Here is a 112773-nt window from a genome sequence, read left to right as displayed (position 1 = left end):
GACGGGCGAGGTCATTTCGGCCGAGGAACTGGGCGGTGCCGAAACGCATGGGCGCAGATCCGGCGTGGTCGATCATGTCGCCGAGAATGACGAGCACGCGCTGTCGATCGTGCGGGATATCGTCTCGACCCTGCAGCCTGATCTCGTGCCAGATCTCAACCTGCGCGACCCGGTGCCGCCGAAGTTCGATGCCGAAGAACTGTACGGCATCGTGCCCCAGGACGTGCGCGCGCCTTATGACGTGCGCGAAGTCATCGCGCGGATCGTCGACGGCTCCGAATTCCACGAATTCAAGGCGCTGTATGGCACCACTTTGGTCTGCGGGTTCGCCCATATCTGGGGCATGCCGGTGGCGATCCTCGCCAACAATGGCGTGCTGTTTTCGGAGAGTGCACTGAAGGGCGCGCATTTCATCGAACTGGCCTGCCAGCGGCGTATCCCGCTGCTGTTCCTCCAGAACATTTCCGGCTTCATGGTGGGCGGCAGATATGAGGCGGAGGGCATCGCCAGGAATGGCGCTAAGCTGGTGACGGCGGTCGCCACCGCCAGCGTGCCCAAGATCACGGTGCTGATCGGTGGCAGCTTCGGCGCCGGCAATTATGGCATGTGCGGGCGGGCCTACCAGCCGCGCTTCCTGTTCACCTGGCCGAACAGCCGCATCAGCGTGATGGGGGGCGAGCAGGCGGCCTCGGTGCTCGCGACCGTACATCGCGACGCCGCGAAATGGTCGCCGGAGGAAGCAGAGGCGTTCAAGGCGCCGATCCGGCAACGTTTCGAGGATGAGGGCAATCCTTATTACGCGACGGCGCGCTTGTGGGATGACGGCATCATCGACCCCGCGCAGACCCGCGACGTGCTGGGGCTGGCCTTCGCCGCGACGCTGAACGCGCCCGTCCCCGAGCGGGCGCAGTTCGGCGTGTTCAGGATGTAGGCCGATGATGAAGTCTCTGTTGATCGCCAATCGGGGGGAGATTGCCTGTCGCGTGATCCGGACGGCCCGAAAGCTCGGCATACGGACGATCGCCGTCTATTCGGACGTGGACGCGACCGCGCTGCACGTGCGGATGGCGGACGAGGCGGTGCATATCGGACCAGCGCCGGTGCGCGAATCCTATCTGCTGGGCGATCGCATCATCGCGGCGGCCAGGGATATGGGGGCGGAGGCGATCCATCCCGGATATGGCTTCCTCAGCGAAAACGCGGAGTTCGCACAGTCCGTGCAGGATGCGGGGCTGATCTGGGTCGGACCGAACCCGGCTTCGATCACTGCGATGGGCCTCAAGGATGCGGCCAAGAAGCTGATGCAGGATGCCGGTGTGCCGACCACGCCCGGCTATCTCGGCGAAGACCAGAGCCCGGAGCGGCTGAAGGCCGAGGCGGAAGCGATCGGCTATCCCGTGCTCATCAAGGCGGTCGCGGGCGGCGGCGGCAAGGGCATGCGCAAGGTGGATGCGGCGGCGGACTTCGCCGACGCATTGCTCTCCTGCCAGCGCGAGGCGGCGTCGTCCTTCGGCAACGATCAGGTTCTGCTGGAAAAGTGGGTCACCAACCCGCGCCATATCGAGGTGCAGGTGTTTGGCGACAGCCACGGCAATGTCGTCCACCTGTTCGAGCGTGACTGCTCGCTCCAGCGTCGCCATCAGAAGGTGATCGAGGAAGCTCCGGCGCCGGGCATGGATGAAGCGACGCGCGCGGCCGTCTGCCGGGCGGCGGTCAATGCGGCGAAGGCCGTCGATTATGTCGGCGCGGGGACCATCGAATTTATCGCGGATGGCTCCGATGGGCTTCGCGCCGACCGGATCTGGTTCATGGAGATGAACACGCGTCTTCAGGTCGAGCATCCCGTGACCGAGGAGATTACGCGGCAGGATCTGGTGGAATGGCAGTTGCGCGTCGCGTCTGGCGAGCCGCTTCCGAAACGACAGAACGAGCTTTCGATCCATGGCTGGGCGATGGAAGCGCGGCTCTATGCCGAGGATCCCTCCAAAGGCTTCCTCCCCTCGATCGGCCGGCTCGATACATTCGTGCCCGGCGAAGGCTGCCGGATCGATACCGGCGTGCAGCAGGGTGCGGAAATCTCACCCTTCTACGATCCGATGATCGCCAAGGTGATCGCGCATGGCCCCGATCGGGAGGCGGCGCGCGAGGCGCTGGCGAAGACGCTGGGCGACACCGTGATCTGGCCGATCAGGACCAACACTGGATTTCTGGTGAAGGCGCTGACGGATCCGGATTTCGCGGCGGCGCGCGTGGACACGGGATGGGTCGGCTGGAAGGGGGAGGCGCTGATGCCGAACGCCCGGCCCGATCAGGGCAGGCTGGCCGATGCCGCCGCCACCATCGCGCTTGGCGGAGGGCTCGCCGGCTTTCGTCTCAACGCTCCGCCCCGCCGGGAGGCCTGCTTTCTTCTGGATGGCGAGGCGATCTCCATCCGCTTCGAGCCGCGCACCGACAGCACGGCCGCATCCGGCGATCATATACTGGTCCGTCAGGCGGGGCAGGTATGGAGCCTCGATGCGTGGCGTGCGGTAGGCGCGGACGGCGCGGATCATTCGGATGGCACGTTGCTTTCGCCCATGCCGGGCCGCGTGATCGCGGTGATGGCCGCAGCGGGCGACAGCGTGGCGAAAGGGCAGAGACTGCTGACGCTCGAAGCGATGAAGATGGAGCACAGCCTAGTGGCGCCGTTCGACGGCCATATCATCGAAATCGGCGCCCGCGAGGGGGATCAGGTTCTCGAGGGCGTGCTGCTCGTGAGGATCGGCAAAGCGGAGGACGCCTGATGGCCGGGAAATTCTTCGATCAGTGGCAAATCGGGGAGAGGATCGCCCACGAGATCCGGCGTACCGTGACCGAGACGGACAATCTGCTCTTCTCCACCATGACGCATAATCCGCAGCCGCTTCACATCGATGCGGAGGCGGCGAAAGCCAGCGAGTTCGGGCAGATCCTCGTCAACGGCACCTTCACCTTCGCGCTGATGATCGGCCTTTCGGTGGGCGATACGACGCTGGGCACGCTCGTCGCCAATCTCGGCTATGACAGGCTCGTCATGCCGGCGCCCGTTTTCATCGGGGATACGCTGCGGGCGGAAACCGAGGTGACCGAACTCAAGGCCAGCCGATCGCGGCCCGGCGCCGGCATCGTCACCTTCGCGCATCGCCTCATCAACCAGCGTGGCGAGGTGGTGTGCCGATGCCTGCGCATGGCGCTGATCCGCGGCAGCGGGGCATGAGGCTGCGATCCCTCCTGTTCGTGCCGGCGGACCGGCCCGAACGCTTCGGCAGGGCGGCCGCGAGCGGCGCCGACGCGATCATCCTCGATCTGGAGGATTCGGTCGCGGCCGAGCGGAAAGCATCCGCGCGCGTGGCTGCCGCTGAATGCCTTTCCGCGCGGCGCGACGTGACGACCTTCGTGCGGATCAATCCGCTGGATGGCGGCCTTGCTCGCACGGATCTGGATGCGGTTCTTCCCGCTTCCCCGGATGGTCTGGTGCTGCCCAAGGCCGAAGGCGCCGCCAGCATCGAGACGCTGTTGACGCTGATCGGGGGCAGGCGGGCACCGCCGATCCTGCCGATCGCGACGGAGACGCCGGCGGCCATTTTCGAGCTGGGCTCCTACAGGATGGCCACGACGCATCTCGCTGGCCTCACTTGGGGCGCCGAGGATTTGCCAGCTGCGATCGGCGCCTCCACGTCCCGAGAGGAGGACGGACGCTATACCGCGCCGTACGAGATGGTTCGATCGCTGACCCTGTTTGGGGCGCACGCTGCCGGCGTGCCGGCAATCGAGACTGTTTTTCCTCGTATCGACGCACCGGATGCCCTCGCTGCGTACGTTGCGCGCGCGCGGCGGGACGGCTTTTCCGGCATGATGGCCATCCATCCCACCCAGGTGGAGGCCATCAACAGCGGCTTTTCGCCGACACAGGAAGAGATTGCTCGCGCCCTTGCGATCGTCGAGGCTTTCGCGGCGCAGCCGGGCGTCGGCGCGATCCAGCTGGATGGCCGGATGATCGATCGCCCCCATCTGATCCAGGCGCGCCGGATTCTGGCGATCGAAGAATAAATCGACGCGAATCCGGCGATCGCATCGCCATCGTCAATTGTCTGATGATTGACGTATGAACCAGATAGTTCATAACGGCGTCGAGAGGATTCGCATGACGTCGGAACGGGGCTTTCTTACCGGGTTGATCGGCCAGTCGATCGGGCAATCCCTGTCGCCCGCGCTGCACGAACGCGAGGCGCGGGCGCTGGGCCTGAACTATCGCTACCGCCTGTTCGATATCGACGCCGAGCCCAAGGGAGCGGCCGCGCTTCCGGATATCCTCGATCGCATGCAGACGGAGGGCTATGCCGGCTGCAACGTCACCTTCCCCCTGAAGCAGGCGGTGATGCCGCTGCTCGATCGGCTCAGTGTAGAGGCGGAGGCGATGGGCGCCGTCAACACCGTCCGCTTCACGGCGGAGGGCAAGCGGGAAGGGCATAATACGGACTGGTGGGGCTTCGGCGAGAATCTCCGCCGCACGATTCCCGATGCCGGTGTGGACACGGTTGCCCTGCTCGGCGCAGGCGGCGCGGGGGCCGCCGCAGCTTATGCGCTTTGCCGGATGGGCGCGCGCGAACTGCTGGTGATCGATCGCGATCCCGCGAAGGCCGGCGAACTGGTCGCCAGGCTCAGTGGCGGATCGACGACCTTGCTGCCCGTGCCGTTCGAAGAGGCGGAGACCCGGATCGCAAGCGCGGACGGCCTTGTTCAGGCGACCCCGATCGGCATGACCAAGCTTCCCGGAATGCCGATATCACCGGCTGCATTGAGGCCCGATCTCTGGCTGACCGAAATCATCTATGTTCCGATCGAGACCGAATTGCTCCGCGCAGCCCGCACTCTCGGCTGCCCTACAGTGGACGGCGGCGGCATGGTCGTGTTGCAGGCTGCGCGCGCGATCGAAATCTTCACGGGTCTGGCGGCGGATCCCTATCGGATGCAGTCTCATCTTCTGGCCTTGTTGCAGCAGAAGGGGGAGTGATGGCCCGTACGACGAGTTTGTTCCGGGCGGCCGGAAAACTGGCCCGGCCGGAGCCCGCCAAGAGGGCGCCCGCCGCGACGCCCAGGCGGGCGAACGATCCCGATCGCACCCGGGCCGACATTCTCGAGGTCGCGGCGAACCATTTCGCCACGCACGGCTTCAGCGGCAGCCGCGTCGACGAAATCGCGGCCGAAACCAACACCAGCAAACGCATGATCTATTATTATTTCGGCAGCAAGGAGGGCCTCTATCGCGAGGTTCTCGGCCGTCGCTACAACGAGATCCGCGTGCTGGAGAAGGCCAGCGGCTTCGAGCATGACGACCCTCAAGTCGCGCTCGCCACGCTTGTCGGCAGCACGTTCGACTATCATCAATCCCATAGTGATTTCGTGCGCCTCGTGATGGTGGAGAATATCCATCGCGGCGAGAATATCGGCGAGGTTCCCGGCATCGATTCGAGAGCGAGGAGCGTGCTGGACGTGCTTCGCAGGATATTGGATCGGGGGATTGAGGCCGGCATGTTCCGGAAGGACATCGATCCCTTCCAGCTTCACATGTCGATTTCGGCGCTGTGCTTCTACAACGTCTCCAATCGGCACACATTATCGCACATCTTTTCGACGGACATCGCTGCGCCGGAGATGGTGGCGATCCGCCGTGCGAACGTGATCGATATGGTCACGCGCTGGGTGAAAATCGGAGGATAGAAATCAGGCCCCGGGGAGGCAGGTGGAGTGGGGGCTTCGCACGCACATATTGACACTAACTCGATAGTACATAAGCTTGTCTGAGAAAAAGAATCGGGAGAGGAAAAAATGAAGGGACCCATTCGCTCCATACTCATGTCTGGCGCGGCCGCGCTGGGTATGTCCGGCAGTTCCGTGGCGTTGGCGCAGCAGCCGGCCATGGCACCTGCGCAGACGCCGGCAGAGCAGGGGCCTGCCGTAGATGCCGATGCCGCCAAGGAGATCATCGTGACAGGATCGAGCATTCGCGGCGCCCCGCCGGTCGGCTCGAACCTGATTTCCATTGGTCAGGCCCAGATCAATGCCACGCCCGCGCAATCGGTGCAGCAGGTGCTGAAGACGGTTCCGGCCGTCGTCGGCCTCGGATCGGCCGGGCAGGGCGCATTCGGTTCGGCTGACGGGTCCGGCACCAACGCGCCGACCATTCATGGCCTGGGCGGTTCGGCATCGAACTCTACCCTGATCCTGATCGACGGGCATCGCTTCCCGCTGAGTGGTATCAATCACGCGCTGGGCGATCCGAACATCATCCCCTCGATCGCGATCGAGCGGGTCGAGGTGCTGCCGGACGGCGCATCCTCGGTCTATGGCTCGGATGCGGTGGCGGGCGTCATCAATTTCATCACGCGCCGCCGCTATGACGGCATCGAGGCAAACGGCCAACTCGGCTTCGGCGATCACTATCGCACCTACAATGGCAGCCTGCTCGCCGGGAAAACCTGGGATACGGGATCGCTGCTGTTTGCCTACAGCTATTCGCGGCGCAGCGCGCTTTCGGCGGGCGATCGCGATTTCACCAACCTGGATCATCGCGCCCAGGGCGGCAGCAATTTCGCGACCTTCGCCTGCCAGCCGGCAACGATCCAGCCCACCGGCAGCAGCCTGATCTATGCCAGCCCCTATACGGGGGCGGGCGTGGCCAATGCGCAGGCCAACGCCTTCTGCGATTATAGCGACTATACGGATCTGATCCCGCGCGAGATCCGCAACAACGGCATGATCCGCATCACGCAGGAGGTGGGCGACAGGCTGACGCTTTCTGCCGACGCGGTCTATTCGAACCGCGTCAACCGCCAGAACGTGACGCGCGGCAGTGTGACCGCCACCGTCTTCAATTCGGGTTCGCAGGCCAACCCCTTCTATGTCGGCGTGCCGGGCAGCACCGCCACGTCCGAGACGATCCGTTTCAATGCGGACGAACTGCTGGGATCCGGCGCCTATATCGAGGGCCGCGCGGAGGATTTCTACGCACACGGCACGGCCGAATATAAGGTGGATGACAATTGGCGCGTGACGCTGGGCGCCACCTTCGGTTTCGACAACAGCGCGCAGCAGAATTTCGGGCAAATCTGCACGAGCTGCGCCTATCTGGCGCTAAACGGCACCACGAACGGCACGGGCAGCCTGACGGCTGCCTCGGTGCCCTCGACCGGCCTGATCGTGACGCGTCTGCCGCTGACGGCGGCGACCGCGCTGGACGTGTGGAACCCGCTCGCCACGAACCGCACCTCCGCCGCCGTGCGCGCGGCCCTGACGGACTCCACCATTACCCAGCTTGCCCGTCAGACGATTCAGAATGGCACGCTGAAGGTGGATGGATCGCTCTTCACGCTGCCGGCTGGTGAAGTGAAGGCGGCGGCCGGCGGCGAATTGCTGCGCTATACGCTGAAGCAGGACATCACCCGCCCGCTCAACATCGGCCCGGCATCCACCGGATCCTCCACCACCAACCTCTTCTACAAGCGTACGGTGGAGAGCGCCTATCTCGAGGTACTGGTGCCGCTCATCAGCCCGGAAATGGAGGTGCCGGCGATCCGATCGCTGAGCGCCAACATCTCCGGACGCTACGATCATTATAGCGATTTCGGCACGACCAAGAATCCCAAGTTCGCCGCGAACTGGGAGCCGTTCGAGGGGCTGAAGCTGCGCGGCAATTATGCAAAGTCGTTCGTGGCGCCGGCGCTCACCAGCCGGGGTAGCAATGCGGCGGGCGTGACGGGTGAATCGGGCTACGGCAATTATACGCTGGGCCAGATCAACGTGCCGATTTCCGCCTTCCCGCAAGTGGCGAATATTCCGGGCGTTTCCTGCTCCAATGGCGTCTGCGCGATTGGAACGGCGACGATCACGGGCGTGCAGGTGAATGGCGGCAACGCCAATCTCCAGCCGCAGAAGGGCCAGACCTATTCGTTCGGCGGCGATTTTACGCCGACCTTCGCGCGCGGCCTGCGGATCAGCGTCACCTATTGGCACAACCAGATCAAGGGCGGCATCACCGCGCCGATCCCGTCGCTCGCAATCAACTCGCCCGATCTCTATTCGCTGCTGACGATCCTGCCGTCGGCGGCCGAACTGGCGGCGGCGACGGCTGGCCTGCCACAGACCAGCGCGCTGCCCGCCAACCAATTCTTCATCTACAATTATCGGCAGCGCAACGTGCTGAACCTCACGGTCGCGGGCATCGATGCGGACGTGAGCTACACGCGCAACACCAATATCGGCCGCTTCACGGCGGGCGTGGCCTTCACCCGCGAGATCAAGTTCGATCAGCAGATCGGATCGGGGCCGAAATTCAGCGTGCTCAACACGACGGGCTTCAACACCACCTTCCCCTCGGTGAAGCTGCAGGGCCGGGCCAATATTGGTTGGGAGTATAAGGACATCTCGTTCGATGCCTTCCTCAACCATACCGGCAGCTACCGGAATTACAGCAGCTCCACGCTGACCCCGATCGTGCGCAGCTCGGCGGGGGTGCCGATCGGCGGCGGCGACAAGGTGAAGTCCTACAACACGCTTGATCTGCACATCGGCTACACGCTGCCGCAGAGCTTCCTGTCGAAGGCGCAGATCTTCGTCGATGCGAACAATGTCTTCGACAAGGAGCCGCCCTTCTACAACGTCGCCAACGGATATGACACGTTCCAGGCCAATCCGATCGGCCGTGTCATCACCGTCGGCCTGCGGACGAAGTTTTGATGATGCGGGCGCGGCGGTCCTTCCCCGGAGTGCTGCCGCGTCTCGCCGGCGCCTGCCTGTCGGTCACCCTCTGCGGCATGGCAGGCGCGCAGGCGATCACGCCGGTTTTCGCGGTTGCCGATCATCCGGTCGTCGAGGACCATTATCCCGCGCGGCAGGTGATGTTCGCGGGCGACGTCACCGGGCTGCCGGATCTCGTTTACGCTCAGCCGGCGGGCTTCCGTCCGCTCACGCTGGATGTCTATCTTCCTCCCCGAAGCCAGAAGCCGCCGAAAGGCGGCTTCCCTCTCATTCTCCATATCCACGGCGGGGGCTGGTCCGCCGGGCATAGCCGACATTCGGGGGCGCTCTCGGATTTTCCGGCCGTGCTCGCGAGCCTTGCCGCCAGGGGCTATGTGGTCGCCTCGCTCAACTATCGGCTGAGTGGCGAGGCGCCATTCCCGGCCGCCGAAAAGGACGTGAAGACCGCACTGCGCTGGCTGCGCGCCCGTGCCGCCGATTATCGTATGGATCCCGCCAGGGCGGGCGTCTGGGGCGGATCGGCAGGCGGGCATCTCGCGGCGCTCGCCGCCGTCAGCTGCAAGGATGCCGCGCTCGATCCGGTAGGTGCGTTGCGCCCGGGTGCGATCGATGGCGAGGGGCGGCCGCTGCCCGCCAATCCGCTGGCGCCGCTCGCGAACGTCTCCGATTGCGTGCAGGCCGCCGTCACCTGGTATGGCGTGTTTGATTTCGAAACGATCGATGTGCAGGCCGGGCGGCCTCCCGCCGGGCCGGGCGGCAATGCCCAGACGGCTTTCCTCGGCTGCACCGGCACCGATTGCGCAGCCGCGATCAGGGCCGCGAGCCCGATACGCTATGTCGATCCCTCCGATCCGCCGATGCTGCTGATCGCGGGCATGGCGGACAGGACGGTGCCCTATCAGCAGACGGTGCAGTTCGAAGGCGCGCTGAAGGCCGCGCATGTGCCGGTCGAAACGATCCTGATCCCGGCTGTGGATCACAGTTTCATCGGCAAGACGCCCGCCGCAACCCGCGATGCGACGCTCAAGGCGCTCAACGCCACCTTCGCCTTCTTCGACAAGATGCTGCGCAACAATGAAAAATAGGAAGAAGGGAGATGTCGATGCGTAAGGTCCTTGCCTGCCTGCTGGCTGCCTCGGTGATGACGGCCACCTCCGCGCCTGCCGCCATGAACCCGATCAGCGGCGATCCCGTCACGATCGATAGCGGGCGCGTTTCGGGCACGATGCTTTCGTCTGGCGTGAAGGCCTATCTCGGCATTCCCTTTGCCGAGCCGCCGGTGGGTCAGTTGCGCTGGTCCGCGCCCCGGCCGATCAGGTGGGACGGCATCTTCAATGCCGATCGCAAGGGCGCGGAGTGCATCCAGGTGCTGCGCCCGCACAACATCAACCATTATTTCGGCGAGGAGCCGTCTTCGGAGGACTGTCTCTATCTGAACGTCTGGACGCCCCCGCAGGCGAAGCCGGGCGCGAAACTGCCCGTGATCGTCTTCATCTACGGAGGCGGCTTCACGATCGGATCGTCGGGCATGGCCAATTATGACGGCGAGAATGTCGCCAGGGCCGGTGCCGTCTATGTGAACTTCAACTATCGCGTCGGCGCGATGGGCTTTCTGGCGCATCCGGAGCTGACCGCCGAACAGGGCGGCCATTCGGGCAATTATGCGCTGATGGATCAGGCGCTGGCGCTCAAGTGGATCCACGACAATATCGACAAGTTCGGCGGTGATCCTTCGAAGGTGCTCATCATGGGCCAGTCGGCGGGTGCGCGCTCGGTTTCGCTGCAACTGTTCAACCCGATGGCGAAAGGGTTGTTTCGCGCGGCCGTCATGTCCAGCGGATGCAATTTCGTGGGCGAGGGCGCGACCGGCGGCACGATGATGGCGCTGCCGGAGGCGGAGAAAGTGGGGCTCGCCTATCAGGAAAAGCTGGGCGCGAAGAACCTTGAGGATTTGCGCGCGCTGCCGGCCGACAAGATCCTCGCCGTCCAGTCCGAAACGCAGGTGGGCGCAAACGTGCAGGGCGTGCGCATCCAGGGCGCGATCGTGGATGGCTATGTGATCCCGCGCCAGAATGGCGAGATGCTGGCCACGGGCGACATCGCCCGCGTGCCGATCATCGCCAGCTACAATAGCGACGATATCGATGCCGGCATGAGCCCGCTCTCCAGGGTGCGGACGGTGGCCGAATACAAGGCGGCGGTGGAAAAGCTGTATGGCGAGAATGCGGCCCAGTTCCTCAAGATGTTCCCCATCGCCACCGATGCCGAGGTTCCGGCGAAGGCCAAACGCTATGCCACGATGGCGGGGTTCGAGAAGAGCGCGCGCCAGTGCGCGCTGGGCATGCAGAAGCTTGGTGTGAATGGCTATGTCGACGAATATTCGCGCAAGCATCCCTATGCGCCGGGCGTGAAGATCGCGGACCAGAATATCGAGACGGTCGGCGCCTATCACACAGCCGACATGCCTTACTGGCTGAATACGCTGGACAAATATAACATGCTGCGCACCACGCGCGCCTGGACGGAGGCGGATCGCACGCTTTCCGCGCAGATGCTTGGCGCGCTCATCGCGATGGCGGAGACGGGAAGCCCCAGCACGAAGGCGCTTCCCTGGCCCGCGCTGACCACGAAGACCGATGTGAAGATGAATTTCGACACGCCCGCCAAGGTGGAACCGCTCGATGCGAAGCGGCTCGACTGGCTGGCCGCGCATCCGGCCGCCGTGGCTCCCCGCTCGACCACGCCGGGCCGGCCGATCGACTGACGAAACCGCAGGGATGGACGATGAAGAAGGTGGTGATGCTCGCGTTATTCGTTTTTTCCGCAGCTTCGGCGGGGGCGCAGGGGGCGCCTTCCGCCGATGAAGCGGCCACGGCATCGCTCATCCAGCAGACTTGTGCCGCCTGCCATCCGATCGGCCAGGTCACGAACGCACACAAGAGCCGGGAAGACTGGGGCGCCACGCTCGACAAGATGATCGGCTTCGGCGCGCAGATTTCCGACAGGGATTATGATGTGATGCTGGATTATCTGGCCGGGCATCAGGGAATGGAGAAGAAATGATCGGTCGCAGGCTTACCTTCGCAGCACTGCTCGCCGCCGCCGTCGCCACGCCCGCGCTGGCCGCGGCGGACGGCGCCGACTGGCCGACCTACGGGCATGACAAAGGGGGCGCCCGCTTCACGCCGCTGGCCGAGATCACGCCCGCCAACGTCGCTCGCCTCGCGCCCGCCTGGACCTATCATATGAAGCCTGCCGAGGCGCCCGCGCCGGCCGCCGCAGGCGCAGGCGCAGGTGCAGGCGCGGGCGAGACAGCGCAGCGCGCGGCCGAGGGCGTGGGCGCGCGCCGCCCGCGCAGCCGCTTCTCGCAATCCGAGGCGACGCCGATCGTGATCGGTAACGTCATGTATGTCAGCACGCCCTATGCCCGTGTCGTCGCGTTGGACGCGACGACGGGGGCCGAAATCTGGGCGCGCGAAATACCGGGGCCAGGTCAGCCCTCGCTGCGTGGCGTGGAATATTGGCCGGGCGATGCGAAGACGGGCGCCCGCATCCTGTTCGGCACGCGCGACGGCAGGCTGGTCGCGCTCGACGCGAAGACGGGTGCCTTCGCCGAGGGCTTCGGCACGGGCGGCGTCGTGGAGCTCAAGACACCTGAAATCCTGCAGGGCGAGAAGGCGGGCTATTACGGGATGAGTTCGCCGCCCTTCGTGTGGCGCGATCTCGTCATCACCGGATCCGCCACGCCCGAATTTCCCGCGCGTGGCCCCGCCGGGGACATTCGCGCCTGGGATGTGCGCACCGGCAAGCTCGTCTGGACTTTCCACACCGTGCCGAGGCCCGGCGAGCCCGGTTATGAGACATGGGCGGCCGGCAGCGCCGAGCATCGCACCGGCGTGAACAATTGGGGCTTCATGACTGCGGATGTCGCGCGCGGCATCCTCTATCTGCCGCTCGGGGCGCCCAGCTTCGATCGCTATGGCGGCGATCGCAAGGGCGACAATCTCTACGGCACCTCGGTCGTCGCGCTGGATGCAGCGACGGGCAAGCTGAAATGGCATTTCCAGATCGTCCATCACGATATCTGGGATGGCGATGCCGAGGCGGCGCCGGCGCTGCTGGAGGTGAAGAAAGGCGGCCGCACGATCCCCGCCGTCGGCGTCATCTCCAAGAGCGGGCTTTTCTTCCTGCTCGATCGCCTCACCGGCAAGCCGATCCTGCCCGTCGAGGAGCGGCCCGTGCCGCCGAGCGACGTGCCGGGAGAGGTGACATCCCCGACGCAGCCTTTCCCGGTGGCGACCCCGCCGCTGGTGCGCACGCATTTCGATCCCAAGACCGATCTCGCCGATGTCTCGCCGGGCCTGAAGGATTGGTGCGCCAAGTGGATCGCGGACAACAACATGAAATCCGGCGACATCTACATGCCCGTCGCCTTCAATCGCACGACCATCAACCTGCCCGGCCTCCAGGGCGGCGCGAACTGGGGCGGCATGTCCTACAGCGCGGCGCTGGGCCTGATCTTCGTCAACACGAACGAACTGGGGCAGGTGACGTCGCTTATCCCTTCCGCGCCGGGCGCGCCTTTGCCCTATGAGCGCGGCAGCCCCAGCGCGCGCTTCTCCCAGCCCGATACCAAGCTGATGTGCCAGGCGCCGCCCTGGGGGCAGCTCTCCGCGATCGACGTCAATACCGGCAAGATCGCCTGGCATGTGCCGCTGGGGGTGAGCGACAATGTGCCCGTGGAAAATGCCGCGACCGGCCGCCCCAACATCGGCGGATCGATCGCGACGGCGAGCGGCCTCGTCTTCATCGGCGCATCGGACGATGCGCGCTTCCGGGCCTTCGATGCGAAGACGGGCAAGGAGATCTGGACGGTGAAGCTGGATGCCTCGGCACACGCCACGCCGATTTCCTATCGGGGCAGGGATGGCCGCCAATATGTGTCGGTGGTGGCGACCGGCGGCTCCTTCCTCGACAGCCCGATCAGCAGCGATGCGGTCATCGCCTTCGCTTTGCCGAAATAAGGAAAATCATGTCCGGTACGATCCATGTTTTGAACGGCCCCAATCTCGGCCTGCTCGGAGTGCGCGAGCCGCACATCTACGGCACGGCGACGCTGGCGGACCTGGAGCGCGAATGCCGCGCCATCGCCGAGCCCGCGGGCTTCGACATCGTCTTCCGCCAGACGGATGCCGAGCATGAGATGGTGCATTTCTTCCACGATGCGCGGGTGGGCGCGGCCGGCGTGATCTTCAATCCCGCCGCCTTCACCTATGCCGCCTATCCGGTGCTGGACGCGCTGAAGATGTGCGATTGCCCGATCGTGGAGGTCCACATCTCCAACATTCATCGGCGCGAGGCCGAGTGGCGTTCCAAATCGATCATGACGCAGGCGGTGACGGGCATCATCAGCGGGCTCGGCATCGATGGCTATGGCCTCGCTGTGCGCCATATCATCCGGCTGCGGACGACGTGATGGTAGCGGGAGTGCGCTCCACGCGGGTCCGGTTCACGATCCTCGCGCTCGTCACCGGCGCGACGATGCTCAATTATCTGGATCGCGCGGTGATGAGCGTCGCGGCCAAGCCGATGACGGAGGAACTGGGCATCTCACCGGCGATGCTGGGCCTGATCTTCTCGGCTTTTTCCTGGACCTATGCCGCCTCGCAGATACCGGGCGGCGTGCTGCTGGATCGGCTGGGCACGCGACTGACCTATGCCCTCTCTCTCACCTTCTGGTCCGCCTTCACGCTGCTGCACGGCTTCGCGAACAATATCGGCACGCTGATCGGCCTGCGCTTTGGCCTCGGCGTGGCGGAGGCGCCCTGTTATCCGTGCAACAGCCGGATCCTCGCCAGCTGGTTTCCGCAGACGGAGCGCGCGCGGGCGACCGGCGTCTATTCGATCGGCCAGTATTTCGGGCTCGCCTTCATGAGCCCGTTATTGTTCTGGATCGTCGCCAACTGGGGATGGCGCGCACTGTTCGTGATCGTCGGCGCGATCGGCATCGCCTATGGCCTGTTCTGGTATGCCGTCTATCGCGATCCTGCGCACGCCCGGCGGATCAACGATGCCGAGCGCGCGCATATTGCCGCGGGCGGAGGGCTGGAAAGCAAGGCGAGCCCGCGCTTCGCCTGGGCCGACATGGGCAGGCTCTTCGCGCGGCGCCAGATACTGGGCGCCTCGATCGGCCAGTTCTGCAGCAATTCCGCGCTCGTTTTCCTCATCACCTGGTTTCCGACCTATTTGTCGACCGAGCGGCACATGGACTTCATCAAGTCCGGCTTCTTCGTCGCCTTGCCCTATGTCACGGCGTCGGCAGGCGTGCTGCTGGGCGGGATCGTTTCCGACTGGCTGATCCGCCGCACCGGATCGCCCACGATCGGGCGGAAGGCGCCGATCGTGACGGGGCTTCTGCTCATCTCCACGATCCTGTCGCTGAATTTCATCGAGGATAATGTGATCCTGATCCTCGTCATGTCGGTGGCGACGTTCGGACAGGGCATCTGCAATCTGGGCTGGACACTGATCTCCGATGTCGCGCCGAAATCCCATATCGGGCTCACCAGCGGGATCTTCAATCTGTGCACGAACATAGCCGGGATCGCGACGCCCCTCGTGATCGGGCTGGTGGTGCAGGCGAGCGGATCGTTCCGGGGGGCGCTCGCCTATATCGGCGTTGTCGCCCTGATCGGCGCCGCCTCGTACATCTTCATCATCGGACCGGTGGAGCGCCTGACGCTCGACGGAAAGCCGGCTTAGGAGATCAGCGGATGCGAACGGGATCCATGGTGCGGGCGGCACTCGCCATCGCGGCGATGTTCTGTGGACTGGGAGTCTCCGCGCAGGCACCTTCATCGCAGGGGGTGGCGGCAAGCCAGCCACCGCCCGGCACCTATGCGCCGGGGCGCAGGCCGCCCGGCTATGAAGATCCCTATGCCGGCAAGAAGCGCGTGCTACTCATCGCCGATCTCCACACCGGCAACCAGAATGCCCATGATGCCGTGAGCCACGCAATGGCCACGCTGGAGCGTATAACGCGCGCGGCGGGCATCGTGCTCTACATCCGTACCGACACGGAATGGGTGACCAAACAGGAGGTGTGGGGCACGGGCGACTATGCCAAGGGCGGGCGCAGGCAGGCGCGCGGGCGCAACCTGAAGGATTTCGATGCCGTCATCTTCTATACGAACGGCGATCTCGATCTTTCAGACGAACAGAAGGCGGCGTTGCTGGGCTTCGTGCATGATGACGGCAAGGGCTTCGTCGGCATCCACACGGCAACCGCGACGGCGTCGAAATGGCCTGATTATGGCGCGATGATCGGCGGTTATTTCGACAATCATCCGTGGGGCATCGTCGATGCCAGGGTGATCGTGGAGCGACCCGACGCGCCGGAGATGAAGGGCTATCTGAAGAGCCCGATCGTGAAGGACGAGCATTATCAGATGATGGCGCCCTATGATCGCGCCGATGTGGACGTACTGGCGCGGATCGACACACGATCGGTCGACATGAAGAACCCCAATATCCACCGTGCCGACGGCGATTTCCCGGTTGCCTGGATCAAGACCTACGGCAAGGGCCGCGTCTTCTATTCGGGGCTCGGCCACTCGGATGCCTCATGGGACGATCCGCGCCAGCAGACGATGTTCCTCGAGGCGATCAAATGGGCGGCAGGCGCCACCGATTATCCGGTGCGGCCGCACCCCCTTCCGGAAAAATAGGCGCTCGACACGATTTCCGCCGCGACTTACCCCACCGGGCATGATCGGTTTCGGCGGTGTAGCGGGATGAATACGCAGGCGGGCGGCAAGCGGACCCACGGCCTGCCCAGCCATGAGCGGCTGCACACGGCCGTGGCGCGCGAGATCGCCGTCGCGATCGTGACGGGCGACTATCGCCCGGGCGATATTCTGGTGGGCGAGAATGGCGCGAGCGAGGCGCTGGGCGTCTCCCGCGCCGCCTATCGCGAGGCGATCCGCATCCTGGTGGCGAAGGGGCTTGTGGAAAGCCGGCCCAAGACCGGCACGCGCGTCTGCCAGCGCGCGCGCTGGAACCTGCTTGATCCCGAAGTGCTGGGCTGGGCGCTGGAGAATGACCCGACGCCGGCTTTCCTGCGCGAGCTGTTCGAACTGCGCCTCACGATCGAGCCTCGGCTGGCGGAACTCGCGGCCGAGCGGCGATCGGAGGAGGATATGGCGCAGATGCTGGCCGCGCTGATCGATATGGAGCGGCACGCTCCCGACAGCGAAGCGGCGGAAGAGGCGGACCGGCGCTTCCACGCGGCACTGGCAACGGCGGCCGGCAACGAACTGATGGGGCAGCTGACCGCCACGATCGGCGTATCGGTCGGCTATATCGCGCGCACCAAGCGGCAGGCGGCGGAGGATCGCGATTCCACCGGGGATCACCGGCTGTTGATGGAGGCGATCCGATCGGCGGATCCGTCCATGGCGCGCAGCATAGCCGCCCGCATCATTTCGCGCGGGCTGGCGGATCTCCATCTGGATCGGTGAACGTCAGTTCCACCTTCAGCCCGTTCGGATCGACGATGTTGAGCTGGGTGAGCCCGCGCGCCTCGATCCGGATGCGGCGATAGGGCACGTTTCGCGCTTCCAGCCGGATGATGCAGCTATCCAGCCCCGTGCAATCCAGCGCGAAATGATCCAGCCGGCTGGCGGCCCCTTCGGGGTGGATGGTCTCGCCTTCCATCGGCCCGTTGACGTGGATGATCGGATGGCCGCCTTCGTCATGCAGCCACGCATTTTGCGGCCGTGCCTGCGAGGATGCGGCCGGCCCGGCGCGTAGCCCCAGGCAGCTTTCGTAGAAGGCGATCGTTTCCGCGAAGGCGGGGGTCAGGATATTTACATGGCCGAGGCGGACGACGTGCATCGGTCCTCTCCTCAATCGATCGGCAAGGCGGGGCGGAAGCGGCTTTGCGCGGCCAGCCGGATCGGGGCGTTGGGGGCGCCATAGCCGTCATAGCCGGCGCGCTCGACATATTCGAAGAAGAAGGTGCGGGCGAAGGCGCGGCTGTAAAGCTGCGCATAGCGGCCACCATCGGCATCTTCGTCCAGCATGATATCGAAACGGCGTGCGTCCATGCTCTGCTCGGGCGACAGGGCGAAGCGGATTTCGGCGTCGTCCTGATAATTTTCCGGCACCGGCAGGCGGGCGAGGCCGCGAGTGTCCAGCGCCCGTGCCGCCTTTGCCATATCTTCCACGGCCAGCGCGATATGCTGGAAACCGGCGCCGAACGAATGGCTGAGGAAACGCGCCGAGAGCGCACCACGCGCATCCGTGCTGTTGAGGGTGAGGCGGAAGGTGCCGGCCGGATTCTGGATCGCCTGGCTCTGCACCAGGCCATTGGGATCGATCACGTCCTGTGGCTGCTGGACGCGCACGTCGAAGAGGGTGCGCCAATAGAGCTGCCAGGACAGGAATTCGTCATTGTGGACGACGGCGGCGAGATGATCGATGCCCGTCACACCCACGTCTGGCGCGGAATCGTCTTCGTCGATCGTGTCAAACTCCTCATCCCACACGGCCGCCGCATCGGCCGTGTCGAGGATATAGACCAGGCTTCCGGCCACGCCGCGCAGGGCCGGCATTGCGGGAATGTCCGAGCGATGCTCGTGGATGCCGAGCGCGCGGGCACGCGCGATCGTCGCCTCGTGATCCGCCACCGAAAGACCGATCGCGCAGATCGAGGTGCCGTGCGTGAGGCGATAGGCGCTGGCGAAGCCCTCCTGCTCGAAATTCAGCACGAAGCGCGCGGCATTGTTGCGCCAGAGATCCACGGCCTTGTCGCGATGCGATCCGGCGGGCGTGAAGCCGGCCGAGCGGAGCATTGCCTCCAGCGGCTCGCGATCCGCCTCGTCCACCGCGAATTCGACGAACTCGACGCGATCGATCCGCGCGGGCGGCGGCATGGTGGTGGGCGCGCCGATATGGCGGGCGGCGGCATCGCGGATCGCGGTGAGCGAGCGTAACCCGTCCTGCGCCACCATCAAGGCCGAATTGGCGCGAAAGCGATCGTTGAAGATCTCCAGGCTCAGCGGGCCATCATAGCCCAGGCGGAGCAGTTCGCCGACATAGCCCGTCAGATCGAGGCCGCCTTGCCCCGGCAGGTTGCGGAAATGACGGCTCCAGTAGAGCAGGTCCATCGACAGGATCGGCGCGTCGGCCAGCTGCACGAAGACGATTTTCTCCGGTCGGATCTCACGCAGGCTTTCCACCGGTATGCCGCGCGAGAGCGAATGGAAGCTGTCGAGCAGGATGCCGATGTTCGGATGATCCACCTTCTCCACGATCCGCCAGACATCGCGATGATCGAAGATGTGACGTGCCCAGGCGAGCGCCTCATAGCCCACGGTGATGCCGTAACGCGCCGCGAGATCGCCCAGCTCGCGCAGATCGGCGACGATCCGATCCTCGTCGGGCGAGGCGAGGGGCGAGCAATTGGTGCAGAGCAGCATGCGATCGCAGCCCAGCACCTGCATCACCCGGAATTTCTGCTCGATCCGGTGGAAGGCGCGGGTCCGCTGCGGCTCCGGCATTCCCTCCAGATCGCGGAAGGGCTGGTAGAGAATGCAGGCCAGGCCAAGCTCGTCCATCAGGGCGCGCACCTCCGGGGCGGTGAGGTCCGAGGCGAGGAAATCCTGATCGAAGATCTCGATCGCGCGAAAGCCCGCGGATGCGGCTGCGCGCAACTTGTCCTCCAGCGTGCCGCTGAGGGAAACGGTGGCGATCGCATCGATCATGGCGGAACTCCGGCTGTTCGGTCTCGCCAGTTTCGGGCCAATGAGGCGATAGCGGAAGATCACATGATTTTGCTTGATGATACCCTGATGTTATAGAGGTAGGATGCTGAACGCGCGCCATGTGGAGGCCCTTCATGCCGTGATGCGGGCGGGCAGCGTGCGCGGCGCAGCGCAGATGCTGGGGGTGGCCCAACCGGGCCTCAGCCGCATGATACGGCATATCGAGGATCGGCTGGGTTTCGCCCTGTTCGATCGATCGAGCGGCCGCCTGGTGCCCACGCAGGAAGCGCATCTGCTGGCCCGCCATATCGAGGAGGTGCACAAGGGGCTGATCGATCTCGATCAGGTCGCGCGGGGGCTGGCCTCGGGCGATCGGCGACTGTTCCGTATCGCGGCCTCGCCCTCGCTCGGCCATTCGATCGTGCCCGCCATGCTTGCCCGCCTCGTCGAGAGGCATCCGGGCGTGGTGCTCCAGTTCGACATTCTCTCGGTGGAGCAGACCGACGATTATCTGGAACTCGGACGCGGCGAATTCACGTTGACGGTGTTCGCGATGACGAGCCCGTCCATCCATTCCGTGAAGCTGGGCACGGCGCCGCTGGCACTCGCCGTCCATCGGGACGATCCGTTGGCGCGGCTGGATCGTGTGACGCCCGGCCAGTTGCTGGATGCGCCGTTCGTCACGTTTCGCGAGGATACGCCGCACGGCCGCGCCATCGCCGCCGTGATGGGGGGGCACCCCGCTAATGTGCGCGCCTATGTCCGCTTCGGGGAAACGGCGCTCGCCTTCGTTGCCCAGCGATTGGGCGTGGCGATCGTCGACATGTTCACGGCAGAGCAGGCGCGCGATCCATCCGTGAGGATCGTGCCGCTGGAGGGCGGCGGCGCGCTGCCCGTCCACCTCAATCGCAATCTGCACGCCCCCCAGTCGGCGATCGGCACGTCCTTCCAGTCGATCGCCAAAGCGATGCTGCGCCGCTAGGCGGAGAGAGCAGCAGAGGTGGCGGGCTGGTCAGGCTTTCGCCGGTAGCGGAAGTACCAGACTTCGTGGCCCAGGCGGCGGGCCTTGGCTTCGTAGCGCGTCTCCGGCCAGTCGGCCGGACGGACGAGGAAATCCTGCGGGCCTTCGACGAGCCATTCGAATTCAGGCCGGCCGCGCATCACCATCATCGCCCAGCGGCAATAGATGGGATGATCGGTGCCGAAGCGGAATTCGGCGCCCGGCTTCAGCTTGGCCGCCAATAGCGCGATCGGCCCGGCATTCATGAAGCGCCGCTTGGCGTGGCGTGCCTTCGGCCAGGGATCGGGATGCAGCAGATAGGCGCGATCGAGGCTCGCATCCGGCAGCCGCTCGATCACCTCCAGCGCATCGCCCATGTGCAGGCGCACGTTCGTCAGACCGAGGCGGTCGATATGGCCGAGCGCGCCGACGACGCCGTTGAGAAAGGGCTCGCAGCCGATCAGGCCGTGATCCGGATGCAACTGTGCCTGTCCGGCGAGATACTCGCCAGCGCCGAATCCGATTTCCAGCTGCAGCGGGCGATCATCGCCGAAGAGCCGCACGGCTTCGATCGGTCCTTCGGCCGGCGCGGAGAGGCGCGGCAGCAGATCCTCGACGAGGTTGGCCTGTCCCTCGCGCAGCTTGTGGCCCTGGCGCCGCCCGTAGAGGCGGCGGATGGTGGTGGGATCGCCGGTCGTCATGCCGGCCCCCGTAACGGGTTGCGGCCGGCCCGGAAAGCCGGCCGCAGAGATCCTTACTTGATCGGCTTGGCGCCGGGCGTGCCGCACTTCACGAACTTGCCCTTCGCATCCTTGCAGGGCACGGGCTTGGCCGGCGGGCATTTCGTGAACTTGCCCTTGGCATCCTTGCAGGGCGCGGCCTGGGCGCCGGAAACGCCGCCGAGGGCGAGCGTGGCGAGCGCGAGGGTGATCATCAGCTTCGACATGGGTTTTTCTCCTGTGCCGCCTGATCTAATCCCGTTCGCGGAGCGAATGAAGCGATCTGAGGCGAGCCGAGCGCCCGCTTAACGATTTGTGATGATCCGATTTTTCGCGCGTTTCTTCACGCGGCCGGGCAGATGCCTTGCAACGCCCTGATGCGTGCCTTCTTCGCGACGACCGGTTGCGGTGCAGCAATTGCGCGGCCGTATCGATCGGATTAGCTGCGGCCCCTCGATGGGCACGAGAGAGAAGATGGCGGCGAGCGGACCCACGGCTAACATCAATTCGGCGGTAAGCCAGGCTGCGCAGGCGCTGCGTATATATGCGATGGAGCAGGATGAGGGCGAGTTCCTCGGCTCCGAGGACGATCTGATCGAAAAGCTGGGCGTAAGCCGTCCCACACTGCGTCAGGCGTCAGCGCAGGTTTTACAGGAAAATCTCATCAGCATCCGTCGTGGGGTCGGCGGCGGATATTTCGCGCGGCGGCCGGAGAGCGCTTCCGTCAGCCGGATCGCCTCCATCTATCTCCAGTCGCATGGAGCGAAGCTGGAAGAGATCGTCCATGCGATGAAGCCCATCCGTCTGGGCGTGGCGCGGGCAGCCGCGCGCAATCGCGACGAGGGGCTCCTTCGCGAACTCAGCGCCTTCATCGACCGGGAGGGCGCGGAGACGGAGCAGGGCGATTACGCGTCCTTCCTGCGAAGCGAGCGCGAATTTGGCGGCGTGCTCGGCCGGCTTGGCGGCAACAGCGTGCTAAACCTGTTTCTCGGGGTCATCTACGATTTCGCATCGGAGGTTGGCCGCGAACCGGGCTCGGCGCCCGGCAATTCCGAGCGTATCCGCGTCTATCGCGCGCTGCGTGCGGACATGGCGCGCGCGATCATTGATGGCGATGAAGAGATTGCGGCGATCGTGACCGGCCGCTGCTCCGATATGGTGAGCGACTGGATGCGCGAGGATCTGGCGGGTCGCCGGTTCGGCTGAACCGGCCGGCGCTTTCGCCTCAGCGGCCCTTGAAGATCGGCGCGCGCTTTTCCCGGAAGGCGAGCACGCCTTCCCGGAAATCCTCGCTGAAGCCGGCTGCCCGCTGATTGTCGCGCTCCTGCAGCAGGGTTTCCGCGAAAGGCTGATCGAGCGCGACGCGAACCTGCCGACGGATCATCGCCATCGCGCTGGTCGGCATGGCGGCGAGCTTGCGGCCGATCGTCACGGCCTCCGGCATCACGGCCTCGTCATCGACGACGCGGGCGATCAGGCCAGCAGCCAGCGCGTCTTCCGCGGGCATGCGTTCCGCCAGCAGCGCCATTTCCAGGGCCTTTGCCCGGCCCACGGCACGCGCCACGAGCCATGTCGCGCCGGCATCGGGCACGAGCCCGATATTGGCGAAGGCGAGCATCAGATAGGAGGAGCGCGCCGCCACGACGATATCGGCGGCAAGCGCGATCGAAAGGCCCGCGCCGACCGCGGGGCCGTTCATCGCGCAGACCACCGGCACGGGCAGATCCGCGATCGCGTGTGCGGCCGGATTATAATAACGATCGATGATGGCGCCGAGATCGGCTTCGCCGCCCAACTCACCCATGTCGAGCGCCGCGCCCGAGCAGAAGGCGCGGCCGGCACCGGTGAGGATGACGGCTCTCGCGCCCTGCTCGATCATTTCCGCTAGGGCCTCCGGGATCCGCTCCAGCATCGCGGGCGTCAGCGCGTTGAGCTGATCCGGCCGGTTGAGGGTCAGGATGCCAAGCCCTTCCCTGCAGGTGGAGGTGATGGTCGGAGGTGTCTCGGTCATGGATCATTCCGCGAAAGTCGATGCGGGAATCTGATGCACTCTCGCGCGGGCACGGGCAAATCTTTCGGTGCCGGGGGGGGGGGGGGAGGGGCTGGGCGGATACCTTTCCGGGCGCTGCTGGCGAAGGCCATGAGATGGCTCTATCTATCGATCCTGTCAGTCAGGCAGGGCCGGGATCGGGCGTATGAGCATCACCATTCATCAGTTTCGCTGCCTTTCCGACAATTACGGCTTCCTCGTGCGCGACGATGCCACCGGCCGGGTGGCGGCGATCGATACGCCGGATGCCGCGACCTATGAGCGCGAGCTGGAGGCGCTCGGCTGGGGGCTGGATCTGATCCTCAACACGCATTGGCATCCCGATCATGCCGGCGGCAATTCCGCGCTCAAGGCCCGCTATGGCGCCCAGGTGGTCGCGCCGGCGGAGGTGGCGCGCCTGTCCCCCATCGATCGCGAGATCGCGCATGGCGATATCGTGTCGCTCGGGGATACGCGGTTCGAGGTGATCGATACGGGCGGCCACACCCAGGGCCATGTGAGTTTCCATGACGCCGCCGATGCGGTGGTATTCGTGGGCGATACGCTGTTCACGCTGGGCTGCGGCCGCATGTTCGAGGGCACGCCTTCGCAATTCTGGGCCAGCCTCGGCCGGCTGGCGGCATTGCCGGAGGAGACGCGGCTTTTCTGCGCGCATGAATATACGGCCTCGAACCTGCGGTTCGCGCGGACGGTCGATCCGGGCGAGGCGCTGGCGCGGCGCGGCGTGTTGCTGGAAGCGCGGATCGCGGCCGGCATGCCCACCGTGCCGACCACGATTGGGGAGGAGAAGGCCACCAATCCGTTTCTGCGCGCGCCGGCACTGGCGTTGGCGTCCGGAACGGACGATCCCGCCGAAGCCTTTGGCATCGTGCGGGGCGCCAAGGATATGTTCAAAGGCTGACGAGCGCGCCGCGGAAGGGCGCGGCGCATGAGGAGTGAATGATGTCGGAGACCAAGTTCGCGGAGACGCGGGAGGAGCTCTCGCAGGGGCTCAAGGCCGCGATGCGACGAATGCCGGGCGCTGTCGCGCTCATCACGACGCGCGATCCCGCCAATGGCCAGCCCGCCGGCCTGGCGGCCTCGGCCGTGATCCCGGTGTCGATGGATCCGCCTTCGATGCTGATCGCGATCAACCGGTCCGCCAGCGCCCACGCCGCGATCGAGCGGGCGGGGCGCTATTGCGTGAACCTGCTCGGCACGACGCAGACGGCGCTCGTCGGCCTTTTTTCCAACAGCGCGCTGCGCGAGAAGCGGTTCGAGTCCGCCGAATGGGCTTACAAGGACGGCATTCCCTATCTGCCGACCGCCTGTTCCAGCATCTTTTGCGAAATCCGCAACACGGTGATCCACGGTACGCATGAGCTTTTCATCGGCGACGTTTATGATGTGCGCGGCGGGAGCGGGGACGGGGCCGATCCCCTCGGCTGGATGGAAGGGACTTTCGCGCAACTCGGCCGTCTGGAGGCGATCTGACTATGCCGCTTTACGAACTCGACGGGCGCAGCCCCAGCCTCCCGGAAGACGGCTCCGCCTGGGTCGCCCCGAGCGCCGACGTGATCGGCGATGCGCGGCTGGGGGAGGGCGCCAGCATCTGGTTCCGGGCGGTGGTGCGATCGGATAATACGCCGATCCTGATCGGCGCGCGCAGCAATGTGCAGGATGGTGCGATGCTCCATTCCGATCCGGGATCGCCGCTGACGATCGGCGAGGATGTGACGGTGGGCCATCACGCGATCCTGCACGGCTGCACGGTCGGGGATCGGGTGCTGGTGGGGATGGGAGCGACGATCCTCAACGATGCGGTGATCGGGGACGATTGCCTCGTCGGCGCGGGCGCGCTGGTGACGGAAGGCAAGGTCTTTCCGCCCGGAAGCCTGATCGTGGGATCGCCAGCGATGGTGAAGCGTGTCCTTTCGCCGGAAGCGATGGCGGGGCTGAAGCGCTCGGCGGCGGGCTATGTAGCGAATGCGGCGCGCTTTCGCGCTGGGCTCAAGCCGGCAAGGTAAAGTTTTTCACCGCGAATGCTCCGGAACGCTTCGCTCTCCGGCCAAACCGGGAACAGGCTGAACCCAGTAGAAGTAGCAGGCCCGCTGCCAGCGATACCGTTGTCCCGATCCGTTCGGCAGATGTGGCGATCCTTTCGACGTGGCAGCCGTGACCGCGATATTGGAGCAGGCCGGTATGGCGCTGGCGCCACGATGAAACTATACCTTCCTCGCACCTTATTTGCACATCCGGGAAAGCGAAGCGTCTCAAGGTTGTCACGCCGTCCACAGTGCTGCTCGGGGGCGTTGTCGCTGCAATTTCCATTGCGCGTCGCGACATTGCGCCCTGTATCTCACCGACGTCCGGGGGCAGATATTCGATCACGTCTGGATGGCTGCGCAGGAGCGCGTGGATTGTGCGCGGGTCACCGGGTGCCGCAGGGGTCAGAATGAGTGCCGAAAGGATTATCGTGGGTGTGCTGAACAGCAGCAATCGGGGAATGGGACAGGATGTGCTGGCTACAATTGCTGCTGCTGCCAATTCAGCGAGCGAGAGGATGCGCCACGGAAACTGCACATGATTGAGTGCGGGCAGTATCCAAAGCGGCGGCAGGCAGCCGAGCGCTGCTACGATCACCAAAAGTGAGAACAGGCTCCATGATGGTGCCGAGCTAAGCGACATAATGCTGATCAATCCCAGCGCCAGTCCGATCAAGCCAACGAGGAGAAGACCGGGAACGGCATCGCGCCAGAGGCTTGTCGGTGTCCATGATGCGGGCTGCATATAGGCAGGAGCCCGCATCGCCCCGATCGCCGTTTCCGGTTGAAGCAGGAAGGCCGGTAGCAGGTAGATCGCGGCCAGTCCGATGCCGAGCGCAATCGCATATGCAACGCTTGCTACCTCCGTCAAGGTGAGAAGGCGCGGTGCTATGAGCAGCATCGGCATGAGGAGCAGGCCAGCCAATACGGCGGTCGGCGGATGCGTCATGCAGAGGAGGGCATAGGCTATCGCGAGACAGGCTGGCTTGGTGTTGGCGGCACGGGCGACCCCGATGGGCAGAGCAGGGAGCAAGGCTATCGCAACGAACTCAGCCAGTGCACCGCGACGCGCAAGATCCAACAGGTGATAGGGGGCCACCACAAAAAACAGAGCGCCCACTAATGGGCGCGTTGCCCATTGGCGCAGCCACAGCCACGCCAGAATGCCACCCATCGCCAGCATAGCAGCTGCAGTCGCTACGATGGCGGACCAATTGTCGAAGCCCGCAAGGGCAAAGCTACCGGTGAGCCAGAAAGCAACAGGCCCGTAGAAATAGAAAACCGGCGCCCCGAGGCCATCATGCGAAGCAGGTAGCCAGCGCGGCCAGACATGGCCTTCGCGGAGCAACGTCGTGAACTGGTCCAACCAAACCAGATTGATCCAGTGAGAATCGTTAAGCGGCATCGGCCTGAACGTAAGGGGCAGCGTTACCAGCGCCGCCGTTGCTATCAGAAGGCCGATCGCAATGGCTGGCCGGTTGGGCCAGCCGGCGGCCTTCACAGGCAGGATTCCAGGAAAGGCTGATCGAAGCCGAACTGCTTGGCCTTTTCCAGTGTGTAGGGTCGCAGGCCCGATGCGCGATATTCGCCGATGATCTTGCCGTCGCTGGTTTCGTCCAGATATTCGAACTTGAACAGTTCCTGGGTGACGATCACCGGGCCTTCCATGCCGATCACCTCGGTGATGTTGGTCACGCGGCGGGAGCCGTCGCGCAGGCGCTTCACCTGGATGATGAGATCCACCGAGTCCGCGATCTGGCGGCTGATCGCCTCCTTCGGCACCTTGATGTCCGACATCATCACCATATTCTCCATACGCGCCAGCGCCTCGCGGGGGCTGTTCGAGTGGAGCGTGCACATCGAGCCATCATGGCCGGTGTTCATGGCGGCGAGCATGTCGAAACATTCGCTGCCGCGGATTTCGCCCAGGATGATGCGATCCGGGCGCATGCGCAGCGCGTTGACGACGAGATCGCGGATCGTGATCGCGCCCTGGCCTTCCAGATTGGGCGGGCGCGTTTCCAGCGGCAGCCAGTGCGGCTGCTGAAGGCGAAGCTCGGCCGCGTCCTCGATCGTGATGACGCGTTCGCCCGGATCGATCATCTTCGAGAGCGCGTTGAGCATCGTCGTCTTGCCGGAGCCGGTGCCGCCGGAAATGACGATGTTGAAGCGGCTGGCGCCCGCGATCTTCAGCGCGGTGGCCATTTGCGCCGACATCGAACCGCCATTGGCCATGATATCCAGCGTGATCGGCTTGGCCGAGAATTTACGGATCGAGATGGCCGTGCCGCGCAGCGACAGCGGCGGCACGATTACGTTGACGCGGCTGCCGTCGGCCAGGCGGGCGTCGGCCAGAGGCGTCGTCTGGTCGACGCGGCGGCCGACCTTGGAGACGATGCGCTGCGCGATCTGGAACAGATGCTCCTCGTCGCGGAACTGGACGGTCGCCAGTTCCAGCTTGCCCTTGCGCTCGACATAGGTCTGGTCGGGGCCGTTCACCATGATGTCGGTGATCGCCGGATCGGACAGCAATTCCTCGAGCGGGCCGAGGCCGAGCAGTTCATCGACCAGCACCTTTTCGAGCGCATATTGCTCGCGCCGGTTGAGCGTGATGCGAAGCTCCGCGAGCACTTCGCCGATGATCGGGCGAAACTCCTCGGCCAGCTCTTCCTTGGAAAGCGTGGCGGCCGCCTCGGCGTCGACGCGTTCCAGCAGGCGGGGAAGCACCTGTTCCTTGATCTTGTGGACGGATGCCTCGAAGCCTTCGGCACGCGAACTGCCGGCATCGCCGCTTGCCGCGACACGTGCGGCGAGCCGCTCCATCGCATCGCGGGGAGAGCCGCTTTCCGGTTCGGACGATGCTTCCACCTGCGGGAATTGGCCGCCCCCTTCGGTGGCCGCCAGCGAGGACACCGGCTTTGCAGAGCCGAATCCGCCCGGTCGGCCGGGACCGGCACCCACGCCACCACGTCGCCCGAAAGCACTCATACGCTCGTCCCGTCTCCGACTTCAGGCTTATGTCCCTGAAACTGGAGCTTTAGGGTAAAGCCGTTGACGAGCCGTTAAGCACGGGGCGGGCCGATGGAGGCAGCCACTCGGTTCGACGCAAATCGCATCCCCGTGGCGATGCGGGGGGCTTCTGGCCCCTAAATTGATCGGAATATGTCAGAAAAAGCGGCGGCTCAGCCAACGGCCGCCGCTGGGAGCGCTCAGGCCTCGCTGGCGCGCTCGGCGAGGACCGTGAGGCCCTTCTCGTTCACTTCGGCAAATCCACCATCCAGCTGGATCCGCGCGGAAACCGTGGTGGCGCTGGAATAGACGGTCAGTTCGCCCGGGCGAATGACCGCCATCACGGGAGAGTGGCCCTCGAGCACGCCGAAATCGCCCTCCGTGCCGGGCACGACCACCATGTGGACGTCCTCGGAGCGGACGAGCTTCTCGGGCGTGACCAGTTCGAAATGCAGGGCCATCACTTGTCCTTTAACGCCAGATCGAAGGCGTCCGTGGCTTTCGCGAACTTGTCGCGGCAGCCCGTATTGCAAAAACCGACCACCGCGCCGCGATAGAGGGTCAGCGCGTCCGCGCTGATCGGATCACCCGACCAGGGGCAGATGCTGTTGACCGCATCCTCGAGGCGCAGCGGCTTCGCCAATCAGGCCGCCTCGGCCAGCTTCTTGGCCTTCTCGATCACCTCGTCGATGCCGCCGACCATGTAGAAGGCGGCTTCCGGCAGATGATCATACTCGCCATCCACGACGGCCTTGAACGACTTCACCGTATCCTCGACCTGCACGAACTTGCCGCTGATGCCGGTGAAGACCTCGGCGACGTGGAACGGCTGGCTCAGGAAGCGCTGGATCTTGCGGGCGCGCTGCACGGTGAGCTTATCCTCTTCGGAAAGCTCGTCCATGCCCAGAATGGCGATGATGTCCTGCAGTGACTTGTACTTCTGCAGCACTTCCTGGACGGCGCGGGCCGTATCGTAATGCTCCTGGCCGACCACGGCCGGCGTCAGCACGCGGCTGGTGGAGTCGAGCGGATCGACGGCCGGATAGATCCCCAGTTCGGAGATGGCGCGATTGAGCGTCGTCGTCGCGTCGAGGTGGGCGAAGGAGGTGGCCGGCGCCGGATCGGTAAGATCGTCGGCGGGCACGTAGATCGCCTGCACCGAGGTGATCGAACCCTTGTTGGTGGAGGTGATGCGCTCCTGAAGCGCGCCCATGTCCGTCGACAGCGTCGGCTGATAGCCCACGGCCGAGGGGATGCGGCCCAGCAGAGCCGACACTTCCGAGCCTGCCTGCGTGAAGCGGAAGATGTTGTCGACGAAGAACAGCACGTCCTGGCCCTCGACGTCGCGGAAATATTCCGCATTGGCGAGGCCCGAGAGGGCGACGCGGGCGCGGGCGCCCGGCGGCTCGTTCATCTGGCCGAACACAAGCGCGACCTTCGATCCCTCCGGCGTCGGATTGCCCTCGGCATCCTTGGCGATGACGCCCGCATCGAGGAATTCGTGATAGAGATCGTTGCCCTCGCGGGTGCGTTCGCCGACGCCCGCGAACACGGACACGCCGCCATGGCCCTTGGCGATGTTGTTGATCAGTTCCTGGATCAGCACGGTCTTGCCGACGCCGGCGCCGCCGAACAGGCCGATCTTGCCGCCCTTCGCATAAGGCGCGAGCAGATCGATCACCTTGATGCCCGTCACGAGGATCGAGGCTTCGGTCGACTGATCGACGAAATCGGGTGCCTTGTTGTGGATCGGGCCGGTGAGATCGCCACCGACCGGGCCGCGCTCGTCGATCGGCTCACCGATCACGTTCAGGATGCGGCCAAGCGTGGCCGGGCCAACGGGCACGCGGATCTGCGAGCCGGTGTCGCTCACTTCCTGGCCGCGGGTAAGGCCCTCGGTGGAGTCCATCGCGATCGTGCGGACGGTGTTCTCGCCCAGATGCTGCGCGACTTCGAGCACGAGGCGATTATCGCCGTTGCGCGTCTCCAGCGCGGAGAGGATCGGCGGCAGCGTGCCTTCGAAGGCGACGTCGACGACGGCGCCGATCACCTGGCTGATGCGGCCGGTATTGTTCGTGCCGAGTGCGGGGGCGGTTGCCATTGCGTTTCTTCCTGCCTGTCGTCTTGCTTAGAGCGCTTCGGCGCCCGAGATGATTTCCACCAGTTCGGTCGTGATCGCGGCCTGACGGGTGCGGTTATACTGGATCGAGAGACGCTTGATCATGTCGCCCGCATTGCGGGTGGCATTGTCCATGGCGTTCATCTGGGCGCCGTAGAAGCCGGCCTGGTTCTCCAGCAGCGCGCGATAGATCTGGATCGCGACGTTGCGGGGGAGCAGCTCCTCGAGGATCGTTTCCTCGTCCGGCTCATAGTCGACGGCGGCCGAAGCGGCGGGCGCGCTATCGTTCGCGGCCTGCGGGATCGCGGCCGGCACGAGCTGCACGACCTGCGGGGTCTGCACCAGCGCCGACTGGAACTTCGAGAAGATCAGGTGGCACACGTCATACTCGCCGGCCTCGAAGCGCGCGATCAGATCGCGGCCGATTTCCAGCGCGTTGGCGAAGGCCGGGTTCTTCACCTGGCTCATGTCATGATCGTGGACGATCATGCCGGGATAAGTGCGGCGGATCACGGCGCGGCCCTTGCGGCCGACGAGGTAGAAGCGGACCTTCTTGCCCTGCGCGATCAGCTCGTCCGCCTTGATGCGGGCGGCGCGAACGATATTCGTGTTGAAGCCGCCGGCGAGGCCACGCTCGGACGTGGCGACGACGATCAGGTGTACGTCATCCTTGCCGGTGCCGGCGAGCAGCTTCGGCGAATTGGGGCCGACCGTCACCTTGCTGGCGAGGCTCGCCATCACCTTTTCAAGCCGCTCCGCATAGGGGCGGCCGGCGATCGCGGCATCGGTCGCGCGGCGCAGCTTGGCGGCGGCGACCGTCTTCATGGCGCGCGTGATCTTCTGGGTCGACTTGACCGAGGTGATCCGGACCTTGAGGCTCTTGAGGCTAGGCAATGTCCCAGAACTCTTTCTTACCCGTCACCCCAGCGGAGGCTGGGGTCCATGTCTCTCAACTTCCACGTCACCGCCAACCGGCGAGAGACATGGGCCCCGGCTTTCGCCGGGGCGACGCGATTTACGCGAACGTCTTGCCGAAGGCGTCGAGCGCGGCCTTCAGCTTCGTCTTGCTGTCGTCCGAGAAATCCTTGCTGTCGCGGATCGCGGCGAGAACTTCCGGAGCATCCGAACGCAGATAGGCGAGCATCGCGGTCTCGTAGCGGACGACGTCCGACACGGCGACGCTGTCGATATAGCCGTTGGTGCCGGCGAAGATCGACGCGACCTGCTCCTCGAACGCGAGCGGCGAGAACTGGGCCTGCTTCAGCAGTTCCGTCAGGCGCGCGCCACGGGCCAGCAGACGCTGGGTCGAGGCGTCGAGATCCGAGCCGAACTGCGCGAAGGCGGCCATTTCGCGATACTGGGCCAGCTCCAGCTTGATCGAGCCGGCGACCTTCTTCATCGCCTTGGTCTGCGCGGCGGAACCGACGCGGCTGACCGAGAGGCCCACGTTGATGGCGGGGCGGATACCGGCGTTGAACAGATCCGTCTCGAGGAAGATCTGGCCATCCGTGATCGAGATCACGTTGGTCGGGATGTAGGCGGACACGTCGCCAGCCTGCGTCTCGATGATCGGCAGAGCGGTGAGCGAGCCGTTGCCATTCTCGTCATTCATCTTCGCCGCGCGCTCCAGCAGGCGCGAGTGGAGATAGAAGACGTCGCCCGGATAGGCTTCGCGGCCCGGCGGACGGCGCAGCAGCAGCGACATCTGGCGATAGGCCACCGCCTGCTTGGAAAGATCGTCATACACGATCACGGCGTGCATGCCGTTGTCGCGGAAATATTCGCCCATCGCGCAGCCGGTGTAGGGCGCCAGGAACTGGAGCGGCGCGGGCTCGGAGGCCGTGGCGGCGACGACGATCGAATATTCCATCGCGCCATTCTCTTCCAGCGTGCGGACGAGCTGGGCGACGGTGGAGCGCTTCTGGCCGACGGCGACATAGACGCAATAGAGCTTCTTGCTCTCGTCCGTGCCCTGATGCGCCAGCTTCTGGTTGATGAACGTATCGACCGCGATGGCCGACTTGCCGGTCTGGCGATCGCCGATGATCAGCTCGCGCTGGCCACGGCCGACGGGAACGAGCGCGTCGAGAGCCTTGAGGCCGGTCTGCACCGGCTCATGCACCGACTTGCGCGGGATGATGCCGGGGGCCTTCACTTCGACGCGGCTGCGCTGATCGGAGACGATCGGGCCCTTGCCGTCGATCGGATTGCCGAGGCCGTCCACCACGCGGCCGAGCAGGCCCTTGCCGACCGGCACGTCCACGATCGTGCCGGTGCGCTTGACGACGTCGCCTTCCTTGATCTCCGAGTCCGTGCCGAAGATCACGACGCCGACATTGTCGGCCTCCAGGTTGAGGGCCATGCCCTGCACGCCGTTGGCGAACTCGACCATCTCGCCGGCCTGAACATTGTCGAGGCCGTGGATGCGGGCGATGCCGTCGCCGACCGACAGCACGGTGCCGACTTCGGAGACCTGTGCCTCCGTGCCGAAGCTCGCGATCTGGTCCTTGATGACCTTCGAGATTTCTGCCGCGCGGATATCCATGTTCAGCCTTTCATCGCCTGGGCGAGCGTATTGAGTTTGGTGCGGATCGAGCCGTCGATCTGGCGGCTGCCGAGGCGGACGATGAGGCCGCCGAGAATGGAGGGATCAACCTTGAGATCGACCGCGACCTCGCTGCCGATCATCGACTTGAGACGCGTCTTGAGCGTCGCGATCTGGCCATCGTCCAGCGGGTGGGCCGAAACGACTTCTGCCGAAGCCTCGCCACGCTGGCGGGCGGCGAGCTTGTTGAAATCGCGGATGATCGCGGACAGCGAGCCGAGCCGGCGATTTTCGGCGAGCACGCCGAGGAAATTGGTGGTCAGCGGATCGAGGCCCATCGTGGCGGCGACCGCGCCGATCGCCTTGCCTGCGGCCTCGCGCCCGATCAGCGGGCTGGACGTCAACGCGCGAAGTTCGGCCGATTCGGCCAGAGCCTGTTTCACACCGCCCAGGCTTGCCTCGACGGCCGCCAGCTTGTTCTCGTCACGGGCGAGCTGAAACAGCGCGCTCGCATAACGGCCGCTAAGGCTTGCCTGTATGCCGCTGGACTGCTCCACGCGTATATATTCCCCCGAATTATATGGTGCCCGTCCAAGAGAGGAGGGGCGCATGCCGAACGCACCCGCAAGGGGCCGATCGCCTCTGTCGCGGGCCGCCTAGCAAAGGGGGGCTGGCGATGCAAGCGACCGTCCGGACACCATGACAGCGACCAGATGCGGTGTAGAGTCAGCTATTTTGAAAGCAATTGGCGGGATGCTGCGCCGACACGGCTTTGCTAGATCCGGGGCATGGCGAACGTGCGCGAAATCCTGGACGAAGCGGCGGCGTGGCAATCCGTGCTGGCTCGCGATCGGGCGGCGGATGGCCGCTTCGTGACCGGCGTGCTTTCCACCGGCATCTATTGCCGTCCCTCCTGCGCCGCGCGCCATCCGAAACGGGAGAATGTGCGCTTTTTCGCGGATTCTGCGGCGGCACGGGCGACGGGGCTGCGCCCCTGCCTCCGCTGTCGCCCCGATGAGATCGCGGCGGATCAGGCGGGAATTTCCCGCGCGATCGACCTGATCGAACGCGCGGAGACGATCCCCTCGCTCGACGAGATGGCGAGGGCGGCGGGCTACAGCGCCCATCATTTCCATCGCCTGTTCCGCCGCGCGACCGGCGTGACGCCGGCCGCTTATGCGCGAACGATGCGGGCACGGCGGATGGAGCGAGCTTTGGCCGAGGAGCCCGATGTGACCAGCGCGGTCTATGCGGCGGGCTATCAGGCGCCCGCGCGCTTTTATGCGGATGCGGCGGCGCGGCTCGGGATGACGCCGTCCGCGTGGCGCGATGGCGGCCGGGGCGCGGTGATTCGCTGGGCGATCGCCCGGACCGAACTGGGGCCTCTGCTTGTGGCTGCGACGGAGCGCGGCGTGTGCCGCGTCGCCTTTGACGAGACGCCGGACGATCTGGCGCGCCGCTTCCCCAAGGCGCGGATCGAGAAAGGGGGCGAGGCGCTCGTGGCGCTGGCCGATACCGTGCTCGCCATGATCGTGCGGCCAAGTCGAGGCCCGGAGGTGGCGATCGACGTGCGGGGTACGGCATTCCAGGAAGCGGTGTGGGCCGAACTCGCCCGGATCCCGCCGGGCGAGACGCTGAGCTATGCCGCGCTGGCGGCGCGCGCAGGGCGGCCGGGTGCCGCCCGGGCCGCGGGCACGGCCTGCGGCGCAAATCCCGTGGCGCTGCTCGTGCCATGCCATCGGGTGACGAAGGGCGATGGCGCTCCGGGTGGCTATGCCTATGGCAAGGAGCGCAAGGCATGGCTTCTGGCGCGGGAGCGCGCCGGGCGGCCCTGAGGCGCCATCCCCCTGAAAATCGACGAAACCATCCTTAACAATCGCCCGATCAGCGAGATGTTAAGATATCGCTTGTACCGACTTCCCGGCGGATCAAGCGAGAAACGAGTTGAAAAGCTTACCTTTCACGGCCGAACGGGAAGTGAGCCCGCAGGAGGCGGCGATCCTTGCGATCGGCATGCCTGCGGCACGGCCGGCCGCCGTATCGCTGCTGAAGCAGCGTGTTCGTGATACATCCTTGCCGTTCCTCTATGCCAGCTCCGCCGTCCGCCACTGGCGGGCGCTTTCGGATCTGTGGCGGGCGCGTGACGGCAGCCTGCTGGCCGAAATGGTGGCGGCGCGCCCGGAAATCTGGACCATGCTGCGCGTTCGTTTCGTTTCCGCACGGTGGAATGCGAGCGAACGTCTGAAGGCGATCGCCCATCATTGCGACATTGCCGAACGGCTGGGCCTTCCGTTCAATATCCATCCGCATCGCGCGGCGACCCTGCTCCGTCTCGACGGACTCGGCCCGGACGTGCGGCTGGTGCTGGATTCGCCGCGCTGGTTGCTGCGCGAGGGCCTGCTCGCGCTCAGCCTGATGGACGGCTGCGACCGCATCTTCTCGCTCTCCTTCACGCTGGCTCAGGAGCGGGGCAGGCGGGTGGCCTATATCGGCGGGATACAGGGGCGGCGCGCGCCCGATGCGCTCGCCCGGAACCGCGAACTGACCCACCTGGCGGATGGCGCCCGGCCGCAGGACCTGCTGTTCGAACTGTTCCGCGCGCTGTGCCGCGCGGCGGGCGTGGCCCAGATCCTCGCCGTATCGGGCGCGATCCGCAACGACCAGACGACCTTCGCACGCTATGACGGCTATGAGGAATCACCCGTAACCTTCGATTATGACGCTCTTTGGTCGGAGCGGGGCGGGGCGCTTCGGGCCGATGGCTTCTTCGCGCTGGCGATCGATCCCGAGCCGCGCGACGAGAGCACGATGCCGGCCAAACGGCGCGCGGCACGGCGCAAGAAGATGGCCTTCATCGCTGCCGCGCAGGACCGGCTGACCGTGGCACTGTCCCGCCCGCGCGGGATCGAGACGGATCGCGTGGAACTGGCCTGACGGCCGGTTCGCGCGGATCGCACAGGCGGGAACACGCCCCTTTAGAGGAAGCTGTAGGGATCGACATCGACGGCGACACGCACGCCGCGCGGCCATTCCAGCGGCCCCAGCCAGCCGCGTATCACATCCTGCACGTCCAGCGAGCGCCGGGCATGGACCAGCAAGCGCTGGCGATGGCGCCCGCGCAGCATCGCCAGCGGGGCGGGCGCGGGTCCATAGACTTCCATGCCATCGACATGCGGGGCCGCCTTGCCGATCGCGCGCGCCGTGCCCACCGCCTCATCTAGATTTTCGGACGAGACGATGATGCCGGCGAAACGGCCGAAGGGCGGCGCGTTGGCGATGCGCCGCGCTTCCGTCTCGGCTGCGTAGAAACTGTCGCGATCCCCTGAAACGAGCGCCTGGATGACGGGCGCGGCCGGCTCATAGGTCTGCACCAGAACGCGGCCCGGCTTCTCGCCGCGACCGGCGCGGCCGGCCACCTGCGCGATCTGCTGGAAACTGCGCTCGGCCGCGCGCAGATCACCGCCCGACAGCCCGAGATCGGCATCGACCACGCCGACGAGCGTGAGATTGGGGAAATGATACCCCTTGGTGACGAGCTGCGTGCCGATCACGATATCGATCTCGCCATCCTCCATCCGGCCGACGAACTCGGCCGCCTTGGCCGGCGACCAGAGCGTATCGGAGGTGACGATCGCGGTGCGCGCATCGGGCAGGATCGCGGCCACTTCGTCCGCGATGCGCTCCACCCCCGGGCCGCAGGGAACGAGGCTGTCTTCCTCCTTGCATTCGGGGCAGGCGCGCGGCGGCGGCATCACATGGCCGCAATGATGGCAGGCCAGCCGCGCCGTCAGCCTATGCTCGACCATCCAGGCGGTGCAGTTCGGGCACTGGAAGCGATGGCCGCAGTGGCGGCAGAGCGTGAGCGGGGCATAGCCGCGCCGGTTGAGAAACAGCAGGGATTGCTCGCCGCGCTCCTGCGTCTCCTTGAGCGCCCTGACGAGCGGAGGGCTCAGCCAGCGGCCGCGATCCGGGCGATCATGGGTGAGATCGATCGCGGCGATATCGGGCAGGATCGCGCCGCCGAAGCGATCGGGAAGCGTGAGTTCCGCATAATGGCCGAGCGCGACCTGATGGCGCGTCTCGATCGCGGGCGTGGCCGAGGCGAGGATGATCGGCACATCTTCAAAGCGCGCGCGCATCACCGCCGTATCGCGGGCGTGATAGGCGACGCCCTCCTCCTGCTTGAAGCTCGTCTCGTGCGCCTCGTCCACCACGATCAGGCCAAGATTGCGATAGGGCAGGAAGAGCGCCGATCGCGCCCCCACCACCACCTTCGCCTCGCCGCCGGCGATGGCCCGCCAGGCACGCCGCCGCTGAGACTGGCGCAGATCCGAATGCCAGGCGACGGGCGTGACGCCGAAGCGGCCGGCGAAACGCTTCAGGAAAGGTTCCGTCAGCGCGATTTCCGGAAGCAGGACGAGCGTCTGCCGGCCGGCGCGGAGCGCCGCCGCGACAGCCTCGAAATAGACTTCGGTCTTGCCCGATCCGGTGACGCCATCGAGCAGCCAGGGCGCGAAGGCATGCGCCTCGACCGATCCCGCCAGTGTGGCGGCGGCGGCGGCCTGCTCCTCGCTGAGTGCGGGCTGCGCATGATCGGGATCGGGCTCCGGAAAGGGATCGTCCACGGCCACCTCGACAGGGCCGATCGCGCCCGCTTTCACAAGGCCCCGGATCACGGCATCGGAGACATCCGCTATCGTCGCCAGTTCGCGAACGAGGCCTTGCCGATTCTCGATCCGCTCCAGCGCCTGCTCGCGCTGGGGGGTGAGGCGCGGGGGGACGAGGCCGGTCGCGCGATATTCCACGATCGTGCGCCCGCCATCCAGCGCCGAAGCCGAGGCGAGCGCCATGCGCAGCACGGCGGCGGGAGGGGCGAGATAATAATCGGCCGTCCATTCGATCAGCCGGCGGAGTGGCGCTGCCAGCGGCGGCAGATCATAGACGCCCGCCAGCGGACGCAGGCGATTGTCGCCCACCTCGGCATCGGAGGGCATTCGCTCCGGTTCCCACACCACGCCCGCCAGCTGGCGGGGGCCGAGCGGGGCCAGCACGATGCTGCCGGGCTCCACATGCTGGCCCGGATCCACCCGATAATCGAGCGGGCCGAGCGCGGCATTGAGCAGGAGGACGCGGGCGCGCTTGTTCACGTCGCGCGACGTAGGGGATGCGGGCGCGGTTTGAAACTGGGCGGATACGGGCGGACGAAATGCGGGCCGTCATCCCAAAGGCCACACGGAAGGCACACCTCTACGGGGTGGTGCGCGGCGCCCCCGAATGCACGACCGTGCACGCAAGGGAGCATGTGCGGGCGCGTGGCTGTGGAAAGCGCAGCAGGGGAGGCAGAGGCATGGTGCCCGACTCCGGCGGCGGAAATGGATCGTGCAAGTGCGACGGCAGGCGCTGCATCGCAGAGGAAGCCGATGGCGGATCTTTCTCGCACCTGTATATAGGGACGGGGGTGCCGCCCGCCGAACGCAGCGCTCAGGCCATCCGCGTGCCGCTGATCGGGAAAGTGCCGAAGAAGCCGGCGCCCACGGTGCCGGCCAGCGTATCGCCCGTGATCGTCGCTTCGCAATTGAGCGTGATCGGCATCGGCTTCGGCACGCGCATCGGCCAGGCGAGGACATTGTCGGTGACATCGCCCTCCACGTCCATCGCGCCGATATTGCCTTCCGCCCGTCCGGTGAAGGAGGCGCCGCTGGACTGCACCGTCAGGACGAAGCTCTGTTCGCCCATCGGGGCCGAGACCGTGCATTCCCAACGGCCATCGACATCACTCACTTGGCGACTCCTGCGGAGGGGGCGGAAGATTGGGGCGCGGGGGCCGCATCCTCGATGGGCAGGCCGAGCCCCTGCAATTGCGGCCGCACGACCTTCGCATCGCCGACGACCACCCATACGATCTTCGCCGGATCGATCGCGCCGCGCGCCGCCTTGTCGACCGAGGCGGGCGTCATCGCCCGATATTTGGCGGGCAGGCCGATATAATAATCATCCGGCCGACCGAGCAGATCCATCCGCATCAGCGCACCGAGCAGCGCGCCGCTGGTTTCGAACTGGCCCGGCAGGGACAGCGTGAAACTGCTGACAGAACGGGCGAGTTCGGCCGGCGTGGTGCCCTGCGGACCGAGATAGGCCGCGACATCGCTACGGGCGGCGGCGATCGAGTCACCGGTCTTGTCCGCCTGCACCGGTGCGATCAGCAGAAGCGGCATCGCCTGCCTGAGCGCGGAGAGCTGCGAGCCCGCATAATAGGCCCAATGCTTCGTCTCGCGCAGATCGGTGGTGATGCGCGATGCCGTGCTCCCGCCCAGAATATCGTTGGCGACGTCGATCGTATCGATGTCGTTCGTGCCCTTCAGCGGTGTGACCAGACCGGCGAGGATCATCGACTGCGGGCTCTGAGGCTTGTCGACCAGGATGATGCGCGGCCGCGCGGCCGGCACAGGGGCTGCATAGTCCTTCACGCCCTTCGCCACGGCGGGCGCCTTCCAGCCGCCGAAGCGGGCCTCCAGCATCGGCAGAAGCTCCGCCAGCGACGTATCGCCCACCGCGAAGATCTTCGCATTGTCGGGGCGGAGCCACCTGTCCTTGAAGGTAACCAGATCATCGCGCGTGGCGGCGGCGACGCCCGCCTCGTCGCCCGATCCGCTGAACGGCACGCCATAGGGGTGCGCCGCACCGAACAGGATCGGCGGCAGCGTGCGCATGGCGATGCCCTGTGGCTGCGTCTTCTCGGTCGCGATCCGGGCGAGCAGGCGCGCGCGCTGCCGCTCCACCTCGGCCGGAGCGAGCGCGGGATGCAGCACGATATCGGCGAAGAGATCCAGCGAGGCGCCGAGATTGGGCTTGAGCGCGGACAGCGACATCCGCGTGGCATCCATCGTGCTGTTCACGCCGATTGCGGCGCCCAGCCTTTCCTGTTCCTCCGCGATGCCGATGGAATCGCGGGTCGTGGTGCCTTCCTTCAGGAGGGAGAGGAGCAGCGCCTGCGTGCCGAGCTTTGCCTTGTCGTCCGCGGCATTGCCGGCATCGAACTGAAAGGCGACCTGCACGAGCGGCAGGCCGGGGCGCTTGGCGAACGTGACCGGAATGCCGTTCGACAGTGTCGCCCGCTCGATCTTCGGGAAGGCGAGCGCGCCGATCTGGGCCAGCGGCGGCTCGGCGATCTTCGCTACGGGGGCGGAGGCGGAGGCGGCCGTTGCCGGCGCGGGCGCGCCTCCCGCGGCCGGGGAGCGGAAATAGGCGGGATGGCGGACATTGCCGGCCAGCGCCTGATCGGCTGCGCTGCGCTCTCCGGGCAGAACCATCAGGCGGAGCGGCGGGCGCCCCATCCATTTGCGCGCGACGGCGGTGAGGCTGGCCGGGGTGGCGGCCGCGATCTCGCGCAATTCCTTCTGATAATGATCGGGATCGTTGGAATAGACCGCGCCCTCCGCGAGCGTGACAGCCTTGCCGCCGAAGCCGCCCACCTGCTCCAGCCCGCGCACCTGGCCGGCGACGATGCTGGTGGCGGCGCGCTGCACCTCATCAGCTGTGGGGCCGGTCTTCAGATAATCGGCGAGGATTTCATCGATGCGCTTTGCCACCAGGGCGGGATCGACGCCGGGGCGGACCTTGGCGTTGATCTCCAGCATGCCGACCTTTTCGAACTGCTGGACGCCTGCCGATGCGGAGACGGCGAGCTTTTCCTGCCGGACGAGGATATTCTGGAGGCGCGAACTGCCGAGCCCGCCGAGAATGTAGGAGGCGAGCTGGATCTGCGTGCTTTCCGGATCCTGGATTTCCGGCGTCACCCATTCCCGCGAGACGGAGGCGGTGGCGACATGATCGTACATCACCTTGTCCACCGGCGCGGCCAGCGTGGGGACGGGGGCGTCGGGATGCTTCACCTCGGGGCCGCGCGGGATGGCACCGAACCATTTTTCCACCTTGGCCTTCGCCTCGGCCAGATCGATGTCGCCCGCGAGCACGAGCACGGCATTGTTCGGCCCGTAATTGTCCCGGAACCAGCCCTTCACATCTTCCAGGCTGGCGCCGTTCAGATCGGCCATCGAGCCGATCGTCGAGTGGCGATAGGGATGGCCTTCGGGAAAGAGAGCGTCCAGCTCCGCATATTGGACGAGGCCGCCGGGCTCATTCTCGCCCATGCGCTTCTCGTTCTGGACGACGCCGCGCTGCGCATCGAGCCGCGCCTGATCGACCACGCCGAGCAGATGGCCCATGCGATCCGCCTCCAGGAACAATGTCCGGTCCAGCGCGCCCTTGGGCACCGTCTCGAAATAATTGGTGCGATCGAACCAGGTGGTGCCGTTCCAGTCGGTCGCGCCGAGCGCCTCCAGCCGCTCCAGGCTGGAACCGGGGGCGTTTTCCGATCCGTAGAACATCAGATGTTCGTAGAGATGCGCGAAGCCGGTCTTGCCCTTCGGCTCGTCTCGCGAGCCGATATGATACCAGACGCTGACGGCGACCAGCGGCACCTTGCGATCGGTATGAACGATGACGCGCAAGCCATTCTTCAGCGTGAATTCCTGATAGGGAATCTTCACTTCGCCGACGAGCGCGGAAATGGGAGCCGCGGGGGCCGCCGGAGGGGCCGCCGAAAGAGGCGCGAGGATCGTTGCGGCGAGTGCGGACGCGATTACGGATTTCATCGAAAGGCCTTCTGGCGGGCGAGGAAACCATGGTCGTAGGATGTGCGGCCATGCGCCGCAAGCGCTTGCCGATCGCCGCGCGCGGCCCCAATCTGCGCCAAACGAAAGGTGGCACATGCTTGGCAAGGGACTGAAAAGGGGCGCGGCGCTGGCCGCGATGGCGGCGATTGCGGGCGGCGCGCTGGCGGCGGAGCCGGTGTTCACGCCGGAGGCCTTCCGCGCGCACGTGGCCTTCCTGGCGGATGATCTGCTGGAAGGGCGCGATATCGGCAGCCGCGGGCACGAGATCGCAGCGCGCTACGTCGCATCGCGTTTCGAGGCGCTGGGGCTGAAGCCCGCCGGTGATGCGGGTGGCTGGTATCAGAACATCGCCTTCGCGCAGGCGAAGCGCGGCGAAACCAGGGGCACGCTTTCGGTGACGGGTCCTGGCGGCACGAAGACGTGGCCGCATCTCGATAATGTGATCATCGGCATCAACCCGGCCATGCCCAAGGCAGAGGTTTCGGCCCCACTCGTCTTCGTCGGCTATGGGCTGGAGGTGCCGGGCCAGGGCTATGACGATTATCGCGGGCTGGACGTGCGCGGGAAGATCGTGGTGATGCTGGCGGGCTTCCCCAAGGGCATGCCGAGCGAGATCGCGGCCTATGCCTCCGACGAGAAGGGCGCTGTTGCCGGCAAGCACGGCGCTATCGGGATTATCTCGATCGACACGCTCGCCTCGGCCAAGCGGCGGCCTTTCAGCCAGCGCCTGCATTTTGCCGACGGCGTGACCGTCACCTGGATCGGCAAGGATGGCGTGCCCTATCGCGAGGCGCCGGAAATCAGGCTTTCGGGCTTTGCCAACGGGCCCGCCGCCGAGGCGCTGTTCGCAGGCGGCCCCAAGCCGCTGGCGACGGTGCTGAAGGAAGCGGCGGTGGATGGCGTCCGCCCCAAGGGCTTCGCGCTCAAGACCAGCGCGAAACTGACGCAGGACGCGATCGTCACGAAGATCACGAGCCCCAACGTGGTGGCGATGCTGCCGGGCGCTGATCCCAAGCTGAAGGACGAATATGTCGTCCTCTCCGCGCATCTCGACCATATCGGCATTGCGCCGGCCAAGCCGGACGACAAGCCGGACACGGACCGGATCAACAATGGCGCGCTCGACAATGCCGCCGGCATCGCGACGATGCTGGAAGTGGCGCGCGCCATGTCGGAAGCGCCCGCCAGGCCCCGCCGATCGGTGATCTTCCTCGCCTCAACGGGCGAGGAGAAGGGGCTGCTGGGCGCCGATTATTATGCGCGCAATCCGACCGTGCCGCTGAAGCAGATCGTGGGCAATGTCGACATCGACATGCCGTTGCTGCTCTACAAGTTCACCGACGTGGTCGCGTTCGGATCCGATCATTCGACGCTGGGGCCGATCACGGCCAAGGCGGTGGCCCCGATGGGGCTGACGCTCTCGCCCGATCCGATGCCGGAAGAGACGATCTTCGTGCGATCGGACCATTACAAGTTCGTGCAGCAGGGCATTCCCGCCGTCTTCCTCGCGACCGGCTTTGCGAATGGCGGCGGCGAGCAATGGGGCAAGTTCCTCGGCGGCAACTACCACCATCCCGGCGACGACATGAAGCAGCCGATCGACTGGGCCTCCGGCGCGCGCTTCGCCGAGGCCAATTACCGGATCACCGAGGCGATGGCCGATGGCGATACGCCGCCGCTCTGGAACAAGGGTGATTTCTTCGGGGATCTTTACGCGCCGAAAGCCGTGAAGGCCGCGACGAAATAGGAACGGACATGGCGGGAGCGGGGCGGAAGGGCGCAACCCCGCTTTCGCTCCCGCCAAAGGCCTTCGTTGCCCCTTGCTTTGGGGGAAAGGACTTTACCGGCGCGTGCTACGAATAGGCCTGCAGCCACATTTCCGCAGCATTGGGGGAGACGAAGGACTCGCGGATTCCCACGGCGAGGGCGGTGCGCGGGTGCTGCTTGTCGGCAGAGGATTTCACGATCGCGGCGAGGCGATCGGCGGCGGAATAGATTTGGGCATTCATGGCGCAGAACTGGAGGACGGACTGTTCATTCTCCACGACCCAGTCACGCACGTCTATGAAGACGCGGAGCGCGCCGAACCGCCTGCGCGCTTCCGCCACGATTTTCGTCTGCTGATCGAAATAGAGTTGCGCGTCCGCCTCGCGCCAGATGCCGCCGCCCGTGCAGCGGACCGTCCCCGTCGCATTGTCCAGGCCGCAGACGAACGTGGCCGTCCGCAAATGAGACGGGCGCCACTGGACCATCATGTCCAGCTTCGGGGGCGGCATGAACAGGGCAGCCATCGCAGTCTTATTCCCTCCGAAACTCAGAGAGCTGTGCTCAATCGGCATGGTTTACAAATACTTGTGATCTTCCGTGCGGGGTCTCGATTTCGACCAACGTCGAACGATATGGGCACATCTGCGCGCGCGAAGCCGGATCTTGCGCGAACATCCGGCTTTCCGCCAATGTTCCCTGAACACGTCGCGCGCCCGCGGGGGAGGGCGTTGCGGGAGGATCGAGAGCGTCCCATGAAGGGAAAGGGCGGCGACGTCGGGAGGATACTCCCCACGGACTTGTTCCTTGCCGGACGGCGACCTCACACAATTTGGTCGAACCCCGCTATTGCGAGAGCGGGTGGGCTGGCAGTTTCCTGCGCGAGGGAAAAGGGGATGGAGGGCGTGGCGACGCGCAACGATAAATCGTGCCGTGGGCTTGTGTTGCATATCGGCAACACTATCTCGCGGAGGATCAAGGAGCATCCATGAACCTCGAAAAGCTGACCGATCGCGCCAAGGGCTTCCTGCAGGCGGCGCAGACCGTGGCGATCCGCATGAACCATCAGCAGATCACGCCCGAACACCTGTTGAAAGCGCTGCTCGAAGACGAGCAGGGCATGGCTTCCGGCCTCATCAAGGCGGCGGGCGGCGATCCGCAGGTGGCGACGCGCGGCACCGATGCGGCGCTGGCCAAGATCCCGGCCGTCTCCGGCGGCGGCGCGCAGCAGACGCCGGGCATGAACAACGATCTCGTCCGCGTGATCGATCAGGCCGAGCAGATCGCGACCAAGGCGGGCGACAGCTATGTAACGGTGGAGCGGATGCTGCTGGCGCTCGCTTTGTCGCTGAATACAGCGGCGGGCAAGGCGTTGCAGGCGGCGAATGCGCGCCCAGAGGCGCTGAATGCGGCGATCAACGAGTTGCGCGGCGGGCGGACGGCGGACACGGCCTCCGCCGAGGATCGCTATGACGCGCTCAAGAAATTTGCCCGCGATCTCACGGCGGCCGCCCGCGAGGGCAAGCTGGATCCGGTGATCGGCCGCGACGAGGAGATCCGCCGCACGATCCAGATCCTGGCCCGGCGCACGAAGAACAATCCTGTGCTGATCGGCGAGCCGGGCACCGGCAAGACCGCGATCGCGGAAGGCCTTGCCCTGCGCATCGCCAATGGCGACGTGCCGGATGGCCTGAAGGATCGCAAGCTGATGGCGCTCGACATGGGCGCGCTGATCGCGGGCGCCAAATATCGTGGCGAATTCGAGGAGCGCCTGAAGGGCGTGCTCGACGAGGTGAAGCAGGCCGAGGGGCATGTCGTGCTTTTCATCGACGAGATGCACACCCTTGTCGGCGCGGGCAAATCCGAAGGCGCGATGGATGCGGGCAACCTGCTGAAGCCGGCGCTGGCACGCGGCGAACTGCACTGCATCGGCGCCACCACGCTCGACGAATATCGGAAATATGTGGAGAAGGATCCGGCGCTCCAGCGGCGGTTCCAGCCTGTCTTCGTGGGCGAGCCGACCGTGGAGGATACGATCTCGATCCTGCGCGGCCTGAAGGACAAATATGAGCTGCATCACGGCGTGCGCATCACCGATGGCGCGCTGGTGGCGGCGGCGACGCTTTCCAACCGCTACATCACGGATCGATTCCTGCCAGACAAGGCGATCGACCTGATGGACGAGGCCGCCTCGCGCCTGCGGATGGAGGTGGAGAGCAAGCCCGAAGAGATCGAGGCACTCGACCGGCGCATCGTGCGGATGAAGATCGAGCGTGAGGCGCTGGCCAAGGAAAGCGACCAGGCCTCTCGCGATCGGCTGGCCGCGCTGGAATATGATCTGGCGCAGCTGGAGGAGGAAAGCGCGGGCCTCACCCAGCGCTGGCAGGCCGAGAAGGACAAGCTCAACGCCGAGACGAAGGTGAAGGAGCAGCTGGATCAGGCGCGCATGGCGCTGGATCAGGCGCAGCGCGCGGGCGATTTTACGAAAGCGGGCGAGCTTTCCTACGGGATCATCCCCGGTCTCGAAAAGCAGCTGGCCGAGGCGCAGGGCGCTTCGGCCACCGCGATGGTGCGCGAGGAAGTGACCAGCGAGGATATCGCCTCGGTCGTCGCACGCTGGACGGGTGTGCCGGTGGAGCGGATGCTGGAGGGCGAGCGCGACAAGCTGATCCGGATGGAAGAGGCGATCGGCAGGCGCGTGATCGGCCAGAGCGACGCGGTAGCGGCGGTAAGCCGCGCCGTGCGCCGGGCCCGCGCGGGCCTGCAGGATCCGAACCGGCCGCTCGGCTCCTTCCTGTTCCTGGGGCCGACGGGCGTGGGCAAGACCGAGCTGACCAAGGCGCTGGCCGGCTTCCTCTTCGACGATGACGCCGCGATGGTGCGCATCGACATGAGCGAATTCATGGAGAAGCACAGCGTGGCCCGCCTGATCGGCGCGCCTCCGGGCTATGTCGGCTATGAGGAAGGCGGCGTCCTGACCGAGGCGGTGCGGCGCAGGCCCTATCAGGTGGTGCTGTTCGACGAGGTGGAGAAGGCGCATGGCGACGTCTTCAACATCCTGCTCCAGGTGCTGGACGACGGGCGGCTGACGGACGGGCAGGGGCGGACGGTGGATTTCACCAACACGCTCATCATCCTGACCTCGAACCTCGGCAGCCAGTTCCTCGCCAATCTGCCCGACGATGTTCCGGCGGAGACGGTGGAGCCGCAGGTGATGGAGGTGGTGCGCGCGCACTTCCGGCCGGAATTCCTGAACCGGCTGGACGAGATCATCCTGTTCCACCGGCTGGGCCAGAGCCACATGGGGCCGATCGTCGACATCCAGGTGGCGCGCGTCCAGAAGCTGCTCAAGGATCGCAAGATCGCGCTGAGCCTGACGGATGGTGCGCGCGAATGGCTGGGCCGGGTGGGCTATGATCCCGTCTATGGCGCCCGGCCACTCAAGCGGGCCGTGCAGAAATATCTGCAGGACCCGCTGGCGGAGGCCCTGCTGAAGGGCGAGGTGCCCGATGGATCGATGGTTACGGTCGAGGGCGCGGACGGGCGGCTCGACCTGAAGGTCGCCTGATCGCGGGCTCCCCGTCGTTCGCGCCCGGCTTGTCGGGCATCGTCCTCGAAGGGGACGGTGCCCGATCGGCCGGCGCGAACGGCGGGATGGGCCTTTCCGGCCTCAGCGCACCCGCATGCCGCGATAGGAGCGGCCGCCGGTGAACAGGAAATAATTGCCCAGCGCGCCCGCGCGGATGCGGATCTTGTCGCCGGCCCTGGGCGGCCATTTCATCGGATCGGTGGTGCGCCAGACGGCGCCGGATTCATCCGCCAGCGTGATTTCGGCGCGGCCATTATCCACCTGCCGGGCCGATGCGATGGTGGTGTTGATCTCCGAAAACTCGTCGGCATCCTCTTCCTTGGCCCCCGAGGCGCTGCCGCCGCCGCTGAACAGGTCGATCTTCGGCAGGGTGAAGCCGAACAGCGAGCGCCTGGCCTGTCGCATGTCGGCCTTGTCGACGATCGTGACTTCCTTGGTCTTCACCGCCTGCTCGAATGAATCGAACGTCTTTTCGAAGCAGGCGAGGCGCGCGGCGGGATCGGCCGTGGTGCGGCATGTGCCGAAATCATGCAGCACGCGATCCGAAGACTTGGGCCCCGCGGCCATCGCAACGCCGGTGCAACAAAGCATCGCGCCGACCGCGATCGTCAAAGCTTTCTTCATGTGTCGCCCTCTTCATATGCCGTTCTGCGGGGGCTAGGCCGCGATCAACATGTCGGCAAGGTTGCTGGGTGTGGCAGCCATGTAACATGTGGCGGGAATATTGCAGTCGCGAACGCGGATCGTTGGCAGAGCAAATCATTTCATATTAGCCAGCCCCCATGTGACGGCCTCGCGGCTGGACACTGCCACGTCGAATTGGAGCGGCCAGACGCCTCCGGGCGGCCGCTAAAGGGGACCAATATGACCAATCGTTATCGTAACAGCCTGCTGGCATCGACCTTGCTGGTCGGCGCAGCGGCGATCGCCAATCCGGCCTTCGCACAGACCGCATCGACCGACACCACGGCCGATGCGCCTTCCGAGATCGTCGTCACCGGCACTCTCGTCCGCAACCCGAACCTGGTTTCGTCTGCGCCGGTCTCCGTGATCGGTTCCGAGGAAATCGCGCTCCGCCAGCGCAACACCGCCGAAGAACTGATCCGCGACCTTCCGGGCGCGACGCCTTCGATCGGCTCCGCCGTGAACAACGGCAATGGTGGTTCGTCCTATGTCGACCTTCGCGGCCTCGGCAACTTCCGCAACGTCGTCCTGCTGGACGGCAACCGCATCGTGCCGTCGGGCTCGACCGGCCGTACCGACCTCAACAACATCCCGCTCGCCCTGATCGAGCGCACGGACGTGCTGACGGGCGGCGCCGCGACGACCTATGGCGCGGACGCCGTTTCGGGCGTGCTGAACTTCATCACCCGCCAGGATTTCTCGGGTTTCGAGGCGAACGCTTCCGAGCAGATCACGCAGCGCGGCGACGGCAACGTCTTCCGCGTCGACATGACGGTTGGTGCGAATTTCGATGACGGCAAGGGCAATGCGGTCCTCTCGATCGGCTATCAGAAGGCCGATCCGGTCTATCAGGGCGCGCGCACCTTCTCGCAGAACCAGTACACCTCGACCTCCGGTTTCGCCGGTGGCTCGGGCACGACCACGCCGTCTCGCTTCACCACCGGTGGCTCGAGCTATTCCGTGATCGATCAGGCGACGGGCGCGGTGCGCGCCTATCGCTCGCGTGGTTCGGCGACGACACCGTCCGACGCGTTCAACTTCGCGCCGTACAACATCTTCCAGACGCCGTTTAAGCGCTTCAACATCTATGGCGCCGGCCACTATGACGTGGCGGACGGCATCCAAGTCTACACGCGCGGCATGTTCTCGAAGAACACCGTCAAGACGATCATTGCGCCATCGGGCATCTTCGGCTCCGCGGTAACGATCCCCCTCAGCAATCCTTACCTGCCGACGTCAGTTCGGAATGCTCTTTGTTCGAACTATGACTTTGACCCGAGCACGGATGGTGTTCAGGGTTTGACCGCCGCGCAGTGCTCTGCCGCCGCCACCGCGACAAGCCCGACCCTGGCGAACGGAACGGCAAATCCGGATTTCCGAACTGCTACGATTAACATCGGCCGCCGCACGACCGAGGTTGGCCCGCGCGTTTCGGAATACGTGACGCAGATGTTCGACTATCGCGCCGGCGCGAAGTTCGACATCACCGACAGCATCGGCCTCGACATCAACGGTTCGTATGGCGAATCCGAAAACCGCCAGACGCAGCAGGGCTATGTGCTCCTGTCGCGCGTCCGTTCGGCGGCCTATGCCACCAATACCACGACCTGCCTTTCCGGCGCCCCGAGCGGCGCTTCGCTGACGGCGGGCACGGGCTGCGTTCCCGTCAACCTGTTCGGCCCGACGGGCTCGATCGCTTCCAACCAGATCTCGTATCTGACGGGCAACGCCTTCTCGACCAACAAGGCTTCGCTGGCCCAGGCTCGCGCGCTTCTGTCGGGTGACTTCGGCGTGACCAGCCCGTGGGCGGCGGATCCGATCAGCTTCGCGGCGGGCACCGAATATCGCAAGTACACCGCTTCGCAGTCGGCGGACTCGCTGTCACAGACGGCGGGCGAACTGGGCGGCGCCGGCGGTGCGATCCCGAACTTCAAGGGTTCGTATGACGTCGTCGAAGGTTATGGCGAAATCATCGCCCCGATCGTCAGCGACAAGCCTTTCTTCCAGAGCCTGACTCTCGAAGGCGGCCTGCGCTATTCGAAGTACAAGGTCGAGGCGGTCGGCAATCCGAGCTACAAGACCACGACGTTCAAGGCGGGCGGCACCTGGGAGCCGGCCGAGGGCTTCAAGCTTCGCGGTAACTTCCAGCGCGCGGTTCGTGCACCGAACATCACCGAGCTGTTCTCGCCGGCCAATGTCGGCCTGACCAACCTCGGTTATGATCCGTGCGCCGGCTCCGCGCCGACCACGAACGCCAATCTGCGCGCCGTTTGTATCGCGCAAGGCGCCCCGGCCTCGTCGATCGGTAGCATCCTGACGCCGACCGCGGCACAGGCGAACGCCACGACCGCCGGCAACCTCGCGCTCCGTCCGGAAAAGGCGGACTCCTACACGATCGGTATCGTCCTGCAGCCGAGGAACCTCATTCCGGGTCTCTCGATCACGGTCGATTACTACCACATCAAGATCAAGGACGCGATTTCGCAGCCGACTCCGGACGACGCGATCAACCTCTGCTTCGGTAACCGTACCGGCAGCGGCGTGACCGCGGCGAGCGCCACGAACCCGCTCTGCACGGCGATCCGGCGTAACCCGGTTACCGGCGGTCTCGACGGCGATCCGGCGACGACGGGCGGCCTGAACTTCGTCGCTTCGAACGCCGGCCAGATCCTGACCGACGGTATCGATTTCGGGTTCAACTATCGTCGTGACCTGGGCTTCGCGAAGCTCGATCTCGGCATGCAGGGCAACTACACCCGTCGGGCGCAGTTCCAGGCGACGCCGGTTTCGATCATCCGCGATTGCGTCGGTCTCTACAGCACGAGTTGCGGTTCGCCCGGTTCGGCGGGGCCGAGCTCTGCCGCGGGTTCGCTGCAGCCGAAGTTCACGTTCAATCAGCGCACGACCCTCAGCCGTGGCGCGCTCGATGTGTCGCTCCTGTGGCGCCACATCAGCCCGATGAACGTCGAGCCCGGCAACACGACCTTCTCGGGGACAATCGCGGGCAACGCGACCTCGAACGGCGCGCTGGCTGGCAAGACCTACGACTTCGGCCACATCAAGGCCTACAACTACTTCGATCTGGCGGTCCGGATCGGCTTCACGGACAATCTGGACGTGACGCTGACCGTGACCAACCTGTTCGACAAGGCTCCGCCGATCGTCGGTTCCACGATTGGTTCCACCTCGTTCAACAGCGGCAACACCTATCCGTCGACCTACGACGCGCTGGGCCGCCGCTTCCTGATGGGCGCCAAGCTCAAGTTCTGAGCCGGTTCCTTCGGGAAACTTTCGAGGGGGTGGGCTTCGGCCCGCCCCCTTTTGTTTGGGAGCATTCCCGTCCGAAACGGGCTGGATGACGCTCGGTGGCCCGCTGAAAGCCGGAGCCCGAAAGCCGGCGCGATACCGTGGTAACGGTGCGATCCGTCTCCCGGACTTCGCCCTTTGCGGATGCAAGGCAGGCAGGCGGCGGGCAAATCGCGCCTTGCTTTCGGGAGCTTTCTCTCGAAAACGGGGAGACCCGATAATGGGCAAGCCCCCCTCAGCCGGGCCGTGCGCGCGGCGGAGGATCAGCCTGCGAAGCCGAGCCGCTCCACCCAGGGCTGCAGGATTGGGAGCGCAGGGGCGAGCTGCGCTTCGTAGCGGCGCCACTGGCCGCGCCCGTCGAACAGGCCGCGTCTCACCTGCGTGGCGCTGGCCGTGCGCACGCCGCGCGTCTGCGCCGTCTTGTCGAACGTGCGGAATTCGTCCGTCCACGGAATGCCGACGAACGCGGCCAGCGCGCGCACGGTCGGTTCGAAATCGGCGACCAGGCGATCATAGCGCAGATCGTGGAAGGCGAGCGCAAAGCGCTCACGGCAAAGCTCCACCAGCCCAGTGAGCGCATCATAATGACGCGCCGTCTCCAACAGATCGCTGAAGGCGAACGAGGCGGTGCTGGGCGTGAAATTGATGCGGAAGCAGCTGAGTGCGATATCGCGCGGATCGCGCCGCATCACCACGATGCGCGCATCGGGAAAGAGGCGCGCGATCATCGGCAGCTTGAAGCCGTTGAACGGATTCATGTCGACGAAGGTCTTGCCGGTGACGTTGCCGGCCATATCCGTGACGCGCCGCCAATAGCCGGCGCGCAGGCGATCGACGAAGGCGGGATCGAGTGCGTCGAGATCCGGCATCGTGCCGTCATTGCCGAGCACCACCTCATCCGTGTCGGCCAGGGTGGGGCGCTCCTCCAGCGCGACCACGCCCGGCGCGCTCGCGAGGACATTCTCGACGAGCGTCGTGCCGGAACGGGGATAGCCGAGCAGGAAGACGTGGGCGGCCGCCGCCTGGGGAAGATCGGTTACAGGATAGAGGAGGGGGCTGCCGGGCTGCGCCCTGACCTGCTCCGCGATCCGCGTGATGAAGGCGCGGTGCGAAGGTCGGCCGTCCACCGGGCCGAGCCGCGCGCGATAGCGATCCGCGAAATTGCGCTGCGCCGCCTCCCAGGCTGCGAAAGCCTCGACGGTGCGGTCCTGCTTGTCGAGCGCGTCGCCCAGCAGGGTGAGCGCGCGCGTGCGATCGTCGCCGTCGAGCGGATGATCCAGCAGCGCCCGCAAAGGAGCCTCGGCGGAGGGCCCGTCGCGCGCCTCGATCGCCATCGTGGCGAGCGCGAAGGTGGCGGCCGGTTCCCGCGGGTTGATCGCGAAGGCGCGGCGGGCATAGGCTTCCGCCTCCTGCTTCTCGCCATGTTTGGCCGCCCGATCCGCGAGCTTGCCGAGCGCGGGCGCCATGCGCGGATCGAGCGCGGCGGCGCGGCCATAGCTTTCGGCGGCCGCGTCCTCGTCGCGGAGCGCATCGAGGATATAGCCGCGCTCCAGCCAGCCGTTGGCATAGCCCGGCGCCGTCGCCACGACGCGATCGATCACCTCGATCGCCTCGTCCGGCCGGTCGTCCTTGCGCAGCACGGCCGCGATCCCCCCCAGGATCAGGATGTCGCCCGGCGAAATGGCGAGTGCGCGCTGCAGCAGGCGATAGGCCTCCGCAAAGTCTCCGGCCTCCTCGCGGCGCCAGGCGGCGAGGTTCAGGAACATGGGATCCACCTGGCCGGTCGCCAGCGCCGCTTCCGCCAGCGCCGCCGCCGCCGCAATATCCCCGGCGGCGAGCGCCTGTTCGATGCGCGCGCGCGACTGGGCCGTCTGCTTCGCCTTGCCGGCGCTGGGCGACTTACCGATCCGGTTTGACATGACGGGCGAGGCCCCTTCTGGCGGTGAACATGGGGGGCTTGAACGCACTCATCCTTGGCGGAATGGCATCATGGCCGCGTCCGGTATCCGCTGCAACCAAGGGAAGCACCCCAATGCGCATGGGGGAGCCGTGAAAATCCATTCTCCAGATGTGGGGATTGCGATAGAATTACCGGGAATCGAACAGGATATTCGCAATGGCTTCGCCTCTCTGGCTATTCCTCGCTCTGGCCGTGGCCGAAGCGCCTCCGGCCGCCGGCAGCCCCGATACCGCTGAAAAGGCCGCAGACGCGCGCGACAAGATGATCTGCAAGAAGTTCATCGAGACGGGCTCGCTCGTGAAGGGCAAACGCGTCTGCAAGACCAAGGCCGAATGGGAGCATGAGCGCGACAATATGCGCGCCGGCTACAACACATCGGCGTCATGCCAGACCGGCAATGGCGGCTCCTGCTTCTGAGCCGTTCATTCCCCGCCCGCGCCTGCTCCCGTCCGGTATGAGCGGGGAGGGGCGTCAGGCGCCGTTGCCCGCTCCCGAATAGACGCCGATCGCGCCGAACAGGGCGGCCAGCGCTTCGCGCTCCGCACCGGTAAGCTCCGGCCGCCAGATTTCGAAGATCAGCACGATCCGCGTCTCGTCGCTGTCGTTCCACGCCTCGTGCTGGATCGAATCGTCGAAGATCATCATCCGCCCGGCCTCGACCGTGCGGACATGGTTGCCGACCCGCAGGCGGCAGCCGTCCGGCACGATCAGCGGCAGATGGCAGATCAGCCGCGTGTTGAGCATCCCGTTATGCGGCGGAATATGCGTGTGCGGACGCAGCACCGAGAACATCGCCATCGGCGCCCGGCCATCGACGCGCGCCAGCGGCACGGCTTCCAGTGCCGCGAAGGTCACCGGGCAGCGCGCGACATTGTCCGCGATCGGCTGGCCATTGCGAAACAGGTGGAAGGCGCTCCAGCGCGCATCGCCCAGCAACGGGTGCGCTTTGGTCGGGCGATCGGGATCGGGCACGACATAGGGATCGCGCAGCGGATCGGTGGCGATCAGCGCTTCCAGCTCGGCGCGGATCGCGGGCGCCTGCGCCTCCAGCGCCGCGACCCAGGCGAACTCCTCCCGCTCGAAGAAGGCGCGCTGCGGCAGTTCCGGATAATAGAAGTTGGTGGGCTGCTGCTGCTGGACCTCGGTCTTGCCGGTCAGCAGATCGAGCGCGTCCGCGAAGCGGGGATGGACCGATGCCGATATGCCCGCCGCCGCAAGCTGCGCCTTCATATGATCCTCGAACGCGCGCCCTGCGGCGGCGACCTTGTGTTCGGCCTCGCGAAGCGCGGCGATGAGATCGGGCGGGAGCGCGCCGGCACGCGGCGCCTGCATCAGCGCGGCCTGATACCAGGAGACGGCGGCGCGCGGATCGCCGGCCGTGTGGAGCAGATCGCCGCGCATCAGATTGGCGTAGAGATTGGCGGGCTCGTCATGCAGCACGCGATCCAGTGCGCGGTGCGCGGCCGGCGCATCGCCCATCATCGTGCAGGCCTGCGCCAGCAGCAGGCGAAGCTGGTGCGAGCCGCGCCCTTCCGCCTCGATCCGCTCGAATATGCGCCGGGCCTGGGCGGGATCGCCGGCCGAGAGCGCGGCCACGCCCATCTCGCCCATGCGCTGCAGATCTTCCTTCATGTCGTGCGATCCTCGATGAGGGGGGCGGGCGCCGCCATCGATATGCCCGCCGTATCGGCCACCGCCTGGGTCCAGGCGATGACCTTGTCTATCTCGTCCGCGTGGAGTGCGACGCCGGCTTCCCCCTCGCTTGCCCGTTCGGCCGCGCCGAATGCGGTGCCCAGTTTGGAGTGGCTCGTGAAGGCCGGGCCGGAGACGATTTCCGCCAACTCCCTGTCGGAGAGAGGCAGGCCGAAATGGCGGCCGAGCGCCCCCATCGCGATGGCGGGATCGGCCATCAGCCGGGCGCTGTCGAGCGTGCGGACCCGCCCCGGGCCGAAGGTCTGCACGGTGCGCGCGAACAGGGCATGCTGCGCGAGCCAGCCGATCGCGGCGACCTGAAGATCCGTCTGGCCGAGATGATCGCGCGGAGAGAAGCCGAGATCCACCAGCCTGTCGTCGAGCAGGCCGAGGAGCAGCGTGCGGACCCACAGCCGCCCGTCCAGCCCCTTGCGCGCGATCGAGCCGAGATAGGTGCGCAAGGGCGCATGAAGCAGCAGGGCATGTGATTGCGGACGGAGCGTGAGGATCGGCGCGATCAGTGCGTTGATCGCGTTGGAAGGTTTCACGACCACGCTCTCGTTCGCGGAGAAAGGCCGCGCGAGCAGGCGCAGCATATCATCCAGCACTTCGGCCATGTCCGGCCCCTGGCCGCCGCGACGACGCCAGCCGATCATGTCGTTGAGCACGACAGGCTCCTTCAGCCCCATCGAGCGGCCGGGCAGATCGAAGGCGTTGGCCACGAGCGTCGAGCAGCAGAAGGCGGAGTGGAACACGAAGTGGACCGGGGCGGACGACGGCAACGCGGCGATGGCATCGCGCCGACGCACCACCAGCGGCGCCGGACCCGCCGGGAGATATTCATCCGTGAGGAAGGTCGCCTTGCGCTGGGCGGCACGAGGCACCGGCAGGAGATGCACCGCATCATGCTCCGGATCGTAGCGGTGGGCGATCCATTCGGGATCGCGCGCGGCCTCTTCGATCGAGCGGGGCGGGGCCGGATAGGGAGCCTGCGGCATTCGCCCATCTCGCGGGATAGGAAGCAATTGTCCATCGCGTAACAAAGGCTACACTCGATTCCGGAACGCTCGGGGGAGCATGAATGGATCAGGGGGGCATTCGCGATCTGATCGCGAAGGCGATGCATGCGCAGCGTGAGGGGCGGCCCGACGAGGCCATGCGGATATATGAGCGGGTGATCGCGGGGGGCGAGCATCCCGTGGCGCTCAATGCGCTGGGTTTCCGGGCACTCGCGACGGGGCGCCCCGGCGATGCGGCCGCGTTCTTCCGCCGCGCTATCGCGGTGGATCCGCAATCGCCGGATCTGTGGATGAATCTCGCGAAGGCCGAACGGGAGCGCGGCAGTGCCGGCGGCGAGCACGCCGCGCTGGAAGGAGCGCTTTCCATCGACCGGCGGCATTTCATGGCGCTGGTGCGAATGGCGGAACTGCTGGAGCGAACGGGCGACGAGGCGGGCGCCGCGCATCACTGGACCGGCGTGCTGGCGATGGCCGATGGCATCGAGGAGCGGACGCCCGCGCTGGAGATGATGCTGGAGCATGCCCGCGATCGCGTGACGCGCCATCAGCGCGGTTTCGCGACGGCGATCGACGAGGGACTGGCTGACGCGCTTAGGGGATTGGGCCCGCGCGAAACGCGTCGTTTTGCCGCAGCGATCGATCATGCGCTGGGCCGGCGCGGCATTTTCGCCAACGAATGCGCCGGGCTGCATTTCCCCTTCCTGCCCGCCGACGAATATTTCGATCGCGCCCATTTCCCCTGGCTGAGCGAGATCGAGGCGAAGACCGGAGCGATCCGCGCCGAACTGGAGACGCTGCTGGCCGACGATGGCGCGGGCTTTCGCCCCTATATCGCGATGGAGCCCGGCACGCCGGCCAACAAGTGGACGCCGCTCGATCAGAAGATGGATTGGGGGGCGCTCCATCTGTGGAAGGACGGGCAGCGCAACGACGCCGCCTGCGCGCGTGCGCCGATCACGGCGGCGGCGGTGGAGGCGCTGCCCCTTTCGGATCTGCCGGGGCGGACGCCGACCGTATTCTTTTCGTTGCTGCGGCCGGGGGCGCACCTGCCCGCGCATACGGGCGTGAGCAACGTGCGTACGATTATTCACCTGCCGCTGATCGTGCCGCCCGGCTGCGCCTTCCGCGTGGGCGGCGAGACGCGTTCATGGGTGGAGGGCGAAGCCTGGGCCTTCGACGACACGATCGAGCATGAGGCGTGGAACCGATCTGACCGGCTGCGCGCGATCCTGATCTTCGACGTGTGGAATCCCCACATCGACCATAAGGAGCGCGCCTTGTTGCGTCGCTTCTACGAGGTGGCGAACAGGACGGACCGGGCGGGCAGCGCCGCGATCGGGCTTTCCGAATAGGATTGTGGAACAGGGCTGGCGGAAGAGGGCTGGCACGGTCGCGCGCCGACGGCGCGCCGGCCTCAGCCCTCGATCAACGCCGCCTTGTCGAGCGTGGTGAGGATGCCGAGGGCGTCCACGCCATTCGCCCTGATCCAGCGGCGCGCCTGATCGAGATCGTCGCCCAGCGCGCGTTCGATATCGGCCTTGCGGGCGAGGCGAGCGGAATTGTCGAAAGCGACATCCGGATTCTTCGAATAGGTCGAGAAAAGCGGGCCTTGCGTGATCGCCTGCGCATCGGCCGCGGTCATCGCCACGCCGAGATGGCGGGCGGATGCCTCCAGCACGGGGGCGGGGGTGGCGAAGAAAAGCTCGGCATCCAGCGCGCGCGCATTCGGCATGATGCGGAGCGCCGCGTCGAAGGCGCGCAACTGGGCAAGCCAGAGCAGGGCCGCGCGCTCCGCATCCGCGAGCGCGGCGGTATCGCCGAAATGGAAGGTGAGCTGGCCTGTGACGTTGCGCAGCCAGGTGCGGTGATTGTCGCTGCGCAGGATCGCCGCCAGATAATCGTCCAGCCCCAGATAGAGCAGGATGGCCGGCGCTTCCGGATCGAGCGCGGCGAGATCGGGCAACAGGAAATTGACCGGCACGTTCGCCTTCACGATCGTCGGCAGATCCGGATCGTAACGTTTCGATATCGTGGAGGTCGCCAGCGCGAACAGGCGCTGCTGGCGCGAGACGGCGGCCTGACGCAGCGTCAGCGGCTCCCGCAGGACGAGATTGGCATCCGGCCGATCCAGCGCGCGCGCGAGCAGGGTGGAGCCGCAATGCGCGATATGGAAGATCCAGCCAATCCGCCGGGGCGCAGGCGGGGCGGCGGGCAGGGCGGCGATGGGCACGCGCATTTCGCCCTCGGCCGCCGGCACGATCCGGCCATCGAGGAAGATCGAGCGATGATAGGCCCCGCGATCCATCGGCACGAACCGCGCCGCATCGCCATCGAAGCTGTGGAGATAATGGTCCGGCGATACGAAAAGGTCGTCGATCGTCAGCGCCATGGCGCGGCCTATAGCTAGCCGCCGCGTCTCCCGCTATCCCCCGTCAGTCATGGCGACCATCCTTCCGCCCCGTGCCGGGCAGCCCAACGTCCTGATCGAGGCGGCGGCGGGCGAGACCATCCTCGATCTGGATCCCGCGACGATCGAGGCGCTGTTCAAGCGGCATGGCGCCCTGCTGTTTCGCGGCTTCGGCGCGGATGCGGGCGCGTTCCGCCGCTTCGCCTGGCAGTTTTGCGAAACGGCGGTGTTCAACGAGAGCCCCGGCCGCCAGCCGATCGAGCCCGAGCATAATATCCACACGGTGGATGGCGGCGTGCGCGAATTCGCGCTCCACCCAGAGCTTTCGCGCGAGCCATGGAAGCCGGATGCCGCCTTCTTCTGCTGTCTTTCGGCGCCCAGCGTAGGGGGCGAGACGACGATCTGCGATGGCGTGGAGCTGGTGCAGGCCCTGCCGGAGCCGGTGCGGCGCGGGCTGGCGGGGCGGCGGCTCATCTACATCAAGCCGACCTGGCCCGAACTGCTGGCCTATTGGCTGGGAACGCCGGATCCGGACGACGCGCAGCTTTCGGCGCGGGCGCGGCCGGGCTGCCCCTATTCCTTCCATCGGGTGCATGGCGAGGTGGTGCGCGTCTTCTCGCGGCCGGCGCTGCACCGGCCGATGTTCGTGGACGCCCCGGCCTTCGGCAATTTCCTGCTCTTTGCGCGCTTCAACAACAATGTCGCCAACTTTCCGGTGCTGGACGATGGCCATCCTGTGCCGGAGGAGTGGCTGCAGGCGATCCGGGCGACGGGGGAGCGGCTGAAGGTCGCCGTCCAGTGGCGGCCGGGCGATGTCGTGATGCTGGACAATACGCGCTTCATGCACGGGCGGAACGCGATCATCGATCCGGGCGAGCGGCTGATCGCCACCTTCTTCGGCTATCTGAAATTCGCGCGGCCGGACGTGGAGGAGCCCGACGATGCGCCGTGGCGGCGGCCGGGCTTTGCGCCGCCGCTGCCGCCGCAACTGGCCGGGAGGCTCTAGGACCTGCTCTCCCGGCGTGGGGGCGGTGGCGGTCATTGCCGCCGGGATCGTCATGGGGCGCTTCTGCGGGTTCCCACGGGGGGATCGTCTGCCTATCAGCAGGCTGTATGATCGATTCCGACCTTCCCTATTCCGGCCGGATCGTGGGCAGCGAACATCGCTTCGCGGTGCGCGTCTACTATGAGGATACGGATGCGGGCGGCGTGGTCTATCACGCCCGCTATCTCGGCTTCTTCGAGCGCGCGCGATCGGACATGCTGCCCCTGGCCGGCGTCGATTATCTGGCGCGCATGGCCGAGGATGGCAGTACCTATGTCGTCTCCGCGGCGGATCTCAAATATCGCACGCCCGCCAGGCTGGGGGATGCGCTGACGATCATCAGCACGGTGGAACGGATCCGCGCTGCGGGAGTCGTTGTTCATCAAAGGGTCATGCGGGATGCCGATGTGGTCGTCGAAGGGCGTCTGACGGTTGCGTTCGTGGGGCCTGACGGGCGGCCGCGCCGTCAACCCGAGGCATGGATCAGGGCCTTCGAGGCCATCAGCGGAGGAGCGGAAGCGCGCCGATGAATGAAGTGACCGTTTCCGTGACACAGGCGTCGATCTCGCCGCTGGCTCTGTTCCTGCATGCCGATATCGTGGTGAAGCTGGTGATGATCGGGCTGATCGGCGCGAGCCTCTGGACGTGGACGATCATCCTTGGTCGCGGCTTCGGCCTGGCCGGCGTGGCGAAGAAGGATGCGGCGTTCGGCGCGGATTTCGAGAAGGCGCAGGACATGGACCGTTTCCTGCGCGAACAGGGCGGATCGGATCTGCCGAGCGCGAAGGTGTTCGCCGCCGGGATCGAGGAATGGCGGCTTTCGACGGCGGCCAAGAAGCTGGATCCCGAGGCCACGCGCGCCCGGCTGGCGAGCGCGATGGGCACGGCTGCGGCCACGCAGATCGACAAGCTCTCGTCCGGATTGAACGTGCTGGCGACGATCGGTAGCGTCTGCCCGTTCGTGGGCCTGTTCGGCACGGTCTGGGGCATCATGCGATCGTTCAGCGATATCGCCGCCAGCCAGAATACCAGCTTCGGCGCGGTGGCGCCGGGCATCGCCGAGGCGCTGTTCGCGACGGCGCTGGGCCTGTTCGCCGCCATTCCCGCCGTGATCGCCTATAACCGGATGACGCACCGGCTCGACAGGATCGAGGCGGGGTTGCATCGCTTCGCCGACCGCTTCCACCTGACGCTCAGCCGCGAGCTGGACGCGGAGGCCTGAGCGATGGCGATGGGCCCCGTCAGCCGGAGAGGCCATGGCCGGCGCCGCGCGCCGATGGCCGAGATCAACGTGACCCCGCTGGTGGACGTCATGCTGGTGCTGCTCATCATCTTCATGGTGACTGCGCCGCTGCTGGTGGCGGGTGTGCCGGTGAAGCTGCCCGACAGCAAGGCGGGCGCGCTGGATCAGGATGACAAGCCGATCCAGGTTTCGATGGATGGCGATGGCAAGATCTTCGTGGACGAGGATCAGGTGGCGCTTTCCGCTCTGCCCGCGCGCCTCCAGGACAAGGCTGCGGCGAAGCCGGGCGGCGAGGCGCCGCAAATCTACCTGCGCGCCGATGCGGGCCTGGATTACGGGCGCGTGATGGCGGTGATGGGCGAGCTGAACCACGCCGGCTTCAACAAGGTGGCGCTCGTCACCACGCAGAGCGAGCAGCAGGGCAAGTGACGCCGCTTTCGCATCTGTTCGCTTCGGGCGAGGATTCGCGCCTGCCGGGAAGCGAGGTCGGAACGCTGTTTCGCCTATCGCATGTCGGCCGGCGCGATGCTGCTCGAATCGGGCGGAGGTGTCTGGAGAGGGCGCTTGGATAAAGCGGACCAGAAAGGCATCGGCCTTGCGGTCGTCGGCCATCTGGCGCTGCTGGCGGCGCTGACGATCGGCATTTCGCGCCGCGTGCCGCCCGTGCATCCGGCGCCGCAGACGATGGATGTGCAACTGGTCGACGCGGTCGGGCTGCAATCGGCGGCGCCCGTGCCGGCGACCGAGGCGCCGCAGCAGCAGACGGCGCCCGAGGCCGGCCCGCCCGAGGAGGCACCGCCGCCCGAGCCCACGCCCGCTCCGCAGCCGGTGCCCAAGGCCGTCAAGGAGCCGGTGCCGGCGCCGCCCGCGCCCAAGCCGGCCCCCGCACCCGCAAAGGAACCCAGGAAGGCCGAGCCGCCGCCCAAGCCGGCGCAGCGGCTGAGCTCCGATTTCCTGAAGGATATTTCCAGCGCGGCGAAGAGCGAAGCCAAGGGTGCTTCCGCCGGGAAGGGCAATCGCACCACAGGCAGCGCGCTTGGCCCCGATTTCCTGAAGGGCATCGCCTCGCCTTCGGCGGGTAAGGGAACGACGGCGCGCGCCCAGATTACCGGGGCCGCGATGAACGGGCTCGCCGCCGCCATCAAGCGGCAGGTGCAGCCCTGTTATGAGCTGGGCGCGTTGGGTGGTACGCCGGCCATGGCGATCGTCACCGTATTGCAACTTCGCTTCAACAAGGATGGTTCGGTGCAATCGGCCCAGGTGGTGGAGCAGACCGGCGTCGATGGATCGAATGCGCGCTACAAGCAGCAGATGGCGGAGGTGAGCCGCGCGGCCGTGCTGCGCTGTTCGCCGCTGCGGCTTCCGGCCGAGCTTTATGCCGGGGGCTGGGAGAATATCGAGATGGGCTTCATACCAAGGCAGATGCAGTGATGATCCTACGCAACATCCTCCTCGCCGCAGCCCTCGCGCTGCCCGTGACGGCGCAGACGCCGGCGCCAAACGCACCGGCCCCGGCGGCCGGCGCGCCGATCCGCGTGGATATTACCGGCGGCATTTCGCAGCCCATGCCGATCGCCATTCCCGTCATGCCAACGCCCGCATCGGCAGGCACGGCGGCGGGCAGCACCGATGCACTGGGCGCGCAGGTTTCGCAGGTGATTTCGGGCGATCTGAAGGGCAGTGGTCTCTTCACGCCGCTCGGCGCGGGGCAGTTGCGCCCGGTGGCCTTCCCGCAGGTGACGGCGCCTGATTATGGCGGCTGGCTGACGACCGGCGCGCAGGCGCTGATCCAGGGCTTCGTGCAGGCCAATGGCGACGGCACGCTCACCGTGGGCTGCTATCTCTACGATGTCTTCGCCAAGCAGGAGCTGACGCGTCAGGGCTTCGTGGTGAAGCCGGCCGAATGGCGTCGCGCGGCGCACAAATGCGCCGACATGGTCTATACGCGGCTGACGGGCGAAGGCCCCTATTTCGACAGCCAGGTGATCTACGTTTCCGAGACGGGCCCCAAGACCCGGCGCGTGAAGCGGCTGGCGATCATGGATCAGGACGGCGCCAACCATCGCTTCATCACCAATGGCCAGGCGCTGGTGCTGACGCCGCGTTTCGCGCCCAACCGCCAGTCCATCGTGTTCATGTCATTCGAAAATGATCGGCCGCGTGTCTATGCCTATGATGTGGGTTCGGGCCGGAAGCGGCTGGTCGTCGACGGCAATGCCACCACCTTCGCCCCGCGCTTCTCGCCGGACGGGCGCTGGGTGCTGGTGTCGATGATCGTCAACGGCAATTGCGATATCTACAAGGTGCCGGCAGGCGGCGGCGCGCCGATCCGCCTCACGACCTCGCCCGGCATCGATACCGGCGGCAGCTTCTCCCCGGATGGATCGCAGATCGTGTTCGAGAGCGATCGATCGGGCGGGCAGCAGCTTTACGTGATGAATGCCGACGGATCGAACCAGCACCGCATCAGCTTCGGCGGCGGGCGCTATGCAACGCCGGTGTGGAGCCCGCGCGGCGATCTGATCGCCTTCACGCATATCGGCGGTCGCTTCAACATCGGCATCATGTCTCCCTCCGGACAGGGGGAGAAGATCCTGTCCAACGGCTGGCAGGACGAGGGGCCGACCTGGTCACCCAATGGCCGTGTCCTCCTGTATTTCCGCACCGGCCAGGGTTCCGGCAAGGCTGATCTCTGGTCGGTCGATCTCACCGGCGTCAACGAACATCCGATTCCCACTCCCCTTGACGGATCCGATCCGGCATGGGGACCGTTACTGCCCTGAAACGACGAACATTCGAGGAGACGAATTGATGCGTAAGACGACCCAGGGCCTCATGGTGACCGCGGCGCTGCTGGCGCTCGCCGCCTGCTCCAAGACGCCGAAGCCCGCCGATCTGCCGCCGCCGCCGCCCGCCGAGACGGCTCCGCCGACCCCGCCGCCGCCGTCGAACGTCGGCAGCACCGTGGTTCCGGGTTCGCGCGCCGATTTCCTCGCGCAGGCCGGCACCGATACCGTCCACTTCGCGACCGACAGCTATGATGTCGACAGCGAAGCGCAGGCGATCCTCTCCGCGCAGGTGGCGTGGCTCAAGAAGTTCCCGAACGTGACCGCGACGATCGAGGGCCATTGCGACGAGCGCGGCACCCGCGAATATAATCTCGCGCTGGGCGATCGCCGCGCCAATGCCGCCAAGACCTTCCTGGTCAATGCCGGCATCGATGCGAGCCGCCTGACCGTCATCAGCTACGGCAAGGAGCGCCCGGTGGCGCAGGGCTCCGACGAGGAAGCCTGGGCTCAGAACCGCCGCGCCGTGACGGTGGTGCCGCAATAAGGCGAACGGCCCTCGTCGGGCCGATCTGAGCGGGCTTCGTTCCTTATCCTCCCTGGGAGGGGAAGGCGTGGGCTTCGGGAGGCTCGGCCCGAACCGAATTTTGATTGGTCGCGTGAGCGGCGGATGATCCTCCCCGGCCCGCCGGGGAGGATTTTCTATACTTCCATGCCTTGCAGTAGCTTGGGCAGATGGCCGCTTTCTCCGCGGGCCTCCGCCTTGAACAGGCGCTTGAGCGGGGGCAGGCGCTCCACCATGTCCATGCCGAGGCGGCGCACGGCGCGGGCGGCGGGGCCGGGAATGCCATAGAGACGGGTGAGGCCATCCGTCGCGGCGGCGACCATGAACGTGTCGAGCGCACGCCAGTTCTGATAGCGGGCCAGCAATTGCGCATCACCGGGCTCCAGGCCCAGGCGGAGCCCCTCTACCAGAACCTCGGTGAGCGCGGCGACATCGCGCAGGCCCAGATTCAGGCCCTGGCCGGCGATCGGGTGAATGCCATGCGCTGCATCGCCCACCAGCGCGAGGCGCGTATCCGTGATGCGCGCGGCATGGTGAAAGCCGAGCGGGTAGCTGGAGCGCGGGCTGGCCGCGCGCAGCGCGCCGAGCATGCCGCCCATCCGCTTTTCCGCTTCGGCCAGGAAGGCGCGATCGGGCAAGGCGAGCATCGCCTCCGCATCGCGCCGCGCCACCGTCCAGACGATCGCGGAACGATGGCCCTCCGCATCGTCGGCCATGGGCAGCAGCGCGAACGGTCCGGCGGGATAGAAGAGTTCGTGCGCGACGCCGCCGTGCGGCAGTTCGTGGCCGAGCGTGGCGATGATCGCGGCATGATCATAATGCCAGCGCGCGACCTCGATCCCGGCCGCCTCGCGCGTGGGCGAATGGCGGCCTTCGGCGGCGATCAGGAGCGGCGCGGTGAGCGTGCGTCCGTCCGCGAGCGCGACGGTCACGGCCTGCTCGTCGCGCTGCGTGCTGACAGGCTGGGCGGGGGCGAGCAGGCGGAGGTGGCGTGCCTCCTTAGCAGCCTCGTGCAGGGCAAGGCGCACCGACCTGTTTTCGAACATCATGCCGAGCGGGCCTTCCTCCTCGCTCGTATCGAAGATCAGCGCGCGGGGCGTGAGGCCATCGGCGGCCCGGATCGTGCGGATCGGGCAGCCCTTGCCGGCCATCCGATCGGCGAGACCGATCGCCTCGAACATCCTGTAGGAGGCGCTGGCGATGGCCGATGCGCGGCCATCAAAGCCGGCGGCCTGCACGGTCGCGGGATCGGCCGGGTCTACGACGATGCTGGAGATTTCGTGCCGGTCGAGGGCGAGGGCCAGGGTGAGGCCGACGAGCCCGCCGCCGAGGATGATGACGTCCGCGCATTCCATGGGGCGGGGTTTAGGCGCTCGGGCGGGGGACGTCATCCGGAAACGCTCGCCACCCGCCGGAAGGGGGCCGGAGTGTGGCCCTGCTAGACATCCGGCCCGGCATCCTCGTCACGCGCGCCTTCATCGATGAACTGCTGGAGCAGCCACGAAGCGGCGGGGCCGGGGGGTTCGTCACGGCGCCAGATGCCGGAGAAGCGATAGCTGCCGCCCGTATCATCCGGCAGGGCGAGGCGGACGAGCGTGCCCGCGATCAGATCCGCTTCCACCATCGGCAGCGGCATATTGCCCCAGCCTATCCCCTCGCGCAGCAATTGATGCTTGGCGCCGAGATCGGCGAGGCGCCAGGTGCGCGTGCTGGTCACGCTGAAATCGCGCCCCTCGGTGAGCGGCGATCGATCCGTGAGCACAAGCTGCACATGATCGCGCGTCGCGCCTGGCGGGATGGGCTGCATCCGCGCCAGCGCATGATCGGGCGCGGCGACCGGGATCATCGCCACCGTGCCGGCGGCGACGCGCTCGATATCCCGGCCGGTGATGATCGGCCCGCTGACGCCGATCACGGCCCGGCGTTCCAGCACATGCGCGGTGATCGCGCCGAGCGCATCGACGTGGAGGCGCAGCGAGACGGTGGGGAATTTGGCATTGAAGGCGCGCAGCACCCGGCCGAGCCGCGCAGACGGCAGCATCACGTCCACCGCCAGATTGACCTCCGCCTCCAGCCCTTCCAGCAGGCCCTTCACCTTGGCGCGCAGGCCATCGATGCCCTGTGCCACGGCATGCGCCTCCGCCAGCACGGCGCGGCCCGCCACGGTGAGTTGCGGGCGCCGCGTCCCCTCGCGCTCGAACAGGGGCAGGCCGAGCTGCATTTCGAGATTGCCGATGCCGTAGCTCACCACCGAGACGGCGCGGTTCAGCTTGCGCGCGGCGGCGGCGAAGCTGCCCGTTTCCACCACGGTGAGGAACAGGCGGAGCTGATCGAAGGTGGGCGTACCGGGATTGGCCATTTCAACTTTCTCGAACGAACTCACCGATATTATGCGGCTTATCGGTCAAGTCCAGCCGGCTTATCTCCTCCCCAACACGATAGGAGGTCGAGATGATCGCAGCACAGTCCCAGCCGAGCCTCAGCCGCTCCGAATGGCAGGCGGTATCGATCGCGTTCAACGACGCCGCGCAATGCGGCTGCGCCTCGGCCCGGGAACCGGGCCCGCTGCGCAGGCTTTACGGCGCGCTGACCGGCAACCGGCCGCCGCGTCCGCTGGCGGATCAGCGGCTGGAAGCGATCCGCAGCTTCGTCTGCACCACGCGCCGTAGCCGCAAGCCGGCCGAGGACCTAGTGCCTACGCTGCGCGGACAAGGCTTCAGCCCGGCACAGGTGGATGCGCTCGCCCTCCTCTCGCTCTGATGACACAAGATTGATCTGAAAGGATAAGACGATGATCGAAGTACGGCCTTTCGCATCGCTGGGCGGCGAGAATCATGGCTGGCTGGATGCCAAGCACCATTTCTCCTTCGCCAATTATTATGATCCTAAGCGGACCAACTGGGGCAATCTGCGCGTCTGGAACGATGATGTGATCGCGCCCAAGAGCGGCTTCCCGCCGCATCCGCACCGGGACATGGAGATCATCACCTATGTTCGCACCGGCGCGATCACGCACCAGGACAATCTGGGCAATCATGGCCGCACCGAGGCGGGCGACGTGCAGGTGATGTCCGCCGGCACCGGCATCGCCCATGCCGAATATAATATGGAGGACGTGCCCACCACGCTCTTCCAGATCTGGATCCAGCCCACCCGGACCGGCGAGAAGCCGAGCTGGGGCGCCAAGCCCTTCCCCAAGGGCGATCGCGCCGGGCAGTTCGTGGTGCTGGCCTCCGGCTTCGCGAACGACAATGACGCGCTCACGATCCGCACCGATGCGCGGGTGGTGGCGGCGACGCTGAAGGCGGGCGAGACGGCGGAATATGCGCTCGGCGCCGATCGTCGCGGCTATCTCGTCCCGGCGACGGGCGCGATCGAGATCGATGGCCAGCGGGCCAATGCCCGCGATGGTGTGGCGATCACGGGCGTGGAGACGCTGAAGGTGACGGCGATCGAGGACAGCGAACTGGTTCTCGTCGACGCCGCCTGAGGGTGAGCCGATAGGAAAGGATCGTCATTGCGAGTGGGGCGACGCAATCCATCTCTTCACGTTTGAGGGCTGGATCGCCAGGGAGCGTTGCTCCCCGCGATGACGATCTTTGAGCGACAAGGCTCGAAGCAACGAACAAGCGGTTCAAGGGAGACGGCAAAATGACCCTGCGCGCACATGACATGCCCGGTGTCGATTCGATCATCCTGCCGCCGGTGAGGGATCTGGGCGAAGGCTTTCAGGTGCGGCGCGCGCTGCCTTCGGCGCATCGCCGGATGGTGGGGCCGTTCATCTTCTTCGACCAGATGGGACCCGCCGTCTTCGGCAGCGGTGACGGGCTGGACGTGCGGCCGCATCCCCATATCGGCCTGGCGACCGTGACCTATCTGCTGGAGGGCGAGATCCTCCATCGCGACAGCGTGGGTTCGGTGCAGGCGATCCGGCCGGGCGAGGTCAACTGGATGACGGCGGGCTCCGGCATCGTCCATTCCGAGCGGACCAGCCCCGAAGTGCGCGCCGCCGGCGGCGCGCTCTATGGCCTCCAGACGTGGGTGGCGCTGCCCAAGGCGCAGGAAGAGATTGCTCCCGGCTTTTCCCATCACAAGGCGCATGAAATCCCGAAGACGGAAGGCGAGGGCACCTCGCTCACCCTGATCGTGGGCACGAGCGACGGGCTGCGCTCCCCGGTGCCGAGCTTTTCCGACATCGTCTATGCCGATATCATTCTGGCCGATGGTGCGCGCTATCGGCTGACCGCCGAGCATGAGGAGCGCGCCGTCTATGTCGTCTCCGGCGCGGTGACGGTGGAGGGGCAGGCGGGCGGCTTCGCGGCGGGCGAACTGGTGGTGTTCAAGCCCGGCGCGGAGATGGTGCTGAAGGCGAGCGGCCCGACGCGGCTGATGCTGGTGGGGGGCGAGCCCTTTCCCGAACCGCGCCAGATCTTCTGGAATTTCGTGTCGAGTTCGGGCGAACGGATCGAGCAGGCCAAGGAAGACTGGCGCGAGGGGCGCTTCGCGAAAGTGCCCGGCGAGACGGAATTCATCCCGCTTCCGGCCGAACTGAAGCCGGCCCCGGTGCGCTATCCGTAATCAGCACCAGATAGGCATGCCTCATCCCGAACGTGCGTCAGGATCCATGCGAACCAATCGCCGCGGAGATAGTGTCCGGGGCGGCGCGCGCACCGGATCCTGACGCGGTTCGGGATAACGTGTATCTGTGGATGGAGAGCGAGGCCCGCTGACGAGCCCTCGCGAAGCAGCTCAGGCCGGCTGGCCGGCGCGCTCTTCGGCGATCAGGGCGCGGGCGAAGGGAATGCACTGGCCGCATTGCGGGCGGCGGCCGAGCGCCGCATAGGCCGCCAGCGGACTCTGGCAGCCGGACCGTGCCGCATCGCGGACATCCCGTTCCTTCAGGGCATTGCAGACGCAGACAACCATCAACGACTCTCCTGTCGCTGAGGGCTCTAACGCTAGTGCGAACCACTCGCAACAGGATTCGCGAGCATGACGCGCTCGATTCGTCGCAAGGGATTGCAGGACGGACGCACGAAAAAGGGCGCGCTGGGCGCGCCCGGCCTGGATCATGGATCAGGCGTGCGAAGGGGCGGCGGGGAGCCGCCCGGCCGGCTTACTTGATCTTGGCTTCCTTGAACTCGACATGCTTGCGCACGACGGGATCATATTTGCGGAAGTTCATCTTCTCGGTCTGATTACGCGGATTCTTCTTCGTCACGTAATAGAAGCCCGTGTCTGCGGTGCTGACGAGCTTGATCTTGACCGTGGTCGGCTTGGCCATGGGGCTATCCCGAATCTCTGCTGGGGCGGCCTGGACCGCCGGAAAAACAAAAAAGCGGCCGGAGCCGCTCGCTGAGGGGCCTCTGCCGCCACGGAGGAGAAATGTCAAGGCGGCGCTGAAACGGTTCCGTCTTAATCCTTGAGTAACCACAAACGAGCACACGTATCGTAACGGGGGCGTATCATGGCGACGATGATCGATCAGCAGCAGGGTTTCCGCAACGCGCTGGGGCAGTTTGCCGCAGAGGTTTCGCGCCTCAAGGGGCTGGACCGGATCCAGCTGGTGAACCAGCTTCGCCGGCTGGCCCTGGCGAGCGATCTTCATTCCGCCGTGGAAGTGATGGATGGCATGGCAGATGCGCTGGCGCGTGACGAGGGATCTGCGCTGCTGGGGCCGTGGCTTGCCGCGATCGATCAGGCGGCCGCCTGCGCGCCTGGCAATCGCGACGTGGCGCCGCTGCTGCTGGCGACGGTGGGTGTGCGTTACGCGCACTGACTTTGTATGGGCCGGGTGGAGCAACTCCGGATCTGCCCGATAGCCGGCCCTGTCGAAGAGCCCGGCCATTTTCGATCTCCTCAATCAGCTTGAACGAATTTGTTTGGCTCCCGTAATGGAGCCGTTCGGCCGCTTTTCCGTTAGGATGGTCGGAACCAGCATCTGAGGAGACAGACCATGGCGGACACACCTTCCAAGCTCGCCACCCCGACCGATCTTTCGAGCAACGCGCTTCATGGCGTGGCCGAGGCGCTGAATGCGGTGCTGGCCGATGCCTATGCCCTGTATCTGAAGACCAAGAATTTCCACTGGCACGTCTCAGGCCCGCATTTCCGCGATTATCACCTGATGCTCGACGATCAGGCGACGCAGATCCTGGGCGTGACGGACGCGATCGCGGAGCGCGTGCGCAAGACGGGCGGCACCACGCTGCGTTCGATCGGCGACATTGCCCGTCGTCAGACGATCAAGGACAATGACTCGGATTTCGTATCCGCCGATGCGATGCTGGCCGAACTGCGCGACGACAATCTGAAGCTCGTCGAGGGCTTTCGGGTGGTGAAGGAGCAGGCCGAGGAGGCCAAGGACAATGCCACGAGCGGCATTGTCGATGAATGGACCGATCAGGCCGAGGAGCGTGCCTGGTTCCTGTTCGAGGCCAGCCGGAAGGGGTGAGGAAAAGCCACGCAAAGCCGGCTGGAACGGGCGCTTTCGCCGATTGTTATATCGGCGAAAGGAGCCTCCATGCTGAAGCTTGCGCTGATCTTTCTCGTCGTCGGCCTGATCCTGGGTGCGTTGGGATTTGGTGGAATAGGCGGTGCCTTCGTCGGCATCGCGAAGATTCTGTTCTTCCTGGCTATCGCCCTGTTCGTGATCTTCCTGATCCTGGCGGTGGTTGCCGGCAGGGCCATTACCTGACGGCACATATATGACCTTTCGAGCAAGGGCGGCCGATCGCGCCGCCCTTTCTTTTTTCACCCTGACGGTGCGGGGCTGTGCGCAAGGCCCGGCTCCGATGCGGCGCTGATCCGCGATGCGCGACTTTTCCCGCCTGCTCGACGGCCTCGTCTATACGCGATCGCGCAATGCCAAGCTGAAGCTGATCGCCGATTATCTGCGCGCCACACCCGATCCCGATCGCGGATGGGCGATGGCGGCGCTCACCGGCACGCTGGATCTGCCGCATGTGAAGCCGGCCGCGATCAAGGCGATCGGGGAGGAGCGGGTCGATCCCGTGCTGTTCGCGATGAGCCGCGATTTCGTGGGGGATCTGGCCGAAACCGTTTCGCTCCTCTGGCCCAAGCCGGCGGACATGCCCGAGGAACTGGACAGCGGAGCCCTGCGCCTTTCCGCCGTGATCGAGCGGTTGATGACGCTGGGCCGGGGCGAGGCGCCGCGCGCGCTGGCCGGAATGCTCGACCAACTGGACGCATCGGGGCGTTATGCCTTGCTGAAGCTGGCGACGGGCGCGCTGCGCGTGGGTGTTTCCTCGCGGCTGGCCAAGACGGGGCTGGCGCAGGGCTTCGGCCTCGATGTGGATCAGGTGGAGGAGGTGTGGCACGGGCTGAAGCCACCCTTCGCGCCATTGTTCGCCTGGGGAGAGGGCGCAGGCGCGCGCCCGACCCCGGTGGACGTGCCGGTGTTCCGCCCCTTCATGCTCGCGCATCCGCTGGAGGATGCGCGCGTCGACCTCGCCGATTATGCGGCGGAATGGAAATGGGATGGCATACGCGTGCAGATCGTGTGCGTGGGCGGGGAGACCCGGCTCTATAGCCGGGCGGGCGACGATATCACCGGCAGCTTCCCCGATGTTGCGGCCGCCTTTCGCGAGGCCGGCGTGCTGGATGGCGAATTGCTGGTGAAGGGCGCGCATCAGGGCGGTGGCGCGCTGGCGGAAGGCGAGGGGGCGGCGAGCTTCAATGCGCTTCAGCAACGGCTGGGGCGCAAGGCCGTATCAGCTCGTACGATGGATGAATATCCGGCCTTCGTAAGGCTTTACGACATATTGTTCGATGATGACGAAGACGTGCGGGATCTGCCCTGGAGCGCGCGGCGCCGGCGGCTGGAGGCGTTTGTCGCCCGGCTGGATCCGGCACGCTTCGATCTTTCGGCGATCATCGAGGCGGCCGATTTCGAGGCGCTGGAGGAGATAAGGGGCGCCGCGCGCGATGCGTCGATCGAGGGGGTGATGCTGAAGCGGCGCGATTCCCCCTATGTGGCGGGGCGGCGTACGGGGCTGTGGTACAAGTGGAAGCGCGATCCGCTGACAGCCGATTGCGTGATGATGTATGCCCAGCGCGGCCATGGCCGACGATCCAGCTATTATTCGGACTATACGTTCGGATGCTGGAGCGAGGAGGGCGAGCTTCTTCCCGTCGGCAAGGCCTATTCGGGCATTACCGACGAGGAGCTGAAATGGCTCGACCGCTTCGTGCGCAACGGCACCGTCCAGCGCTTCGGCCCGGTGCGCGAGGTAGAGAAGACGCTGGTTCTGGAAATCGCCTTCGATTCCATTCACCCGTCCCGGCGGCACAAATCCGGCGTGGCGATGCGCTTCCCCCGCATCGCGCGGATCCGCACGGACAAGCCGGCCGCCGAGGCGGATACGATCGCCGCGCTCAAGCGGCTGATCGCTTGATGCGGCCATCGCGCCCGGGGATGCAGGCCCAGGCGGATTCCGGACCGGATTCTACGGAAACAGGAGAGGCGGAGAGGCGTGCCGATCAGCGCGCGAATTGCGCGAGATAATCGGCAAGCCCTTGTGGGTTCATGCTGCGCGCATCGGACAGGGCGGTCGTCTTGCCAGTGTTGATCAGGCGATCGCTCTTCGGATCGACGACGAGGAGGGCGGGGACGCCGGCCAGACGATCCTTGAAGCCATAGCGCGCGGGCACGTCGAGATTCTTGTCGAAGCGACCGACATCGACCGAGACGAGCTCATAATGCTTCTTCAGCCAACCCTCGACCTCGGGCAATTCCATCGTGCCGGCAAGGATCCGGCAATCCAGGCACCAATTGCCGCCGAGATCGATCAGCAGCAGCTTGCCCGATGCCTTCGCGCGCGCGCGGGCCTTGTCGACGGCGGCCATGGCCGGCGCGGTCTGGCTGTAGGGCAGGGGCAGGGGCTTGGCGAGCTGCTCGAAGCTCTGCGCCTTCACGCGCGGGGCGGGAACGGCGGCCGCGCCGGCGCTGGCGAGCGCCGCGGCGACAACGGCGGAAAGGATCATGCGCATCTTCAAATCTCCGGGGACGTCGCGCGGACGCAACGATCATGAGAGGAAGATAGGTGTGACGTGCGAGCCGCCGAAGAGAGGCTTTCTTGGGTGGGCTAAAGAGGAAAGCGAGGGAGGATCCCGGAACCGGCCTGTCCGGCGACGGGATATTCTGGTGGAGGAGGGCTTCTCCTGCTTTCCTGCTCTTCGCGAACGGGCCGGCGGGTGCGGCCGTTTCTGCCGGAAGCCGATACTGTTTCTTCCCTTCTGTCGACGTCTGCCAGCGATCGCATCGCCGCCAAAAGAAAAGGCCCGGCCAGCGCATCCGCCGGCCGGGCCCGATCATGTGGGCGTGAGTTCGATCCGGCGATTATTCGCCGGGGACGAGGTTCACCGCCGCATATTTGCCGCGACGATCGACTTCCAGTTCGAACTGGAGGCGATCGCCCTCGTTCAGCGTCGTCATGCCGGCGCGCTCGACGGCCGAGATGTGGACGAACGCGTCCGGCTGGCCATCATCGCGCTGGATGAAGCCGAAGCCCTTCATCGCGTTGAAGAACTTGACCGTGCCGCTGGCCTTTTCGCCCGTCAGCTGGCGCTGCGGACCGCCGGCGGCGCCGCTGGCAGCCGCCGGAGCACGGCCTTCGCCGACCGGCAGGATATCGCCGACGAGCTTGAGGTTGGTTGCGGAAACGCGGCCACCGCGATCGACGAGCGTGAATTCCAGCGTCTGGCCATCGGCCAGGCCGGTGAGGCCGGCCTGCTCAACCGCCGAAATGTGAACGAACACGTCTTCACCGCCATCATCGCGCACGATGAAGCCGAAGCCCTTCTGGCCGTTAAAGAACTTAACGGTGCCCTTGCCTTCGCCGATCACCTGGGCGGGCATGCCGCCGCCGCCGCCGCCACGGCCGCCGCCGAAGCCACCACCGCCGCCGCCACGGAAACCACCGCCGCCGCCGCCGAAGCCGCCGCCACCACCGAAGCGATCACCGCCGCCGAAGCCGCCGCCGCCACCGAAGCGATCACCGCCGCCGCCATAGCCACCGCGGCCCGCGCCGCCGTAGCCACCGCCGCCGCCGCCATAGCCACCGCCGAAATCGGAGCCGCCGAAGCTGTCCTCGCCAAAGCCGTCGCGCTTGTCCCTGCCACCGCGCTGGCCGCGCCGCCCTCTATCAAAACCCATGCCGCAAGAATCTTTCCAAATCAGTCGCCCCGAGCGTCGAACCGAACGCGACGGGCGAAGTCGCGCCAGGCTGGTCAGCATATACTATGCCTAAGCAAACACTAGCCTACAACAAATCCGCGAGCCCGGCGAGCGAATTCCGCCTTTTTCCCGCCATGATGGTGAACGGTGCTTCACTTGCCGTTCAGGCCGTGCTGTAAACAACACGGTCGATCGCTCCTCCGGTGGGCTGAACGGAGGTGCCGGCGTGCCGGACAGGCGGGTTCGGGCGCGCGCTTTTTCGCATCCGCAGAAAGTGCGCGGGCGCTTCCACGCAGGACGATCACGCTCTAAAGGCCCTCTATGACTGTTCATTTTCATGAAGAAGATCTGCCGGCCGGCGTGCTGGCCGAGGGACCCGTCGCCGTCGATACCGAGACGATGGGATTGCTCACGCCGCGCGATCGCCTGTGCGTCGTTCAGATCTCGGACGGGGGCGGAGACGAGCATCTCGTGCGCTTCGCGCCGGGCAGCAATTATGCCGCACCGAACCTCCGCGCGGTGCTGGCGGACCCCAACAGGCTGAAACTCTATCATTTCGCGCGCTTCGATCTGGCGGCGATTCGCCACTATCTGGGCGTCGTCGCGGCGCCCGTCTATTGCACCAAGATCGCATCACGCCTGATCCGCACCTATACCGACCGGCATGGCCTGAAAGAACTGGTGCGGGAGATACTCGGCCAGGAAATTTCGAAGCAGCAGCAATCGTCCGACTGGGGCGCGCCCGAACTGAGCGAGGCACAGCGGGAATATGCCGCGTCAGACGTTCGCTATCTCCACCAGCTGCGCGAGAAGCTTGACGAGCGGCTGGCGCGTGAGGGGCGCGCGGGGCTGGCGCAGGCCTGCTTCGATTTCCTGCCGGCGCGCGCCGAACTCGATCTTGCCGGCTGGCCGGAGATCGACATCTTCGCCCACATGTGAGCCCGGACGTGTCCGTCCTCGCCAGCGAACGCAGAAGCCAGCGCCGCGCCTGGGCGATGGCGGGCGGCCGCCACGACATCAAGATGGCGGTCCTGCGCGTCGCGTTGCCGGCTGCGGTGGGGATCATCGCCGCCTTCCTGGCACTTGCCCCGCTTACCGTTGGCGCGGACATCAGCTTCGTCCTCTCCAAGAAGGGCGTCGATGTCGCGCCGGAACGGATGCGCGTGAGCCACGCCGTGTATCGCGGACGCGACGGCAAGAACCAGCCCTTCATCCTGACGGCGGCGTCCGCTGTTCAGCAGACCTCGCGTGACCCGATATTGCGGTTGCAGACGCTGCATGCGCGCATCGCGATGGCGGATGGCCCGGCGGACGTGCGCGCGCCGCGCGGGCGCTATGACATGAACAGCGATCGCATCGCCGTGGACGGCCCCGTGCGCTACGAGGGCGGTGGCGGCTATCGGGTCGACACGCGCGATGTGCTGGTGGATCTGAAGACGCGCCTGCTCAAGAGCCGTGGCCCCGTGGACGGAACGATGCCGCTCGGCACCTTCGCGGCGGATCAGATGCGCGCCAACCTTGAGACCAAGGTGGTGGATCTTGTGGGGCACGCCCGCTTGCATATCGTCCAGCGGCAGGCCAGAGCCGCGCGATGATCAGGGGTTTCCTACTCGTGGGCGCGTCGCTGCTGGCGACGGCCGCCTCGGCCCAGGCCGCGCAGAACAATGGCGGCCTGTCCGTGCTGCGCGGGCATGACAGCAATGCGCCGGTGGATGTGACGTCAGACCGGATCGAGGTGCAGGACCGGGCCGATCGCGCGATCTTCGTTGGCAATGTCCATGCGGTGCAGGGCAATATGACGATGGATGCGGCGCGGATGACGGTCGCCTATTCGCGTGGCGTCGGCCCGAATGCGGAGCCGCAGATCCAGCGCATCGATGCATCGGGCGGCGTAACGGTGGTTTCGCCCAGCGAGCGGGCCAAGGGATCGTTCGGCATCTACGATCTCAATCGGCGCATCATCACGCTGATCGGCGGCGTATCGCTGATTCGCGGGGGCAATACCGTGAACGGCGCGCGGCTTGTTATCGATCTCAACAGCGGCCGTTCCACGGTGGACGGCAGCGCGGTGGGCGGAGCGGCATCGGCCGGGAAGGGCGGCCGCGTGACCGGGCGCTTCACCGTGCCGCAGCGCTCCCAATCCGCTACGGCGCCCGCCAGCACGCCTTCGCCGGGCACGCCGCCCGCGAAATAAGGGCTCGGCTCAGGCCATCCAGGCGGGAGGGGCGCCGGGCGCGTCCGTCCAGCGCGTGATGGCCGGCGTGCGATCGCGCGCATCGGGGGCGAGGCCATAAGCGAGCAGGGCGCGCGCCTCCCGCTCGACGATCGCATGCTGGCGGGCGCCGCCGAACAGCTTGCGCGCCATGAGCAGGGCATAGCCGGACAGCCAGGCGAGCGACGCGCCGATCGCGCCGGTCCGCGATCCCGTGAGCGCGAAGAAGCGGCGGCGCGAGGCATACCAGTAACGCGGCAGTGGCGGGCGCAGCGCCGTGCGGCGGGTGCCATTCACCCCGGTGGCGGCCCCCCCGACATGCGGAACGCGGCTGGCCGGCTCGTGCCGGATCGACCAGCCGGCGGCGCGCAGGCGCCACATCAGTTCGGTTTCCTCGAAATAGAGGAAGAAGCCGGTATCGAAGAGCCCCACCTCGCGCAGTGCGCTGCTGCGGAACAGGACGCTCGCGCCTGTGGCCCATTCCACCTCGCCCGCTTCCTCCCCGAAGGAAACGAGCCGTTCGGGCGCGAACAGGCGCTGGATCAGCCCCATGCGCGCGCCGCGCACGATTTCGCGCCGGGCATTGGGAAAGGCGAAGGCGGAGCCGGCGGCCGAGCCATCCGGCTCCAGCAGCAGGCTGCCCACCGCGGCGCAGCGGGGATGGGAATCCAGCACGGCGGCAAGGGTGGAAAGGCCACCCGGCTCGATCGCGGTATCGGGATTGAGCAGGTGGATATAATCGGGCGGATCATCGCCCTGGAGCAGCCGGAGGATCGCCTGGTTGTTCGCCCAGCCGAAGCCGCCATTCATGGCGAGCGGCAGCAATTCCACCCAATCGGCCAGCGCGGGATCGCGGATTCCCTCGGCGAGCTTCTCCGCCGAACCGTCACCCGATCCACCATCAACGAGGATCGCGCGCAGGCCCGGTTCGGCGGCGCGCTCGCCGCCGAGGGCGCGCAATGCCTCCAGCGCCAGCGCGGGCGTCCGGTAATTGACCATGACGGTCGCGATCCGGCGTGTGCCCGCCATGGCGATCAGCGCATGAAGCGATCGACCGAGGCGTTCACGCCGCGCTCGATCAGGGCCTCGCGCGTGCCGGCCGGCTGCCAGCCGAGCATTTCCCGCGTCTTGGCGGAATCATAGCGGGCGCGGTGCGATTTGCTGTCCCAGTCGCGATAGGCGGAAGCGCGGCGATTGGGATGGCGCACCAGATTCTTGGCACCTTCCTTGATCGCGTCGGCGATCCAGTAGCGCCAGATCGGCTTGGCCTTCGCGGCGATCCGGCCGCCCACGCGGGCCTCGATCGCGGCGACATAATCCTGTGCCGTCAGCAACGGCTCATCGGTGAGCAGGAAGGTCTGGCCGTCGATGCCCGGCGCATCCAGCGCCTTGTCGAGCGCGTCATTCACGTCATCGACCAACACGAAGGGCACCATATTTGTGCCATCGCCCCAATAATCGATCTGCGTGTTCGACACGAACTTGCCAACGCCGAGATGCGCCGGCGGGCTGCCTTCGCCGATGACGACGCCGGGGCGGAAGATGACGAGCGCCAGACCGTCCCGCCGCGCGATATCCTTCAGCAGAGCCTCGCACGCCGCCTTGGACCGGGCATAGAGATTGCGCTTGTCGATCTTGGGATCCACCGGCGTATCGCCCGTGATGGTCGCCTTCGGATCGCCCGAGGCATAGCTGTCGATCGTTCCGGTATAGATGAAGCGCTTCACGCCATGCTTCACGGCGGCTTCGGCGAGGCGGCGGGTCGGCTCGATATCGCCCGACACATAATCCTGCCAGCGTTGCCCCTCCGCCTTGGCGAGATGATAGACGGTCTCGATCCCGTCCAGCGCGCGCTCCAGCGTCGCCGGATCGCTATGCGAGCCCTGCATCAGCTCGACATCGACGCCGGCGAGATCGATCCGCGCGGAAGCCAGGCTGCGCGTGAGGACGCGTACGCCAACACCACGCGCCGCCAGCCGGCGGACGAGGCCACGCCCGATGAAGCCGGTGCCGCCGACGACGAGCACGGTGGGTTTGGTCGGCTCCGCGACGGGGGCGGGGGCCGTACTCGCGGAGGCGGCGCCATTCTCGATGCCCGAGGCTGCGATGATATCCTCGCACAGCTGGATCACCTTCGCGCCGAAGCGGCCTTCCAGGCGCGGATCGAGCGTTCCACCGAGCCCGGCATAGAAAGTGGCGACGCTGAGCGCGATGCTTTCCTCGAACGGGTTGGCGGCGGCCTGCTTGCGCAGCGCGCGGCCGAGATAGCGGCCGAAGCTCGTGACCGTTTCACGGCCCATCGCCAGCGCGGCCGATTTCGACGCGTTGAAATTGTCGAAGATCGGATTGTCGCTGGATTGCGCCGTCTGCCACGACGTGCCGCGCTCGAAATCGAGATGGGCGACCGCACCGCTGGCACGCACCGAGATGCTGCGATCCGTCTGGCCGGGCGAAACGGACAGGTTGAAATTGAGCGATGCGCCGCCACCCGTGCCGATCGCGTTCCAGCGGCGCCACACGCGCTGATCCCCGGGAAGATCGATCGGATTATCGGCCACGGCGGCCCGGATCTCGATATCGCCCAGCAGATCGAGCGCGAAGGAGCCGAGATGCGATCCCAGCTCCAGCACCAGATTGCCGGGCCGCGTCACCATCCAGCTGTTGAACGGGCCGAACTGGAGAATCGGCAGCGCATAGAGCCAGTTGACGGCGAGGTGATCGATCGCGCCGAGCGTGCCCGAAGCCCTGCCGTCGCGGATCGCCTGATAGGCCGGCGTGAACAGGAAATTGTGATTGACGCCCAGCACGCGGCCCCTGGCTTCGGCCAGATCGCAGAGCGCGCGGCATTCCGCAGCGCCGGGGCCCATCGGCTTTTCGAGGAAGACGTGCTTGCCCGCCTCGATCAGCGTGGTCGCGGCGGCGACGTGAAGATGCGGGGGGAGCAGGATATGGACGGCCTCGACATCGGAGGCCGCCAGTTCCTCGATCGATCCGAAGACGTTGGGAATGCCATATTCGGCCGCCGCCGCCTTCGCCCGGCCAACCGCCAGATCGCAGACCGCGTGCAGCACCGCGCCGGGAGCCGCCTGCACGGCGCGGGCATGCGCCTTCAGGATATAGCCGGCGCCCAGCAGGCCGACGCGCGTTTCGCTCATATGGCTTCCCCCTTGTTTGCCTGACCGGCCACGCGGATGCGCGCCGGTACGCCGATCGCCAGCGCGCCCGGCGGCACGTCCGTCAGCACCACCGCATTCGCTCCCACCTTGGCGCCGTCCCCGAGCCGGACCTTGCCGAGCACGACCGAGCCCGCGCCAAGATCCACCCTGTTCCCCAGGATCGGGGCATCGTCCAGCGCATCCAGCCGGCGCAGGCCGAGCGTGCAATTCTGCCGGATGATGCAATCGTCGCCGATCACGGTGTTGCCGTGGACGACGATGCCGCCCTGATGCTCCACGATCACGCGCCGGCCGAGCGATACCGAATAAGGCAGTTCGATCCCGTAATTGTTGCGTACGCGGCGGAACATCATCCGATAGAGGATGCTGAGCGGCGCGCGCAGGAGCTTGGGCGAGACGGTCATCCGCCACACGCCGAAACGCTGGATGGCGACGGCGCGGAAGCCCGGCCGCGTCCAGTCGCGTCCATGCGCGATCCAATCCTCGCGGATCTGGGCGAAAAGGCCGGGACGATCGCTCATGCCGCGCCCTTATATTCGATGATCCGCGAGGCGCGCCCCCGCAGCCGATCGCGATGATAGCCGATCAGGCCGAGCAATTCGGGAAATTTGCCGAGCATGAGCAGCGTGCCGATGCCGCGCGCGGCAGCGGGCGAAAGCCCCTGGGCGCGCTTGCCGGCGGCTATGCGCGCCATCTTGAAGGGATAGAGGGCGATCAGCGCCAGCGTCACGATCAGCAGCAGCGGCGTCGTCACGATGGCGAGCAGCGCGGCCGCGATCGCCAAGGCAGGAATGGCCGCGCCCCAGATCAGGATGGAGCGGCAGGTGCGCGGCCAGTTCGGCCAGCGCGCATCCGGATGGCGCCAGGCCATTTCGGCGAAGCCGTGCCCGGCGCGGCGGCTGCGGCGCCACCACTGGCCGAACCGCAGCAGCGCGGCATCATGCCATGTCATCTCCGCGTCGATCCGGGCGAGGCGCCAGCCCTTCTTGCGCATGCGCATCGACATCTCGCTATCCTCGCCGGCGATCATCGACGCGTCATAGCCGTCCACGTCGCGCAGCGCGGCGAGGCGGATCAGGGCATCCCCGCCGCAGCCGGCGGCCTCACCGACCGGGATATTCCATTCGTCATCACACAGCGCATTGTAGATGGAGCGATCGGGAAAACGCTCGCGCCGCCGGCCGAAGACGAGCGCGAGGCCCGGATCTGCTTCCAGCGCGGCCCTAGCGGCATCGATCCAGCCGGGGCGCACCTCGCAATCGCCATCCACCATCTGGGCGAGGGTGATATCCGGATGCAGGGCCGTCAGCCGATCCAGCCCGGTATTGCGGGCGCGGGCGGCGGTGAAATTCGGCGGAACGGCGAGCCCGATCACCTCGACGCCGAGCGAACGGGCGAAATCCTGGCTGCCATCCGTGGAGCCCGAATCGACATAGACGACCGGCCCCGCATCGATCACCGAACGCAGGCAGGCTTTCAGGCGCTCGCCCTCGTTGCGGCCGATCACGACGATGCCGATGCGATCCCCCATCAGCTCAGGCATGCCGTATAGCCGCCGCGCTGCATCGGCCCGAGCCGGCGGGCGATGCGATCGCCATAGCGGCGCACGAAGCCGTGCGGATCGATCGCGTCGCGCTTCTTGGGCAGCGGCAGGATCGCGGCGATGCGTGCCGCCTCCGTCGGCGTGAGCCGGCTGGCATCATGATGGAAATAGCGCATCGCCCCCGCATTGGCGCCATATGTGGCGATGCCGGTTTCCGCGATGTTAAGATACACTTCCATGATTCGCTTCTTTCCCCACAGAAGCTCGATCAGGCCGGTGAACCACACTTCCAGCCCCTTGCGCAGCCACGAACGGCCCTGCCAGAGGAAGGCGTTCTTGGCGGTCTGCTGGCTGATGGTGGAGCCGCCGCGATAGCGCCTGCCCGCCTCGTTGCCGGAATAGGCCTTGCGGATCGCGGTGAAATCGAAGCCGTGATGGCGACAGAAATTGCCATCCTCGGCGGAGATGGCGGCGCGCGCCATATCCGGATCCATGCGCGAGAGCGGCATCCATTCCTTGGTGATCGATCGGCCGCCGGCCAGATCGCCGATCATCGTCAGCGTGATCGGCGGCGGCACGAAGCGGTAGAGCAGCACCCACAGGACCGATCCGACCACGAAGATCAGGATCGCGCGGACCAGCCAGCGAAAGAGCCGGCGGGGCAGGGAGCGGGTGCTCGGGGATCGGGACGTGGTTCGCGTCGTGCTGCGGGCCATGTGGCCCGTCTAGTATAGACGGGGCGCAAGCGGAACAGGGCAGCTATCGCGCTGGAATGCGCTTTTCTGCCCCTTTTTTCGAACGCCCCCTCAGGCGACGAGCATCACGATCGCCATCAGCACCATCATCACATTCTCGGTTAGCGAGAGGAAACCGAGCGGCACATTGCTGTCGCCGCCGACACAGGCGCATTTGAGCGAGCGCTTGTCGACATAGACGGCCTTGATGACCGAGATCGCGCCGATCGTGCCGATGAACAGGGCGATCGGGATGGAGATCCAGTCGAAGGCGCGCGCGATCATCAGGATGCCGGCGCCCGCCTCGGCGAAAGGATAGATATAGGCATAGGGCACCCAGCGCCGGGCCAGCAGATCATAGCCCAGGAACATGCCCGAGAAGCTCTCGATATCGCGCAGCTTCAGGATGGCGAGCACGCACATGCTGAAGGCGATGAACCACTGGAAGGCGATCATCGGCACGATCGCGCCGAACGCGCCATAGCTGGCGGCGAGCGCCATCGGCGCGGTGACGGCGAAGACGGCGATGACGGGCCGGTAAGTGATCGCCTTGGGATCGCGGACCGATTTTCCGAGATGGCGGCGCAGATCATCATTCCCGCCGATGCGCTGGCCATCGATGAAGATCTGCGGCGTGGATTTCACATCGTGCGCGGCCTTGAAGGCATCCGTCTCCTCGCGCGTGAGCAGGCGATGATCCTCGACCTCGAAGCCGCTGCTCCTGAGCAGGTGAAGCGCCTTGCGGCCGTGCGGGCACATCGATTTGCCGATCGTCATCCGATAGATGACCGCCTGTTTCCGCGCCGCGCTCGCCATATCCATATCGCCTTGTCGTGCCTTCGATCGACGCCGATATAGGGGCTGTACCATGGTACGGAGTCAAGCATGTCGGATCTGACGATCGGCGCACTCGCGCAGGAAGGCGGGGTGGGGGTGGAGACGATCCGCTTCTACCAGCGGCGCGGATTGATGCGCGTGCCGGAAAAGAGCGGGGAGCGCGCGCTGGGCGGCGGGATCAGGCGCTATGGCGAAGCGGATGCGCGACGGTTGCGTTTCATCCGATCGGCCCAGGCCGCCGGCTTCACGCTGGAGACGATCGGGGAATTGCTGGCGCTGGACGCCGGGCAGGACCGGGCGAAGGCCCGCGCGCTGACGCTCGACCGGATCGCCGAACTGGACGAGAAGATCGCGCTGCTGACCGAAGCGCGCACGGCGCTGGCGCGGCTGGCGGATCAGTGCGGTTCCTCTAAGAGGGGGGCGTGCCCGATCATCGAGGCGTTCGAAGGGTAGGGCGAACCCCGTCCTCCCGATCGCGCGGGAGGACGGGGCCGTCTTCAGGCCAGCGCCGGCAGCAGGCGCTTTTCGCCGGCAAGGCGCATCATTGCCTTCTGCAGCTTGTCGAAGGCGCGCACCTCGATCTGGCGGACGCGCTCGCGGCTGACGCCATAGACCTGGCTCAGTTCCTCGAGCGTCTTGGGATCGTCGGACAGGCGGCGTTCGGCGAGGATGTGCTTCTCACGATCATTGAGGCTGTCCATCGCTTCCGTCAGCATATCGTGGCGGACATCCTTTTCCTGCGCGTCCGCCAGCCGCTCGTCCTGCAACGGATCGGTATCGACCAGCCAATCCTGCCACTGACCCTCGCCATCCTCCCGCATGGAGACGTTGAGCGACGTATCGCCGCCCATCGACATGCGGCGGTTCATCGAGTGAACCTCTTCCTCGCTCACGCCCAGATCGGTGGCGATCTTGGTGACGTTCTCGGGACTGAGATCGCCTTCCTCGAACGCGTCGATCTGGCTCTTCATCCGGCGCAGGTTGAAGAACAGCTTCTTCTGCGCAGCGGTGGTGCCCATCTTCACGAGGCTCCACGATCGCAGGATATATTCCTGGATCGAGGCGCGGATCCACCACATCGCATAAGTGGCGAGGCGGAAGCCGCGATCCGGCTCGAACTTCTTCACGCCCTGCATCAGGCCGATATTGCCTTCGGAGATCAGCTCCGCCGTCGGCAGGCCATAGCCGCGATAGCCCATCGCGATCTTCGCGACGAGACGCAGGTGGCTGGTGACGAGGCGCGCGGCCGCATCCGTATCGCCATGCTCCTGAAAGCGCTTGGCGAGCATATATTCCTCCTCCGGCTGGAGGAGCGGAAACTTCCGGATCTCCGACAGATACCGATTGAGACCGGCCTCGCCGCCGAGCGCCGGAATGGTCGCGGGGGTGGAGGACTTGATGGCCATGGTCGTACTTTCTCCCTGGGCTGTTCGCCCCGGCGGAAGGCTGCCGGCCTCCCACCGTCAATTGTCATACTAGCAGAAGTCGGCTGAATAGTTCCTGCATATCTGCGGGAATCCTACTTTCGAACGACAAAGCTGCGCTTGTCACGGGATGGATGAAACCCAGGTGCGCCGCGTGCAGCGCCTGCCTGTGAAAGCCCAAACCATCGAGTAACCTTCGCTGTTCCTTACTGGGACGGCCATAAAAGGGATCCCCTAACAAGGGATGGCCGATCGATGCCATGTGAACACGCACCTGATGGGTCCGCCCGGTTTCCAGCCGGCATTCCACGAGCGTCGCGCCGATCAGCGTCTCGATCGTCCGGTAATGGGTCACGGCGCGTTTGCCGCCGGGCACGACCGCCATCTTCTTGCGATTGGCCGGGCTGCGGCCGAGCGGCGCATCCACCGTGCCGTCGATCGGGCGGGGGCGCCCGGAAACGATCGCGCGATAGCGCCGGTCGATCGAATGTTTCGCGAACTGCGCGGCGAGGCCGGCATGGGCGCGGTCCGTCTTGGCGGCCACCATCAGCCCGGACGTGTCCTTGTCGATCCGGTGGACGATGCCCGGCCGCTCGACCCCGCCTATGCCCGAGAGCGAGCCCCGGCAATGATGGAGGAGCGCGTTGACCAGCGTGCCATCCAGATTGCCGCACGCCGGATGGACGACGAGGCCCGCCGGCTTGTCGACGACGATCAGATGCTCATCCTCGAAGGCGATGACGAGCGGGATATCCTGCGCTTCGTTGTGCGTCGGCTTCGGATCCGGAATGGAGACGACGTAGGAGTCGCCGGCCTTCACCTTGATCGCGGGATCGCGCACCGCCTGCTCGCCGCGCGTGACACTGCCAGCGGAGATGAGCGATTTCAGGCGTTCGCGCGATAGCGTGGGGACGAGCGTCGCCAACGTCCGATCGAGGCGCCATCCGGCAGCCTCATCGGGCACAATCGCCTGTCTGACCGACACCCCCGCGTCCATTGGACTTCGCGATATGGTGCGCATGCGCCGATTTTCAAGGCGATCGCGCGGGCGACGCGTGCCGCCTCGACAGGCCGCGACGCCGGAACTAGCGAGGGCGATGTGACCGTTTCCATCGCGCGCGATTGTCTGGCCAGCCTGCTGGGCGAGGCTGCCGCCTCTCCCGAACGGGAGATTTGCGGGCTGCTGTTCGGATCGGCCGAGCGGATCGACGCGGCGATCGCCACGATCAACGTGGCACCCCATAGCGAGGACGAATTCGAGATCGATCCCGCGGCGCTGATCGCGGCGCATCGGGCGGAGCGTGCCGGCGGCCCCCGCCTGATCGGCCATTATCATTCCCACCCGTCCGGTTCGGCGCATCCTTCCGCGCGGGATGCGGCCGCTGCGCAGCCGGGCCGCCTGTGGCTGATCCTGGGAGGCGGCGAGGCGATGCTGTGGCGGGCCGGGGCGACGGGATTTACGCCGGTTTCGATCGCGATCCGCTGACGGCACGGTTGCGCTCCGGCGCATCAGCGGCCAGAAGCCGCGCTTTCCGCCTCGCGATCAGGGCCAAACGATAATGCCGGATCTGTCGATCGATTTTGCGAGCCTGCTCTGCTCGCGCCTGTGCCACGATCTGCTGAGCCCCGTGGGGGCGCTCAACAACGGCCTGGAGCTGTTGCAGGACGAGAATGATCCGGATCTGCGCGCGCAATATATGGAATTGCTGGCGGATAGCGCGCGTGCCTCCACCGACAAGCTCAAATTCTTCCGCCTCGCCTTCGGCGCGGCCGGCGGATATGGCGATCAGATCGATGCGGCCGAAGCCAGGACGGCGCTGGAAGGCGTGGTGCGCGGCAACAGGCGGGTCGTGCTGGGCTGGCTGGTGGATCAGCCGCAGCTTTCGCGCGGCACCACGCGCATCCTGCTCAATCTGGCCCTGATCGCGCTGGATTCGCTGGTGCGGGGCGGGCGGCTGGATGTGGGCGTCGAGGCGGACGAGGTGGTCGTGCGCGCGGAGGGCACCCGGCTCGTGCTGGATGCGGAATTGCGTGCGCTGCTCAACGGCGCCGATCCCGCCGATCACATGTCCTCGCGCACGGCGGGCGCGCTGCTGATCCGGGAGCTGGCCACACGGGAGGGCAGGGCGGTTCGTCTGTCCGAGCAGGAAGGCGTCCTGCTTTTCGGGGTGACGGCGGCCGGAAGCGCGAGCGCTTAAGCCTCTTTTTACCATCCTCTGCCAAGAACCGGCCGGCGCCTCCGAGGCGCGCGCAGGGCCGGGCGATGGACGATCTACTTACCGATTTCATTGCGGAGACGCGCGAAACGCTGGATGCGATCGCGGGCGAACTGGTCGCGTGGGAGGCGGATCCCGGTGATCGCACGCGCCTCGATGCGATCTTCCGCTTCGTCCATACGGTAAAGGGCAGCTGCGGATTCCTCGATCTGCCGCGTCTGGCGCGGCTCAGCCACGCGGCTGAAGACGTGCTGGCCGAGGTGCGCGCGGGCACGCGCAGCCCCGATGCCTCGCTCGTCAGCGCCGTGCTGGCGATCATCGACCGGATCGGCGAACTGACCGACGCGCTGGAGAGCGGTGAAACCCTGCCGGATGGAACGGACGGTCTGCTGATCGCGGCGCTACAACCGGGCGACGAGCCCGAGAGCGAAATCGTCGCGGCGCAGCCGGTGGCGACCAGCGCGCCGCGAACCGCATCGCGCAGCATCCGGCTTCCCGTCGATCTGCTCGACAGGATGATGGCGGGCGTCTCCGACATGGTGCTCGCCCGCAACGAACTGTCGCGCGCGCTGCGGCTGGCCGAAACCGGCACGGTCGCGGATGTCGCGTTCGAGCGGCTCTCGCAATGCGTGGCGGAAGTGCGCGATGCCGTGACGCGCACGCGCATGGCGCGGATAGACGGCCTCTTCTCCGTATTGCCGCGCATGGTGCGCGATCTATCGTCGCAGCTCGGGCGGGCCGTGCAACTGGATATCGATGGCAGCGACGTCGAGCTGGATCGCGAGATGATCGAAATGATCCGCGATCCCCTGACCCATATCGTGCGCAACTCGATCGATCACGGCATTGAGACGCCGGAGGATCGCATGGCGGCGGGCAAGGCGGCTGCCGGCCGGCTGCGCATTTCCGCGCGCCAATCGGGCAACCAGATCCTGATCGATGCGATCGACGACGGGCGCGGCATCGATGCCGACCGGCTCGTCGCCAAGGCAATGGCCGCGGGGCTCGTGACGCAGGAGCAGGTGGCGGGCATGACGTGGCAGCGCAAACTGGCGCTCGTCTTTCTGCCGGGCCTTTCCACGGCCAAGAGCGTGACCGACATTTCGGGGCGCGGCGTGGGCATGGACGTGGTGCGCGCGAATATCGAGCGGATCGGCGGCATGATCGATATCGACAGCCGGCCGGGTAACGGCACGCGCCTGACGCTGCGCCTGCCCCTGACGCTGACGATCATTCCCGCGCTCATCATCGGATCGGGCGAGCATAATTTCGCGGTGCCGCGTTCGGCGATCGAGGAGATCGTGCGTGCCGGCCGTGGCGACGTGAAGCTCCAGCTGCTGGGCGGTGGTCTGGTCGCCCATATTCGCGGGCGGACGCTGCCGGTGATCGATCTTGGCGAGTTCCTCGGCAACGAGCGTGGTGCTCCCCCGGGGCGGCGGCCGGTGCTGGTGGTGCTGCGATCGGGCGCGGGGGAGCCTTTCGCGCTGCTGGTGGACGCGGTGCTCGATCATGAGGAACTGGTGGTGAAGCCGGCGGCGCCGGCGATCATGGCGACGGGCATCTACGCGGGCACCACCCTGCCGGACAATAGCCGGCCGATCCTGCTGTTCGACGTGGCCGGGCTGGCTGCCGCCGCGAACGTGAAGGGTGGCGGCGAGGAGAAAGCGGACGATGCTGTCGTCCACGAAATCGAGGCGGCGCGCGTTCCGACCTTGCTGTTCCGCGATCTGGATGGCGTGAAGCGCGGCGTGCGGCTGGGTCTGGTCGAGCGGATCGAGGATGTCGGCCGCGCGCAGGTCGCCGAGACGGCGGGGCAGCTCAACCTCGCGCATCAGGGCGTGATCGCGCCGCTTGTCGCCGGCGGCCCGCTGCCGGCCGAGGGCCGCCTGCGCATCCTTCAACTGGGCGACGGGCACAGCCGCATATCCTATGCCATCGATTCGGTGATCGACGTGGTCGAGCTGCCGAACGAGTTCACCGCCGTTCCGGTGCCCGGGCCGATCGCGGGCATCATCCTGCTGGAGAGCGAACAGGTCGAGCTGCTCGATGCCCACTGGCTGTTTGCCAGCCGGGCGAAGGCGCGGCCGCGGCGCGTGCCGACCTGCCGTATCGCGGATGATCGGGATCCCTGGTCGCGTCAGTTCCTCGAACCCGTTCTGGCGGCAGCCGGCTATCGGGTTCTGTTCGGTCAGGCGGAAGATGGTGAAGCGGCGGACGTCGTGATCGGCGGCGTCGGTTCGCCCGAACCGTGCATCCGGCTGCGCGCCGCGGCGGAGGCGGGCGAGGGCGAGGGCGGATCGATCTGGCGCTATGACCGGGCAAGCCTGCTGGATGCGGTGGCCGCGGCCGTTCGGCATGGAAGGGACTGAAATGGAACGGCTTTATCTTATGGTCCGGATTGCCGGAGAGTTGGTCGCGATCGATGCCAACGATGTGGGATCGGTGGTGGAGATCGATGCCGTAACGCCCGTGCCGCGTGTCGCGCCGCACATTGCCGGGCTGTTCGCGCTGCGCAGCCGCGTGCTCACCGTGATCGATTCGCGCGCGGCGCTCGGCCTCGGCCGGACGAAGGGGCCAGCCATGCCCGAGGCAGTCGTGATCCTGATCGACGGGCACAGCTATGCCCTGCTGGTGGAGGCGGTGGAAGATGTCGCGAGTGGCGACATGCTGGCGCCATGCGTGGCGACGCTGGAGCCCGGCTGGGCACGGGTTGCGCTCGGCCGGCTTTCCACCGAGCGCGGCGACGTGCTGCTGATCGATCCGGCCCTGCTCATTCAGGGCCCGGAAGAATTGGCGGCAGCCTGATCCCCTTTAACCTGATCCTTACGCCCGCCGGTTAGGACGATGGCAGGCGCAAGACGCATCGCATGATGGAAAAGACAATGAAGACCTGCCTGGTTGTCGACGATTCGAAGGTGATCCGGAAGGTCGCCCGGCACATTCTGGAAGCGCTGGACTTTTCCGTGGCGGAAGCCGGAGACGGGCAGGAAGCCCTGACCCATTGCATGACCGAGAAGACGCCCGACGTGATCCTGCTCGACTGGAACATGCCGGTGATGAGCGGAATCGAGTTCCTGCGCGCGCTGGGTGAGACCGAATTGCCGCGCCGCCCCAAGGTCGTCTTCTGCACGACCGAAAATGGCAGCGCACACATCCGCGCCGCGATCGAGGCGGGTGCGGACGAATATGTGATGAAGCCGTTCGATCGCGATACGATCGAGAGCAAGCTGCAGATCGTCGGCGTCGCCTGAAGGCAGCGAGCGCGAGCGCAGGCCAGATCATGAGCGCCGAAGCCGCCCAGCGCCGTTCGCATCCCCCCATACGGGTGATGGTGGTGGACGATTCGATCGTCGCGCGCGCCGTGCTCGTCCGTCTGCTCCAGAACGAACCCGACATCGCCGTGGTGGCGGAGGCGAATAGCGGCCGCTCCGCGCTGGCCGCTCTGGCCGTGCATCGGCCCGACCTGACCCTGCTTGACCTCGAAATGCCCGACATGGGCGGCCTGGAAGCGCTGCCCGAAATCATCGAGCGGGGCGGGGGCCGGGTGATGGTCGTCTCCTCCGCATGCGGCGAAGGGGCATCCGCCAGCATCCATGCGCTTCGTCTCGGCGCGGCGGACACGCTGCTGAAGCCGGGCGCCGGCGCACTGGCGGGAAGCTTCGCGCGCGATCTGGTCGAAAAGATCCGCCGGATCGCGGCCGAGCCTTCGGACCTTCCCAAGCCGGGGCCGCGCCCGCTTTCGATCGTTCCGGATGAGCCCGCTCGGCCAGCCGCGCCGCGCCCGGCGCAGCCCAGGGCGCGGGGAATCGATTGCGTGGCGATCGGCGCCTCGACCGGCGGGGTTCATGCACTGGCGGCCTTCTTCGCGGCGCTTCCGCGCAGTGTCGCCGCGCCGATCCTCGTGACGCAGCATCTGCCGGCGCCTTTCATGCCCTATTTCGTCGATCAGCTTCAGGAAATGTCCGGCCGACCGACGAAGCTGGCCTGCGACGGAATGCAACTTGCATCGGGCGGCATCATCCTGGCGCCCGGCGACGCGCATATCGGCCTCGCGCGGACGCGCGGGATCATCCACATCAAGCTTGAACGGCGGCGCATGCCTTCCGGCTGTACGCCCTCGGTCGATCCGATGCTGACCGGCGTCGCGGACGTCTTCGGAGCCGGCGGTCTGGCCGTGATCCTGAGCGGGATGGGCCGCGATGGCGTGCTGGGCGCGGCCGATCTGGTCGCGGCGGGCGGCGAGGTTCTGGCGCAGGATGCGGGAAGCTCGGTGGTGTGGGGCATGCCGGGTGCCGTGGTGACGGGGGGGCTCGCACGCATCGCCCTGCCACCGGCCGCTCTCGCCCGCGAAGTGGCCGGCAGAATCGAAATACAGGGAGCCGGCGCATGGATATGAGCCCGATTGCGGCGGGTGCCTTTTCGAAATTGCTGGAACGCACCACCGGACAAGAACTGGTCGCGGGGCGCCGCTGGCGCATCGAGACGGCGCTGAGCCCCGTCATGCGCGCGGAAGGGCTGGAAACGCTCGATCAGCTCGCGCATCGGCTGGGGCGGGACGAGGAGACGCGCCTGGCGCAGGACGTGGTGGAGGCGCTGCTCAATCACGAGACCTCCTTCTTCCGCGATATCACGATATTCCGTTCGTTCGCCGCGGAAGCGCTTCCGGCCATTGCCGCATTGCGTGGCGACACGAAGCGTCTGCGCATCTGGTCGGCCGGCTGCTCGACCGGACAGGAAGCCTATTCGCTGGCGATCGAGCTGCGGCGGCAGGCGCATCTGTGGCAGGGCTGGGACATTCCGATCGTGGCGACGGACGTTTCGCCCCAGGCCATCGCCCGTGCGCGCGAAGGGCTTTATGGCCAGATGGAGATCCAGCGGGGCCTGCCGATCGGCGACATGATCGCCTGGTTCAATCCCGAGGGCGAGAGCTGGCGGGCCAAGCCCGAACTGCGGCGCGTCGTATCGTTCGCGGTGCACAATCTGATCGATGCGACGCCGATCGGGCGTTTCGACGTGGTGCTGTGCCGCAACGTGCTGCTCTATTTCCCGCCGGAGACGCGGCGGCTGGTGCTGGAGCATATCGCCGCCGCGATGACGCCGGATGGCCTGCTGTTCCTCGGTGCGGGCGAAACCGTGCTGGGCCAGAGCGACGCCTTCGAGGCGGATCGCACGCTGCGCGGCTTCTACCGGCCGAAGGCACGATAAAAGACGGGAGCTTCCACGGCGGGCTATCAGCCACTATGGTTTCGCTCAGCGCCGCTGCGAGAGACCATGACCGAGATCATCGACTGCCCGTCTCCCAATTTCGACGAGCGCAAGCTGCCCATCTCCATCGTCGTGCTCCACTATACGGGGATGCAGGACGGCGCCTCCGCGATCGCCCGACTGACGGACGCCGCGGCCAAGGTTTCCAGCCATTATATGATCGCCGAGGACGGGCAGATCCTGCGCCTCGTCGACGAATCGAAACGCGCCTGGCACGCCGGGCGATCGCACTGGCGCGGCGTGGATGACGTCAATTCGGCCTCGATCGGCATCGAGATCGTCAATCCCGGCCACGAATTCGGCTACCGGCCCTTCACCGATGCCCAATATGAAGCGCTGATGCCGCTGATGCACGACATTGTCGGCCGATACGGCATCACGCGCGGCAATATCGTGGGCCATTCGGATATCGCGCCGACGCGCAAGGAGGATCCGGGCGAGCTGTTCGATTGGGAGAGGCTGGCGAGGGTGCGCCTCGCGCTGCCCCGGCCCGTCAAATATCTGACCGATCCGCACTGGACCGAGGGCGGCTTCCTGCTGGCGCTGGAGCGTTTCGGTTATGAAGTGATCGATGGCACCGCCGCCGTGCGCGCCTTTCAGCGCCGCTATCGCCCGGATCGGATCGATGGCGAGATAGATGGCCAGACCCGCGCCATCCTGCTTTCGCTGCTGACCGGCGGCGACAAGGGGGCGGCCGCGCGGCTCGCCAAGAGCTGAAGGGCTCCGCGGTTTCTCCTTGCTTGGGGTGGTGTTGGTCGAGCGCCATCCGGCACCATCCCGGAGGCATGCCCTCTCGACAGCCACCGCGCGCCAGCCTAACAGCCGCACGGCCAGAGGGCCGGGCGGCCGCCGCCTGCTTCGTGCAGGGGGAGGAAAGTCCGGGCTCCGCAGAGTGACGGTGCCGGGTAACGCCCGGCGGGGGCGACCCCAGGGAAAGTGCCACAGAAAGGATACCGCCCGGCGGCTCCGGCGAAAGCCTGGGTCCGGGTAAGGGAGAAAGGGTGCGGCAAGAGCGCACCGCGCGCCTGGCAACAGGAGCGGCACGGCAAACCCCACCGGGAGCAAGACCGAATAGGGACGGCACATGGGGCTGCTCGGCCCGGTCGTCCGGGTTGGTTGCTTGAGGCGGCGCGCGAGCGTCGTCCTAGAGGAATGGTCGCCCAGTCCCGCAAGGGATGGACAGAACCCGGCTTACAGGCCCTCTGGCATTTTCCCCTTCACATCAGGCCCCCTTCACATCAGGCCAAGGCGGCGAAAGCTCGCCCAGGCGCCATGGCCGAAGATGAGATGATCCAGGACCCTGATTTCCAGCGGGCGCGCTATCTCCACGATCCGCCGGGTGACGGCCTTGTCCGCGCGGCTGGGCACGAGATCGCCGCCGGGATGATTGTGCGCGAGGACGAGCGCGCGGCTTTCCAGCGCCAGCGCATCGGCGAAGAGGCGGCGCAGCGGCACATCGACGCCACCGGCCGAGCCGGCGGCATAGCTTTCATGCCAGATCAGTCCCAGATCTTTCCCGAGATGGAGCACGTGGAACTGTTCATGATCGAGCCCGAACAATGAGGGGGCGAGCAGGGCGACCGCCGCGTCCGTATCCGTCACGGTGATACGCCCAGCAAAGCCCCGCAGCATCGGCTTCCCCTTCGCCGCCCCGCACGGAGGTTGCTTCGATCGGGGCGCGCGGCTCCAGCAGGGACGGATCCGTTTCGGATCGATCCTCCGGCACCGCGCCGGCGCGGGCGATGGATGGTGCGTGGCGGCTTGGCGGATCGGGGTGCGGGCGCTAATCCGGCCGGCGTGAAGGCTTATCAGGATCTCATGCGGCGCATCCTCGCCGAAGGCGTGCGCCAGGACGACCGGACGGGAGTGGGCACGCTTTCCATCTTCGGCCATCAGATGCGTTTCGATCTGGCGGCGGGCTTCCCGGCGCTGACGACCAAGAAGCTCCATCTCCGATCGATCATCGTGGAGCTTTTGTGGTTCCTGCGCGGCGATACGAACGTACGCTGGCTGCGGGAGCGGCGGGTGAGCATCTGGGACGAATGGGCGCGCGAGGATGGCGATCTCGGCCCCGTCTACGGCAAGCAATGGCGTGACTGGGAAGGGCCGGGCGGCGTCCATATCGATCAGATCAAATTGCTGATCGATCTCATCAACCGCGATCCGGCCTCGCGCCGCCAGATCGTATCGGCCTGGAACCCGGCGGATCAGCCGCGCATGGCACTGGCGCCCTGCCATTGCCTGTTCCAGACGCACGTGGCGAACGGAAAGCTGAGCCTGCAACTCTATCAGCGTTCGGCGGACGTGTTCCTGGGCGTGCCGTTCAATATCGCGAGCTATGCCTTGCTCACGCACATGCTGGCCCAGCAATGCGGGCTGGAGGTGGGCGATTTCGTGTGGACCGGGGGCGATTGCCACCTCTACGTGAACCATCTCGATCAGGCGCGCGAGCAATTGTCGCGCACGCCGGGGCCGCTGCCGCGCCTGGAAATCCTGCGCAGGCCGGACGCGATCGACCAGTATGAATATGAGGATTTCGCGCTGGTGGATTATGTCGCCCAGCCGCACATCAAGGCGCCGGTGGCGGTGTGAGCGGGCCGATCGTCACTCTCTACGTCGCCCGATCGGATAACGGCATCATCGGGCGCGATGGCGGCCTGCCCTGGCGGCTGCCCGAGGATCTCAAGCATTTCAAGGCACTGACCATGGGCAAGCCCATGATCATGGGCCGTCGCACGTTTGAAAGCCTGCCGGGCCTGCTGCCGGGCCGTCGCCACATCGTGTTGACGCGCGATGGCGGATGGGGCGCCAAGGGGGCGGAGCGGGTCGGCTCGGTCGAAGAGGCGTTGGCGCTGGCGGGCGACGCGCCCGAGGTGGCCGTGATCGGCGGGGCGGAAATCTATGCCCTGTTCATGGACCATGCGACGCGGATCGAACTGACCGAGGTGCATCGGACGGTGGAGGGCGACACGAAGATGCCGCCTCTGGGCGCGGGGTGGCGGATCGCGAAGCGCGAACTGGGCGGACCGGACTTCGATTTCGTGACGCTGGAACGCGGCTGAGCCTGGTCGCGTGCCGCGCCCGCCAGGGCGATCGGAGGGCGGGCGGCAGCGGAGACGCTACAGATCGATGATCCGCAGATCCCCCGTCGCGGAATCGATCGCGACGCGATGCTGCTCGTAATTGGCGAGCGTCGCACGGTCGGTGGCGAAGGAAACGGGCAGGCAGGCCGTGACGACGCAGACCGTGGCGCCGGCCGCTTCGCCCGCGACGATGCCGGCATGCGCATCCTCGAACACCAGGCAATCCGATGCGGAAAATCCCAGCCGCGCGGCGGCGAGCAGATAGCCTTCCGGTTCGGGCTTGCCGACCGAGACGTCATCGGCGGTCACGATCGTTTCCGGCATGGGCAGCCCCGCCGCGCGGAGCCGGGCGAGGGCGAGCGGGCGCGGGGCGGAGGTGACGATCGCCCAGCGATCCGCCGGCAGCGATCGCAGGAAGGCGCCAGCGCCGGTTATGGCTTCTGTGCCCTCGGCATCCTCAATCTCCATCAGCGTGATGCGATCCGCCTCGGTGCGCGCGTCGATGCCCGGCGGAACATGGCGCGCGACCGTCTCGATCGCGCGGACGCCGTGCATGGTGGCAAGGAGATGGCCGGGATCGATTCCGTGCCCTCTGGCCCAGGCCGTCCAGATGCGCTCCGCCGATGCGATGGAACTGAGGAGCGTGCCATCCATGTCGAACAGGAAGGCGGAGAAAGCGCGATTTTCGAACATCTCGCCACTTTAGGCCGTGCTGCGGCGCAGCGACAGCCCCGGCGCGGTCAGGGTGCGAGGAGAGCATGCACGTTTTTCCTGCCCGCATCGCATTGGCAGCCCGCCGCAGCTTTTCTATAGGCCGCCCCTATGGAGCGCCTGACTGGCAGCGCGCCGCTGCCCGCGGCTTTTCGTGGCGGCGTGATCGCGCTCGGCAATTTCGATGGTTTTCACATCGGCCATCAGGCGGTGGTGGCCCGCGCGATCGATCGCGCGCGTGCCGAAGGGCGGCCGGCGATCGTCGCCACATTCGATCCGCATCCGGCCAGCTTCTTCCGCCCGGGGCTTCCGCCGTTCCGGCTGACGACGCTCGATCAGCGCGCGCGGCTGTTCGCGGCGGCGGGGGCGGATGCGATGCTGGTGATCGGCTTCGATCGCGCGCTGGCGGATCTGACGCCCGATCGTTTCGTGGAAGAGGCGCTGGTGGCCCGGTTCGGCGCGGGCGGCATCGTCACCGGCTTCGATTTCACCTTCGGCAAGGCGCGCGCAGGATCGACGGCGATGCTGGCGGAGATCGGGCCGGCGCACGGCTTCACCGCCGAGGTGGTCGGCCCGATCGAGGATGCGGGCGGCCCCGTTTCCTCGACGCGGATCCGCCGCGCGCTGGAGACCGGCGATTGCGAGGAAGCGGCGCGGCTTATGAGCAGGCCCTTCGCGATCGCCGGACGCGTCATCCATGGCGACAAGCGCGGGCGCACGATCGGCTATCCCACCGCCAACATGGACATGGCCGATTATCAGCGGCCGCTCTATGGAATCTATGCCGTGCGCGCTCGGCTGGACGACGGACGCGTGATCGATGGCGCCGCCAATCTCGGCATCCGCCCAACCTTCGATCCGCCCAAGGAATTGCTGGAAACCTATCTCTTCGATGTTTCGGAGAGCCTTTACGATCGGGAGATGGAGGTGGAACTGGTCTCCTTCATCCGCCCCGAGGCGAAGTTTGACGGGCTCGACTCGCTCGTCGCGCAGATGGACGCCGATTGCGAAGAAGCGCGCCGCCGCCTAAGTGCCGCCGCCTGATGGCTGACGCACCCGAAACCCCAGATTATCGCTCCACCGTCTTCCTGCCGAAGACCGACTTCCCCATGAAGGCCGGTCTTGCGCAGAAGGAGCCCGCAATCCTCGCCAGATGGGCGGCGGAGGATCTGTATGGCCAGTTGCGCAAAGCGCGGGCCGGGCGCGAGCGCTTCATCCTCCACGATGGCCCGCCCTACGCCAATGGCGACATCCATATGGGCCATGCGATGAACAAGGTGCTGAAGGACATCGTCGTCCGCACCCAATCGCTGCTCGGCAAGGATGCGCCCTACGTTCCGGGCTGGGATTGCCACGGCCTTCCGATCGAATGGAAGGTCGAGGAAGCCTATCGCAAGAAGAAGCAGGACAAGGATGCCGTGCCGGTCGCGGAGTTCCGCGCCGAATGCCGGGCCTATGCCGATCACTGGGTGGGCGTGCAGCGCGAACAGTTCAAGCGGCTGGGCGTGATGGGCGATTGGGACGATCCCTATCTCACGATGAAGTTCGATGCCGAGGCCACGATCGTCGGCGAACTGCTGAAATTCGCCGAGACGGGCCAGCTGTATCGCGGCGCGAAGCCCGTGATGTGGAGCCCGGTGGAGAAGACCGCTCTGGCCGAGGCCGAGGTGGAATATGAAGACATCACCTCGACGCAGATCGACGTGGCGTTCGAGATCACGGATTCTCCGATCAAGGAACTGGTCGGTGCCTATGCGGTGATCTGGACGACGACGCCGTGGACGATCCCGGTCAATCAGGCTTTGGCCTATGGGCCGGAGATTGAGTATGTTCTCTTCACTTGGGCAGGAAGAAAACTGCTTCTTGCGAAGCAGTTGCTGAGTGAGGTCTGGCTTAGGATCGCCTATCGTAAAGAGGCTGGCGTAGTTCAGGATCAGGACGTTCCGCTTAAGTGGGAGCCGGAAGGCAAGCGTATCAGAGGCGCGGATCTCGCCGGCACGATAGTCCGCCATCCAATGCACCATCTCGGCGGCTTCTTCGCGAAGCCCCGGCCGATGCTGGCGGGGGATTTCGTCACGACCGATGCGGGTACGGGCCTCGTCCACATGGCGCCGGATCATGGCGAGGATGATTTCCTGCTGTGCAAGGCCAACGGGATCGATCCGGTCTTCGCGGTGGAGGGCGACGGCAAATATCGCGCGGACTGGGGCTGGCTCGGCGGGCAGGGCAGCGTCATCAATCCTAAGTTCAACGCGCCGGACGGGCCGATCTGCACCGATCTGCGCGAGGCGGGCGGCCTGCTGGCGGCCAGCGCGGATTTCCAGCACAGCTATCCGCATTCGTGGCGCTCCAAGGCGAAGGTGATCTTCCGCGCCACGCCGCAATGGTTCATCGGCATGGACAAACCGGTGGCGGCGCTCGGGGCCGGTGCTTCCACTTCGCTCGGCGCCAGCGGTGTTGAGGGCGCAAGCGAGAACGCCGTCCGTTCCGAGCCTGCCGAAGGACGGTCTGCGGGCGATGCCGCCAGCTCCAACGCACCCACCCTGCGCGAACTGGCGCTGGATGCAATCGCCCATACCCGTTTCGTGCCGGACAAGGGCCGCAACCGGATCGGCGCGATGGTGGAAGGCCGCCCGGACTGGGTGATCTCGCGCCAGCGCGCCTGGGGCGTGCCGATCGCACTCTATCTCGACAGGAAGACCGGCGCCTATCTCGTCGATCCTGCCGTCAATGCGCGCATCGTGGCGGCCTTCGGGCAGGGCGGGGCGGATGCGTGGTTCGCGGCCGATCATCAGGCATTGCTCGGCCCGGATCATGACGCGGCGGATTATGAGCCGCAGCGCGACATTCTCGACGTGTGGTTCGACAGCGGCTCCACCCACGCCTTCACGATCGAGGCGCGTTACGGCAAGGACGTGCGCGCCAACCTCTATCTGGAGGGATCGGACCAGCATCGCGGCTGGTTCCAGTCGTCGCTGCTCGAAAGCTGCGGCACGCGCGGCCGGGCGCCCTATGATGCTGTGCTGACGCATGGCTTCGCGCTCGACGGGCAGGGGCGCAAGATGTCCAAGTCGATCGGCAATGTCGTCGATCCGCTGAAGATCATCGGGGAAAGCGGGGCGGACATATTGCGTCTGTGGGTCGCCTCCACCGATTATTTCGAGGATGTGCGCATCGGCAAGGAAGTGCTGGCCACCACCAGTGATTCCTATCGGAAACTTCGCAATACATTCCGGTACTTGCTGGGTGCACTTGAAGGCTATTCGGAAAGTGAGGCAGTCGCCCCGCAGGCGATGCCGGAGCTGGAGCGCTACATGCTCCACCTGCTGGCCAGCCTCGATGCGGAATTGAAATCCGCGACGGAAGCCTTTGAATTCAATCGCTATGCGCGCGCGCTTGGCGATTTCTGCAACAACGATCTTTCCGCTTTCTATTTCGATATCCGCAAGGACAGCCTCTATTGCGACGGGGCGGCCGATCGCACGCGCCGCGCCTATCGCACCGTTCTGGATATCCTATTCCAGGCGCTCGTCCGCTATGCCGCGCCGATCCTCTGCTTCACGGCCGAGGAAGTGTGGGGCACGCGCTATCCGGAAGGCGGCAGCGTCCACCTGCTGGAATGGCCGGCCATCGATGCGGACTGGTCCGACGAGGATCTGCGGGCGCGCTGGGAGCGGCTGCGCGAGCTTCGCACCCAGCTGACCGGCAACATCGAGCCGCTGCGGCGCGAAAAGGTGATCGGCTCCAGCCTGGAGGCGGACGTGACCGCTCTCGCCTACAGCGCGGAGGATGCGGCGCTGCTGCGTTCGGTCAACTTCGCGGAGATCGCGATCACGGCGCCTGTCAGCGTGGTGGAAGGCGAGGTGCTGGAAACGACCCAGACGGTGGCGTTCGAAGTGCTCAAGACCGAGCTTGAGAAATGCGGCCGCTGCTGGCGCCATCTGCCGGAAGTGACCGAGGATGGCGCGCTGTGCGATCGCTGCACGGACGTGGTCGGCTGATGTCCGCCCGCATCGGCGGCTTCGCGACGGCGCTTGGCGTAATCGCGGCCGACCAGATCAGCAAATGGGCGATCATGGGGCCGATCGCCCTGCCGGCGCGCGGGCCGATCGAACTGCTGCCGATCTTCCGGCTGATCTGGGTGGAGAATCGCGGCGTTTCGATGGGCTTCCTCGTCGCCGGCAGCAATGCCGAGCGCTGGGTGCTGGCGGGCGTGACGGCGGCGATCGCGATCGGCGTGCTCATTTGGCTGCTGCGCGAGCGGAGCCGGATCGACGCGCTGGCGCTGGGCGCGATCCTGGGCGGCGCGATCGGCAATATCGCGGATCGGGTGCGGCTGGGCTATGTCGCGGACTTCCTCAATCTTCACTTCGGCGCATGGTCGCCCTTTTTGGTCTTCAATGTTGCCGACGCCGCGATTAGCGTCGGCGTAGTCTTGCTGGCCGTTCGCGCGTTGATCGTGCGTGACGCGTCGCCTTCGGAGAAAGCGAATGTCTAAGCGTATCTGGGTCGCGGCAGTGCCGTTGGCGCTCCTTACCCTGGCCGGGTGCGCCGCCAAGGCGCCCAAGGGCGTGTTCGCGGGCCGCAGCGGGCCGGACGAATTCGTCGTCGGCCGGGCGCAGCCCCTGGTCGTGCCGCCCGATTTCGCGCTCGTGCCGCCGCGTCCGGGCCAGCCCCGCCCGCAGGAGGCGGACAGCTCGACGCAGGCGCTCAACGCGCTGTTCGGCGGGCAGCAGCCGGTGAGCGCTGGCGAGCAGGCGTTGCTCCAGCAGGCCGGCGGCGCGCCCGATCCCGGCATCCGCAGCGAGGCGGGCTCGCCCGGCACGAACACGGTGAACAAGGGTTCCACCACGCGCGACATCCTCAATTCGCCCGCCAAGGCAGGCGCCGAGGCGAAGGCGAGCACCACGCCGCAATAAGGAAACGCCCGTGATCCGGCAGGCCAGCGGCGAGCTGCGGATCGAGACCGCACGCCAGGGGCTTGTCGAGATCACGCGCGCCGTGATCGGCTGGACGGATGCGCAGGCGATGGAAAGCGGCCTGCTGACCTTGTTCTGCCGGCACACATCGGCATCGCTGCTGATCCAGGAGAATGCGGCACGCGAGGTGCGCACGGATCTGGAGGATTATTTCGCGCGCATCGCGCCCGAGGATCCGGCGGCTTATGCGCATGATGACGAAGGGCCGGACGACATGCCCGCCATCTCAGGACCGCGCTGACCCAGATCCAGCTCACGATCCCGCTTGCCGGCGGTCGGCCGGTGCTGGGCACGTGGCAGGGCATCTATCTGTTCGAACATCGCCGCGCGCCGCATCGCCGCGCGATCGCGCTTCATCTGATCGGGGAATAGACGCCCCAGATCGGCGGCGATCCCGATCCGCCGCCGGGATCTTTCCGGAAATTGACCCCGGCCGCCGCCGGGGCTGCGATCAATTCTGTGCGGCCTGAGCCACGGCGATATCGTTGCGATAATCGCCGCCGAACGCACGGACCAGCGCGATCGTGGCCTGCATGCGACGCGTCTGCACCTGAAGGACGGCGCGTTCGGCCTCCAGCGCAGCCGTCTGCGCGGTGACGACATCGAGATAATCCGATGCGCCATCGCGATAGCGGGTGAGCGCCAATTGCTCGGTGCGGCTTGCCGCCTCGGCAGCGTCGCGCTGATCGACCGACGCCTGCGCGAGCAGCCGGGTGGCGGCCAGGCCATCCTCCGCCTCGCGGAAGGCGGTGAGGATGGAGGCGCGATAATCGCTGGCGGCGGCCTCATAGTCCGCCCGGCTGATCTTCACCTGCGCCGCACGGCGGCCGCCATCGAAGATGGTCTGAAGCAATGTCGCGGGGCCGAGCGTCCAGAAACTGGCGGGCGACTGGAGCACGTCGCCGCGAATCGAATTATAGCCGCCCTGTGCATTCAGCGAGAGAGACGGGAACCAGGCCGCGCGGGCGACGCCGATCCGCCGATTGGCGGCGAAGGCGCGCCGTTCGGCCTCCGCCACGTCGGGACGCCGCTGGAGCAGTTCGGAGGGGGCAGCCGTCGGCATGGTGGGCGGCGCGAACGCTTTTACCGCTACGGGCAGCGAGAAGCCCGAGGGCAGCTCCCCGATCAGTGCCGCGATCTGATGCTCCAGCGCGGCGCGCTGATTGGCGACATCAGACAATTGTGCGCGCGCCGAAGACAGGACCGTCTTCGCCCGGTTGACGTCCAGCCCGTTGGCGATGCCGCCGTCGTGGCGGGTCACGGTGAGATCGCGCGCCCGCGTGAAGGCCACGACCGTGCGTTCGAGCAGTTCGCGCTCGGCATCCAGGCCCCTGAGGCGGACATAGGCATCGGCCAGATCGGCCTGCAGGCTGAGGCGAACGCTGGCCAGATCGGCCTGGCTCGCCTGCGCCTCGGCGCGGGTGGCAGAGACTTCGTTGCGGATGCGGCCCCACAGATCCAGTTCGTAGCTGGCGGTGGCGCCCACCACGCGCTGCGTATATTCGCTCGCGCCGTTCACTGCATTGGGGCGCAGGCCCGAGAGGCGCTCGCGACGTATCTGGGCGCTGCCGCTCACCTGCGGGAGCAGCTCCGCGCTCGCATCGCGCACGGCGGCGCGGGCGGCATCATACCGGGCCAGCGCGGCCGAGAGCGTGGGGCTGGCGCGTTCGGCGCGCGCTTCCAGATCATCCAGCACCGGATCGTTGAAGGCCGACCACCACGGGCCGCGCGCGGCCGCATCCTGTGGCGTGGCGCTCGCCCAGCCGGCCGGGGGCAGGGGCTGGGATTCCTTGAAGGCGGCAGGCGTGGCCGTCGCCTGCGGCCGATAGGCGGGCGCCATCGAGCAGCCGGCGAGAAGCAGTGCCGCCAGCGTGGCGGCGGCGAGGGGCTTAGCTGCGGGCACGGCCACCATCCGCATCGGCATCGCTCGCGATCTTGACCTGATCGCCTGCCTGAATTGCATCCGGCGGCGTATCGACGATCCGGTCCGAGGGGCTGAGGCCCTGCGCCACCTCGATCTGTTTGCCGAGATCGCGGGAGATCACGATCTTCCTGATCGAGATCCTGCCAGACGCATCGACCACGGCGACGGTGGTGCCATCCGCCCCGAACATCAGCGCGCTTGCCGGGATGCGCAGCGCGCTCGTCTGCGCGCTGAGCGGGAAGCTCACCTGCGCGAAGGCGCCGGGCTTCAGTTCACCACCGGCATTGGGCGCTTCCACCTGCACGAGGACGGCGCCAGAGGCATTGTCGACCGCGCCGGCCGAGCGGGTAAGCGTGCCCTGGAAGGTGCGGCCCGGATATTCGGGCAGCGTCATCTGCACGACCATGCCCTTTTGCACCTGACCCGAATAATTTTGCGGGATGCGCACATAGATGCGCATGCGCCGGTTATCGGAAACGGTGAAGAGCGGCGAGGCGGCGGCGTTGCCCGAAATCACGAGCGCGCCGATCTGTGCCGACCGGCTCGTCACCACGCCCGCGAAGGGCGCACGCAGGATCGTGAAGCTCTTCTCTGCCTCCAGCCGCTTCACATTGGCGAGGCTTGCATTGGCGACCGCGATCTTGGCCTTGTAATCGCCGGCTTTCTCATCGGCTTCCTGCTGGGAGACGGCATCGGACTTGCGCAGCCCGGCCCAGCGGATCGAGGTGGTGCGGGCGAGCGCTTCCTGGGCGAGCGTGGTCTGATAATCGGCGCGCGCCTGGGCGAGCTGCTGATCCAGATCGGGCGCGTCGAGGATGGCAAGCGCCTGACCGGCGGAGACATGATCGCCGATATCCGCCAGCCAGCGGCTGATATAGCCGCTGGTGCGCGCATAGATGGCCGCGCTGTTGAACGCCTGAATGGTGCCGGGCAGCGCGAGATCCCCGCCATGCTCCGGCCGCGTCGGATGCACGACCGAGACGGTGAGCGTCGAGGCGCTGCTCGCCTCGTTGGCGAGCATATGATCCGCGCGGCTGCGGCTGGCGATGCCCACGCCGACGAGAGCGACCGCGATAACCGCGGTGCCGATACCGAAGCGCTTCAGATTACGAGTCTGCCGCTCATCGGGCAGGGAAGGCAGATCCTGATTTTCAGACACTGGCGAGCTCGAGTTGACCGGGGGCCTGCCGCTTGGCTGCGTGCCGGTTGTGGAAAGCAGAGAAGATGGTGGGGACGAAGAAGAGGGTGGCGATCGTCGCGACGATCAGGCCGCCGATCACGGCGCGGCCGAGCGGCGCATTCTGCTCGCCACCCTCGCCAAGGCTCATCGCCATCGGCAGCATGCCGATAATCATGGCCAGCGCCGTCATCAGAACCGGGCGGAAGCGAACCATGCCCGCCTCCAGCGCGGCGCGCGTGGCATCGCCCAGCTCCGCCAGCCTTTCGCGGGCGAAGGAGACGACCAGGATCGAATTCGCCGTGGCGACACCCATGCACATGATCGCACCCGTCAATGCCGGAACCGACAATGTAGTGCCGGTGAGGAAAAGCATCCAGACGATGCCGGCCAGCGCGCCGGGGAGCGCGGTGATGATGATGAACGGATCGAGCCAGCTCTGGAAGTTCACGACGATCAGCAGATAGATGAGCAGCACCGCGCCGACGAGACCGATGCCAAGCCCGGTGAAGGACGTGTTCATCGTCTGATACTGACCACGCAGCGTGACGGTGACGCCCTTGGGCTTCTCCTTGTCGAGCCTTTTCAGGACCTTCTGGATATCGCCGGCGACCGCGCCGAGATCGCGGCCCTGCGTGGCGGCATAGACGTCGATCGTGGGCTGGATATTGTAATGGCTCACGACCGGATTGGTGTTGGTCCGATAGACATCGCCGAGAGCGCCGAGAATCTGCGGCGCGGCGCGGCCCGCCCCGGAGATCGGGACATTGGCGAGATCGCCGATCGATCCGATCTGATATTCCGGCGTCTGCGCCACGACCGGATAGGACACGCCATTTTCCGGATTGAGGAAGAAGACGGGCGCCGTCTGCGATGTGCCGGCCAGTGAATTGGCGAGGCTGGTCGTCACGTCACGCTCCGTCAGGCCATATTGGCCGATGCGGGTGCGATCGATATCCACATTGAGCTGCGGATAGCGCGCCGTCTGCTGGATGCGGGAATCGACGACGCCGGGCACGGAGCGGATGGCGCGCAGCACCTTGGCCGCGAAGGCCGCATTATCCGTGGCGCTCCGTCCGCTCATCTGAATGTCGATCGGCGCGGGGGCGCCGAAATTCAGGATCTGCGTGGTGATATCCGCCGGCAGGAAGGAAAAGCTTGAGCCGGGGAAGCTTTTGGGAAGCTCCCTGCGCAGCATCGCGACATACTCCGCCGTGGGCTTGTGATCCTTGGCCAGAGTGATGAGGATATCGCCATCCTGCGGACCGATCGTGCCCGAATTGTTATAGACCGTGTTGATGGCGCTCACCGGCAGACCGATATTGTCTGTGATGGCGGCGATTTCCTCGCCCGGGATCAGCTGGCGGATGCGCCCTTCCATCCGATCGAATTCGGCGGCGCTCTGCTCGATGCGGAAGCCCACGGGGGCACGGACATGGATCATCATCTGTCCGGCATCGACGGCGGGGAAGAAATTGCGGCCGAGGAACGGAACCAGCAGCATCGAGGCGAGCATGATCGCGATGAAGCCGATCATGAAAGGTTTCCGATGCGCGAGTGCGAGCGCCAGCATCTGCGCATAGCGCGACCGGATCGCCTCGAAGCGCACCTCGAACCCGCGCTGGAAGCGCACGAAGGGATTGGATGAGCGCGGCGCCGAATGGACATCCAGGTGCACGTGCGGCTTCAGCAGATACATCGCCATCGTCGGCACCAGCGTGCGCGACAGGATGAACGAGGCGATCATCGCGAACACCACGGACAGCGCCATCGGCACGAACAGGAAGCCCGCGACGCCCGGCAGCGCGAACATCGGCACGAACACGATACAGATGCACAGCAGCGAGACGAAGGCGGGTGTGACGATCTGAGCCGCGCCATCGAGGATCGCGGTCTTCACATCCTTGCCCTGTTCCAGATGCCAGTTGATATTCTCGATCGTGACGGTCGCATCATCGACGAGAATGCCCACCGCGAGCGCCAGCCCGCCGAGCGTCATGACATTGAGCGTTTCGCCGACGGCGGAAAGCGCGAACACGGCGGCAAGCACGGCGAGCGGGATCGACAGCGCGATGATGACGGTGGAGCGCCACGAGCCGAGAAAGAGCAGGATCATCAGGCTGGTGAGCGCGGCCGCGATCGCGCCTTCCTTCACCACGCCCGAAACCGCCGCCTTCACGAACAGGGACTGATCGCCGACCGGCTTGATCGCGAGCGTCGAGGGCAGGCCCGCTGCGATCCTCGGAATGGCCTCCTTGACGCCTTCGATGATCGCGAGCGTGGAAGTGGCGCCGTTCTTGAGCACGGTGATGATGACCGACCGCCGACCATCGACATGGACGACATTGGTCTGCGGCGCGGCGCCATCGCGCACATAGGCGACGTCGCGCATGTAGATGGTGGCGCCGTTCACCACCTTTACCGGCAGATCGTTCAGCGCGGGGATCGAGTTCGGCGCGTTATTGAGCTTCACGCTATATTGATAGGTGCCGATCTTCGCGAAACCGGCCGGATTGATCTGGTTCTGCGCGGCGATGGCGGCGCCGACATCCTGGGCGGAAAGCCCGCGCGCCTGCAATGCCGCCGGATTGATATCGATCTGGACCTGGCGGGTCCGACCGCCGGACGGATAGGGGATCGCCGCGCCCGGAACCGTGACGAGCTGGGTACGGATCTGATTCTGCGCGAGATCGAACAATTGCTGTTCGCTCAGCCCCTGACCGGACAGCGCCAGCTGGATGATGGGCACGGTGGACGCGCTGTAATTGAGCACGAGCGGCGGGGTAACGCCGGGCGGAAGCTGGCGCAGCACGCTCTGCGACACGGCCGTCACCTGTGCCGTGGCGGTGCGCACGTCGGCACCCGGCTGAAGGAATATCTTCACGATGCCGATGCCCTGGAGCGACTGGCTTTCGATATGTTCGATATCGTTGACCGTGGTCGTCAGCACGCGTTCGTAGGGCGTGATGATGCGGCCGGACATTTCCTCCGGCGGCAGGCCGGCATATTGCCAGGCGACGGCGATCACCGGCACGCGGATTTCGGGGAAGATATCGACAGGCGTGCGGAGCGCGGCGCCGACGCCCGCGATCAGGATCACAACCGCCATGACGATGAAGGTGAGGGGCCGCGACAGCGCGACCTTAACGATACCGATCATCTACGCTCGTCAGCTCCATAAGCGACCGCCGGCCCGGTCGGGCTGCTCCGGACGGAGCGGAAGGCGGCCACATCGCTATCCATACTTATTGGTATATATTTTTGCATTGCACCATGCGCCACCTGTGCTCAAATATATGATATGGCTCAATCGATAGCTTTTGCGACCTGATCCGATGGAATTGCGCCATCTCCGGTATTTCCTCCGCGTTGCCGAAGAGCTTCATTTCGGCCGCGCGGCCGCCAAGCTCGGCATTTCCCAACCGCCGCTGAGCCAGCAGATCCGCGCTCTGGAAGACGAACTGGGAATCGAATTGTTCGATCGGACGAGCCGGCGCGTGCGGCTGACCGACGCGGGCGCGATCTTCATGGTGGAAGCGCGACGAACGCTGGATCAGGCCCGCCATGCCGTGGATGTCGCGCGGCGGATCCAGCAGGGCGAGGAAGGCGAACTCGCCATCGGCTATGTCAGCTCCGTGCCGTTCGTGGCGCAGGTTTCCAGCACCTTCGCCGGGTTTCGTGCCGAACATCCGGCCATCCATCTCACGCTGAAGGAGATGGGGCGGGATTTGCAGATCATGGCCTTGCGCGAGGGGCAGCTGGATCTGGGTTTCGTTCGGGGCGCCGACCGGCCGATCCTGCCCGGCGCGCTCGTATCGAGCCTGGTGCAGGAGGAGCCGATGCTGATCGCCCTGCACGACGATCATCCGCTCGCGCGCGAGGAGTGGCCGCTGACGCTGGGTGACATCGCCGATCAGCCGTTCGTCATGTTTTCGAGCGAGGGCGGAGCCGGCTTCAACGAACAGATCGAACTGATCTTCGCGCGGGAGGGGCGCGAATTGCGCACCGTGCAGGAAGTGAACGGGCTCGGCTCGATGCTGGGGCTCGTCGCCGCCGGGCTGGGTATCACAATCGTCAGCCGCTCGGTCAGCGCCTTGCGGGCCAAGGGCGTCGCTTACCGGCCACTGGTGATGGACGGGGTCATCAGCCGGCTCTGGCTGATTCGCGGGCCGGAGCCGACTCCGATCACCCGGACGTTCATCCGGATGCTGAAGGATCGCGACGAATAGCCGCCTGCCCTACATCGAGTGGCCGTGCGACATGTCCATTTCCCCGGACTTTGCCGGCGTGGCCGGCACATCGCCGACGACGCGGCGCATTAGCGCGATCTCCTCGGCCTGTTTGGTGACGATGTTGCGGGCAAGCTCGCGCAGCTCCTCGTTCTTGCCATATTTCAGGAGGGCCTCGGCCATATCGATCGCGCCCTGATGGTGCGGGATCATCATCAGGGCGAAATCGCGATCGACATCGCCGGTGGGCTTCACCTCCATGCCGGACATCATCGCGGCCATCGCCTTGTCATTGTCCTTCAGGAAAGCGACCTCGACGGGGTCCTTCACCTGAGGTGCTTCCGCTCCCGACGAGCAGGCCGCGAGCGCGAGCGTCGCGATCATCGCGAGCCGGTGCGGGAAGAGGCGGGACGGGTAGATCATGGCTGGTCCTTGCTTTCGGCGGAACGGGTGGGGGGCATGCCGGGGGCGGCGACGTAGGCGCGCAGGATCGCCCAGCGATCTCCGCGGCCTTCGGGCGTGGCGGCCGCGCGCGCGACGCGACCGGCCACCCAATCGCGCGCGACCGTATAACCCAGCGCATAGGGGCCGAGCTCGTCCACGAAGCCGAGCAATGCTTCCGGGCTGGTGACGAGCGCGTCGCGCTGCAGCGCAGCCGATGCGGCTTCTGCGGAAAGCCGGCCGTCGCGATAATCGCGCAGAATCGGCGCGGTGGCAGGCGAGATGCGATCGATCAGCGCGCGGACCTTTTCGAACTTCGCAGCCTCGGCCGGCGGGAAGCCGGCGAGCGGGAACAGGACGTCGCGCTCGAAGGCCAGGCGGTCGGCGGGCGGAAAGGCAAGATCGACGCCATAATTGGCGGCGCCTTCGCGAAACATGGAATCGGGCGAGCGGAGCAGGATCACCCGCTCGTCCACGGGCAGGCCGCCACGACCGGCCGCGACATCCTGCATGACGAACTGCGCGTGATGGCCGGGATAGCCTTCGTGGCAGGCGACATCGATCGCGGAGCCCAGGAAGGCCACTGCATTGGGATTGATCTGAAGCTGGCTGCGATAACCGCCGCTGTAACGATGCCATGCCGCATCGACGCCCGCCGTCCACTCGACATCCAGCCGCTCTGTGGCGGGCAGATCCCAGTGCGCGCGCGTCCGCCGGCGGCATTCGGCAAGCGCCCGATCGAACAGCGCCTCGCGCTTGCCCTCCGGTATCACGTAACGCGCGCGGAACGCGTCCACGCGATCGGCGAGCCGGCCGGGTCCGGGGAGCAGGCGTTCCAGTTCCGTGCGCGCGGCGGCGATGGCGGCCATGTCCACAGGCACCGGATCGATGCCATAGACGCGGCGGGCCTCATCATCGAACGAGACGGCGCGCGGCTTTTGGATCGTTTCGATCAGCGCCTGCAAATGGGTGACCCGGCTCAGTAATCTGGTGCGGTGGGGCGAGGCCGGCCCCGGATCCTTTGCGATATCGGCGGCGAGCGCGGCGAGATCGCGTTGCAGATCGTCGAGCGATGGCGTGGGCCGATCGGCATTGGGGCGGAGCGTGTCCGGCCCGAAGAATGCGTCGACCTCCTTCTTGTCCGTCTGGCCGAAGGCGAGTGCCAGTTCGGCGAAGCGGCTCGCCTGCCGCTCCAGCGGATCCGGGGGAGCGAGAGGCGAGGGCAGGCCCAGCCGAACGGCCGCGAGCAGGGCCAGCAACAACAGGATGCCGGCCGACACCAGCGCGATGCGCCGACGATTCATCCGGCGCGACGGGAGCGCGAAGCTGCTGGCCACGACGCGCTCCCCTCCCGCTTATTCGGTGCGGAGCGCGTCGATGGGATCAAGCAGCGAGGCACGGCGCGCGGGATAGCTGCCAAACACCAGCCCGACGATGGCGGCGATGCCCATGGCCAGGGCCATCGCCCCGAACGACACGCTCGCGGGCCAGCCGAGCGACCATCCGATCGTCCAGGACGAGACGAGACCCAGCACCAGCCCGATCAGCCCGCCGATCACCGAAAGCGTGATCGCCTCGATCAGGAACTGCATCGCGACGTCGCCGGTGCGGGCGCCGCTGGCGATGCGCAGGCCGATCTCGCGGGTCCGCTCCGTTACCGACACGAGCATGATGTTCATGATGCCGATGCCGCCGACGATCAGCGAAACACCCGCGATCGAGGCGAGCAGCGCCGTCATCGTATCGCTGGCATGATCGAGCGTGTCGGCCATCTCCTCGAGATTCACCTCGTCCAGCTTGGGGAGGTTGGCGAGCGCGAAGGCGGCGGCGGGCGTATAGAGGCCCTTGGTCAGCGCCTGGGCGGCCTGCGTCTCGACCGTGAAGTCGTCCACCGAACCGGCGGCACCGGCCTGTGCGCTGAGATAGGAGGCCGCCTTGCCATTGCCCTGGCCGTGGCGCTTGCGGAGCACCTTCTTGATATCCTCGCCGATGCGCGAGGCTTCACCGGCCTTCTCGGCGGCGATCACGATTTCCTTGATATTCTGCATCCCCAGCGCCGCTTGCAGCTTCTGGTAGGGGACGAACACCACTTCCTTGTGATCCTCGGAATCGCCGGAGGTGACGCCGACAATCTCGAACACCTGATCGCGGATCTGCATGGTCTTGCCGGTGGGGTTCGATCCCTTGCCGAACAGCTGATCGGCCAGCGCGCGGCCAATCACGGCCTGGTTGCTGTTCTCCTCGAACATCTTGCCGGGCTTCAGATCCCAGGAATAGGCGCTGGCGAATTCGGTGCCGACACCCTCCACCTTGGCGAAGGCCTTGGTGGCGCCGACGGTGACGCTGGTACGCGTCGAGATGCCTGGGCTGATGAACTTGATGCCCTCCACCTCATTCTTGATCGCGTTCAGATCGGCCAGCGTGAGCGTATCGGCCGCGCCGCCGCCTTCCGCGATGCCGACGCTCTGGCCGCCGCGCACATAATTGCCGGAGTGGACGAAGACGAGCTTGGTGCCGGCCGAACTGACCTCACCCTCGACCGAGGCACGGGCGCCCGTGCCGAGCGCGACCATGGTGAGCACCGCGGCGACGCCGATAATCATGCCGAGCATGGTGAGCAGCGTCCGCAGCCGATTGCGGCTGAGCGAGCGGAGCGCGAGCCGGATATTGACGGGCATCAGCGCGAACATGGGAACCTCCGATCGGGGCAGGCAAGCGTGGAAGAGGAAGGGCGCATCATCATTCGGATTTCAGCGCGATGACGGGATCGAGCATCGAGGCCCGGCGCGCCGGGCCGAAGCCGAAGGCGATGCCGGTGATGGCGGCCATGGCAACGGCGACGACCAGCATGACCGGCGAGATCGCCGTGGCCGTGTGGAAGCCGTGCTCGGTGACGTAGAGGCCGATGCCGCCCAGCGCGAGACCGATGATCCCGCCCAGCGCCGCCAGCGTTACCGCCTCGACGAGGAACTGGACCATCACGTCCTGGGTGCGGGCGCCGAGTGCCATGCGCAGGCCGATCTCGCGGGTGCGCGCGGCGACCGACACCAGCATGATATTCATCACGCCGATGCCGCCGACGAGGAGCGACACCGCGGCAGCCCCACCCAGAAGGTAGGAGAAGGTGCGGCCGGCCTGACGCAGGCTCTTGGCCATTTCCTCCCAGGAGGTCTGCTCGAAACCCGCCGAGTTGGAGTGGACGGCGCGGGCGAGGCGCGGATCGGAGCCCATGCCGGGCAGCGCGCTGTTGCTCTGCGTCTCGACACGGAAATCGTTCGCCCACCCCTCGCCGAGGCCATGCAGCTTGCGAAGTTCTTCCTCGACCTGCTTGGCCACCTTCGACGTGACGCCGATCGACTGGGTGCGGATGGTGATCGTATCGTAGCTGGTGCGGCCGAGCAGATCGCCCGCCAGCTTGTTCGGCACATAAGCGGCGGGGACGACGATCGAGCCGCCCTTGTCCTCACTCGCCTTGATGACGCCGACGACGCGAACCTGCTTGCCTCCCAGCGGCACGATCTGGCCCACGGCCGATTTCGCATCGGGCCAGAGACGCTTGGCGACATCCGGCGTGACGAGCATCACGGGCGCGCCGCTTTCATGCTCGCCGGCGCCCGGCAGCTTGCCTTCGATGAGGCGCCAGCCGGTCATATCGGGCCAGGCGGGATCGAAGCCGGTGACGCGCATGATACCGGCGGGCAGGCTTGCACCCGCATCCACGGTGGCATTGCCCTGCATCTGGCCGGCGATCGACTTCACGCCTCCGATCTTGCCGAGCGTTGCCACCTGGGTCGCATCGATCGGGGTGGGCGGCGTTTTGAACTCGGTCTTCTTCGGCGCCGTGATACGGCGGCGCGCATCCACGACCGCCTCATTTTCCGACATGTCTCCCATCGCGGAACCGTCCGAGCCCGAGGCGCTGGTGGTGGCGATGCCTTCGGAAGGCTCGCCGCCGCCGCTGTCCTGCTGGCCCCGGCTGTCGATCGCGGACGGCGTGAAATTGCCGGGCTTGATCGTGATGCGGGTGGGGCCGGCGCTTTCGATCTGGCTCTCGATGCGCAACTGCGCGCCACGGCCGAGACCCGAGACGATGACGACCATCGCCACGCCCACGCTCATGCCGAGCAGGGTGAGGATCGCCTGAAGCTTGTTCTGGGTGAGCGCCTTCAGCGCCATCCGGAGATTAGTGAGCATGGGTCTTACCCTTGGCCGCCGGCTTGTCGTAAACCGGGAATTGCGAACGCGGGATCTCGATCAGTTCGGATTCACCGCGCACGACCGTGCCGACGCGCACGACGCTCTTGGGATCGGTTACCGGCTTGCTGGGTCCGGTCCAGAGCGTCGAGGTCGTATCCGGCTTCATCGTTACATATTCGGTCTTCTGCCCCGGTCGATCGATCTCGACCGAAAGCTCGCTGGCCGCCGTCGCCGGCAGGGCACGGCCGGACGCATCCATGAAATAGATGCGCACGCCGCCCTTGGGCGCCAGCAGGATTTCGAAATGCGCGGTCTTGGTGGCCTTCAGGATGCCGCCATGGGGCGCCTCATGGATCACGCCATTGTGAGCCAAGGCAGGGGCCGCGCCCAGCAAAAGGGCGGCAAGGGAGATCAGCGTCTTATTCATGGCGGAGGGCCTCGATGGGATCGAGCAGCGCGGCGCGCCGCGCGGGATAGACGCTGAACGCGATGCCCAGCAGGGCCGCGACGATCAGCGAAAGGAAAGCGGACAGGGGAGAGATCACAGCGGACCATTCGAAGAAGCGCTGGAGCCCACCGGAGGCGAGAACGCCGACCAGGATGCCCAGCACGCCGCCGATCAGGCAGAGCAGCAGCGCCTCCAGCACGAACTGGGTGGCGATATCGCTGCGGCGGGCGCCGAGCG

Annotated in this window: 107 protein-coding genes, 1 other RNA gene and 1 pseudogene (2 of these 109 only partly in view); 62 read left to right on the top strand and 47 right to left on the bottom strand. The window is 66.3% G+C overall.

Annotated features, from left to right (window positions below; all coding sequences use genetic code 11):
• The 15 genes from DI605_RS16215 to DI605_RS16145 all read left to right on the top strand — a co-directional run.
• Positions 1 to 931, top strand: the 3' portion of a protein-coding gene (locus DI605_RS16215) for a carboxyl transferase domain-containing protein (protein ID WP_293975961.1). It extends 671 nt beyond the left edge of the window; 931 of the gene's 1602 nt are visible here — the last part of the coding sequence; its start codon lies off the left edge, out of view; the stop codon is at positions 929 to 931.
• A 4-nt stretch (positions 932 to 935) separates the two neighbouring features.
• A complete protein-coding gene (locus DI605_RS16210; RefSeq protein WP_293975959.1) occupies positions 936 to 2783 on the top strand; it encodes an acetyl/propionyl/methylcrotonyl-CoA carboxylase subunit alpha in 1848 nt (615 codons plus the stop codon).
• Positions 2783 to 3235 carry a MaoC family dehydratase gene (locus tag DI605_RS16205; RefSeq protein WP_293975957.1) on the top strand — a complete coding sequence of 151 codons (453 nt, stop codon included), beginning with the start codon at positions 2783 to 2785 and terminating at the stop codon, positions 3233 to 3235. Before DI605_RS16210 ends, DI605_RS16205 begins: the two co-directional genes overlap by 1 nt.
• Complete coding sequence (locus DI605_RS16200; RefSeq protein WP_293975955.1) at positions 3232 to 4068, top strand: CoA ester lyase; 837 nt, start codon at positions 3232 to 3234, stop codon at positions 4066 to 4068. Before DI605_RS16205 ends, DI605_RS16200 begins: the two co-directional genes overlap by 4 nt.
• A gap of 94 nt (positions 4069 to 4162) precedes the next feature.
• Positions 4163 to 5032: a shikimate dehydrogenase gene (locus DI605_RS16195; protein WP_293975953.1), complete on the top strand. Its 870-nt coding sequence runs from the start codon at positions 4163 to 4165 to the stop codon at positions 5030 to 5032.
• On the top strand, positions 5032 to 5739 hold the full coding sequence (locus DI605_RS16190) for a TetR/AcrR family transcriptional regulator (RefSeq protein ID WP_293975951.1): 708 nt from the start codon (positions 5032 to 5034) through the stop codon (positions 5737 to 5739). The genes DI605_RS16195 and DI605_RS16190 overlap by 1 nt, the downstream gene beginning before the upstream one ends.
• A 108-nt stretch (positions 5740 to 5847) precedes the next feature.
• Entirely contained in the window at positions 5848 to 8754 is a 2907-nt protein-coding gene (locus DI605_RS16185) for a TonB-dependent receptor (RefSeq protein WP_293975949.1), read from the top strand.
• Positions 8754 to 9860: an alpha/beta hydrolase gene (locus DI605_RS16180; RefSeq protein WP_293975947.1), complete on the top strand. Its 1107-nt coding sequence runs from the start codon at positions 8754 to 8756 to the stop codon at positions 9858 to 9860. Before DI605_RS16185 ends, DI605_RS16180 begins: the two co-directional genes overlap by 1 nt.
• A gap of 17 nt (positions 9861 to 9877) precedes the next feature.
• Positions 9878 to 11539: a carboxylesterase family protein gene (locus DI605_RS16175; RefSeq protein WP_293975945.1), complete on the top strand. Its 1662-nt coding sequence runs from the start codon at positions 9878 to 9880 to the stop codon at positions 11537 to 11539.
• 20 nt (positions 11540 to 11559) lie between these two features.
• The gene (locus tag DI605_RS16170; protein WP_293975943.1) at positions 11560 to 11838 is read left to right on the top strand and encodes a hypothetical protein; all 279 of its coding nucleotides are present in this window, start codon (positions 11560 to 11562) and stop codon (positions 11836 to 11838) included.
• On the top strand, positions 11835 to 13799 hold the full coding sequence (locus tag DI605_RS16165) for a pyrroloquinoline quinone-dependent dehydrogenase (protein WP_293975941.1): 1965 nt from the start codon (positions 11835 to 11837) through the stop codon (positions 13797 to 13799). The genes DI605_RS16170 and DI605_RS16165 overlap by 4 nt, the downstream gene beginning before the upstream one ends.
• 8 nt (positions 13800 to 13807) lie before the next feature.
• On the top strand, positions 13808 to 14251 hold the full coding sequence (locus DI605_RS16160; RefSeq protein WP_293975939.1) for a type II 3-dehydroquinate dehydratase: 444 nt from the start codon (positions 13808 to 13810) through the stop codon (positions 14249 to 14251).
• Positions 14251 to 15537: an MFS transporter gene (locus tag DI605_RS16155; RefSeq protein ID WP_293975937.1), complete on the top strand. Its 1287-nt coding sequence runs from the start codon at positions 14251 to 14253 to the stop codon at positions 15535 to 15537. Before DI605_RS16160 ends, DI605_RS16155 begins: the two co-directional genes overlap by 1 nt.
• 11 nt (positions 15538 to 15548) lie before the next feature.
• The gene (locus DI605_RS16150; protein ID WP_293975935.1) at positions 15549 to 16502 is read left to right on the top strand and encodes a ThuA domain-containing protein; all 954 of its coding nucleotides are present in this window, start codon (positions 15549 to 15551) and stop codon (positions 16500 to 16502) included.
• Between the two features lie 66 nt (positions 16503 to 16568).
• Positions 16569 to 17294, top strand: coding sequence for a FadR/GntR family transcriptional regulator (locus DI605_RS16145; RefSeq protein WP_293975933.1), 726 nt, complete (start codon positions 16569 to 16571; stop codon positions 17292 to 17294).
• On the opposite strand, the gene DI605_RS16140 is transcribed toward DI605_RS16145, so the two are convergent.
• On the bottom strand, positions 17254 to 17670 hold the full coding sequence (locus DI605_RS16140) for a VOC family protein (RefSeq protein ID WP_293975931.1): 417 nt from the start codon (positions 17668 to 17670) through the stop codon (positions 17254 to 17256). The two genes, DI605_RS16145 and DI605_RS16140, sit on opposite strands and share 41 nt — an antisense overlap.
• An 11-nt stretch (positions 17671 to 17681) precedes the next feature.
• Positions 17682 to 19541 (bottom strand): bifunctional sugar phosphate isomerase/epimerase/4-hydroxyphenylpyruvate dioxygenase family protein, encoded by a 1860-nt coding sequence (locus DI605_RS16135; RefSeq protein WP_293975929.1) that lies wholly within the window; start codon positions 19539 to 19541, stop codon positions 17682 to 17684.
• A 103-nt stretch (positions 19542 to 19644) separates the two neighbouring features.
• On the opposite strand from DI605_RS16135, the gene DI605_RS16130 reads away from it, so the two are divergent.
• Positions 19645 to 20523 (top strand): LysR family transcriptional regulator, encoded by an 879-nt coding sequence (locus tag DI605_RS16130; RefSeq protein WP_293975927.1) that lies wholly within the window; start codon positions 19645 to 19647, stop codon positions 20521 to 20523.
• Here DI605_RS16130 and DI605_RS16125 read toward each other — a convergent pair.
• Positions 20520 to 21242: a tRNA (guanosine(46)-N(7))-methyltransferase TrmB gene (locus tag DI605_RS16125; protein ID WP_293975925.1), complete on the bottom strand. Its 723-nt coding sequence runs from the start codon at positions 21240 to 21242 to the stop codon at positions 20520 to 20522. The genes DI605_RS16130 and DI605_RS16125 overlap by 4 nt on opposite strands.
• 53 nt (positions 21243 to 21295) lie before the next feature.
• On the bottom strand, positions 21296 to 21487 hold the full coding sequence (locus DI605_RS16120; RefSeq protein ID WP_293975923.1) for a hypothetical protein: 192 nt from the start codon (positions 21485 to 21487) through the stop codon (positions 21296 to 21298).
• A gap of 247 nt (positions 21488 to 21734) precedes the next feature.
• On the opposite strand from DI605_RS16120, the gene DI605_RS16115 reads away from it, so the two are divergent.
• Positions 21735 to 22466 carry a FadR/GntR family transcriptional regulator gene (locus DI605_RS16115; RefSeq protein ID WP_293975921.1) on the top strand — a complete coding sequence of 244 codons (732 nt, stop codon included), beginning with the start codon at positions 21735 to 21737 and terminating at the stop codon, positions 22464 to 22466.
• 19 nt (positions 22467 to 22485) lie between these two features.
• Here the strand turns inward: DI605_RS16115 and DI605_RS16110 are convergent, their stop codons facing one another.
• Positions 22486 to 23271 (bottom strand): enoyl-CoA hydratase-related protein, encoded by a 786-nt coding sequence (locus DI605_RS16110; protein ID WP_293975919.1) that lies wholly within the window; start codon positions 23269 to 23271, stop codon positions 22486 to 22488.
• Between the two features lie 184 nt (positions 23272 to 23455).
• On the opposite strand from DI605_RS16110, the gene gloB reads away from it, so the two are divergent.
• The 3 genes from gloB to DI605_RS16095 are packed head-to-tail and all read left to right on the top strand — an operon-like array spanning position 23456 to position 25316.
• Positions 23456 to 24211 carry a hydroxyacylglutathione hydrolase gene (gene gloB, locus DI605_RS16105; RefSeq protein ID WP_293975917.1) on the top strand — a complete coding sequence of 252 codons (756 nt, stop codon included), beginning with the start codon at positions 23456 to 23458 and terminating at the stop codon, positions 24209 to 24211.
• Between the two features lie 41 nt (positions 24212 to 24252).
• Positions 24253 to 24783 (top strand): flavin reductase family protein, encoded by a 531-nt coding sequence (locus DI605_RS16100; protein WP_293975916.1) that lies wholly within the window; start codon positions 24253 to 24255, stop codon positions 24781 to 24783.
• Between the two features lie 2 nt (positions 24784 to 24785).
• A complete protein-coding gene (locus DI605_RS16095) occupies positions 24786 to 25316 on the top strand; it encodes a gamma carbonic anhydrase family protein (RefSeq protein WP_293975914.1) in 531 nt (176 codons plus the stop codon).
• Here DI605_RS16095 and DI605_RS16090 read toward each other — a convergent pair.
• The 8 genes from DI605_RS16090 to DI605_RS16055 form a co-directional block, all read right to left on the bottom strand.
• Positions 25300 to 26835, bottom strand: a complete 1536-nt coding sequence (locus tag DI605_RS16090; protein ID WP_293975912.1) for a hypothetical protein — start codon at positions 26833 to 26835, stop codon at positions 25300 to 25302. The two genes, DI605_RS16095 and DI605_RS16090, sit on opposite strands and share 17 nt — an antisense overlap.
• Positions 26832 to 28322 carry a CpaF family protein gene (locus DI605_RS16085; protein ID WP_293975910.1) on the bottom strand — a complete coding sequence of 497 codons (1491 nt, stop codon included), beginning with the start codon at positions 28320 to 28322 and terminating at the stop codon, positions 26832 to 26834. The genes DI605_RS16090 and DI605_RS16085 overlap by 4 nt, the downstream gene beginning before the upstream one ends.
• A gap of 221 nt (positions 28323 to 28543) precedes the next feature.
• The gene (locus tag DI605_RS16080) at positions 28544 to 28804 is read right to left on the bottom strand and encodes an ATP synthase F1 subunit epsilon (RefSeq protein ID WP_293975908.1); all 261 of its coding nucleotides are present in this window, start codon (positions 28802 to 28804) and stop codon (positions 28544 to 28546) included.
• A complete protein-coding gene (locus tag DI605_RS16075; protein WP_293975906.1) occupies positions 28804 to 28986 on the bottom strand; it encodes a glutathione S-transferase in 183 nt (60 codons plus the stop codon). The genes DI605_RS16080 and DI605_RS16075 overlap by 1 nt, the downstream gene beginning before the upstream one ends.
• Positions 28987 to 30444, bottom strand: a complete 1458-nt coding sequence (atpD, locus tag DI605_RS16070; protein WP_293975904.1) for a F0F1 ATP synthase subunit beta — start codon at positions 30442 to 30444, stop codon at positions 28987 to 28989.
• Between the two features lie 27 nt (positions 30445 to 30471).
• Positions 30472 to 31356 carry a F0F1 ATP synthase subunit gamma gene (locus tag DI605_RS16065; protein WP_293975902.1) on the bottom strand — a complete coding sequence of 295 codons (885 nt, stop codon included), beginning with the start codon at positions 31354 to 31356 and terminating at the stop codon, positions 30472 to 30474.
• Between the two features lie 121 nt (positions 31357 to 31477).
• Positions 31478 to 33007, bottom strand: coding sequence for a F0F1 ATP synthase subunit alpha (gene atpA / locus DI605_RS16060; RefSeq protein ID WP_293975900.1), 1530 nt, complete (start codon positions 33005 to 33007; stop codon positions 31478 to 31480).
• 2 nt (positions 33008 to 33009) lie between these two features.
• Positions 33010 to 33564, bottom strand: a complete 555-nt coding sequence (locus DI605_RS16055; protein ID WP_293975898.1) for a F0F1 ATP synthase subunit delta — start codon at positions 33562 to 33564, stop codon at positions 33010 to 33012.
• Positions 33565 to 33795: 231 nt separating this feature from the next.
• Here DI605_RS16055 and DI605_RS16050 point away from each other — a divergent pair, with 231 nt between their 5' ends.
• Both DI605_RS16050 and DI605_RS16045 read left to right on the top strand, forming a co-directional pair.
• On the top strand, positions 33796 to 34842 hold the full coding sequence (locus DI605_RS16050) for a bifunctional transcriptional activator/DNA repair enzyme AdaA (protein ID WP_293975896.1): 1047 nt from the start codon (positions 33796 to 33798) through the stop codon (positions 34840 to 34842).
• Positions 34843 to 34951: 109 nt separating this feature from the next.
• Positions 34952 to 35941, top strand: coding sequence for a DUF535 family protein (locus tag DI605_RS16045; protein WP_293975894.1), 990 nt, complete (start codon positions 34952 to 34954; stop codon positions 35939 to 35941).
• Between the two features lie 41 nt (positions 35942 to 35982).
• On the opposite strand, the gene DI605_RS16040 is transcribed toward DI605_RS16045, so the two are convergent.
• The 3 genes from DI605_RS16040 to DI605_RS16030 all read right to left on the bottom strand — a co-directional run bounded on the left by DI605_RS16040 (position 35983) and on the right by DI605_RS16030 (position 41661).
• A complete protein-coding gene (locus DI605_RS16040; RefSeq protein WP_293975892.1) occupies positions 35983 to 38154 on the bottom strand; it encodes a primosomal protein N' in 2172 nt (723 codons plus the stop codon).
• Positions 38155 to 38488: 334 nt separating this feature from the next.
• Positions 38489 to 38788: a hypothetical protein gene (locus tag DI605_RS16035; RefSeq protein WP_293975890.1), complete on the bottom strand. Its 300-nt coding sequence runs from the start codon at positions 38786 to 38788 to the stop codon at positions 38489 to 38491.
• Complete coding sequence (locus tag DI605_RS16030; protein WP_293975888.1) at positions 38785 to 41661, bottom strand: pitrilysin family protein; 2877 nt, start codon at positions 41659 to 41661, stop codon at positions 38785 to 38787. Before DI605_RS16030 ends, DI605_RS16035 begins: the two co-directional genes overlap by 4 nt.
• Positions 41662 to 41818: 157 nt before the next feature.
• Between DI605_RS16030 and DI605_RS16025 the strand changes: the two genes are divergently transcribed.
• A complete protein-coding gene (locus DI605_RS16025; RefSeq protein WP_293976039.1) occupies positions 41819 to 43429 on the top strand; it encodes a M28 family metallopeptidase in 1611 nt (536 codons plus the stop codon).
• Positions 43430 to 43535: 106 nt separating this feature from the next.
• Here DI605_RS16025 and DI605_RS16020 read toward each other — a convergent pair whose 3' ends face one another.
• A complete protein-coding gene (locus DI605_RS16020) occupies positions 43536 to 43973 on the bottom strand; it encodes a hypothetical protein (protein ID WP_293975886.1) in 438 nt (145 codons plus the stop codon).
• A 461-nt stretch (positions 43974 to 44434) separates the two neighbouring features.
• Between DI605_RS16020 and clpB the strand changes: the two genes are divergently transcribed.
• The gene (gene clpB, locus DI605_RS16015) at positions 44435 to 47014 is read left to right on the top strand and encodes an ATP-dependent chaperone ClpB (RefSeq protein WP_293975884.1); all 2580 of its coding nucleotides are present in this window, start codon (positions 44435 to 44437) and stop codon (positions 47012 to 47014) included.
• Between the two features lie 102 nt (positions 47015 to 47116).
• Here clpB and DI605_RS16010 read toward each other — a convergent pair whose 3' ends face one another.
• Entirely contained in the window at positions 47117 to 47602 is a 486-nt protein-coding gene (locus tag DI605_RS16010) for a hypothetical protein (protein ID WP_293975882.1), read from the bottom strand.
• 297 nt (positions 47603 to 47899) lie between these two features.
• Here DI605_RS16010 and DI605_RS16005 point away from each other — a divergent pair, with 297 nt between their 5' ends.
• Positions 47900 to 50989 carry a TonB-dependent receptor gene (locus DI605_RS16005; protein ID WP_293976037.1) on the top strand — a complete coding sequence of 1030 codons (3090 nt, stop codon included), beginning with the start codon at positions 47900 to 47902 and terminating at the stop codon, positions 50987 to 50989.
• A 299-nt stretch (positions 50990 to 51288) separates the two neighbouring features.
• Here DI605_RS16005 and DI605_RS16000 read toward each other — a convergent pair whose 3' ends face one another.
• Positions 51289 to 52944: a sulfotransferase gene (locus DI605_RS16000; protein ID WP_293975881.1), complete on the bottom strand. Its 1656-nt coding sequence runs from the start codon at positions 52942 to 52944 to the stop codon at positions 51289 to 51291.
• Positions 52945 to 53141: 197 nt separating this feature from the next.
• On the opposite strand from DI605_RS16000, the gene DI605_RS15995 reads away from it, so the two are divergent.
• Positions 53142 to 53402: a hypothetical protein gene (locus tag DI605_RS15995; protein ID WP_293975880.1), complete on the top strand. Its 261-nt coding sequence runs from the start codon at positions 53142 to 53144 to the stop codon at positions 53400 to 53402.
• A 54-nt stretch (positions 53403 to 53456) separates the two neighbouring features.
• Here DI605_RS15995 and DI605_RS15990 read toward each other — a convergent pair whose 3' ends face one another.
• Complete coding sequence (locus DI605_RS15990; protein WP_293975879.1) at positions 53457 to 54617, bottom strand: aspartyl/asparaginyl beta-hydroxylase domain-containing protein; 1161 nt, start codon at positions 54615 to 54617, stop codon at positions 53457 to 53459.
• Positions 54614 to 55675, bottom strand: coding sequence for a hypothetical protein (locus DI605_RS15985; protein WP_293975877.1), 1062 nt, complete (start codon positions 55673 to 55675; stop codon positions 54614 to 54616). The genes DI605_RS15990 and DI605_RS15985 overlap by 4 nt, the downstream gene beginning before the upstream one ends.
• A gap of 83 nt (positions 55676 to 55758) precedes the next feature.
• Between DI605_RS15985 and DI605_RS15980 the strand changes: the two genes are divergently transcribed.
• Positions 55759 to 57048, top strand: a complete 1290-nt coding sequence (locus DI605_RS15980) for an aspartyl/asparaginyl beta-hydroxylase domain-containing protein (RefSeq protein WP_293975875.1) — start codon at positions 55759 to 55761, stop codon at positions 57046 to 57048.
• 62 nt (positions 57049 to 57110) lie between these two features.
• On the opposite strand, the gene DI605_RS15975 is transcribed toward DI605_RS15980, so the two are convergent.
• The gene (locus DI605_RS15975) at positions 57111 to 58085 is read right to left on the bottom strand and encodes a hypothetical protein (protein ID WP_293975873.1); all 975 of its coding nucleotides are present in this window, start codon (positions 58083 to 58085) and stop codon (positions 57111 to 57113) included.
• A 49-nt stretch (positions 58086 to 58134) separates the two neighbouring features.
• Between DI605_RS15975 and DI605_RS15970 the strand changes: the two genes are divergently transcribed.
• From DI605_RS15970 to pal, 7 genes are all read left to right on the top strand, one after another.
• Positions 58135 to 59109, top strand: coding sequence for a TauD/TfdA family dioxygenase (locus DI605_RS15970; protein ID WP_293975871.1), 975 nt, complete (start codon positions 58135 to 58137; stop codon positions 59107 to 59109).
• Positions 59110 to 59216: 107 nt separating this feature from the next.
• Positions 59217 to 59678 (top strand): YbgC/FadM family acyl-CoA thioesterase, encoded by a 462-nt coding sequence (locus DI605_RS15965; RefSeq protein WP_293975869.1) that lies wholly within the window; start codon positions 59217 to 59219, stop codon positions 59676 to 59678.
• The gene (tolQ, locus tag DI605_RS15960; protein ID WP_293975867.1) at positions 59675 to 60370 is read left to right on the top strand and encodes a protein TolQ; all 696 of its coding nucleotides are present in this window, start codon (positions 59675 to 59677) and stop codon (positions 60368 to 60370) included. The genes DI605_RS15965 and tolQ overlap by 4 nt, the downstream gene beginning before the upstream one ends.
• A gap of 3 nt (positions 60371 to 60373) precedes the next feature.
• Positions 60374 to 60820, top strand: a complete 447-nt coding sequence (gene tolR / locus DI605_RS15955; protein WP_293975865.1) for a protein TolR — start codon at positions 60374 to 60376, stop codon at positions 60818 to 60820.
• 135 nt (positions 60821 to 60955) lie between these two features.
• Positions 60956 to 61822 (top strand): hypothetical protein, encoded by an 867-nt coding sequence (locus tag DI605_RS15950; protein ID WP_293975863.1) that lies wholly within the window; start codon positions 60956 to 60958, stop codon positions 61820 to 61822.
• The gene (gene tolB / locus DI605_RS15945) at positions 61822 to 63174 is read left to right on the top strand and encodes a Tol-Pal system beta propeller repeat protein TolB (protein WP_293976035.1); all 1353 of its coding nucleotides are present in this window, start codon (positions 61822 to 61824) and stop codon (positions 63172 to 63174) included. Before DI605_RS15950 ends, tolB begins: the two co-directional genes overlap by 1 nt.
• Before the next feature lie 28 nt (positions 63175 to 63202).
• Positions 63203 to 63724, top strand: coding sequence for a peptidoglycan-associated lipoprotein Pal (gene pal / locus DI605_RS15940; RefSeq protein WP_293975861.1), 522 nt, complete (start codon positions 63203 to 63205; stop codon positions 63722 to 63724).
• A gap of 155 nt (positions 63725 to 63879) precedes the next feature.
• Here the strand turns inward: pal and DI605_RS15935 are convergent, their stop codons facing one another.
• Together DI605_RS15935 and DI605_RS15930 are read right to left on the bottom strand one after the other, a co-directional pair.
• Entirely contained in the window at positions 63880 to 65097 is a 1218-nt protein-coding gene (locus DI605_RS15935) for a UbiH/UbiF/VisC/COQ6 family ubiquinone biosynthesis hydroxylase (RefSeq protein WP_293975859.1), read from the bottom strand.
• Positions 65098 to 65180: 83 nt separating this feature from the next.
• Positions 65181 to 66101, bottom strand: a complete 921-nt coding sequence (locus DI605_RS15930) for a LysR family transcriptional regulator (RefSeq protein WP_293975857.1) — start codon at positions 66099 to 66101, stop codon at positions 65181 to 65183.
• A gap of 92 nt (positions 66102 to 66193) precedes the next feature.
• Here DI605_RS15930 and DI605_RS15925 point away from each other — a divergent pair, with 92 nt between their 5' ends.
• From DI605_RS15925 to DI605_RS15915, 3 genes are all read left to right on the top strand, one after another.
• Positions 66194 to 66502: a hypothetical protein gene (locus DI605_RS15925; protein WP_293975855.1), complete on the top strand. Its 309-nt coding sequence runs from the start codon at positions 66194 to 66196 to the stop codon at positions 66500 to 66502.
• A gap of 31 nt (positions 66503 to 66533) precedes the next feature.
• Positions 66534 to 67232, top strand: a complete 699-nt coding sequence (locus DI605_RS15920) for a pirin family protein (protein ID WP_293975852.1) — start codon at positions 66534 to 66536, stop codon at positions 67230 to 67232.
• 161 nt (positions 67233 to 67393) lie between these two features.
• Positions 67394 to 68320, top strand: coding sequence for a pirin family protein (locus tag DI605_RS15915; RefSeq protein ID WP_293975851.1), 927 nt, complete (start codon positions 67394 to 67396; stop codon positions 68318 to 68320).
• Between the two features lie 171 nt (positions 68321 to 68491).
• On the opposite strand, the gene DI605_RS15910 is transcribed toward DI605_RS15915, so the two are convergent.
• Together DI605_RS15910 and rpmG are read right to left on the bottom strand one after the other, a co-directional pair.
• On the bottom strand, positions 68492 to 68668 hold the full coding sequence (locus DI605_RS15910) for a (2Fe-2S)-binding protein (protein ID WP_293975849.1): 177 nt from the start codon (positions 68666 to 68668) through the stop codon (positions 68492 to 68494).
• Positions 68669 to 68858: 190 nt separating this feature from the next.
• Positions 68859 to 69026, bottom strand: a complete 168-nt coding sequence (rpmG, locus tag DI605_RS15905) for a 50S ribosomal protein L33 (protein WP_171745969.1) — start codon at positions 69024 to 69026, stop codon at positions 68859 to 68861.
• 183 nt (positions 69027 to 69209) lie between these two features.
• Here rpmG and DI605_RS15900 point away from each other — a divergent pair, with 183 nt between their 5' ends.
• From DI605_RS15900 to DI605_RS15885, 4 genes are all read left to right on the top strand, one after another.
• On the top strand, positions 69210 to 69521 hold the full coding sequence (locus DI605_RS15900) for a hypothetical protein (RefSeq protein WP_293975846.1): 312 nt from the start codon (positions 69210 to 69212) through the stop codon (positions 69519 to 69521).
• Positions 69522 to 69698: 177 nt separating this feature from the next.
• Positions 69699 to 70196 (top strand): DNA starvation/stationary phase protection protein, encoded by a 498-nt coding sequence (locus DI605_RS15895; protein ID WP_293975844.1) that lies wholly within the window; start codon positions 69699 to 69701, stop codon positions 70194 to 70196.
• Positions 70197 to 70265: 69 nt separating this feature from the next.
• Complete coding sequence (locus DI605_RS15890) at positions 70266 to 70439, top strand: DUF1328 family protein (RefSeq protein ID WP_293975842.1); 174 nt, start codon at positions 70266 to 70268, stop codon at positions 70437 to 70439.
• Positions 70440 to 70554: 115 nt separating this feature from the next.
• On the top strand, positions 70555 to 72159 hold the full coding sequence (locus DI605_RS15885; protein WP_293975840.1) for a cisplatin damage response ATP-dependent DNA ligase: 1605 nt from the start codon (positions 70555 to 70557) through the stop codon (positions 72157 to 72159).
• 85 nt (positions 72160 to 72244) lie between these two features.
• Here the strand turns inward: DI605_RS15885 and DI605_RS15880 are convergent, their stop codons facing one another.
• Both DI605_RS15880 and DI605_RS15875 read right to left on the bottom strand, forming a co-directional pair.
• On the bottom strand, positions 72245 to 72754 hold the full coding sequence (locus tag DI605_RS15880; protein ID WP_293975838.1) for a thioredoxin family protein: 510 nt from the start codon (positions 72752 to 72754) through the stop codon (positions 72245 to 72247).
• A gap of 349 nt (positions 72755 to 73103) precedes the next feature.
• Entirely contained in the window at positions 73104 to 73919 is an 816-nt protein-coding gene (locus tag DI605_RS15875) for a cold-shock protein (RefSeq protein WP_293975836.1), read from the bottom strand.
• 342 nt (positions 73920 to 74261) lie between these two features.
• On the opposite strand from DI605_RS15875, the gene DI605_RS15870 reads away from it, so the two are divergent.
• The 3 genes from DI605_RS15870 to DI605_RS15860 are packed head-to-tail and all read left to right on the top strand — an operon-like array spanning position 74262 to position 76134.
• Positions 74262 to 74879 carry a ribonuclease D gene (locus DI605_RS15870; protein WP_293975834.1) on the top strand — a complete coding sequence of 206 codons (618 nt, stop codon included), beginning with the start codon at positions 74262 to 74264 and terminating at the stop codon, positions 74877 to 74879.
• Positions 74880 to 74887: 8 nt separating this feature from the next.
• Entirely contained in the window at positions 74888 to 75535 is a 648-nt protein-coding gene (gene lptC / locus DI605_RS15865; protein WP_293975832.1) for an LPS export ABC transporter periplasmic protein LptC, read from the top strand.
• Positions 75532 to 76134: an LptA/OstA family protein gene (locus tag DI605_RS15860; RefSeq protein WP_293975830.1), complete on the top strand. Its 603-nt coding sequence runs from the start codon at positions 75532 to 75534 to the stop codon at positions 76132 to 76134. The genes lptC and DI605_RS15860 overlap by 4 nt, the downstream gene beginning before the upstream one ends.
• Before the next feature lie 9 nt (positions 76135 to 76143).
• Here the strand turns inward: DI605_RS15860 and DI605_RS15855 are convergent, their stop codons facing one another.
• The 6 genes from DI605_RS15855 to DI605_RS15830 form a co-directional block, all read right to left on the bottom strand.
• The gene (locus DI605_RS15855) at positions 76144 to 77181 is read right to left on the bottom strand and encodes a glycosyltransferase family 2 protein (RefSeq protein ID WP_293975828.1); all 1038 of its coding nucleotides are present in this window, start codon (positions 77179 to 77181) and stop codon (positions 76144 to 76146) included.
• A 5-nt stretch (positions 77182 to 77186) separates the two neighbouring features.
• Positions 77187 to 79307 carry an NAD-dependent epimerase/dehydratase family protein gene (locus DI605_RS15850; RefSeq protein ID WP_293975826.1) on the bottom strand — a complete coding sequence of 707 codons (2121 nt, stop codon included), beginning with the start codon at positions 79305 to 79307 and terminating at the stop codon, positions 77187 to 77189.
• Positions 79304 to 79849 carry a serine acetyltransferase gene (locus DI605_RS15845; RefSeq protein ID WP_293975824.1) on the bottom strand — a complete coding sequence of 182 codons (546 nt, stop codon included), beginning with the start codon at positions 79847 to 79849 and terminating at the stop codon, positions 79304 to 79306. Before DI605_RS15845 ends, DI605_RS15850 begins: the two co-directional genes overlap by 4 nt.
• A complete protein-coding gene (locus DI605_RS15840) occupies positions 79846 to 80871 on the bottom strand; it encodes a glycosyltransferase family 2 protein (protein ID WP_293975822.1) in 1026 nt (341 codons plus the stop codon). The genes DI605_RS15845 and DI605_RS15840 overlap by 4 nt, the downstream gene beginning before the upstream one ends.
• Complete coding sequence (mtgA, locus tag DI605_RS15835; protein ID WP_293975820.1) at positions 80859 to 81587, bottom strand: monofunctional biosynthetic peptidoglycan transglycosylase; 729 nt, start codon at positions 81585 to 81587, stop codon at positions 80859 to 80861. Before mtgA ends, DI605_RS15840 begins: the two co-directional genes overlap by 13 nt.
• 90 nt (positions 81588 to 81677) lie before the next feature.
• On the bottom strand, positions 81678 to 82421 hold the full coding sequence (locus DI605_RS15830) for a glutaredoxin (RefSeq protein ID WP_293975818.1): 744 nt from the start codon (positions 82419 to 82421) through the stop codon (positions 81678 to 81680).
• A gap of 69 nt (positions 82422 to 82490) precedes the next feature.
• Here DI605_RS15830 and DI605_RS15825 point away from each other — a divergent pair, with 69 nt between their 5' ends.
• Positions 82491 to 82895 (top strand): MerR family DNA-binding protein, encoded by a 405-nt coding sequence (locus tag DI605_RS15825; RefSeq protein WP_293975816.1) that lies wholly within the window; start codon positions 82491 to 82493, stop codon positions 82893 to 82895.
• Positions 82896 to 82939: 44 nt separating this feature from the next.
• On the opposite strand, the gene rpoH is transcribed toward DI605_RS15825, so the two are convergent.
• Positions 82940 to 83848: an RNA polymerase sigma factor RpoH gene (gene rpoH, locus DI605_RS15820; protein WP_293975814.1), complete on the bottom strand. Its 909-nt coding sequence runs from the start codon at positions 83846 to 83848 to the stop codon at positions 82940 to 82942.
• Positions 83849 to 83912: 64 nt separating this feature from the next.
• On the bottom strand, positions 83913 to 84863 hold the full coding sequence (locus DI605_RS15815) for an RluA family pseudouridine synthase (protein WP_293975812.1): 951 nt from the start codon (positions 84861 to 84863) through the stop codon (positions 83913 to 83915).
• 102 nt (positions 84864 to 84965) lie between these two features.
• On the opposite strand from DI605_RS15815, the gene DI605_RS15810 reads away from it, so the two are divergent.
• The 9 genes from DI605_RS15810 to rnpB all read left to right on the top strand — a co-directional run bounded on the left by DI605_RS15810 (position 84966) and on the right by rnpB (position 92557).
• Positions 84966 to 85352 carry a M67 family metallopeptidase gene (locus DI605_RS15810; RefSeq protein WP_293975810.1) on the top strand — a complete coding sequence of 129 codons (387 nt, stop codon included), beginning with the start codon at positions 84966 to 84968 and terminating at the stop codon, positions 85350 to 85352.
• Between the two features lie 73 nt (positions 85353 to 85425).
• Entirely contained in the window at positions 85426 to 86064 is a 639-nt protein-coding gene (locus DI605_RS15805) for a histidine phosphotransferase family protein (RefSeq protein ID WP_293975808.1), read from the top strand.
• A gap of 65 nt (positions 86065 to 86129) precedes the next feature.
• Positions 86130 to 88451 carry a chemotaxis protein CheW gene (locus DI605_RS15800; RefSeq protein WP_293975806.1) on the top strand — a complete coding sequence of 774 codons (2322 nt, stop codon included), beginning with the start codon at positions 86130 to 86132 and terminating at the stop codon, positions 88449 to 88451.
• Position 88452: 1 nt separating this feature from the next.
• Positions 88453 to 88887 carry a chemotaxis protein CheW gene (locus DI605_RS15795; RefSeq protein ID WP_293975804.1) on the top strand — a complete coding sequence of 145 codons (435 nt, stop codon included), beginning with the start codon at positions 88453 to 88455 and terminating at the stop codon, positions 88885 to 88887.
• Positions 88888 to 88964: 77 nt separating this feature from the next.
• Positions 88965 to 89333 (top strand): response regulator, encoded by a 369-nt coding sequence (locus DI605_RS15790; RefSeq protein ID WP_293976033.1) that lies wholly within the window; start codon positions 88965 to 88967, stop codon positions 89331 to 89333.
• A 29-nt stretch (positions 89334 to 89362) separates the two neighbouring features.
• Positions 89363 to 90478 carry a chemotaxis-specific protein-glutamate methyltransferase CheB gene (cheB, locus tag DI605_RS15785; RefSeq protein ID WP_293975802.1) on the top strand — a complete coding sequence of 372 codons (1116 nt, stop codon included), beginning with the start codon at positions 89363 to 89365 and terminating at the stop codon, positions 90476 to 90478.
• A complete protein-coding gene (locus DI605_RS15780) occupies positions 90469 to 91287 on the top strand; it encodes a protein-glutamate O-methyltransferase CheR (protein ID WP_293975800.1) in 819 nt (272 codons plus the stop codon). The genes cheB and DI605_RS15780 overlap by 10 nt, the downstream gene beginning before the upstream one ends.
• 66 nt (positions 91288 to 91353) lie before the next feature.
• Positions 91354 to 92064: an N-acetylmuramoyl-L-alanine amidase gene (locus DI605_RS15775; RefSeq protein ID WP_293975798.1), complete on the top strand. Its 711-nt coding sequence runs from the start codon at positions 91354 to 91356 to the stop codon at positions 92062 to 92064.
• Positions 92065 to 92177: 113 nt separating this feature from the next.
• An RNA gene (gene rnpB / locus DI605_RS15770) (RNase P RNA component class A) lies at positions 92178 to 92557 on the top strand.
• A gap of 23 nt (positions 92558 to 92580) precedes the next feature.
• Here the strand turns inward: rnpB and DI605_RS15765 are convergent.
• Positions 92581 to 92979 (bottom strand): JAB domain-containing protein, encoded by a 399-nt coding sequence (locus tag DI605_RS15765; protein ID WP_293975796.1) that lies wholly within the window; start codon positions 92977 to 92979, stop codon positions 92581 to 92583.
• 186 nt (positions 92980 to 93165) lie between these two features.
• On the opposite strand from DI605_RS15765, the gene DI605_RS15760 reads away from it, so the two are divergent.
• Positions 93166 to 93939 carry a thymidylate synthase gene (locus DI605_RS15760; RefSeq protein WP_367120063.1) on the top strand — a complete coding sequence of 258 codons (774 nt, stop codon included), beginning with the start codon at positions 93166 to 93168 and terminating at the stop codon, positions 93937 to 93939.
• The gene (locus DI605_RS15755) at positions 93936 to 94409 is read left to right on the top strand and encodes a dihydrofolate reductase (protein WP_293975794.1); all 474 of its coding nucleotides are present in this window, start codon (positions 93936 to 93938) and stop codon (positions 94407 to 94409) included. Before DI605_RS15760 ends, DI605_RS15755 begins: the two co-directional genes overlap by 4 nt.
• Before the next feature lie 57 nt (positions 94410 to 94466).
• Here the strand turns inward: DI605_RS15755 and DI605_RS15750 are convergent, their stop codons facing one another.
• Positions 94467 to 95123, bottom strand: a complete 657-nt coding sequence (locus DI605_RS15750; RefSeq protein ID WP_293975792.1) for an HAD-IA family hydrolase — start codon at positions 95121 to 95123, stop codon at positions 94467 to 94469.
• A 129-nt stretch (positions 95124 to 95252) separates the two neighbouring features.
• Between DI605_RS15750 and DI605_RS15745 the strand changes: the two genes are divergently transcribed.
• The 5 genes and pseudogenes from DI605_RS15745 to DI605_RS15725 all read left to right on the top strand — a co-directional run bounded on the left by DI605_RS15745 (position 95253) and on the right by DI605_RS15725 (position 100492).
• Positions 95253 to 96185 carry a bifunctional riboflavin kinase/FAD synthetase gene (locus DI605_RS15745; RefSeq protein WP_293975790.1) on the top strand — a complete coding sequence of 311 codons (933 nt, stop codon included), beginning with the start codon at positions 95253 to 95255 and terminating at the stop codon, positions 96183 to 96185.
• Positions 96185 to 99142 (top strand): isoleucine--tRNA ligase, encoded by a 2958-nt coding sequence (ileS, locus tag DI605_RS15740; protein WP_293975788.1) that lies wholly within the window; start codon positions 96185 to 96187, stop codon positions 99140 to 99142. The genes DI605_RS15745 and ileS overlap by 1 nt, the downstream gene beginning before the upstream one ends.
• Complete coding sequence (lspA, locus tag DI605_RS15735; RefSeq protein ID WP_293975786.1) at positions 99142 to 99639, top strand: signal peptidase II; 498 nt, start codon at positions 99142 to 99144, stop codon at positions 99637 to 99639. Before ileS ends, lspA begins: the two co-directional genes overlap by 1 nt.
• The gene (locus tag DI605_RS15730) at positions 99632 to 100060 is read left to right on the top strand and encodes a DUF3035 domain-containing protein (RefSeq protein ID WP_293975784.1); all 429 of its coding nucleotides are present in this window, start codon (positions 99632 to 99634) and stop codon (positions 100058 to 100060) included. Before lspA ends, DI605_RS15730 begins: the two co-directional genes overlap by 8 nt.
• Positions 100061 to 100073: 13 nt before the next feature.
• Positions 100074 to 100492 (top strand): annotated as a pseudogene (locus DI605_RS15725) (secondary thiamine-phosphate synthase enzyme YjbQ).
• Positions 100493 to 100571: 79 nt separating this feature from the next.
• Here DI605_RS15725 and DI605_RS15720 read toward each other — a convergent pair.
• Genes DI605_RS15720 through DI605_RS15710 form a run of 3 tightly spaced genes read right to left on the bottom strand, consistent with a single transcriptional unit; the run spans position 100572 to position 106381 of the window.
• On the bottom strand, positions 100572 to 102038 hold the full coding sequence (locus DI605_RS15720; RefSeq protein WP_293976031.1) for an efflux transporter outer membrane subunit: 1467 nt from the start codon (positions 102036 to 102038) through the stop codon (positions 100572 to 100574).
• Complete coding sequence (locus DI605_RS15715; protein ID WP_293975782.1) at positions 102010 to 103203, bottom strand: efflux RND transporter periplasmic adaptor subunit; 1194 nt, start codon at positions 103201 to 103203, stop codon at positions 102010 to 102012. The genes DI605_RS15720 and DI605_RS15715 overlap by 29 nt, the downstream gene beginning before the upstream one ends.
• On the bottom strand, positions 103196 to 106381 hold the full coding sequence (locus DI605_RS15710; RefSeq protein ID WP_293975780.1) for an efflux RND transporter permease subunit: 3186 nt from the start codon (positions 106379 to 106381) through the stop codon (positions 103196 to 103198). The genes DI605_RS15715 and DI605_RS15710 overlap by 8 nt, the downstream gene beginning before the upstream one ends.
• Before the next feature lie 175 nt (positions 106382 to 106556).
• Between DI605_RS15710 and DI605_RS15705 the strand changes: the two genes are divergently transcribed.
• The gene (locus DI605_RS15705; RefSeq protein WP_293975778.1) at positions 106557 to 107450 is read left to right on the top strand and encodes a LysR substrate-binding domain-containing protein; all 894 of its coding nucleotides are present in this window, start codon (positions 106557 to 106559) and stop codon (positions 107448 to 107450) included.
• 9 nt (positions 107451 to 107459) lie between these two features.
• Here the strand turns inward: DI605_RS15705 and DI605_RS15700 are convergent, their stop codons facing one another.
• The 6 genes in view from DI605_RS15700 to DI605_RS15675 are tightly spaced (at most 49 nt apart) and all read right to left on the bottom strand, a layout consistent with a single transcriptional unit that may run on beyond the window.
• Positions 107460 to 107873 (bottom strand): DUF305 domain-containing protein, encoded by a 414-nt coding sequence (locus tag DI605_RS15700; RefSeq protein WP_293975776.1) that lies wholly within the window; start codon positions 107871 to 107873, stop codon positions 107460 to 107462.
• Complete coding sequence (locus DI605_RS15695; RefSeq protein WP_293975774.1) at positions 107870 to 109228, bottom strand: hypothetical protein; 1359 nt, start codon at positions 109226 to 109228, stop codon at positions 107870 to 107872. The genes DI605_RS15700 and DI605_RS15695 overlap by 4 nt, the downstream gene beginning before the upstream one ends.
• Before the next feature lie 18 nt (positions 109229 to 109246).
• A complete protein-coding gene (locus DI605_RS15690) occupies positions 109247 to 110581 on the bottom strand; it encodes an ABC transporter permease (protein ID WP_293975772.1) in 1335 nt (444 codons plus the stop codon).
• A 49-nt stretch (positions 110582 to 110630) separates the two neighbouring features.
• A complete protein-coding gene (locus DI605_RS15685) occupies positions 110631 to 112085 on the bottom strand; it encodes an ABC transporter permease (protein ID WP_293975770.1) in 1455 nt (484 codons plus the stop codon).
• Positions 112075 to 112515: a hypothetical protein gene (locus tag DI605_RS15680; protein WP_293975769.1), complete on the bottom strand. Its 441-nt coding sequence runs from the start codon at positions 112513 to 112515 to the stop codon at positions 112075 to 112077. Before DI605_RS15680 ends, DI605_RS15685 begins: the two co-directional genes overlap by 11 nt.
• Positions 112508 to 112773 carry the end of an ABC transporter permease gene (locus DI605_RS15675; protein ID WP_293975767.1) on the bottom strand. The gene runs 1378 nt beyond the window's last position, so only the last 266 of its 1644 coding nucleotides appear in the window; its start codon lies off the right edge, out of view — the gene reads right to left on this strand; it ends in the stop codon at positions 112508 to 112510. The genes DI605_RS15680 and DI605_RS15675 overlap by 8 nt, the downstream gene beginning before the upstream one ends.

This window comes from Sphingomonas sp., assembly GCF_003248515.1.
In the GTDB taxonomy this organism is placed as follows: Bacteria; Pseudomonadota; Alphaproteobacteria; order Sphingomonadales; family Sphingomonadaceae; genus Sphingomonas_I.
This window is presented reverse-complemented; position numbering and strand designations above follow the sequence as displayed.

Bases quoted from the DNA above. Each gene is read 5' to 3' on its own strand.
- DI605_RS15690 (WP_293975772.1), bottom strand. From the start codon at position 110,581: ATGTTCGCGCTGATGCCCGTCAATATCCGGCTCGCGCTCCGCTCGCTC.
- gloB (WP_293975917.1), top strand. From the start codon at position 23,456: ATGAGCATCACCATTCATCAGTTTCGCTGCCTTTCCGACAATTACGGC.
- DI605_RS16010 (WP_293975882.1), bottom strand. From the start codon at position 47,602: ATGGCCGCGGGGCCCAAGTCTTCGGATCGCGTGCTGCATGATTTCGGC.
- DI605_RS15985 (WP_293975877.1), bottom strand. From the start codon at position 55,675: ATGCCGCAGGCTCCCTATCCGGCCCCGCCCCGCTCGATCGAAGAGGCC.
- DI605_RS15760 (WP_367120063.1), top strand. From the start codon at position 93,166: ATGCGGCGCATCCTCGCCGAAGGCGTGCGCCAGGACGACCGGACGGGA.
- DI605_RS15890 (WP_293975842.1), top strand. From the start codon at position 70,266: ATGCTGAAGCTTGCGCTGATCTTTCTCGTCGTCGGCCTGATCCTGGGT.
- DI605_RS15930 (WP_293975857.1), bottom strand. From the start codon at position 66,101: ATGGCCAATCCCGGTACGCCCACCTTCGATCAGCTCCGCCTGTTCCTC.
- DI605_RS16155 (WP_293975937.1), top strand. From the start codon at position 14,251: ATGGTAGCGGGAGTGCGCTCCACGCGGGTCCGGTTCACGATCCTCGCG.
- DI605_RS15850 (WP_293975826.1), bottom strand. From the start codon at position 79,307: ATGAGCGAAACGCGCGTCGGCCTGCTGGGCGCCGGCTATATCCTGAAG.
- lspA (WP_293975786.1), top strand. From the start codon at position 99,142: ATGTCCGCCCGCATCGGCGGCTTCGCGACGGCGCTTGGCGTAATCGCG.
- mtgA (WP_293975820.1), bottom strand. From the start codon at position 81,587: ATGGCCCGCAGCACGACGCGAACCACGTCCCGATCCCCGAGCACCCGC.
- DI605_RS16170 (WP_293975943.1), top strand. From the start codon at position 11,560: ATGAAGAAGGTGGTGATGCTCGCGTTATTCGTTTTTTCCGCAGCTTCG.
- DI605_RS15900 (WP_293975846.1), top strand. From the start codon at position 69,210: ATGGCGACGATGATCGATCAGCAGCAGGGTTTCCGCAACGCGCTGGGG.
- DI605_RS15685 (WP_293975770.1), bottom strand. From the start codon at position 112,085: ATGCTCACTAATCTCCGGATGGCGCTGAAGGCGCTCACCCAGAACAAG.
- tolQ (WP_293975867.1), top strand. From the start codon at position 59,675: ATGAATGAAGTGACCGTTTCCGTGACACAGGCGTCGATCTCGCCGCTG.
- DI605_RS15745 (WP_293975790.1), top strand. From the start codon at position 95,253: ATGGAGCGCCTGACTGGCAGCGCGCCGCTGCCCGCGGCTTTTCGTGGC.
- DI605_RS16195 (WP_293975953.1), top strand. From the start codon at position 4,163: ATGACGTCGGAACGGGGCTTTCTTACCGGGTTGATCGGCCAGTCGATC.
- DI605_RS15935 (WP_293975859.1), bottom strand. From the start codon at position 65,097: ATGGAATGCGCGGACGTCATCATCCTCGGCGGCGGGCTCGTCGGCCTC.
- DI605_RS15845 (WP_293975824.1), bottom strand. From the start codon at position 79,849: ATGAGCGATCGTCCCGGCCTTTTCGCCCAGATCCGCGAGGATTGGATC.
- DI605_RS16185 (WP_293975949.1), top strand. From the start codon at position 5,848: ATGAAGGGACCCATTCGCTCCATACTCATGTCTGGCGCGGCCGCGCTG.
- atpA (WP_293975900.1), bottom strand. From the start codon at position 33,007: ATGGATATCCGCGCGGCAGAAATCTCGAAGGTCATCAAGGACCAGATC.
- DI605_RS16190 (WP_293975951.1), top strand. From the start codon at position 5,032: ATGGCCCGTACGACGAGTTTGTTCCGGGCGGCCGGAAAACTGGCCCGG.
- cheB (WP_293975802.1), top strand. From the start codon at position 89,363: ATGAGCGCCGAAGCCGCCCAGCGCCGTTCGCATCCCCCCATACGGGTG.
- tolR (WP_293975865.1), top strand. From the start codon at position 60,374: ATGGCGATGGGCCCCGTCAGCCGGAGAGGCCATGGCCGGCGCCGCGCG.
- clpB (WP_293975884.1), top strand. From the start codon at position 44,435: ATGAACCTCGAAAAGCTGACCGATCGCGCCAAGGGCTTCCTGCAGGCG.
- DI605_RS15720 (WP_293976031.1), bottom strand. From the start codon at position 102,038: ATGCGGATGGTGGCCGTGCCCGCAGCTAAGCCCCTCGCCGCCGCCACG.
- pal (WP_293975861.1), top strand. From the start codon at position 63,203: ATGCGTAAGACGACCCAGGGCCTCATGGTGACCGCGGCGCTGCTGGCG.
- DI605_RS15880 (WP_293975838.1), bottom strand. From the start codon at position 72,754: ATGCGCATGATCCTTTCCGCCGTTGTCGCCGCGGCGCTCGCCAGCGCC.
- DI605_RS15780 (WP_293975800.1), top strand. From the start codon at position 90,469: ATGGATATGAGCCCGATTGCGGCGGGTGCCTTTTCGAAATTGCTGGAA.
- DI605_RS15920 (WP_293975852.1), top strand. From the start codon at position 66,534: ATGATCGAAGTACGGCCTTTCGCATCGCTGGGCGGCGAGAATCATGGC.
- DI605_RS15825 (WP_293975816.1), top strand. From the start codon at position 82,491: ATGTCGGATCTGACGATCGGCGCACTCGCGCAGGAAGGCGGGGTGGGG.
- DI605_RS15705 (WP_293975778.1), top strand. From the start codon at position 106,557: ATGGAATTGCGCCATCTCCGGTATTTCCTCCGCGTTGCCGAAGAGCTT.
- DI605_RS16100 (WP_293975916.1), top strand. From the start codon at position 24,253: ATGTCGGAGACCAAGTTCGCGGAGACGCGGGAGGAGCTCTCGCAGGGG.
- DI605_RS15885 (WP_293975840.1), top strand. From the start codon at position 70,555: ATGCGCGACTTTTCCCGCCTGCTCGACGGCCTCGTCTATACGCGATCG.
- DI605_RS15915 (WP_293975851.1), top strand. From the start codon at position 67,394: ATGACCCTGCGCGCACATGACATGCCCGGTGTCGATTCGATCATCCTG.
- DI605_RS16030 (WP_293975888.1), bottom strand. From the start codon at position 41,661: ATGAAATCCGTAATCGCGTCCGCACTCGCCGCAACGATCCTCGCGCCT.
- DI605_RS16200 (WP_293975955.1), top strand. From the start codon at position 3,232: ATGAGGCTGCGATCCCTCCTGTTCGTGCCGGCGGACCGGCCCGAACGC.
- DI605_RS16135 (WP_293975929.1), bottom strand. From the start codon at position 19,541: ATGATCGATGCGATCGCCACCGTTTCCCTCAGCGGCACGCTGGAGGAC.
- DI605_RS15840 (WP_293975822.1), bottom strand. From the start codon at position 80,871: ATGCCTGAGCTGATGGGGGATCGCATCGGCATCGTCGTGATCGGCCGC.
- DI605_RS15830 (WP_293975818.1), bottom strand. From the start codon at position 82,421: ATGGCGAGCGCGGCGCGGAAACAGGCGGTCATCTATCGGATGACGATC.
- DI605_RS16125 (WP_293975925.1), bottom strand. From the start codon at position 21,242: ATGACGACCGGCGATCCCACCACCATCCGCCGCCTCTACGGGCGGCGC.
- DI605_RS16095 (WP_293975914.1), top strand. From the start codon at position 24,786: ATGCCGCTTTACGAACTCGACGGGCGCAGCCCCAGCCTCCCGGAAGAC.
- DI605_RS15990 (WP_293975879.1), bottom strand. From the start codon at position 54,617: ATGAAGGAAGATCTGCAGCGCATGGGCGAGATGGGCGTGGCCGCGCTC.
- DI605_RS15800 (WP_293975806.1), top strand. From the start codon at position 86,130: ATGGACGATCTACTTACCGATTTCATTGCGGAGACGCGCGAAACGCTG.
- DI605_RS15965 (WP_293975869.1), top strand. From the start codon at position 59,217: ATGATCGATTCCGACCTTCCCTATTCCGGCCGGATCGTGGGCAGCGAA.
- DI605_RS16165 (WP_293975941.1), top strand. From the start codon at position 11,835: ATGATCGGTCGCAGGCTTACCTTCGCAGCACTGCTCGCCGCCGCCGTC.
- DI605_RS16150 (WP_293975935.1), top strand. From the start codon at position 15,549: ATGCGAACGGGATCCATGGTGCGGGCGGCACTCGCCATCGCGGCGATG.
- DI605_RS15815 (WP_293975812.1), bottom strand. From the start codon at position 84,863: ATGGACGCGGGGGTGTCGGTCAGACAGGCGATTGTGCCCGATGAGGCT.
- DI605_RS15860 (WP_293975830.1), top strand. From the start codon at position 75,532: ATGATCAGGGGTTTCCTACTCGTGGGCGCGTCGCTGCTGGCGACGGCC.
- DI605_RS15775 (WP_293975798.1), top strand. From the start codon at position 91,354: ATGACCGAGATCATCGACTGCCCGTCTCCCAATTTCGACGAGCGCAAG.
- DI605_RS16145 (WP_293975933.1), top strand. From the start codon at position 16,569: ATGAATACGCAGGCGGGCGGCAAGCGGACCCACGGCCTGCCCAGCCAT.
- DI605_RS15995 (WP_293975880.1), top strand. From the start codon at position 53,142: ATGGCTTCGCCTCTCTGGCTATTCCTCGCTCTGGCCGTGGCCGAAGCG.
- DI605_RS15700 (WP_293975776.1), bottom strand. From the start codon at position 107,873: ATGATCTACCCGTCCCGCCTCTTCCCGCACCGGCTCGCGATGATCGCG.
- DI605_RS16085 (WP_293975910.1), bottom strand. From the start codon at position 28,322: ATGAGTGCTTTCGGGCGACGTGGTGGCGTGGGTGCCGGTCCCGGCCGA.
- DI605_RS15870 (WP_293975834.1), top strand. From the start codon at position 74,262: ATGACTGTTCATTTTCATGAAGAAGATCTGCCGGCCGGCGTGCTGGCC.
- rpmG (WP_171745969.1), bottom strand. From the start codon at position 69,026: ATGGCCAAGCCGACCACGGTCAAGATCAAGCTCGTCAGCACCGCAGAC.
- DI605_RS16025 (WP_293976039.1), top strand. From the start codon at position 41,819: ATGGCGGCGATTGCGGGCGGCGCGCTGGCGGCGGAGCCGGTGTTCACG.
- DI605_RS15790 (WP_293976033.1), top strand. From the start codon at position 88,965: ATGAAGACCTGCCTGGTTGTCGACGATTCGAAGGTGATCCGGAAGGTC.
- DI605_RS16210 (WP_293975959.1), top strand. From the start codon at position 936: ATGATGAAGTCTCTGTTGATCGCCAATCGGGGGGAGATTGCCTGTCGC.
- DI605_RS15855 (WP_293975828.1), bottom strand. From the start codon at position 77,181: ATGGCGGGCACACGCCGGATCGCGACCGTCATGGTCAATTACCGGACG.
- DI605_RS16175 (WP_293975945.1), top strand. From the start codon at position 9,878: ATGCGTAAGGTCCTTGCCTGCCTGCTGGCTGCCTCGGTGATGACGGCC.
- DI605_RS15970 (WP_293975871.1), top strand. From the start codon at position 58,135: ATGGCGACCATCCTTCCGCCCCGTGCCGGGCAGCCCAACGTCCTGATC.
- DI605_RS15795 (WP_293975804.1), top strand. From the start codon at position 88,453: ATGGAACGGCTTTATCTTATGGTCCGGATTGCCGGAGAGTTGGTCGCG.
- DI605_RS16160 (WP_293975939.1), top strand. From the start codon at position 13,808: ATGTCCGGTACGATCCATGTTTTGAACGGCCCCAATCTCGGCCTGCTC.
- DI605_RS15910 (WP_293975849.1), bottom strand. From the start codon at position 68,668: ATGGTTGTCTGCGTCTGCAATGCCCTGAAGGAACGGGATGTCCGCGAT.
- DI605_RS16020 (WP_293975886.1), bottom strand. From the start codon at position 43,973: ATGGCTGCCCTGTTCATGCCGCCCCCGAAGCTGGACATGATGGTCCAG.
- DI605_RS16080 (WP_293975908.1), bottom strand. From the start codon at position 28,804: ATGGCCCTGCATTTCGAACTGGTCACGCCCGAGAAGCTCGTCCGCTCC.
- atpD (WP_293975904.1), bottom strand. From the start codon at position 30,444: ATGGCAACCGCCCCCGCACTCGGCACGAACAATACCGGCCGCATCAGC.
- DI605_RS15710 (WP_293975780.1), bottom strand. From the start codon at position 106,381: ATGATCGGTATCGTTAAGGTCGCGCTGTCGCGGCCCCTCACCTTCATC.
- DI605_RS16050 (WP_293975896.1), top strand. From the start codon at position 33,796: ATGGCGAACGTGCGCGAAATCCTGGACGAAGCGGCGGCGTGGCAATCC.
- DI605_RS15975 (WP_293975873.1), bottom strand. From the start codon at position 58,085: ATGGCGCTGACGATCGACGACCTTTTCGTATCGCCGGACCATTATCTC.
- DI605_RS16120 (WP_293975923.1), bottom strand. From the start codon at position 21,487: ATGTCGAAGCTGATGATCACCCTCGCGCTCGCCACGCTCGCCCTCGGC.
- DI605_RS15895 (WP_293975844.1), top strand. From the start codon at position 69,699: ATGGCGGACACACCTTCCAAGCTCGCCACCCCGACCGATCTTTCGAGC.
- rpoH (WP_293975814.1), bottom strand. From the start codon at position 83,848: ATGGCCATCAAGTCCTCCACCCCCGCGACCATTCCGGCGCTCGGCGGC.
- DI605_RS16110 (WP_293975919.1), bottom strand. From the start codon at position 23,271: ATGACCGAGACACCTCCGACCATCACCTCCACCTGCAGGGAAGGGCTT.
- DI605_RS16000 (WP_293975881.1), bottom strand. From the start codon at position 52,944: ATGTCAAACCGGATCGGTAAGTCGCCCAGCGCCGGCAAGGCGAAGCAG.
- DI605_RS15805 (WP_293975808.1), top strand. From the start codon at position 85,426: ATGCCGGATCTGTCGATCGATTTTGCGAGCCTGCTCTGCTCGCGCCTG.
- DI605_RS15750 (WP_293975792.1), bottom strand. From the start codon at position 95,123: ATGTTCGAAAATCGCGCTTTCTCCGCCTTCCTGTTCGACATGGATGGC.
- DI605_RS16130 (WP_293975927.1), top strand. From the start codon at position 19,645: ATGCTGAACGCGCGCCATGTGGAGGCCCTTCATGCCGTGATGCGGGCG.
- DI605_RS16005 (WP_293976037.1), top strand. From the start codon at position 47,900: ATGACCAATCGTTATCGTAACAGCCTGCTGGCATCGACCTTGCTGGTC.
- DI605_RS15730 (WP_293975784.1), top strand. From the start codon at position 99,632: ATGTCTAAGCGTATCTGGGTCGCGGCAGTGCCGTTGGCGCTCCTTACC.
- DI605_RS15925 (WP_293975855.1), top strand. From the start codon at position 66,194: ATGATCGCAGCACAGTCCCAGCCGAGCCTCAGCCGCTCCGAATGGCAG.
- DI605_RS15765 (WP_293975796.1), bottom strand. From the start codon at position 92,979: ATGCTGCGGGGCTTTGCTGGGCGTATCACCGTGACGGATACGGACGCG.
- DI605_RS15980 (WP_293975875.1), top strand. From the start codon at position 55,759: ATGGATCAGGGGGGCATTCGCGATCTGATCGCGAAGGCGATGCATGCG.
- ileS (WP_293975788.1), top strand. From the start codon at position 96,185: ATGGCTGACGCACCCGAAACCCCAGATTATCGCTCCACCGTCTTCCTG.
- DI605_RS15875 (WP_293975836.1), bottom strand. From the start codon at position 73,919: ATGGGTTTTGATAGAGGGCGGCGCGGCCAGCGCGGTGGCAGGGACAAG.
- DI605_RS16115 (WP_293975921.1), top strand. From the start codon at position 21,735: ATGGCGGCGAGCGGACCCACGGCTAACATCAATTCGGCGGTAAGCCAG.
- DI605_RS16205 (WP_293975957.1), top strand. From the start codon at position 2,783: ATGGCCGGGAAATTCTTCGATCAGTGGCAAATCGGGGAGAGGATCGCC.
- DI605_RS16180 (WP_293975947.1), top strand. From the start codon at position 8,754: ATGATGCGGGCGCGGCGGTCCTTCCCCGGAGTGCTGCCGCGTCTCGCC.
- DI605_RS16140 (WP_293975931.1), bottom strand. From the start codon at position 17,670: ATGCACGTCGTCCGCCTCGGCCATGTAAATATCCTGACCCCCGCCTTC.
- tolB (WP_293976035.1), top strand. From the start codon at position 61,822: ATGATCCTACGCAACATCCTCCTCGCCGCAGCCCTCGCGCTGCCCGTG.
- DI605_RS15680 (WP_293975769.1), bottom strand. From the start codon at position 112,515: ATGAATAAGACGCTGATCTCCCTTGCCGCCCTTTTGCTGGGCGCGGCC.